The organism is Ruegeria sp. AF3 (assembly GCF_056536285.1).
The window spans coordinates 2,517,501-2,628,107 of record NZ_JBQFJM010000001.1 but is presented as its reverse complement, the minus strand read 5'-3'; the positions used below and the strand labels follow the sequence as shown (position 1 = coordinate 2,628,107).

Annotated in this window: 113 protein-coding genes, 1 tRNA gene and 2 rRNA genes (2 of these 116 running past the window's edge); 48 read left to right on the top strand and 68 right to left on the bottom strand. The window is 59.2% G+C overall.

Features of this window, described 5'->3' with window-relative positions:
* A protein-coding gene (gene rimO, locus ACR3FC_RS13275; protein WP_480475551.1) for a 30S ribosomal protein S12 methylthiotransferase RimO crosses the window boundary here: on the top strand, positions 1–393 show its 3' portion. 996 nt of this gene lie to the left of the window's left edge; 393 of the gene's 1,389 nt are visible here — the last part of the coding sequence; its start codon lies beyond the left edge, outside the window; the stop codon is at positions 391–393.
* Positions 394–531: 138 nt separating this feature from the next.
* Here the strand turns inward: rimO and ACR3FC_RS13270 are convergent, their stop codons facing one another.
* Positions 532–720 (bottom strand): hypothetical protein, encoded by a 189-nt coding sequence (locus ACR3FC_RS13270; RefSeq protein WP_209504738.1) that lies wholly within the window; start codon positions 718–720, stop codon positions 532–534.
* Between the two features lie 226 nt (positions 721–946).
* On the opposite strand from ACR3FC_RS13270, the gene ACR3FC_RS13265 reads away from it, so the two are divergent.
* Positions 947–1,189, top strand: coding sequence for a CDGSH iron-sulfur domain-containing protein (locus ACR3FC_RS13265; RefSeq protein WP_480475549.1), 243 nt, complete (start codon positions 947–949; stop codon positions 1,187–1,189).
* Here ACR3FC_RS13265 and ACR3FC_RS13260 read toward each other — a convergent pair whose 3' ends face one another.
* From ACR3FC_RS13260 to ACR3FC_RS13240, 5 genes are all read right to left on the bottom strand, one after another.
* On the bottom strand, positions 1,190–1,450 hold the full coding sequence (locus ACR3FC_RS13260) for a DUF6455 family protein (RefSeq protein WP_480475547.1): 261 nt from the start codon (positions 1,448–1,450) through the stop codon (positions 1,190–1,192).
* Positions 1,450–1,719 carry a DUF6455 family protein gene (locus tag ACR3FC_RS13255; protein WP_480475545.1) on the bottom strand — a complete coding sequence of 90 codons (270 nt, stop codon included), beginning with the start codon at positions 1,717–1,719 and terminating at the stop codon, positions 1,450–1,452. The genes ACR3FC_RS13260 and ACR3FC_RS13255 overlap by 1 nt, the downstream gene beginning before the upstream one ends.
* 14 nt (positions 1,720–1,733) lie before the next feature.
* Positions 1,734–1,985: a DUF6455 family protein gene (locus tag ACR3FC_RS13250; protein ID WP_480475543.1), complete on the bottom strand. Its 252-nt coding sequence runs from the start codon at positions 1,983–1,985 to the stop codon at positions 1,734–1,736.
* A gap of 68 nt (positions 1,986–2,053) precedes the next feature.
* Complete coding sequence (locus ACR3FC_RS13245) at positions 2,054–2,422, bottom strand: YigZ family protein (protein ID WP_480475541.1); 369 nt, start codon at positions 2,420–2,422, stop codon at positions 2,054–2,056.
* Entirely contained in the window at positions 2,419–3,126 is a 708-nt protein-coding gene (locus ACR3FC_RS13240) for a M48 family metalloprotease (protein ID WP_480475539.1), read from the bottom strand. The genes ACR3FC_RS13245 and ACR3FC_RS13240 overlap by 4 nt, the downstream gene beginning before the upstream one ends.
* A 121-nt stretch (positions 3,127–3,247) precedes the next feature.
* Between ACR3FC_RS13240 and ACR3FC_RS13235 the strand changes: the two genes are divergently transcribed.
* A complete protein-coding gene (locus tag ACR3FC_RS13235) occupies positions 3,248–3,487 on the top strand; it encodes a hypothetical protein (RefSeq protein ID WP_267364243.1) in 240 nt (79 codons plus the stop codon).
* On the opposite strand, the gene ACR3FC_RS13230 is transcribed toward ACR3FC_RS13235, so the two are convergent.
* Entirely contained in the window at positions 3,484–3,759 is a 276-nt protein-coding gene (locus tag ACR3FC_RS13230; protein ID WP_480475537.1) for a DUF167 domain-containing protein, read from the bottom strand. The genes ACR3FC_RS13235 and ACR3FC_RS13230 overlap by 4 nt on opposite strands.
* A gap of 134 nt (positions 3,760–3,893) precedes the next feature.
* On the opposite strand from ACR3FC_RS13230, the gene ACR3FC_RS13225 reads away from it, so the two are divergent.
* The gene (locus ACR3FC_RS13225; RefSeq protein ID WP_480475535.1) at positions 3,894–4,472 is read left to right on the top strand and encodes a nitroreductase family protein; all 579 of its coding nucleotides are present in this window, start codon (positions 3,894–3,896) and stop codon (positions 4,470–4,472) included.
* Complete coding sequence (locus ACR3FC_RS13220; RefSeq protein ID WP_480475533.1) at positions 4,469–5,167, top strand: EI24 domain-containing protein; 699 nt, start codon at positions 4,469–4,471, stop codon at positions 5,165–5,167. The genes ACR3FC_RS13225 and ACR3FC_RS13220 overlap by 4 nt, the downstream gene beginning before the upstream one ends.
* A 6-nt stretch (positions 5,168–5,173) precedes the next feature.
* Here ACR3FC_RS13220 and ACR3FC_RS13215 read toward each other — a convergent pair whose 3' ends face one another.
* Positions 5,174–5,446, bottom strand: a complete 273-nt coding sequence (locus tag ACR3FC_RS13215) for a DUF1467 family protein (protein ID WP_480475531.1) — start codon at positions 5,444–5,446, stop codon at positions 5,174–5,176.
* Between the two features lie 24 nt (positions 5,447–5,470).
* Entirely contained in the window at positions 5,471–5,875 is a 405-nt protein-coding gene (gene mce, locus ACR3FC_RS13210) for a methylmalonyl-CoA epimerase (protein WP_480475529.1), read from the bottom strand.
* Positions 5,876–6,011: 136 nt separating this feature from the next.
* Between mce and ACR3FC_RS13205 the strand changes: the two genes are divergently transcribed.
* The gene (locus tag ACR3FC_RS13205) at positions 6,012–6,731 is read left to right on the top strand and encodes a response regulator (RefSeq protein ID WP_480475527.1); all 720 of its coding nucleotides are present in this window, start codon (positions 6,012–6,014) and stop codon (positions 6,729–6,731) included.
* Positions 6,732–6,911: 180 nt separating this feature from the next.
* Here the strand turns inward: ACR3FC_RS13205 and aspS are convergent, their stop codons facing one another.
* From aspS to ACR3FC_RS13185, 4 genes are all read right to left on the bottom strand, one after another.
* A complete protein-coding gene (gene aspS, locus ACR3FC_RS13200; protein WP_480475525.1) occupies positions 6,912–8,933 on the bottom strand; it encodes an aspartate--tRNA ligase in 2,022 nt (673 codons plus the stop codon).
* Positions 8,934–9,012: 79 nt separating this feature from the next.
* On the bottom strand, positions 9,013–9,375 hold the full coding sequence (locus tag ACR3FC_RS13195; RefSeq protein WP_480475523.1) for a CPBP family intramembrane glutamic endopeptidase: 363 nt from the start codon (positions 9,373–9,375) through the stop codon (positions 9,013–9,015).
* Between the two features lie 154 nt (positions 9,376–9,529).
* Positions 9,530–10,177 carry an aminotransferase class IV family protein gene (locus ACR3FC_RS13190; RefSeq protein WP_480475521.1) on the bottom strand — a complete coding sequence of 216 codons (648 nt, stop codon included), beginning with the start codon at positions 10,175–10,177 and terminating at the stop codon, positions 9,530–9,532.
* Positions 10,132–11,259: an aminodeoxychorismate synthase component I gene (locus tag ACR3FC_RS13185; RefSeq protein WP_480475519.1), complete on the bottom strand. Its 1,128-nt coding sequence runs from the start codon at positions 11,257–11,259 to the stop codon at positions 10,132–10,134. The genes ACR3FC_RS13190 and ACR3FC_RS13185 overlap by 46 nt, the downstream gene beginning before the upstream one ends.
* 178 nt (positions 11,260–11,437) lie before the next feature.
* Here ACR3FC_RS13185 and carB point away from each other — a divergent pair, with 178 nt between their 5' ends.
* On the top strand, positions 11,438–14,791 hold the full coding sequence (gene carB / locus ACR3FC_RS13180) for a carbamoyl-phosphate synthase large subunit (RefSeq protein WP_480475517.1): 3,354 nt from the start codon (positions 11,438–11,440) through the stop codon (positions 14,789–14,791).
* A 65-nt stretch (positions 14,792–14,856) separates the two neighbouring features.
* On the opposite strand, the gene ACR3FC_RS13175 is transcribed toward carB, so the two are convergent.
* Genes ACR3FC_RS13175 through ACR3FC_RS13165 form a run of 3 tightly spaced genes read right to left on the bottom strand, consistent with a single transcriptional unit; the run spans position 14,857 to position 19,417 of the window.
* Complete coding sequence (locus ACR3FC_RS13175) at positions 14,857–17,904, bottom strand: efflux RND transporter permease subunit (protein ID WP_480475515.1); 3,048 nt, start codon at positions 17,902–17,904, stop codon at positions 14,857–14,859.
* Between the two features lie 11 nt (positions 17,905–17,915).
* A complete protein-coding gene (locus tag ACR3FC_RS13170) occupies positions 17,916–18,953 on the bottom strand; it encodes an efflux RND transporter periplasmic adaptor subunit (protein WP_480475513.1) in 1,038 nt (345 codons plus the stop codon).
* Positions 18,950–19,417: a MarR family winged helix-turn-helix transcriptional regulator gene (locus ACR3FC_RS13165; RefSeq protein WP_480475511.1), complete on the bottom strand. Its 468-nt coding sequence runs from the start codon at positions 19,415–19,417 to the stop codon at positions 18,950–18,952. Before ACR3FC_RS13165 ends, ACR3FC_RS13170 begins: the two co-directional genes overlap by 4 nt.
* Positions 19,418–19,578: 161 nt before the next feature.
* Between ACR3FC_RS13165 and ACR3FC_RS13160 the strand changes: the two genes are divergently transcribed.
* Positions 19,579–20,703, top strand: coding sequence for a beta-ketoacyl-ACP synthase III (locus ACR3FC_RS13160; protein ID WP_480475509.1), 1,125 nt, complete (start codon positions 19,579–19,581; stop codon positions 20,701–20,703).
* 26 nt (positions 20,704–20,729) lie between these two features.
* Here ACR3FC_RS13160 and ACR3FC_RS13155 read toward each other — a convergent pair whose 3' ends face one another.
* Complete coding sequence (locus ACR3FC_RS13155) at positions 20,730–22,532, bottom strand: hypothetical protein (protein ID WP_480475507.1); 1,803 nt, start codon at positions 22,530–22,532, stop codon at positions 20,730–20,732.
* Between the two features lie 159 nt (positions 22,533–22,691).
* Positions 22,692–23,153 carry a hypothetical protein gene (locus tag ACR3FC_RS13150; protein WP_480475505.1) on the bottom strand — a complete coding sequence of 154 codons (462 nt, stop codon included), beginning with the start codon at positions 23,151–23,153 and terminating at the stop codon, positions 22,692–22,694.
* Positions 23,154–23,508: 355 nt separating this feature from the next.
* Between ACR3FC_RS13150 and ACR3FC_RS13145 the strand changes: the two genes are divergently transcribed.
* The gene (locus ACR3FC_RS13145; RefSeq protein ID WP_480475503.1) at positions 23,509–24,087 is read left to right on the top strand and encodes a thymidine kinase; all 579 of its coding nucleotides are present in this window, start codon (positions 23,509–23,511) and stop codon (positions 24,085–24,087) included.
* Here the strand turns inward: ACR3FC_RS13145 and ACR3FC_RS13140 are convergent.
* From ACR3FC_RS13140 to ACR3FC_RS13120, 5 genes are all read right to left on the bottom strand, one after another.
* Positions 24,084–25,034 carry a 2-hydroxyacid dehydrogenase gene (locus ACR3FC_RS13140; protein ID WP_480475501.1) on the bottom strand — a complete coding sequence of 317 codons (951 nt, stop codon included), beginning with the start codon at positions 25,032–25,034 and terminating at the stop codon, positions 24,084–24,086. The genes ACR3FC_RS13145 and ACR3FC_RS13140 overlap by 4 nt on opposite strands.
* The gene (locus ACR3FC_RS13135; protein WP_480475499.1) at positions 25,034–25,372 is read right to left on the bottom strand and encodes a tRNA-binding protein; all 339 of its coding nucleotides are present in this window, start codon (positions 25,370–25,372) and stop codon (positions 25,034–25,036) included. Before ACR3FC_RS13135 ends, ACR3FC_RS13140 begins: the two co-directional genes overlap by 1 nt.
* Positions 25,365–26,180 carry a pyrroline-5-carboxylate reductase gene (proC, locus tag ACR3FC_RS13130; protein ID WP_480475497.1) on the bottom strand — a complete coding sequence of 272 codons (816 nt, stop codon included), beginning with the start codon at positions 26,178–26,180 and terminating at the stop codon, positions 25,365–25,367. Before proC ends, ACR3FC_RS13135 begins: the two co-directional genes overlap by 8 nt.
* 39 nt (positions 26,181–26,219) lie before the next feature.
* Positions 26,220–26,720 (bottom strand): type III secretion system chaperone family protein, encoded by a 501-nt coding sequence (locus tag ACR3FC_RS13125; RefSeq protein WP_209598027.1) that lies wholly within the window; start codon positions 26,718–26,720, stop codon positions 26,220–26,222.
* Between the two features lie 321 nt (positions 26,721–27,041).
* A complete protein-coding gene (locus ACR3FC_RS13120; protein ID WP_050604795.1) occupies positions 27,042–27,290 on the bottom strand; it encodes an accessory factor UbiK family protein in 249 nt (82 codons plus the stop codon).
* A gap of 97 nt (positions 27,291–27,387) precedes the next feature.
* Here ACR3FC_RS13120 and lgt point away from each other — a divergent pair, with 97 nt between their 5' ends.
* The 5 genes from lgt (at position 27,388) to ACR3FC_RS13095 (ending at position 31,608) form a co-directional block, all read left to right on the top strand.
* Positions 27,388–28,278: a prolipoprotein diacylglyceryl transferase gene (lgt, locus tag ACR3FC_RS13115; RefSeq protein WP_480475495.1), complete on the top strand. Its 891-nt coding sequence runs from the start codon at positions 27,388–27,390 to the stop codon at positions 28,276–28,278.
* Positions 28,275–29,342 (top strand): class I SAM-dependent methyltransferase, encoded by a 1,068-nt coding sequence (locus tag ACR3FC_RS13110; protein ID WP_480475493.1) that lies wholly within the window; start codon positions 28,275–28,277, stop codon positions 29,340–29,342. The genes lgt and ACR3FC_RS13110 overlap by 4 nt, the downstream gene beginning before the upstream one ends.
* Entirely contained in the window at positions 29,339–30,097 is a 759-nt protein-coding gene (gene pgeF, locus ACR3FC_RS13105; RefSeq protein ID WP_480475491.1) for a peptidoglycan editing factor PgeF, read from the top strand. Before ACR3FC_RS13110 ends, pgeF begins: the two co-directional genes overlap by 4 nt.
* Positions 30,098–30,367: 270 nt before the next feature.
* Entirely contained in the window at positions 30,368–30,496 is a 129-nt protein-coding gene (locus tag ACR3FC_RS13100; protein WP_267362961.1) for a hypothetical protein, read from the top strand.
* A 329-nt stretch (positions 30,497–30,825) separates the two neighbouring features.
* Positions 30,826–31,608 carry a Hint domain-containing protein gene (locus ACR3FC_RS13095; RefSeq protein WP_480475489.1) on the top strand — a complete coding sequence of 261 codons (783 nt, stop codon included), beginning with the start codon at positions 30,826–30,828 and terminating at the stop codon, positions 31,606–31,608.
* 119 nt (positions 31,609–31,727) lie between these two features.
* On the opposite strand, the gene ACR3FC_RS13090 is transcribed toward ACR3FC_RS13095, so the two are convergent.
* Positions 31,728–32,228 (bottom strand): Lrp/AsnC family transcriptional regulator, encoded by a 501-nt coding sequence (locus ACR3FC_RS13090; RefSeq protein ID WP_480475487.1) that lies wholly within the window; start codon positions 32,226–32,228, stop codon positions 31,728–31,730.
* Positions 32,229–32,455: 227 nt separating this feature from the next.
* Here ACR3FC_RS13090 and trxB point away from each other — a divergent pair, with 227 nt between their 5' ends.
* The 4 genes from trxB (at position 32,456) to ACR3FC_RS13070 (ending at position 37,537) form a co-directional block, all read left to right on the top strand.
* Positions 32,456–33,397, top strand: a complete 942-nt coding sequence (trxB, locus tag ACR3FC_RS13085) for a thioredoxin-disulfide reductase (protein ID WP_267362965.1) — start codon at positions 32,456–32,458, stop codon at positions 33,395–33,397.
* 3 nt (positions 33,398–33,400) lie between these two features.
* A complete protein-coding gene (locus tag ACR3FC_RS13080; RefSeq protein ID WP_480475485.1) occupies positions 33,401–33,850 on the top strand; it encodes an RES family NAD+ phosphorylase in 450 nt (149 codons plus the stop codon).
* An 80-nt stretch (positions 33,851–33,930) separates the two neighbouring features.
* Positions 33,931–35,622: an adenylate/guanylate cyclase domain-containing protein gene (locus tag ACR3FC_RS13075; RefSeq protein WP_480475483.1), complete on the top strand. Its 1,692-nt coding sequence runs from the start codon at positions 33,931–33,933 to the stop codon at positions 35,620–35,622.
* 196 nt (positions 35,623–35,818) lie between these two features.
* Positions 35,819–37,537 (top strand): bifunctional sulfate adenylyltransferase/adenylylsulfate kinase, encoded by a 1,719-nt coding sequence (locus tag ACR3FC_RS13070; RefSeq protein ID WP_480475481.1) that lies wholly within the window; start codon positions 35,819–35,821, stop codon positions 37,535–37,537.
* A gap of 101 nt (positions 37,538–37,638) precedes the next feature.
* On the opposite strand, the gene ACR3FC_RS13065 is transcribed toward ACR3FC_RS13070, so the two are convergent.
* The 3 genes from ACR3FC_RS13065 to ACR3FC_RS13055 form a co-directional block, all read right to left on the bottom strand.
* Positions 37,639–38,526, bottom strand: a complete 888-nt coding sequence (locus tag ACR3FC_RS13065; protein WP_480475479.1) for a PhzF family phenazine biosynthesis protein — start codon at positions 38,524–38,526, stop codon at positions 37,639–37,641.
* Between the two features lie 93 nt (positions 38,527–38,619).
* Positions 38,620–38,844, bottom strand: coding sequence for a DUF1150 family protein (locus ACR3FC_RS13060; protein ID WP_480475477.1), 225 nt, complete (start codon positions 38,842–38,844; stop codon positions 38,620–38,622).
* 5 nt (positions 38,845–38,849) lie between these two features.
* Complete coding sequence (locus tag ACR3FC_RS13055) at positions 38,850–39,263, bottom strand: Hsp20 family protein (protein ID WP_058275530.1); 414 nt, start codon at positions 39,261–39,263, stop codon at positions 38,850–38,852.
* Positions 39,264–39,426: 163 nt separating this feature from the next.
* Here ACR3FC_RS13055 and ACR3FC_RS13050 point away from each other — a divergent pair, with 163 nt between their 5' ends.
* The 4 genes from ACR3FC_RS13050 (at position 39,427) to ACR3FC_RS13035 (ending at position 42,035) form a co-directional block, all read left to right on the top strand.
* Positions 39,427–39,651 (top strand): YdcH family protein, encoded by a 225-nt coding sequence (locus tag ACR3FC_RS13050; protein ID WP_209504778.1) that lies wholly within the window; start codon positions 39,427–39,429, stop codon positions 39,649–39,651.
* A gap of 76 nt (positions 39,652–39,727) precedes the next feature.
* Positions 39,728–40,213, top strand: a complete 486-nt coding sequence (gene purE, locus ACR3FC_RS13045) for a 5-(carboxyamino)imidazole ribonucleotide mutase (RefSeq protein ID WP_209504779.1) — start codon at positions 39,728–39,730, stop codon at positions 40,211–40,213.
* Entirely contained in the window at positions 40,210–40,965 is a 756-nt protein-coding gene (locus ACR3FC_RS13040) for an NAD(P)-binding domain-containing protein (protein WP_480475475.1), read from the top strand. The genes purE and ACR3FC_RS13040 overlap by 4 nt, the downstream gene beginning before the upstream one ends.
* Positions 40,966–40,967: 2 nt before the next feature.
* Entirely contained in the window at positions 40,968–42,035 is a 1,068-nt protein-coding gene (locus ACR3FC_RS13035) for a 5-(carboxyamino)imidazole ribonucleotide synthase (protein WP_480475473.1), read from the top strand.
* Positions 42,036–42,100: 65 nt separating this feature from the next.
* On the opposite strand, the gene ACR3FC_RS13030 is transcribed toward ACR3FC_RS13035, so the two are convergent.
* The 6 genes from ACR3FC_RS13030 to ACR3FC_RS13005 form a co-directional block, all read right to left on the bottom strand.
* Positions 42,101–43,252: an alpha-D-ribose 1-methylphosphonate 5-triphosphate diphosphatase gene (locus ACR3FC_RS13030; RefSeq protein WP_480475471.1), complete on the bottom strand. Its 1,152-nt coding sequence runs from the start codon at positions 43,250–43,252 to the stop codon at positions 42,101–42,103.
* Positions 43,249–44,022, bottom strand: coding sequence for an alpha/beta fold hydrolase (locus ACR3FC_RS13025; protein WP_480475469.1), 774 nt, complete (start codon positions 44,020–44,022; stop codon positions 43,249–43,251). The genes ACR3FC_RS13030 and ACR3FC_RS13025 overlap by 4 nt, the downstream gene beginning before the upstream one ends.
* Positions 44,023–44,051: 29 nt before the next feature.
* Positions 44,052–44,903: a DMT family transporter gene (locus ACR3FC_RS13020; RefSeq protein WP_480475467.1), complete on the bottom strand. Its 852-nt coding sequence runs from the start codon at positions 44,901–44,903 to the stop codon at positions 44,052–44,054.
* Between the two features lie 246 nt (positions 44,904–45,149).
* Positions 45,150–46,787, bottom strand: coding sequence for a chaperonin GroEL (gene groL / locus ACR3FC_RS13015; protein WP_480475465.1), 1,638 nt, complete (start codon positions 46,785–46,787; stop codon positions 45,150–45,152).
* A gap of 53 nt (positions 46,788–46,840) precedes the next feature.
* Positions 46,841–47,128: a co-chaperone GroES gene (groES, locus tag ACR3FC_RS13010; RefSeq protein ID WP_209504786.1), complete on the bottom strand. Its 288-nt coding sequence runs from the start codon at positions 47,126–47,128 to the stop codon at positions 46,841–46,843.
* Between the two features lie 152 nt (positions 47,129–47,280).
* Positions 47,281–47,955, bottom strand: coding sequence for a DUF2161 domain-containing phosphodiesterase (locus ACR3FC_RS13005; protein ID WP_480475463.1), 675 nt, complete (start codon positions 47,953–47,955; stop codon positions 47,281–47,283).
* A 110-nt stretch (positions 47,956–48,065) separates the two neighbouring features.
* On the opposite strand from ACR3FC_RS13005, the gene ACR3FC_RS13000 reads away from it, so the two are divergent.
* The 4 genes from ACR3FC_RS13000 to ACR3FC_RS12985 all read left to right on the top strand — a co-directional run bounded on the left by ACR3FC_RS13000 (position 48,066) and on the right by ACR3FC_RS12985 (position 51,687).
* Positions 48,066–49,046 carry a TraB/GumN family protein gene (locus ACR3FC_RS13000; RefSeq protein ID WP_480475461.1) on the top strand — a complete coding sequence of 327 codons (981 nt, stop codon included), beginning with the start codon at positions 48,066–48,068 and terminating at the stop codon, positions 49,044–49,046.
* 110 nt (positions 49,047–49,156) lie between these two features.
* Positions 49,157–50,077, top strand: a complete 921-nt coding sequence (locus tag ACR3FC_RS12995; protein ID WP_480475459.1) for a manganese-dependent inorganic pyrophosphatase — start codon at positions 49,157–49,159, stop codon at positions 50,075–50,077.
* A 189-nt stretch (positions 50,078–50,266) separates the two neighbouring features.
* Complete coding sequence (locus ACR3FC_RS12990) at positions 50,267–51,142, top strand: TIGR01459 family HAD-type hydrolase (protein WP_480475457.1); 876 nt, start codon at positions 50,267–50,269, stop codon at positions 51,140–51,142.
* Between the two features lie 101 nt (positions 51,143–51,243).
* On the top strand, positions 51,244–51,687 hold the full coding sequence (locus tag ACR3FC_RS12985; RefSeq protein ID WP_267362989.1) for a MaoC family dehydratase: 444 nt from the start codon (positions 51,244–51,246) through the stop codon (positions 51,685–51,687).
* A 75-nt stretch (positions 51,688–51,762) separates the two neighbouring features.
* On the opposite strand, the gene ACR3FC_RS12980 is transcribed toward ACR3FC_RS12985, so the two are convergent.
* Together ACR3FC_RS12980 and ACR3FC_RS12975 are read right to left on the bottom strand one after the other, a co-directional pair.
* Complete coding sequence (locus tag ACR3FC_RS12980; protein ID WP_480475455.1) at positions 51,763–52,752, bottom strand: methylenetetrahydrofolate reductase; 990 nt, start codon at positions 52,750–52,752, stop codon at positions 51,763–51,765.
* On the bottom strand, positions 52,749–53,330 hold the full coding sequence (locus ACR3FC_RS12975) for a methylenetetrahydrofolate reductase C-terminal domain-containing protein (protein ID WP_480475453.1): 582 nt from the start codon (positions 53,328–53,330) through the stop codon (positions 52,749–52,751). Before ACR3FC_RS12975 ends, ACR3FC_RS12980 begins: the two co-directional genes overlap by 4 nt.
* Before the next feature lie 261 nt (positions 53,331–53,591).
* Here ACR3FC_RS12975 and ACR3FC_RS12970 point away from each other — a divergent pair, with 261 nt between their 5' ends.
* Genes ACR3FC_RS12970 through ACR3FC_RS12960 form a run of 3 tightly spaced genes read left to right on the top strand, consistent with a single transcriptional unit; the run spans position 53,592 to position 56,028 of the window.
* A complete protein-coding gene (locus ACR3FC_RS12970; RefSeq protein WP_480475451.1) occupies positions 53,592–54,524 on the top strand; it encodes a bifunctional riboflavin kinase/FAD synthetase in 933 nt (310 codons plus the stop codon).
* A complete protein-coding gene (locus ACR3FC_RS12965) occupies positions 54,521–54,994 on the top strand; it encodes a YcgN family cysteine cluster protein (protein ID WP_480475449.1) in 474 nt (157 codons plus the stop codon). The genes ACR3FC_RS12970 and ACR3FC_RS12965 overlap by 4 nt, the downstream gene beginning before the upstream one ends.
* Positions 54,994–56,028, top strand: coding sequence for a threonine aldolase family protein (locus ACR3FC_RS12960; protein ID WP_480475447.1), 1,035 nt, complete (start codon positions 54,994–54,996; stop codon positions 56,026–56,028). The genes ACR3FC_RS12965 and ACR3FC_RS12960 overlap by 1 nt, the downstream gene beginning before the upstream one ends.
* On the opposite strand, the gene ACR3FC_RS12955 is transcribed toward ACR3FC_RS12960, so the two are convergent.
* Together ACR3FC_RS12955 and ACR3FC_RS12950 are read right to left on the bottom strand one after the other, a co-directional pair.
* A complete protein-coding gene (locus ACR3FC_RS12955) occupies positions 56,015–56,830 on the bottom strand; it encodes an alpha/beta fold hydrolase (RefSeq protein ID WP_480475445.1) in 816 nt (271 codons plus the stop codon). The genes ACR3FC_RS12960 and ACR3FC_RS12955 overlap by 14 nt on opposite strands.
* A gap of 14 nt (positions 56,831–56,844) precedes the next feature.
* Complete coding sequence (locus ACR3FC_RS12950) at positions 56,845–57,447, bottom strand: DsbA family protein (protein ID WP_480475443.1); 603 nt, start codon at positions 57,445–57,447, stop codon at positions 56,845–56,847.
* Between the two features lie 107 nt (positions 57,448–57,554).
* On the opposite strand from ACR3FC_RS12950, the gene ACR3FC_RS12945 reads away from it, so the two are divergent.
* Entirely contained in the window at positions 57,555–58,574 is a 1,020-nt protein-coding gene (locus tag ACR3FC_RS12945) for a ribose-phosphate pyrophosphokinase (RefSeq protein WP_480475441.1), read from the top strand.
* 105 nt (positions 58,575–58,679) lie between these two features.
* Complete coding sequence (gene rpiB / locus ACR3FC_RS12940; RefSeq protein ID WP_480476904.1) at positions 58,680–59,129, top strand: ribose 5-phosphate isomerase B; 450 nt, start codon at positions 58,680–58,682, stop codon at positions 59,127–59,129.
* Positions 59,130–59,157: 28 nt separating this feature from the next.
* Here the strand turns inward: rpiB and ACR3FC_RS12935 are convergent, their stop codons facing one another.
* From ACR3FC_RS12935 to ACR3FC_RS12905, 7 genes are all read right to left on the bottom strand, one after another.
* Positions 59,158–59,508, bottom strand: coding sequence for an H-type lectin domain-containing protein (locus ACR3FC_RS12935; RefSeq protein ID WP_480475439.1), 351 nt, complete (start codon positions 59,506–59,508; stop codon positions 59,158–59,160).
* 114 nt (positions 59,509–59,622) lie between these two features.
* Complete coding sequence (locus ACR3FC_RS12930; protein ID WP_209504801.1) at positions 59,623–60,033, bottom strand: F0F1 ATP synthase subunit epsilon; 411 nt, start codon at positions 60,031–60,033, stop codon at positions 59,623–59,625.
* A gap of 12 nt (positions 60,034–60,045) precedes the next feature.
* Entirely contained in the window at positions 60,046–61,470 is a 1,425-nt protein-coding gene (gene atpD / locus ACR3FC_RS12925) for a F0F1 ATP synthase subunit beta (protein ID WP_480475437.1), read from the bottom strand.
* Between the two features lie 20 nt (positions 61,471–61,490).
* A complete protein-coding gene (locus ACR3FC_RS12920) occupies positions 61,491–62,366 on the bottom strand; it encodes a F0F1 ATP synthase subunit gamma (protein WP_480475434.1) in 876 nt (291 codons plus the stop codon).
* A 12-nt stretch (positions 62,367–62,378) separates the two neighbouring features.
* Positions 62,379–63,917 carry a F0F1 ATP synthase subunit alpha gene (gene atpA, locus ACR3FC_RS12915; RefSeq protein ID WP_480475432.1) on the bottom strand — a complete coding sequence of 513 codons (1,539 nt, stop codon included), beginning with the start codon at positions 63,915–63,917 and terminating at the stop codon, positions 62,379–62,381.
* Positions 63,918–64,478 (bottom strand): F0F1 ATP synthase subunit delta, encoded by a 561-nt coding sequence (locus ACR3FC_RS12910; RefSeq protein ID WP_480475430.1) that lies wholly within the window; start codon positions 64,476–64,478, stop codon positions 63,918–63,920.
* A 302-nt stretch (positions 64,479–64,780) separates the two neighbouring features.
* Positions 64,781–65,515 (bottom strand): class I SAM-dependent methyltransferase, encoded by a 735-nt coding sequence (locus tag ACR3FC_RS12905; protein WP_480476902.1) that lies wholly within the window; start codon positions 65,513–65,515, stop codon positions 64,781–64,783.
* A gap of 61 nt (positions 65,516–65,576) precedes the next feature.
* On the opposite strand from ACR3FC_RS12905, the gene gloB reads away from it, so the two are divergent.
* Both gloB and clpA read left to right on the top strand, forming a co-directional pair.
* The gene (gene gloB, locus ACR3FC_RS12900) at positions 65,577–66,344 is read left to right on the top strand and encodes a hydroxyacylglutathione hydrolase (RefSeq protein ID WP_480475428.1); all 768 of its coding nucleotides are present in this window, start codon (positions 65,577–65,579) and stop codon (positions 66,342–66,344) included.
* A gap of 174 nt (positions 66,345–66,518) precedes the next feature.
* On the top strand, positions 66,519–68,843 hold the full coding sequence (gene clpA / locus ACR3FC_RS12895) for an ATP-dependent Clp protease ATP-binding subunit ClpA (protein WP_480475426.1): 2,325 nt from the start codon (positions 66,519–66,521) through the stop codon (positions 68,841–68,843).
* Positions 68,844–69,088: 245 nt separating this feature from the next.
* Here the strand turns inward: clpA and ACR3FC_RS12890 are convergent, their stop codons facing one another.
* The 3 genes from ACR3FC_RS12890 to ACR3FC_RS12880 all read right to left on the bottom strand — a co-directional run bounded on the left by ACR3FC_RS12890 (position 69,089) and on the right by ACR3FC_RS12880 (position 72,613).
* Entirely contained in the window at positions 69,089–70,831 is a 1,743-nt protein-coding gene (locus tag ACR3FC_RS12890) for a peptidoglycan -binding protein (RefSeq protein WP_480475424.1), read from the bottom strand.
* A gap of 3 nt (positions 70,832–70,834) precedes the next feature.
* The gene (locus ACR3FC_RS12885) at positions 70,835–72,013 is read right to left on the bottom strand and encodes a biopolymer transporter ExbB (protein WP_480475422.1); all 1,179 of its coding nucleotides are present in this window, start codon (positions 72,011–72,013) and stop codon (positions 70,835–70,837) included.
* A 69-nt stretch (positions 72,014–72,082) separates the two neighbouring features.
* On the bottom strand, positions 72,083–72,613 hold the full coding sequence (locus ACR3FC_RS12880) for a gamma-glutamylcyclotransferase (RefSeq protein ID WP_267365629.1): 531 nt from the start codon (positions 72,611–72,613) through the stop codon (positions 72,083–72,085).
* 67 nt (positions 72,614–72,680) lie between these two features.
* Here ACR3FC_RS12880 and ACR3FC_RS12875 point away from each other — a divergent pair, with 67 nt between their 5' ends.
* Positions 72,681–73,682: a DUF2125 domain-containing protein gene (locus tag ACR3FC_RS12875; protein ID WP_480475420.1), complete on the top strand. Its 1,002-nt coding sequence runs from the start codon at positions 72,681–72,683 to the stop codon at positions 73,680–73,682.
* Here ACR3FC_RS12875 and ACR3FC_RS12870 read toward each other — a convergent pair.
* From ACR3FC_RS12870 to ACR3FC_RS12855, 4 genes are all read right to left on the bottom strand, one after another.
* Positions 73,679–74,530 (bottom strand): extensin-like domain-containing protein, encoded by an 852-nt coding sequence (locus ACR3FC_RS12870; RefSeq protein WP_480475418.1) that lies wholly within the window; start codon positions 74,528–74,530, stop codon positions 73,679–73,681. The genes ACR3FC_RS12875 and ACR3FC_RS12870 overlap by 4 nt on opposite strands.
* Complete coding sequence (locus tag ACR3FC_RS12865) at positions 74,527–75,447, bottom strand: prephenate/arogenate dehydrogenase family protein (protein ID WP_480475416.1); 921 nt, start codon at positions 75,445–75,447, stop codon at positions 74,527–74,529. The genes ACR3FC_RS12870 and ACR3FC_RS12865 overlap by 4 nt, the downstream gene beginning before the upstream one ends.
* The gene (gene hisC / locus ACR3FC_RS12860) at positions 75,444–76,529 is read right to left on the bottom strand and encodes a histidinol-phosphate transaminase (RefSeq protein ID WP_480475414.1); all 1,086 of its coding nucleotides are present in this window, start codon (positions 76,527–76,529) and stop codon (positions 75,444–75,446) included. The genes ACR3FC_RS12865 and hisC overlap by 4 nt, the downstream gene beginning before the upstream one ends.
* Positions 76,530–76,593: 64 nt before the next feature.
* A complete protein-coding gene (locus tag ACR3FC_RS12855; RefSeq protein ID WP_480475412.1) occupies positions 76,594–78,009 on the bottom strand; it encodes an aminotransferase class V-fold PLP-dependent enzyme in 1,416 nt (471 codons plus the stop codon).
* A gap of 102 nt (positions 78,010–78,111) precedes the next feature.
* On the opposite strand from ACR3FC_RS12855, the gene ACR3FC_RS12850 reads away from it, so the two are divergent.
* On the top strand, positions 78,112–78,573 hold the full coding sequence (locus ACR3FC_RS12850; RefSeq protein ID WP_480475410.1) for an Lrp/AsnC family transcriptional regulator: 462 nt from the start codon (positions 78,112–78,114) through the stop codon (positions 78,571–78,573).
* Here ACR3FC_RS12850 and ACR3FC_RS12845 read toward each other — a convergent pair whose 3' ends face one another.
* Positions 78,574–79,446: a LysR family transcriptional regulator gene (locus tag ACR3FC_RS12845; RefSeq protein WP_480475408.1), complete on the bottom strand. Its 873-nt coding sequence runs from the start codon at positions 79,444–79,446 to the stop codon at positions 78,574–78,576. It lies immediately after the preceding gene.
* A 93-nt stretch (positions 79,447–79,539) separates the two neighbouring features.
* On the opposite strand from ACR3FC_RS12845, the gene ACR3FC_RS12840 reads away from it, so the two are divergent.
* Positions 79,540–79,821 carry a DUF1330 domain-containing protein gene (locus ACR3FC_RS12840; protein WP_480475406.1) on the top strand — a complete coding sequence of 94 codons (282 nt, stop codon included), beginning with the start codon at positions 79,540–79,542 and terminating at the stop codon, positions 79,819–79,821.
* 58 nt (positions 79,822–79,879) lie between these two features.
* Here the strand turns inward: ACR3FC_RS12840 and rpsD are convergent, their stop codons facing one another.
* From rpsD to ACR3FC_RS12825, 3 genes are all read right to left on the bottom strand, one after another.
* Positions 79,880–80,500 carry a 30S ribosomal protein S4 gene (gene rpsD, locus ACR3FC_RS12835; RefSeq protein WP_170374584.1) on the bottom strand — a complete coding sequence of 207 codons (621 nt, stop codon included), beginning with the start codon at positions 80,498–80,500 and terminating at the stop codon, positions 79,880–79,882.
* Between the two features lie 271 nt (positions 80,501–80,771).
* A complete protein-coding gene (locus tag ACR3FC_RS12830; protein WP_480475404.1) occupies positions 80,772–81,215 on the bottom strand; it encodes a hypothetical protein in 444 nt (147 codons plus the stop codon).
* Between the two features lie 325 nt (positions 81,216–81,540).
* A complete protein-coding gene (locus tag ACR3FC_RS12825) occupies positions 81,541–83,823 on the bottom strand; it encodes an adenosylcobalamin-dependent ribonucleoside-diphosphate reductase (protein ID WP_480475402.1) in 2,283 nt (760 codons plus the stop codon).
* A gap of 114 nt (positions 83,824–83,937) precedes the next feature.
* On the opposite strand from ACR3FC_RS12825, the gene ACR3FC_RS12820 reads away from it, so the two are divergent.
* On the top strand, positions 83,938–84,369 hold the full coding sequence (locus ACR3FC_RS12820) for a DUF1489 family protein (protein ID WP_480475400.1): 432 nt from the start codon (positions 83,938–83,940) through the stop codon (positions 84,367–84,369).
* On the opposite strand, the gene hisG is transcribed toward ACR3FC_RS12820, so the two are convergent.
* Genes hisG through hisS form a run of 3 tightly spaced genes read right to left on the bottom strand, consistent with a single transcriptional unit; the run spans position 84,370 to position 87,683 of the window.
* Positions 84,370–85,059 (bottom strand): ATP phosphoribosyltransferase, encoded by a 690-nt coding sequence (gene hisG / locus ACR3FC_RS12815; RefSeq protein WP_480475398.1) that lies wholly within the window; start codon positions 85,057–85,059, stop codon positions 84,370–84,372.
* Entirely contained in the window at positions 85,056–86,144 is a 1,089-nt protein-coding gene (locus ACR3FC_RS12810) for an ATP phosphoribosyltransferase regulatory subunit (protein WP_480475396.1), read from the bottom strand. Before ACR3FC_RS12810 ends, hisG begins: the two co-directional genes overlap by 4 nt.
* 3 nt (positions 86,145–86,147) lie before the next feature.
* Positions 86,148–87,683 carry a histidine--tRNA ligase gene (gene hisS, locus ACR3FC_RS12805; RefSeq protein ID WP_480475394.1) on the bottom strand — a complete coding sequence of 512 codons (1,536 nt, stop codon included), beginning with the start codon at positions 87,681–87,683 and terminating at the stop codon, positions 86,148–86,150.
* 131 nt (positions 87,684–87,814) lie between these two features.
* On the opposite strand from hisS, the gene ACR3FC_RS12800 reads away from it, so the two are divergent.
* Positions 87,815–88,009 (top strand): SlyX family protein, encoded by a 195-nt coding sequence (locus ACR3FC_RS12800; RefSeq protein WP_209598067.1) that lies wholly within the window; start codon positions 87,815–87,817, stop codon positions 88,007–88,009.
* 4 nt (positions 88,010–88,013) lie between these two features.
* Here ACR3FC_RS12800 and ACR3FC_RS12795 read toward each other — a convergent pair whose 3' ends face one another.
* The 3 genes from ACR3FC_RS12795 to dnaE all read right to left on the bottom strand — a co-directional run bounded on the left by ACR3FC_RS12795 (position 88,014) and on the right by dnaE (position 92,201).
* On the bottom strand, positions 88,014–88,385 hold the full coding sequence (locus ACR3FC_RS12795) for a hypothetical protein (RefSeq protein WP_480475392.1): 372 nt from the start codon (positions 88,383–88,385) through the stop codon (positions 88,014–88,016).
* An 11-nt stretch (positions 88,386–88,396) separates the two neighbouring features.
* Entirely contained in the window at positions 88,397–88,615 is a 219-nt protein-coding gene (locus tag ACR3FC_RS12790) for a YMGG-like glycine zipper-containing protein (RefSeq protein WP_480475390.1), read from the bottom strand.
* 85 nt (positions 88,616–88,700) lie between these two features.
* The gene (dnaE, locus tag ACR3FC_RS12785) at positions 88,701–92,201 is read right to left on the bottom strand and encodes a DNA polymerase III subunit alpha (protein ID WP_480475388.1); all 3,501 of its coding nucleotides are present in this window, start codon (positions 92,199–92,201) and stop codon (positions 88,701–88,703) included.
* A 345-nt stretch (positions 92,202–92,546) separates the two neighbouring features.
* Here dnaE and xdhA point away from each other — a divergent pair, with 345 nt between their 5' ends.
* The 7 genes from xdhA to ACR3FC_RS12750 all read left to right on the top strand — a co-directional run bounded on the left by xdhA (position 92,547) and on the right by ACR3FC_RS12750 (position 101,931).
* Positions 92,547–93,908 carry a xanthine dehydrogenase small subunit gene (gene xdhA / locus ACR3FC_RS12780; RefSeq protein ID WP_480475386.1) on the top strand — a complete coding sequence of 454 codons (1,362 nt, stop codon included), beginning with the start codon at positions 92,547–92,549 and terminating at the stop codon, positions 93,906–93,908.
* Complete coding sequence (gene xdhB, locus ACR3FC_RS12775) at positions 93,905–96,307, top strand: xanthine dehydrogenase molybdopterin binding subunit (protein WP_480475384.1); 2,403 nt, start codon at positions 93,905–93,907, stop codon at positions 96,305–96,307. Before xdhA ends, xdhB begins: the two co-directional genes overlap by 4 nt.
* Positions 96,307–97,242, top strand: a complete 936-nt coding sequence (gene xdhC / locus ACR3FC_RS12770) for a xanthine dehydrogenase accessory protein XdhC (protein ID WP_480475382.1) — start codon at positions 96,307–96,309, stop codon at positions 97,240–97,242. Before xdhB ends, xdhC begins: the two co-directional genes overlap by 1 nt.
* Complete coding sequence (locus ACR3FC_RS12765; protein ID WP_480475380.1) at positions 97,239–98,756, top strand: ABC transporter ATP-binding protein; 1,518 nt, start codon at positions 97,239–97,241, stop codon at positions 98,754–98,756. Before xdhC ends, ACR3FC_RS12765 begins: the two co-directional genes overlap by 4 nt.
* A 63-nt stretch (positions 98,757–98,819) precedes the next feature.
* Positions 98,820–99,902, top strand: a complete 1,083-nt coding sequence (locus ACR3FC_RS12760) for an ABC transporter permease (RefSeq protein WP_480475378.1) — start codon at positions 98,820–98,822, stop codon at positions 99,900–99,902.
* A gap of 2 nt (positions 99,903–99,904) precedes the next feature.
* Positions 99,905–100,825, top strand: coding sequence for an ABC transporter permease (locus ACR3FC_RS12755; protein ID WP_209598075.1), 921 nt, complete (start codon positions 99,905–99,907; stop codon positions 100,823–100,825).
* Between the two features lie 32 nt (positions 100,826–100,857).
* On the top strand, positions 100,858–101,931 hold the full coding sequence (locus tag ACR3FC_RS12750; protein ID WP_480475376.1) for a BMP family ABC transporter substrate-binding protein: 1,074 nt from the start codon (positions 100,858–100,860) through the stop codon (positions 101,929–101,931).
* A 119-nt stretch (positions 101,932–102,050) separates the two neighbouring features.
* Here ACR3FC_RS12750 and ACR3FC_RS12745 read toward each other — a convergent pair whose 3' ends face one another.
* Genes ACR3FC_RS12745 through ACR3FC_RS12735 form a run of 3 tightly spaced genes read right to left on the bottom strand, consistent with a single transcriptional unit; the run spans position 102,051 to position 104,109 of the window.
* A complete protein-coding gene (locus ACR3FC_RS12745; protein WP_480475374.1) occupies positions 102,051–102,848 on the bottom strand; it encodes a metal ABC transporter permease in 798 nt (265 codons plus the stop codon).
* Positions 102,848–103,594: a metal ABC transporter ATP-binding protein gene (locus ACR3FC_RS12740; protein ID WP_480475372.1), complete on the bottom strand. Its 747-nt coding sequence runs from the start codon at positions 103,592–103,594 to the stop codon at positions 102,848–102,850. The genes ACR3FC_RS12745 and ACR3FC_RS12740 overlap by 1 nt, the downstream gene beginning before the upstream one ends.
* A 2-nt stretch (positions 103,595–103,596) precedes the next feature.
* Positions 103,597–104,109, bottom strand: a complete 513-nt coding sequence (locus tag ACR3FC_RS12735) for a Fur family transcriptional regulator (RefSeq protein WP_480475370.1) — start codon at positions 104,107–104,109, stop codon at positions 103,597–103,599.
* A 57-nt stretch (positions 104,110–104,166) separates the two neighbouring features.
* Between ACR3FC_RS12735 and ACR3FC_RS12730 the strand changes: the two genes are divergently transcribed.
* The 3 genes from ACR3FC_RS12730 to ACR3FC_RS12720 all read left to right on the top strand — a co-directional run bounded on the left by ACR3FC_RS12730 (position 104,167) and on the right by ACR3FC_RS12720 (position 107,337).
* Positions 104,167–105,138: a zinc ABC transporter substrate-binding protein gene (locus ACR3FC_RS12730; RefSeq protein ID WP_480475368.1), complete on the top strand. Its 972-nt coding sequence runs from the start codon at positions 104,167–104,169 to the stop codon at positions 105,136–105,138.
* 229 nt (positions 105,139–105,367) lie between these two features.
* Positions 105,368–106,693 carry a sensor histidine kinase gene (locus ACR3FC_RS12725; RefSeq protein ID WP_480475366.1) on the top strand — a complete coding sequence of 442 codons (1,326 nt, stop codon included), beginning with the start codon at positions 105,368–105,370 and terminating at the stop codon, positions 106,691–106,693.
* Positions 106,690–107,337 (top strand): response regulator, encoded by a 648-nt coding sequence (locus ACR3FC_RS12720; RefSeq protein ID WP_480475364.1) that lies wholly within the window; start codon positions 106,690–106,692, stop codon positions 107,335–107,337. The genes ACR3FC_RS12725 and ACR3FC_RS12720 overlap by 4 nt, the downstream gene beginning before the upstream one ends.
* Positions 107,338–107,410: 73 nt before the next feature.
* On the opposite strand, the gene ACR3FC_RS12715 is transcribed toward ACR3FC_RS12720, so the two are convergent.
* The 4 genes from ACR3FC_RS12715 to ACR3FC_RS12700 all read right to left on the bottom strand — a co-directional run.
* A complete protein-coding gene (locus ACR3FC_RS12715; protein ID WP_480475362.1) occupies positions 107,411–108,163 on the bottom strand; it encodes a hypothetical protein in 753 nt (250 codons plus the stop codon).
* Positions 108,164–108,566: 403 nt separating this feature from the next.
* Positions 108,567–108,643 (bottom strand) — tRNA-Met (locus tag ACR3FC_RS12710).
* Positions 108,644–108,763: 120 nt separating this feature from the next.
* Positions 108,764–108,878 (bottom strand): 5S ribosomal RNA (gene rrf, locus ACR3FC_RS12705).
* A gap of 182 nt (positions 108,879–109,060) precedes the next feature.
* A 23S ribosomal RNA gene (locus ACR3FC_RS12700) occupies positions 109,061–110,607 on the bottom strand; it runs 1,282 nt beyond the window's last position.

Here is a 110,607-nt window from a genome sequence, read left to right as displayed (position 1 = left end):
GAGGCCGAATTCCAAACCCTGCTGGACTGGATGGACGAGGCGCAACTGGATCGAGTCGGCTGTTTTCAATACGAAAACGTGGACGGTGCGCGCTCAAACGACCTTCCCGATCACGTCCCGGCCGAAGTCAAGCAAGAGCGGTGGGATCGCTTCATGGAAAAGGCTCAGGCCATTTCAGAAGCCAAGTTGCAGGCTAAAGTCGGACAAACGCTTCAAGTAATCGTCGACGAAGTGGATGACGAAGCCGCCACCTGCCGCACCAAATCGGACGCTCCCGAGATCGACGGCAACCTGTTCATTGACGAGGGCTTCGAAGGCTTCAAACCCGGCGATATCGTCACCGTCGAAGTGGACGAGGCGGGGGAATACGATCTGTGGGGGAAACCCGTTTAACGCCAGTAGCCTGCCCCATAGTGTTTTCGGGTCAATAGTTACGAAGTACAGCTCAGGTAGAAAAAAACCGCCATGAATGGCGGCGAAAATTCCTGAAAATGGTGCAGGCGGTCCGTAGTCAAACCGCCTGCGAAAAGCTTACTGAGAAACCGGGTTGCAGACGGTTTGACCTGCTTCGGTTGTTGCCAGTTCATAGCCTGCCGAGCAGCTGGCCGAGCCATACTTGTCATAGTCGGGTTGTACGTAAACAGGGGTCGGTTCTTCCTGCTGCGCACAAGCGGTCAGGACCAGGGCAAATGCGCCAACGGCTGCAAGTTTCAGTTTCATGTCCGTCAATCCTCTATTACTTTTCTGATATTGCCCAGCTTTTCGGGCCGCTTCCAGAGTACGGGCTGAACGGCAATCTGGCAACTAAAACGGTCACTTCCTTGTGAGGAAGAGCGATTCCATGCCAGTTCGAAGCCCAAACGATGATCCTTGCGGCATTACAGCTACCTTTTTGTCTGCATCGTCCTAAACTGTGTGACGTTTCAGCCAAATACGGAGAAGCCACATGTCAGACACACCCGTTATTGCCCAGAAAACCCCTTTTCCAGTCGAAGTTGCCGAAGGAAAAACCTATTTCTGGTGCGCGTGTGGAAAGTCGAACCGGCAACCCTTTTGCGATGGCTCACATAAAGACAGCGGGTTCGAACCGGTGAAATATACGGCCGAGGCCAGCAAAAAGGTCTTTTTTTGCGGGTGCAAACACAGTGCAAACGCGCCGTTGTGCGATGGAACCCATAAAGACCTTTGATCAGCCCTTCAATCTGTTCAGTGTCTCTGAATTTGCACAGAAATCCGGGGCCGTTTCCGCTGGATTCTGCCGCTGAGCCAGCCAGTTGGCGCATTGCGCATCACAGCCCGAGGCGCGACAGCGCGTGACCAGCTCAGCGTATCCTTCGGGCGACAACCGCCCTTCGGCCATGGCTTCGCTCAGTGAAATTCCCATGCTGCGGGAAACAGAGCGCGTCAACCAAAAGTGCTTTTCGACCTCACCCAGAATGTCCCGAGGCATCACGCGTCCTCCGCTTGCAAAGCTTTGATGGCCTTGAATCGACCGCGGTTCGGGCATGTGCACGGGGCATGATCAATCTGTTCGCGCCGTTCCAGCCACTCCGGACAGGTTCTGGCCCAGGTACAGCCGCGACACTGTTGCACGATCTCGGCCCAATCCTCATGTTTCAGGTGACCATCCCGATAGGCTGCGGCCAAGTCGGTTCCTGTGACCTCGCCCATCCGCTGTACCAGACGAAGATGGGCCATGATTTCACCGAGTCGTGGCATGGCGAACCTGACAGTTAAGGCATCAATTTGTGCAGTAACTCCTGGTTACGGCAGTATTCCGGTGTCCGCCCAGCGGTCGCCATTTTGTTGAGCAGATCCTGACAATGATCCGGGTTTGGACAATCGGTACATCGCAGAACTGCCTCGGAAATCTGGTCGAAAGACACCTTGCCACCAATGGCTGCTTCCTCAAGATCGATGTCCAGCATTCTGGCCATGTCGTCCACCAATCCGGCATGAAGCCTCAAGGACTCTCGGGTGGGCATGCTGTATCCTTTCCCTTTCGCGCTTTACGAAATCGTAGCGCATCCGGGGCGTCATACTTTGACACAGGTCAAAATTGGGCGCCGATGTGATCCAGATAGGCCCGGGTTGCATCCTGAACGCGGCGAAAGCGGTCCCCGCCCAGCTTTTTGCCTCCGTACCAGCGGGTGACGATGATCACGTGATTGTCCAGCCCTGCACGCTCGATCATCCGCAGGATTACCATACCGGCCCCGCTTTCCCCATCATCGGCCTTCAGTGCACCGGTCGGCAAAGAGGCGGCCCAGGTGTTATGTGTGGCCTTGGCATAGGATTTATCGGACTTCAGTTGATCCAGAACCGCGTCAACTTCCGCGCGCGACGCCACAGGCGCGCCAGATACCGCATATTTCGACCCGCGATCCGTCAAAATTACGCCAAGGCGCACAAGATCGGTCATTGCGTCAGCCCCAGTTGCGTGGCGGTTTCAAGCACGATGTGCACGCGCTGCGCGTTTGGTGGGTGGGTGCCCAGAAACCTGTCGCCAGGATCCGGAATCCGGTCAAAGAACTTCGCCCCAACCAGCGGGTTGTAGCCCGCATTATGTGTAATGATCGTTCCCATCTGGTCAGCTTCAAGTTCAAAAGCCTTCACATAAGCCTGAACACCAACCTGCGCGCCCACTTTCTGAGCCTCTTCTATGTCGGCGGCGTCACCCCCGCGCAGCTTTTCCGCCTTTCCAAACTCAGTGGCGCTTGCGCTGGCATTTTCGCTTTGCCGTGCGATGTGCCCCAGAACGTGATGGGCCGCCTCATGTCCCATGACAAAAGCCAGTTCGTCTGCGTTTTGCGTAGAACGGATCATCGCAACGGTAAAAATGATGGTAGGTTGCCGCTGGTCGTCCAATGTCTGAAAGGCATTGGCGGATGCGCGCGGATTCAGGTCAACGAGAATCTGGAAATCGCATTTCTGAGGCCTTGGTTGCTTCAAACACTGGCTGCGGGCCTCAGCCACGATGTTCTGGCTGACTTCGCGAAAGGTCTGGGCAACATCCTCAGAACCCGGCCCTTCACCCAGCCAGTCCGCGGCAGGCTGCAAGCGCAATGCACCTTCCGCACAGGCCGCAAGCAGCAGGGGAAGCACCAAAACAAAGCGTCTGCGCATGTTACATCCTTCGGCTCGGTCTGACTGCGATTTCAACATAGTACCTGCCGCTCAGAGTGACCACACAATGCTTTGAAACGAACGTCTTGCATTGCGCGTCGACGGCTTGCACTCTGTCCTTATGTTTTCGATTGAGCATGAATTCGACTCGACGGTCATAACGCTTGTGGACGAAGGTGAAAAACCCTTGCAGGAAGATGTTGTGATCAACAATTTCGCCGAATGCGTCACGCTGGAACAGTTTGATCCGCGAACCGACCAGGTGCAAAAGATCACCTTGTCGCCCGAACAGGTCCGCGATCTGGCCGCAGCGCTGGACCTGCCCGAGGGTGTTTACCAGATCCGTGAAACGGGGCCTTAGGGCACATAGACAAACACCTTGTTGCGCGCGGTTTGCCCCTGCTTGAGTGTCAGTGTCGAAGGGGCAACGCGAAGGCACCTCGCAAGGATCGCCTGAACCGCATGGTTGGCTTTGCCACTGTCAGGCGGAGCCGTGACAAATACCATGATCTGCCCGCCTTCCACGATCACCCGGTCGCGCGCGGCCTTAGGTGTTACTTTCAAGTGAAACACTGCCCCGGCGTGCGCCTGCGCGCTGAGATCCGGCAGATCTCGCAGTTTGGGTTTCGCCATTGTCGCCCCTTCCCTCAATAGTCTTGCATGATGGGCGGTGGGATGAAATTGATCCACGCGATCCGTCGCCGCGCCCTTGAAACCCTCGGCATGCCGACCAAGATACAGAGACGTGATGTAAAGGAAGTTAACATATGTCCATGAAAAACCCCGCTGCTCTGGAGTTTTTGCAGTCGCGCCGGTCCCGACCCGCCAAGACACTGGTGACCCCGGCCCCGACACGGGACGAGTTGCGCCCCTTGCTGATCGCAGCTGCACGCAGCCCCGATCACGGAAAACTGGAACCCTGGCGATTTATCGTTCTGGAACAGGGGGCCATGGCAAGACTGGCAACCCTGACCGAGACCTGCGGGCAAAGGCTGAAGAAAAGCCCGGAAGATATTGCAAAAGCGCGCAGCCAATTCGACATGGGGCATCTGGCCGTAGCCGTAATCGAAGTACAAAAACCGTCTGAGAAAATACCCGCAATCGAACAAACCTATTCTGCGGGCGCGGTCTGTCTGGCCCTGCTGAATGCCGCGCTGGCCGCGGGCTGGGGTGCAAACTGGCTGACAGGTTGGCAAACCCACGACCACGACTTCTGTGTCGACGCCTTTGGCCTTGCCAAGAACGAGCGTGTCGCCGGGCTGATACATATCGCCACCGAAGGAACAGCCCCACCCGAACGCCCGCGGCCCGATGTGGCAGCCATAACGGAATGGATCACAGAATGATCATCCTGAACGCCTTTTTCAGCGCACTAAGCCAGATCGGAGATCCCAAGTTCCGTGCCGTTCTGCTGCGCGGTGTAGGTTTGACCATCCTGTTGCTGGGTCTTGCATGTGCCGGTGCGATCAAGTTGATCAACTGGTTGTCGGGCAGTGAAATCTCGCTGCCATTTGTCGGAGCTGTCCCGTGGCTGAACGACGTTCTGAACTATTCAGGTATCGTTCTCGTCCTGGTCCTGCCTGTTTTCCTGATGGTACCGGTGGCGTCAGCCATCACATCGATCTTTCTGGACGAAGTGGCGCAGGCGGTCGAGGACAAGCATTTTCCAGCCTTGCCACCTGCACGACGCATCCCGGTGTCGGAGGCCCTGATGGACGGCCTCAGCTTTCTTGGCGTGCTGATTGTAGCAAACCTGCTGGCGCTGATCCTCTATGCGATCTTCACCCCGTTTGCGCCCTTCATCTTCTGGGCCATGAACGGGTTCCTGTTGGGGCGGGAATACTTCACGCTGGCCGCCATACGCCGGATCGGGCGGGATGGCGCACGCCAACTGCGGGCCCGACATTCGACCACGATCTGGGTCGCCGGAACCCTGATGGCCATTCCGCTGTCTATACCGCTGTTGAATCTGGTGATCCCGATCCTTGGCGCGGCGACATTCACCCATATTTATCATGCTGTGTCAGGCCAAAAGGTCTGACACAGATTACCGCGGCTCCAGTTGGTTCAACCAGTCGAGGTCCCGCACTGAAATCACACCGGAAATGATGATCCCGGCAATGATAGCCCACAAAACCACAGCAATGGCGGTGGTGATCCACATCTTGGCTTTCAGGTGATGGACTTCCGGCGCACCCGCATGTGTGCCCGGAACGATATCGTTCAGGTCACCCTGAGTTTTGATGCGAATGGGCAGCACCACAAGCAACGTCATGAACCAGATGACGGCGAACAGCACCAATGCAGCAGTAATGGTCACTTCAGGCCCCCCGGGTTTTGCGGATCATACCTGTTCCAGCTCGACAAGGCAGCCGTTGAAGTCCTTGGGATGCAGGAACAACACTGGTTTGCCATGTGCGCCGATCTTGGGCTCACCCGACCCCAAAACACGGGCGCCGGTCGCTTTTAAATGATCACGAGCAGCGATGATGTCTTCGACCTCATAGCATATGTGGTGAATGCCGCCTGCCGGATTCTTTTCCAGAAACCCGTTGATCGGGCTGTCGTCGCCCAGCGGGTACAAAAGTTCGATCTTGGTGTTGGGCAGTTCGATGAACACAACCGTGACGCCATGATCCGGCTCGTCCTGCGGCGCGCCGACCTTGGCACCCAGCGCATTGCGGTACTGCTCGGATGCCGCCTCAAGGTCGGGTACGGCGATGGCAACGTGGTTCAGACGTCCAATCATGTCACACTCCTGATGTCCTGCTTTGCGTGGGTTATGGGGGTTGCTCTGCAAAAGGACAAGTGCGCCAAATCGCGCGTTAACGTCGTGTTAGCCACAAGTTCCTAGCGTGAAGCATCTGCTGGATAGGAGAGCTGCCATGGACGATTCGGGCCTCATTGCCACCACCGCCGCCACGCCCACCGCAACGCGGCCCTTGCTGGGACAGACAATTCTGGTTGTTGAAGACAGCCGATATGCCTGCGACGCGATCCGCCTGATGTGCCTGCACAGCGGCGCACGCATCCGACGCGCTGACTGCCTGAAATCGGCACGGCGACACCTGCAAATCTATCGCCCTTCGGTCATTCTGGTTGATATGGGCCTGCCCGACGGGTCCGGAGCCGACCTGATCGCCGAACTGGCCGAAGCTTCACCACGGATCAGCGTGATCATGGGCCTGTCGGGCGACGACGCCACCGAAGGTCTGGCGCACGCAGCCGGGGCGGACGGATTTCTTTCCAAGCCAATAAAATCATTGTCTTATTTTCAGAAGTCCATTCTGGAGCGCCTGCCCGAGGATCGACGCCCAAGCGGGCTCCACTCGGTTCGAGATGAAGTCATCCGCCCCGACCCGATGGCCTATCAGGACGATATGGCGCATATCGCCGATGTCCTTACCGGGCCCAACGATCATCGCACGTGGGATTACGCTGCCCAGTTCCTGCAAGGGGTCGCACGGGAAGCCGATGACAGGCCCTTGGCAGAAGCCGCCCGAAAGCTGGCGCTGTCACGGGCGAACGGCGCACCGATCACGGCGCAGGCAGCGCAGGTCGCCGGCATGGTGCAGAACCGCCTGGAACAAAGAAAGGCGATTTGACGTGATTGCAGCCTACTTCATCACTGCAACGCTTCTGTGCATCTGGGCCTATCGCCAAACACGGCATGCTGCACGTTCAATTCGTGTCAACCAAGGTGATTTAAACAACCCGTTGGACTGACCCGCGAATACTCGCTGGCATCAAAATGAATCCGCCCGCTAAATGCGGGCGGCTGTTGTTCAGTCTTGCGGAATGAGGCGCAAACCCAGTTCCATCAGTTGATCTGACGTCGGGTCTGACGGCGCATGCATCATCAGATCTTCGGCCCGCTGGTTCATCGGGAACATCATGACCTCGCGGATATTGGCCTCATCCGCCAACAGCATCACGATCCGGTCGATCCCAGCAGCGCAGCCACCGTGCGGCGGCGCACCGTAGTGGAAGGCGTTGAACAGAGCACCAAAGCGGGATTTTACTTCATCCTCGCCATAGCCTGCCAGTTCAAAGGCCTTCAGCATGATTTCCGGCTTGTGGTTCCGGATCGCACCCGACACCAGCTCGTATCCATTGCAAGCTAGGTCATACTGGTACCCGCGCACATCCAGCGGATTGCCCTGTAGCGCTTCCATGCCGCCTTGCGGCATCGAAAACGGGTTGTGCTCAAAGTCGATCGCGCCGGTTTCTTCGTCTTGCTCATAGATCGGGAAATCAACGATCCAGGCAAAGGCAAAGCGGTCTTTCTCGGTCAGGCCAAGCTCGTCGCCGATCACGTCGCGCGCCTTGCCTGCAACCTTTTCAAAGGCTTTCGGCTTGCCGCCCAGGAAAAACGCCGCATCGCCGACACCCAGACCCAGTTGCTGGCGGATTGCCTCGGTGCGCTCGGGGCCGATGTTCTTGGCCAGCGGACCTGCGGCCTCAAAAGTACCAAAGTAAGCATCACGAAGCGCCCCAAACTCGGCTTCTTCGCCAGCCTCCTTATGTTTACGCATACGTTCGAGAACAGCTGGATCAATTTTTAGGCTGTCTATACGCTCTTGTATTTCTTCCGACAGCTTCGCGAAAGCTTCACCCAGAGCCTCTGTTGCACCTTCAGCATGACGATCTGGAAATTTATCCATCAAGGCATCAATTTCTTCCAACCGCTCCAGCATATTGTTGATTTGCTGCGGGTTTGCTCTCTCGCGCCAGAAGATGTAGCCCATCCCCGGCAGACCCTCTTTCTGGGCAAATGCGTTCATGCGGTCACAGAACTTGCGGCTGCCACCGGTTGGCGCGGGGATAGCGCGAATTTCGGTGCCTTCCTGTTCGAGCAGTTTTGCAAAAATCGCGAAGCCAGACCCGCGGAAGTGGTCAGAGACCACTTGCATTTTGATAGGGTTCCGCAGGTCGGGCTTGTCCGTGCCGTACCACAGCGCCGAATCCTTGTAGGAAATCTGGGGCCAGTCCTGATCGACCTTGCGGCCACCGCCGAACTCTTCGAACACGCCGGTCAGAACGGGCTGGATCGTGTCGAACACGTCCTGCTGCTCGACAAAGGACATCTCGAGGTCAAGCTGGTAGAAATCGGTGGGTGAGCGGTCGGCGCGCGGGTCTTCGTCGCGGAAGCAGGGCGCAATCTGGAAATACTTGTCGAAACCCGACACCATAATCAGCTGCTTGAACTGCTGCGGGGCTTGCGGCAACGCGTAGAACTTGCCCGGATGCAGGCGCGACGGCACAAGGAAGTCACGCGCACCTTCGGGTGAGGACGCGGTGATGATCGGCGTCTGGTACTCGCGGAACCCCTGATCCCACATACGCTTGCGCATGGAGGCCACAACGTCCGAGCGCAAGGTCATGTTGCGCTGCATCGCCTCGCGTCGCAGGTCGAGGTAACGATAGCGCAGGCGCGTTTCCTCGGGGTATTCCTGATCGCCGAACACCATCAGCGGCAGTTCCTCCGCAGCCCCCAGAACTTCCAGTTCGCGCACGTAAACCTCGATCTCGCCGGTGGGCAGTTTCGGGTTCACCAGTTCGGCGGCACGCGCCTTGACGGTTCCGTCGATGCGGATGCACCATTCGGAACGCACCTTTTCCAGCGCAGCAAAAGCGGCGCTGTCGCCATCGCACAAAACCTGTGTCACACCAAAATGATCGCGCAGGTCGATGAACAGGACGCCCCCGTGATCTCGGACCCGATGCACCCAACCGGACAGGCGAACGGTTTCACCGACATTGGCGGCGGTCAGTGCGGCGCAGGTGTGGCTGCGATAGGCGTGCATGGATCATATCCCTTCGGGCGCAGAATTCGTCGCGCCGATACACCCTGTCAGGCCCGGAAAGTCAAGGCGGGTCGCCCTGTCAAAACGGCCTTTGCACGTTGCCTGAGTAGAAATAGACACCCAGCCCGACCGCAAAGATGATATTACCCACAATCACGTGCAACAGCACCGCATAGAAGAACGAGCCGCGCTGCCTGTAGGCCCATGTAAACAGCAGCCCGCCCGCAAATGTCATGAGGGCGACAATCCAGCTCCAATGCATCAGATGCGCGAACGAGAAGATGGCAGAATTCAGCACATAAGCCGCGCGCCCCTCTGGCAAGATCGCGTGATAACACTGGAAGTATAGTGGGCGGAACAGCACAACTTCGCGAAGCGACCAGTTGGCCCAATCATAGCGCAGCTCGGCCCATTGAATGCCCGGTGTCCAATGCAGCAGCAATATCCCATCCCGGTCAGGGCAAACAGTGCCGGAAACATCCTGTTCGTAGGAAACAAAACCGCGATGATCAGCGGCGGGACAATATTAAACAGGCCGAACTCAACCCTTAACCGCGGCAATGCAACCGGAGACCCGACCATCGCACCTTCTTTGATCACGTGTATATCAGCTCCACCCGGATCAGCCCGCGCAGTGAATTGCCCATGTAGGCAGTTTGCGCATTTTTCAGGTCGCTCAAGGTCAGCACGGCCTCGGACACCGTTTCTTTATCCAGCAACTCTTCGCGCAATATGCCAGGCAACAGACCGCTGGACAGCGCAGGCGTCAGAATACGGCCATCCCGCTTTTCGACGAAAAGGTTGCTGATGGTGCCCTCACACAGTTCATCAAGCTCATTCAGGAATAACACTTCGTCTATGCCATCCGTCAGCGCGGCGCGGGCATCGTCATATAGGGCGCGGCGGCTTGTCTTGTGACGCAGCCAAAGATCATTGGAAGCCAGCCGCTGATCAGACAGGGCTATGCGCCAGACCGGAGGGTTGCTGGCCAGAACCCCGGTCGTCAATTCGAATGCACCCGATGCATCCAACGTCAAACGACAACGCAAGGGGGTGTCGCCCAACGCGCCATCCAGCGCGGCGGTCGCTGCATCCGGGTTGAAGGGAAGGCCAAAGGCCGTAGCGGTTCGGGCCATGCGCGCAAGGTGACGGTCTTTTCGGACAAAGCCCTGATCTGGCCGAAACGCCAGCGTTTCGATCAGGCGGAAATCAGGCTCAGCTGGCGGGCGAAGCGGGCTTTCCATAGCGCCTCCTCATATTCTGCCGGGGCGGTGCTGTCCCAGACAAGGCCCCCGCCCACGTTCAGGGTGGCCTGATCGCCTTCCAGCATCAGCGTACGAATGGCAACGTTGAACTCGGACCGGCCATCAGGCGCGGCCCAGCCGATGGTGCCACAATAGATGTCGCGCGGCCAGGGTTCCAGCCCGGCCAGAATTTCCATGGCGCGAATTTTGGGCGCGCCCGTGATCGAGCCGCAGGGAAACAACGCCATCAATATATCGCTGAGCCCTGCGCATTTGAGCAACTGGGCACGGACAAGTGAAACCATCTGATGCACGGTCGCATAGGTTTCCACCTTGAACAGTTCAGGTACATGAACGGAACCGGGCAGCGCGACACGGCTGATATCGTTGCGCAGCAGATCGACGATCATCAGGTTTTCCGCCCGGTTCTTTTCGTCCGTGGTCAGAAACGACCGGCGTCGCATATCCTCATCCGGGTCTTCGCTGCGCGGCTGGGTACCCTTCATCGGTCGTGTTTCGATCTTTCCATCCGTGTCCGTGAGGAAGAACAACTCCGGCGAGCGGCTGAGCAAATCGGGTAATCCGACCTGCTGCACCAGCGCGCCATGCCCAACGGGCTGCCCCGCTGCCAGTGTCGCATAAAGGGCTTCACTGCTGCCCGAGACGGTCAGATCAATCGGAAAGGTCAGGTTCGCCTGATAGATATCACCAGCACCGATGGCATCATGCACCACTTGAAAGGCTTCGCCATAGCGAGCCTCGTTCCAGCGCGGCTGAAACACGCGCACCTCGCCCGCAGGCGTCGGTAAAGCAACCCGATCCGGTGCGCCGTAAACCCCAAAGCACAGCAGGGGCAACCGACGCGCATCCGGCAAAAGATCGATCAGCCGGGGTTCAAGCACATATCCCAGTTCATAACTGGCATAGCCAGCCAGCCAGGCCCCGTCCGCGCGCGCCTCATCCAGCGCCGCCAGAGCCTGGGGCACGTCCTCCGCAGTATCTGCGCGGATAATCCGAGACGGGCGCTGAAACCGGGTTCCGCGACCGGCTGGTCCCTGATCAAAACGAATACGCAACTGCATCCTCTTTTGCCGTGAAGGGCGATATAGAGAATACTCTGGCAGGGGAAAGGGGGGAAAGCGGCAATTTCGCTTCTGTTTCCGATACCCCTTGAACCTTTCTGCGTGGTCCCTATAACCCACGACAATTTGGGCGCTTGGGCGGTGCCCGCGACTCGTGCAAAATCGAAGGGGCCAGGCCATGCCGAAGAGAACCGACATCAAGTCGATCATGATCATCGGGGCGGGTCCCATTGTTATCGGTCAGGCTTGCGAGTTCGACTATTCCGGAGCGCAGGCCTGCAAAGCCCTGCGCGAAGAAGGTTACCGGGTTATTCTGGTCAACTCGAACCCGGCGACAATCATGACTGACCCCGGACTTGCCGATGCCACCTATATCGAGCCGATCACGCCCGAGGTCGTCGCCAAGATCATCGAAAAGGAACGCCCTGATGCCCTGCTGCCCACAATGGGCGGGCAAACCGGTCTGAACACCTCGCTCGCGCTGGAAGAGATGGGGGTGTTGGACAAGTTCGGTGTCGAGATGATCGGTGCCAAACGCGACGCCATCGAGATGGCCGAGGACCGCAAATTGTTCCGCGAGGCGATGGATCGGCTGGGGCTGGAAAACCCTAAAGCCACCATCGTGACCGCCCCCAAGAAGGCCGACGGCTCTGCCGATCTGGACGCAGGTGTCCAGATCGCTCTGGACGAGCTGGAGGAAATCGGCCTGCCTGCCATCATCCGCCCGGCCTTTACCTTGGGCGGCACAGGCGGCGGCGTGGCCTATAACCGCGAGGATTATATCCATTTCTGCCGCTCGGGCATGGATGCCTCGCCTGTCAACCAGATCCTCGTCGATGAAAGCCTGCTGGGCTGGAAAGAATACGAGATGGAAGTGGTGCGCGACACCGCCGACAACGCCATTATCGTCTGCTCCATCGAAAACGTCGACCCGATGGGCGTGCACACGGGTGACTCGATTACCGTGGCCCCTGCTCTGACGTTGACCGACAAGGAATACCAGATCATGCGCAACGGCTCGATCGCCGTGCTGCGCGAGATCGGGGTGGAAACCGGTGGCTCGAACGTGCAATGGGCGATCAACCCCGATGATGGCCGCATGGTTGTGATCGAAATGAACCCGCGCGTGTCGCGCTCTTCGGCGCTGGCCTCCAAGGCGACGGGTTTCCCGATTGCCAAGATCGCTGCGAAACTGGCCGTGGGTTACACGCTGGACGAGCTGGACAATGACATCACCAAGGTCACGCCTGCGTCGTTCGAACCTACCATCGACTATGTCGTCACCAAGATCCCGAAATTCGCGTTTGAGAAGTTCCCCGGCTCTGAGCCTTATCTGACCACTGCAATGAAGTCGGTGGGTGAGGCGATGTCCATCGGCCGCACCATCCACGAATCCATGCAAAAGGCGCTGGCCTCGATGGAGTCCGGCCTGACCGGGTTTGATGAGATCGAAATTCCGGGGCTGAGCATCGGCCTGTGGGATGAGGTCGAAAGCAGCGACGACAAGGCACATGTCATCAAAGCGATCAGCAAGCAGACCCCCGACCGCCTGCGCACTATCGCACAAGCCATGCGTCATGGCCTGACCGACGACGAAATCTTCGGCGTTACCAAGTTTGACCCCTGGTTCCTGGCCCGCATCCGCGAGATCACCGAAGCAGAGCGCACCGTGCGCAAGGACGGTTTGCCAGTGACCGAAGAAGGCATCCGAAAGCTCAAGATGCTGGGCTTTACCGATGCGCGTCTGGGCAATCTGTCTGGCCGCAGCGAAGATAACGTACGCCGCGCCCGCCACAATTTGGGCGTTACCGCGGTTTTCAAACGCATCGATACCTGCGCCGCCGAGTTCGAAGCGCAAACGCCCTATATGTACTCGACCTACGAAGCGCCGATGATGGGCGATGTCGAATGCGAGGCACGCCCAAGCGACCGCAAGAAGGTCGTTATTCTTGGTGGTGGTCCGAACCGGATCGGTCAGGGGATCGAGTTCGATTATTGCTGCTGCCACGCCTGCTATGCGCTGACCGAGGCCGGGTACGAGACCATCATGGTCAATTGCAACCCCGAGACGGTTTCGACCGACTATGACACATCGGACCGTCTGTATTTCGAACCGCTGACCTTTGAACACGTCATGGAAATCCTGACGAAGGAACAGGAAAACGGCACGCTGCACGGTGTGATCGTTCAGTTCGGTGGGCAAACTCCGTTGAAGCTGGCCAACGCGCTTGAGGCCGAGGGTATTCCGATTCTGGGTACCACACCGGACGCAATTGACTTGGCCGAAGACCGCGAACGGTTCCAGGCGCTGGTCAATGAACTGGGCCTGAAACAGCCCAGAAACGGCATTGCCTCGACCGACGAAAAGGCGCTGGAGATTGCGGAAGAGATCGGTTTCCCGCTGGTCATTCGCCCCTCTTACGTTCTGGGCGGTCGTGCTATGGAAATCGTGCGCGATATGGATCAGCTGCGACGCTATATCAACGAGGCCGTTGTGGTCTCGGGCGACAGCCCCGTACTGCTGGACAGCTATCTGGCGGGCGCGGTCGAACTGGACGTAGACGCCCTGTGTGACGGCACCGACGTTCACGTCGCGGGCATCATGCAGCATATCGAAGAGGCGGGCGTCCACTCGGGCGATTCCGCCTGTTCGCTGCCGCCCTATTCACTGTCGAAAGAGATCATCGGGCAGATCAAGGATCAGGCGTTCAAGCTGGCCAAGGCACTGAACGTCGTTGGCCTGATGAATGTGCAATTCGCGATCAAAGATGATGAGATCTATCTGATCGAAGTGAACCCGCGCGCGTCGCGCACCGTACCGTTTGTTGCCAAGGCCACCGACAGTGCGATTGCATCGATTGCTGCACGCATCATGGCGGGCGAGAAGCTGGCCAACTTCCCGATGCGCCCTCCCTATCAAGAAGGCAAGGACACCAAGATCGCGGACCAGATGACGCTGGCCGATCCGGACATGCCGTGGTTCTCGGTAAAAGAAGCAGTCATGCCCTTCGCCCGTTTCCCCGGCGTCGACACCATCCTTGGCCCGGAAATGCGCTCGACCGGCGAGGTGATGGGCTGGGACCGTGACTTCCCACGTGCGTTCCTCAAGGCGCAGATGGGCGCGGGCATGGTGTTGCCGTCCTCTGGCCGTGCGTTCATTTCGATCAAGGATGCCGACAAGGGCAAAGCCATGCTGGAAGCGGCGCAAGTTCTGGTTGACCAGGGCTTTACGCTCGTGGCCACGCGCGGCACCCAAAGCTGGCTGGACGAACAGGGTGTTGCCTGTGACGTGGTGAACAAGGTGTACGAAGGCCGCCCGGATGTTGTGGACATGCTGAAAGACGGTCAGGTGCAGCTGGTGATGAACACCACCGAAGGCGCGCAGGCGGTTGAGGACAGCAAGGCCATCCGCTCGATCGCGCTGTATGATAAGATCCCATATTTCACCACCGCAGCAGGTGCCAACGCCGCTGCACTGGCGATCAAGGCGCAGGCTGAAGGCGACGTCGAGGTGAAATCGCTACAGGGGTAAAGACCCCTGACCCAAACGAAAAAGCCCCAGAGGAAACTCTGGGGCTTTTCTTTATTTCCAATGCTTTACGTAGGTATTTCCGTCGTTCTCTTTCGTTCGTCACGGGCGAAGAACAGCAGATAGAACACCGGTGCTGCAACCATTGTCAGCACAGTGGCAAATGCCAGACCGCCCATGATCGTCACTGCCATCGAGACGAAGAACGCATCCGTCAGCAGCGGCGCCATGCCCAGAATGGTCGTGACAGCCGCCAGCATGACGGGCCGCAAACGGGACACGGATGCTTCGATGATTGACTCGCGCAGGGGCTTGCCGGTGGCGCGGACCAGATCGATTTCCTCAACCAGAACAATGCCGTTCTTGATCAGCATACCCGACAGGCTGAGCAGGCCCAGAAGTGCCGTAAAGGTGAAGGGCAGCCCTGTTCCCAGCAGGCCGATCACCACGCCGTTCACGGACATCGGCACCAGCAGCCAGATGATGATCGGCTGGCGGATCGCGTTGAACAACAGGACCGAGATCAACACCATGATCAGCAGGCTCAGCGGCAATTGTCTGCCCAGGCTTGCCTGTGCTTTGCGCGAGTTTTCGAACTCTCCACCCCATTCCATCTTGTAGCCGGGTGGCAGATCGATGGCCTCGATGGCGTCGCGCACTTCGGCGTGGACCTGTGCCGCTGTCAGGTCGGGCGGGATGTCGGCGCCGACGGTGATGGTCAGAACCCGATCACGACGGTGAACCAACGTATTGAGCGATTTGTACTCGAATCCATCCACCATTTGTTCAATTGGAACAAACTTTTCCGACTGGTCCGAGTACACGACCTGATCGACAATCGAGTAATCTCCGTCCGCGGGTCGGCGCAGGATAATCGGGATCAGGCGGTCGCGCTCACGGAACACACCACCCGTGATGCCGTCGGTCGAGAATTGCAGAGTGGCGGCGATATTTTCGCGCGTGACACCTGCTGTCTGCGCCCGTTCTGTTGCATAGATCGGTTGCAGCGCCAGTTCCTGTTCGCGCCAGTCGTGATGAACCAGCAGCGCGTTCGGCGATGCTGCTGCCATGCGCTGCACCGCCTCATCGGCAAACTGGCGCAGCACGACCGGGTCGCTGCCCGAGAAGCGGGCCTGAATCGGATCGCCGCCACCGGGGCCAAAGACCAGGCGCTTAGTGCCGAACTCACCTTCGGGGAACTGGACGGACCCAAACGCCTCAAGATCCGCTTGCAGCGCCGGGATGTCGTCCAGGCTTGCTGTGCGGATGACCATGTGCCCATAGCTGGGGTTCGGCTTTTCGGCTGAATAAGTCAGCATGAAACGAGTAGCCCCCTGGCCGACGAAGGTCGTGACCGAGACGACGTCGTCGCGTGCTGCCAGCCACTCTTCGAACACCGCCATGTCTTCGGCGGTTCGTGCAATCGGTGTGCCCTGCGGCAGTTTGTAGTGCACAAAGAACAAAGGCGTGTTGGAGTTGGGGAAGAACTGCTGTTTCATCAGCCCAAACCCGGCATAACACACCACGGTTACGCCGACGAGACCAGCAACAACCAGCCAGCGGAAGCGCAGCGCAAAGCGCAGGATCGCACCATAGGTGCGGAACAGGAGGCCGCCATAAGCGTCGATCTCGCCTGCTTTGCCCTGTTTGAAGAAGTAATGCCCCAAAAGCGGTGTGACAGTGATCGCCAAAACCCAACTGAGCAACAGTGAAATGCCGATCACGGCGAACAGAGAGAACAGGAATTCTCCGGTTGCGTCAGGGCTGAGGCCAATGCCCGCAAAGGCCATGATGCCAATCACGGTCGCACCCAGCAGCGGGATCTGGGTTTTTGACGCCACATCCTCGGCCGCATCGCGCGAGGACTGGCCGCGCAGCATAGATATCTGCATCCCTTCGGCCACGACGATGGCGTTGTCCACCAGCATCCCCATGGCGATGATCAGGGCACCCAATGAGATTCGTTCCATCTCGATCGAAAAGAGCGACATGAACAGAAGCGTGCCGACCACGGTCAGCAGCAGGGTCGAGCCGACGACAATGGCCGCGCGCCAGCCCATGAAGATGCCCAGCACGGCGACCACGATGGCCACCGACATGGCAAGGTTCACGAGAAAGTCGTTCGAGGCCTGCTCGACCACCACATGTTGCTGATAGATCGGCAGGATTTCGACACCAAAGGGAATGCTTGTGTTCAACTCCGCGAACTTTGCATCAGCGCGTTTGCCAACTTCGACAATGTTTTCCGTGGCCAGACCCGCGATACCCAAGGTGAAGGCCTCGGTCCCGTTGTAGCGGATGATGATGTCGGGGTCGTTCTGACGGGCACGATAGACATCGGACATGTCAAAGAGGTTGATTACCTGCCCCTGCGAACCAACAGACAGGCCCGCAATGGCCGACACGCTGTCCGACCCTTCGGCCGTCAGAATGGTGGTGCGGTCGTTATCAGAGCGTAAGGACCCTGAGGAATTGACCGAATCCGCATTGGCAATCGCCTGGTTGATCGCTTGCAGCGGGACATTCTGGTTCACGGAAATCGCCAGATCGGGTTCGACAAAGATCGCCTCGTCCGGCAGGCCCTGAACCTCGACATCCGCAACCCCGTCCACGGTCAGCAGTTCCCGCCGCAGGAAGGTTGCCAGTTCGTGCTTTTCAGCGTCCGAGAACCCTTGGGCGGTCACCGCATAGAACAGGCCGAACACGTCGCCGAACCCGTCATTCACAAACGGCTGGCCGACGCCCGATGGCAGGCCGCGCGCGGCGTCGCGCACCTTGGCCCTGAGCCGGGTCCAGATGGCAGGCAGTTCTGTGCCGTTATATGTCGACTTGATCTCGACCTCGATCAGGGACCGTCCGGGTTGATTGACCGAGGTGATGACATCCACCTCGCCCATCTGCTGTATAGCGGATTCCAGCGGTTCCGATACTTCCAGCGCCACCTGTTCGGCAGTGGCACCGGGGTATTGCGTGGCGATGACCGCGTTTTTGATTGTAAAGGCCGGGTCTTCCAGACGGCCAAGCGATGTGAACCCCCAGATACCCCCAATGAGGGCAATGAGGATGACCAGCCATGTGTAAAGCGGCCGGTCGATTGAGGCGCGGGCGATATTCATCTGTCAGCCCCTCAGTTCGCGAAACCGGCAAACCGGCGCACCGTCTGACCATCCGTCAGCACAGCGCCCCCGGCCACAACGACCTCATCCCCGTCAGACAGGCCCGTCAGCACCCGGACATCGCCGGTTTGCGTGGGCTCGATGGTCACTGGGACGCGGCGCACGGTGCCCTCATCCGCCCCTACCGGGGAAAACACCACGACGTTCAGCGCGCCGTTTGCGTCAGCGACTACGGCGGTCGCCGGGACGACGATGCCTGTGCGGTTGTCCTGCACCTGAACGTTGACGGTAACGGAAGAACCGGGAAAGATTTGCAGCCCCTTTGGCGGGGTCAGGCCAAACTGGATCCGGAAAGTTTGACCGACGCTGGAGGTTTCCGCGTCGAATTCACGGATTTCCAGCGGGAAGACTTCGTCACTGACCGGGAATTTCGCGGTGATGAAGAAGTCGTCATTCTGGCCAGAGCGTTGAAACAGGATCTCGGGCACATCGACCACGATGCGAAGTTCCGACATGTCGTGAATGCGGACGATGGGGGTGCCCGCCGAGACGGTCGTAAACGCCTCGACCGAGCGGCTGGAGACCAGCGCGTCAAACGGCGCGGTCAGCGTGGCGTGTTCCAGTTCATATTCCGCGTCGCGCAGGGCGATTGCGGCCAGCTGCGCCTCGGTCTCGGCGTCGTCCACGGCCACCTGGCTGGCGGTTGTACCGCGCAGGCGCGACAGGCGGGCGACGGTGCGGTCGGCCTGTTCCTTTTGCAGCCGCGCCCGATCAAGGCGCAGCTCGAACGGTTCCTGATCCAGGCGGGCAATCAGACCATCCTTGGGAATCATGAAGCCTTCGTTGATGGGCATCTCGACAATCTGGCCGGCAACCTGAAAGGCAAGATCAACGGTCTGGCGCGCGGCGACGCGGCCAAAGAACTGCCGCGTGAAACCCGGCGCGGTTTCGCGCACCTGCATGAGTTTCACCGGTTTCGGGGTATCTTGAGCGGCAATCGGGGTTGCCAGAATGGCCAGTGCAAGGCCCAGAGAGGTCAGGAGTTTCATTTCTTCAATCCCTCGGGAATTCCCGTTTTCAATACGTTGTCGCGGATTTTGCGCGCCAGTCGCGCGAATTCGGCAGTTTCTTGTTCGTTTAGGCCCGAGGCCCTGTGAAACAGGTCCCCGGCGGCGGCGACCAGCATGTTGCGGGCCTCTTCGCCCTGCTCTGTCAGCACCAGCAACCAGGCCCGGCGGTCTTCGGGGTCACGCCGCCGTGTCAGGTAGCCCGTTTTTTCAAGGGCATCGGCTGTGGCGGTGATCGTTGACGGGACGCTTAACATATCAGCGGCCAGAACGCCCATGCGCTTGGGCTGATCCAGTTTGATCAGCATGTGGCATTCCGGGTGGCTCAGGTCTGTTTCGATACAGTCGAAGGTCTCTTCCAGTTTCCAGTACAGGGCATAGACGCCCATGATCGCCTGAATCTCGGGGCTGAGGCGGCCCAGTCTGGCGCTGATATCGTCGGGCATTGGGGGGGTCTCCGCGCGGGTTACGGGGCGATATACTTCAATTTCTGAACTATTCAAGATATGAAACTGCGCCCCGGAACGAATTCCCTTAGGTCAACATGTCTTGATCAAATCACGCCATGACTGCATTTTGGGCGAATCCGAAACATTCAGGACCCGCCATGTATACCCCCGCCATTACCGGTACCGGTGTCTTCACGCCGGAAAACGTCATCACCAACGCCGAGCTTGTTGAAGCGTTCAACGCCTATGCAGACAAGCAGAACGCGAAGAATGCTGAGGCCATCGGAGCCGGGCAGATGGAGGCGATGCAGCATTCCTCGGAAGAGTTCATCGTCAAGGCGTCGGGCATTCAGAACCGCTACGTGATGGACAAGGCCGGGGTGCTGAACCCCGACGTGATGCACCCGACGCTGCGCCAACGCAGCGATGACGAGCCCGGGATCATGGCCGAGATGGCAGTGGATGCCTGCAAGAAGGCGCTGGCGCAGGCGGGGCGCACGGCGGCGGATGTCGATCTGGTGATCTGTGCGGCCTCGAACCACGAGCGCGCCTATCCGGCGATTGCAATCGAGATTCAGCAGGAACTGGGTATCGACGGGTTCGGCTTTGACATGAATGTCGCCTGTTCTTCGGCCACGTTCGGCATTCAGGCGGCGGCGGATATGGTGCGGTCCGGTTCGGTGCGCGCGGCGTTGGTGGTGAACCCTGAAATCTGCTCGGGCCATCTGGAATGGCGCGACCGGGATTGTCACTTTATCTTTGGTGATGTGGCAACGGCAACGCTGATCGAGCGGATCGAAGACGCAAAAGGCCCGCATTTCGAAATCCTGTCGACCCGCTGTGCCACCGCCTTTTCCAACAATATCCGCAACAATAACGGTTTCCTGCGCCGGTCGCGCCCCGATGGTGTGATTGACCGCCGCGACATGCAGTTCATGCAGAACGGCCGGAAGGTGTTCAAGGAAGTGTTGCCGATGGTCAGCAAGCATATCAGCGACCATATGGAGGCCGAAGGGGTCAGCAATACCGACCTCAAACGCCTGTGGCTGCATCAGGCCAACAAGACGATGAACGACTTCATCGGCAAGAAGGTTCTGGGCCGCGAACCCGAAGCGGGCGAGCAACCCAATATCCTTCAGGATTATGCGAACACCTCATCCGCAGGGTCGATCATTGCGTTTTCGAAATACTCTGACGATCTGCAAGAGGGCGATCTGGGCCTGATCTGTTCTTTTGGGGCCGGGTATTCGGTTGGATCGGTGATCGTGAAGCGTCACGCCTGATCTGCATTCCGCAAAGCGCTGACGGCCTAGAGATCGGCCGCCAACTGAAAAACCTGGAACGCGGCCCCTTCCCCACGATCAATCCGGCTGAGATAGGCGGGGGTTTCACCTTTTGCCAGTTGGGATTGCAGCCCGCGCCCCTGAGATGCCCAATCCCAGAATTCGGCACGGGGCGCGGCGGTGCACAGCAGCACATAGCTTACACCCAGCGCAGCAAGACGCGGACCGGCCTGGGACGCATCCATACGCAAAACCGCGATCTGCGCCTGAATTCCGGCCCGGTTGCGGTGATAATTCCCAGCCAGAACCGAATGATCAGTATAGCGCAGCACCTCTGCCGCATAATCGAAATCGACCAGAACCATTCCGGCTGGCAGGTCTTGCAGGGCCGCGTAGGCCTCGGGCGCTTTGCAGGGGGCGCCGATGTTTTGCGAATCCTGTGCTACCTCGGCGACGGGTGCCGCAAGGGATGGGCGCGCAAACCGTTCCAGCTGTTTTTCCACGCTGCTACCGATCTTTGGCGAGACGCAGACGATAAAGCCTATCATAGCCAAGCCGGAGAGCGTGCGGCCATGGGTTCTGTAACTGACGTAAAGGGCCCGCAGCACCTGAGCCTGAACAGCCACAAGGGACACGCCCAGAAACGTCATCATCCGGGACTGGTACAGAAACATGGAAAACCCGGTCACAATCAGCGCCAGAAACAGGAGGTAATCCATTTTGTCTTGTGACTGGCGGGCAAAGATCAAGGCCGCCACCGCCGTGATGACAGACATGGCGATCAGGGCCGCAGCCTCGCCCAGATGCCGTTCCAGAACGACGGTGATATTCTGTGCTTCAGCGACCTGGCTGAGCCAGAAGTCGCGCATGTCCTGAGGCAGATCCGCAATCGGGTTTTCAAGGCAGTGGGGTGCAAATGCGTAAGCGCAGCCAAGTGTTACAGCGCCGACCACAAGACACGCGCCGATACGCCCCCAATAGGACCAGCCCGACCCGACCCAGGCTGCTGCACACAGGCACAGGGCCGCGATCCCGGCCGGCAGGGCCACACTGATCGTCAGGGCATCGCAGCTTGGAAACAGAAAGCCCTGACGCCCCGTTGTTGCAACGCTGGCCAGCAACAGGGTCAGCGCCAGCCCGGCTCCAAACACCATGGTGTTGCGGCGGGCGGCTGTGCCGGTCACAATCCAGTCAATCGTAAGGAACACCGCGATAATCGCGACCTGCACGATTGATTCGGTTCCGATGGACACCGAAAGGGCGAGGCAGGCACCCAGCCACCCCGCAGCAGAGGGTTTGGCCTTGCGCAGGACAAAGAACATGAGGGCCGCTGCAAACAGCAGAATCTGAACATTGTGGTGGTCAAACGAGAAATAGTCGAACTTCCGATAATGTTCGAGCGTCAGCACACCGACCACCAGTGCCGAAACTGCGCCATTGCGCCCGCCCAAAGCTCCACCGGTGACAGCAAAGGCCCACAGGGTCAGCCCCGCCAGCAGCACCGGCCAGACAAACGCGGTCACTTGCAAGGCGCTGTCGGGTGGCACGACCATCGCGGACAGCGTGTAGAGCCCGGCAATCGGCGCATCGACAAGCCGGGACCAGTGCATCAGCGTGCCGTCACCCGGCCCCAGCCGATGCTGATAGGCGTCAAACCAGCCCTGCCCCGCCAGCAGGTCCTGCACCATGACCCAGCGCATCGCGTCATCGGGGCCTTCCTGATAAGCACCAAACAGCACCGTGGCCAGAAAAAGCGTATAGACAAACAGGAACGACCGCCAAACCATACGGTCTGCGAGAACGCTGTAATTTCCCTGCATTTTCTGCATGGTTTACTGCCCTTGACGATCTTGCCTGCGCCGCAGCTTATCGGAAAGACGTGACTGAATTGAGGCACAGGGTCCGGTTGGTGATCATTCCACAAAGCGCACGACATCTGCTGCAATCCGGGCAGGCGGAATTTGGCCGGTTACGGACTGCAGTCAAGCCTAGCTGACGCTTTCTTCTTCCAGGTGCAGTTTCATTTCAATCAGGACCTGCTGAAGCAAACTGGTTTCTTTCAGCAGCCTTTTGGCTTCGTTCACCGTGATGATGCCATCTTCGATTGCGGATTGATATTCAGTCATCAGCATTGCAAACCGCTGGCTGAGCGCGATGACATCCGAATTCACCCCGCCTGTGCGAGGATCCTCGGTGTTGCGTTCGCTGTAGGACAAGGTGATGTTTTTCAGATCCGCCAGCGCGGATGTCACATGCGGATAAGTTGCTGCGTTTTCAAGCCGAGCCACCGCATCCACGGGCATGAACCTGTCCGCGTGTTCGGCATTGTCCGAATAATACCGGCCCAGGGTCGCCTTGGATTTTCCGGTGATTTCACAAGCAGCTTCTATTCCGACATCTTTGACCAGCGCTTCTGTGTGTTTCTTCAGATAGGCCCCGATATCTGCCATTGATTTACCTTTATTACCTGCAAACGCCCGCCCGGTGTCCAAACCGGGGAAAGCGTCGGGAAATTTCCCATACCTGAGTCATAATTGAAATGTCATACATTGACTATCCCTCAGATAAGCGGGGGATTTTGTGAGTGAGTGGCGGCAGTTCAAGCCGGTAAAGAGTGATTGCGGGGCGGTATTGTTGGGCCTTGCTTTGTTTTGGCCACATGTTGGCCGACGGCGTCGCTGTTGCAGACGCGGGGGTTCCATCCCCTACGAGCCCAGCTCGGCCTCTGCACACGCAATGGCGACGTCGCTTCTTACATCCCTTTGCTCTCTTGTTCCTTTTGGCCGGGCGTTTTAGACCCACGCCATGGCAAAGCTGTATTTCAACTATTCCACCATGAACGCGGGCAAGTCGACTGTGTTGCTACAGGCGTCGCACAACTATCGCGAGCGCGGGATGCAGACCTATCTGATGACCGCCGCCCTTGACGGGCGGGCGGGTGCGGGGCGGATTGCATCGCGCATCGGCATATCGGAGCAGGCTGACACGTTCACACCCGAAGATGATGTCTTCGCCATGATCCGGTCCCGGCTGGACAAAGGTTCCGTGGCCTGCGTTTTCATTGATGAGGCGCAGTTCCTGTCCGAGGCGCAGGTCTGGCAACTGGCCCGTGCGGTGGACGATCTGGATGTGCCGGTGCTGGCTTATGGGCTGCGGGTGGATTTTCAGGGCAAACTGTTCCCCGGTTCCGCCGCCCTGCTGGCCCTTGCCGACGAAATGCGCGAGGTGCGCACGATCTGTGAATGCGGCCGCAAGGCCACGATGGTGATTCGGCGGGATGAAACCGGCAAGGCCATCACCGAAGGGGCGCAGGTGCAGATTGGCGGGAACGAGACCTATGTCTCGCTCTGCCGTAAACACTGGCGTGAGGCGGTGGGCGACTAGACCGGGTTGGGCAGCGCCCTGCCCGCGACAAAGGCCGCCACGTTATCCAGCGCCATGTGACCCATGCTGCTGCGCACCTCTTCGGTGGCTGTACCCAGATGGGGCAGCAGGGTGACGTTTTCCATATCGCACAGGGATTGCGGCACTTTGGGTTCAAATTCGTAGACGTCCAGCCCCACCCCCGCGATCTGACCGGTTTGCAGCGCCGTGATCAGCGCGGCCTCGTCCACCACCTCGCCACGGGCGATGTTGACCAGAATGGCCGAGGGGTTCATCGCCTCAAGAACCTGCGCATTGATCAGGTGGCGGGTTTCCGCACCACCGGGAACCGCAAGCACAAGAAAATCGATCGAGGCGGTAAGCGTTTCAAGGTCAGGTGTGAATTCCGCCGGGAAATCCAGATCTTTTGCATTGCGGGATTGATAGGCCACCTGCATGGCAAACCCGAAATGACAGCGGCGCGCGATGGCCTGCCCGATGCGGCCCATACCGACGATGCCCACGCGCTTGCCGGTCACGTGATGGCCCAGCATCTGCGTCGGGTGCCAGCCCAGCCACTGACCGGACCGCACCAGCCGCTCACCCTCACCGGCGCGCCGGGCTGTGGTCAGCAGCAGAGTCATGGCGATATCAGCCGTGGCATCGGTGACCGCGCCAGGGGTGTTGGTTACGTCAATCCCGGCCGCACGTGCGGCATCCACGTCGATATGGTTGAAGCCAACACCGAAATTGGCCAGCAGCTTGCAGCGCGGCGGACCGGCTTCTGCAAAAACCTGCGCCGAAAACTGATCACCCAGCGTCGGGACGACCACATCGTAATCGGCCAGAGCGGCCAGCATCTCCTGCCGTGACATGGGCAGGGTGTTTTCCCGGATGGTCACATCGAAATCGGCGCGGGCGCGCGATTCGACTTCCGGTGTCATCGGACGCGTGATCAGCAGTTTCATCAGTGCATCCGCCCGCCTGTAGGAACCTTGCCGTCGGGGCCGATCAAAACGATCTCACCGCTGTCATCGGGAAGACCCAGCACCAGAACCTCGGACATGAACTTGCCGATCTGGCGCGGAGGGAAGTTGACGACAGCCATGACCTGTTTGCCAACCAGAGTGGCCGGATCGTAATGCGCGGTGATCTGGGCCGAGGTCTTGCGCTCGCCTATCTCGTCGCCAAAGTCGATCCACATCTTGATCGCGGGTTTGCGGGCCTCGGGATAGGGCTCGGCGCGGATTACCTCGCCCACGCGAATATCGACCTTGAGAAAGTCGTCGAACGAAATTTCATTCACGCGAGAGCTCCTTGGATCGGTCGGTTGCGGCCTTGACGGCACGGTGCAGCAGGTCGGGAAAGCCGGTTTCCTGATGCATCAGTACCTCGAGCGCGGCCTGTGTGGTACCGTTCGGAGAGGTCACGTTGATGCGCAGCTGCGCGGGGTCTTCGTCGGACGCCATGGCCAGTGCCCCGGCACCGGCCACTGTGGACTTGGCCAGTTTCATCGCAAGCTCGGCAGGCAGGCCGTGCGCCTCGCCCGCTGCGGCCAGGGTTTCGATCAGATGGAACACATAGGCCGGGCCGGACCCGCTGAGCCCGGTGACGGCGTCCATCTGTGCCTCATCCTCCAGGCGAACGGTCTGGCCCACTGCCGCCAGCAGGTTTTCGGCCTGTTCCATATCGGTCTCGGAGGCGTGTGCGTTGCCGATCAGTGCCGTGATGCCCTGACGGATAGCGGCGGGCGTGTTGGGCATGGCGCGAATGATCGGGGTGTCACCGCCCAGAACAGATTCGAAGGTGGCAATCGAGGTGCCAGCCGCAACGGAAATGAACAGGCTGGACCCGCCGCCCAGTGCCTGAAGGGCAGGCAGGGCTTCGCCCATCATCTGCGGTTTGACCGCAACCAGCACCACGGCGGGGGATTCGGGCAAGGGTGCGTTGATATTGACGCCCTGCGCCTTCAGCCAATCTGACGGGTAGGGATCGATGACCCAAACGGAAACTGGCGGAAGGCCGTGTTCCAGCCATCCCGCCAGCATTGCGGACCCCATCTTTCCGCACCCCAGAAGCACAAGCCCCTGTTCGGCCACTCGCGTCATGTCCATTTGCCCCTCCCGCTTTACATATCGGTTCGGGGCAAAGGTTTACGCGCGGCCGTAGGCCTCTGCAATGGCCACTTGCATGGCTTCTTCTGGCCCTCTGTTGCCCCAGGTCACCAATTGGATCGCGGGGTAGTACCGCTCGGCGCTCATGACGGCGGCATTGATCATCGTGTCGATCTGGTCAGCGCTGGCAGTTTGCCCGCCTGCAAGGACCAGACCATAGCGATAGACCATCAGCTTCTGGTTTGCCCAATAGGTAAACGCGCCTGCCCAGCACTGGTCGTTCATCTTGTTGAGCAGCTCATAGAGCTGCATTTCACGCTCGGCCGGTGGTTCCATTTCGAAGCTGCACACCATGCGCAGCGTTTCGTCATAGTTGGACCAGGCCAGTGTGATCGAGTAGGTGCGCCACTGCCCTTCAACGGCCATGGCAATCTGATCGTCCCCAATGCGATCAAAATCCCAGTCGTGATGTTCGGCCAGATGCTCAACAATGTCGATCGGATGAATGTCTTCTTCGAGATACTGCTCGGAAAGGGCCATAATGCCACCTCACTAATCTCTAGCATTTCGGGGCTGGCAGCGCCCCAGCGCTAGTTGCCTGCTCTACAAACCGGGCTTCCCCCATAGGCCTGTACTAAATATGGTGCGATGTGGCGTAAGTTCTGGCAACCCTAATTATTGGGGATAACAGCAATAAGTTGTGGACAGAAGGCAACGGCGATCAAAATATTGGCGCCAGAGTCAGCTTTATCTTGAATAAATTATGCGACGCGTCAGAATACACAGCACCGCACAATCCGGGCTGGATTGCGCGGCGGAATGCTTTGTCCGAAAATTGTGAATAAAGGGAACGCCGGGGCGTTATTTGTCCAGTTTCGCCTCGAGCGCGGCGATGCGGGCTTCGAGTGCCGCATTTTCTTCGCGCGCCTTCTGAGCCATGGCGCGCACGGCGTCGAATTCTTCGCGGGTGACGAAATCGCGGTCGGCCAGCCAGCGGTCGATCATCGACTTCATCGCGTTTTCAGCCTCTTCCCGCGCGCCCTGCGCCACGCCCATGGCGTTGGTCATCAGTTGGGACACGTCATCCAGGATCTTGTTGCGGGTCTGCATATCTGTTCTCCGATCTCGCGGTTTACCTGTATATGGGCAAAGAATGGCGCGGGCTCAAGGTTGACTTGACCTGCAAACCCCGGGCAATGAGACGCACATGCAGGCTGTTCTGAATTTCCCCGATCTGTCGCCCGAACTGTTCTCGATCCCGCTGTTCGGGATGGAGTTCGCGTTAAGGTGGTATGCGCTGGCCTATATCGCGGGCATCCTGATCGCGTGGCGGCTGGCCGTTGTGGCGTTGCGCCGCCCAACGCTCTGGCCTGCGGATGGCCCGCCGATGAAGCCCGAGCAGCTGGAGGATCTGGTCACTTGGATCATTCTGGGCGTGATTCTGGGCGGGCGGCTGGGCTTTGTGCTGTTTTATCAGCCGGCTTATTACCTGTCGCACCCGCTGGAGATCGTGAAGGTCTGGCAAGGCGGCATGGCCTTTCATGGCGGTCTGCTGGGCGTGATCCTTGCGTCGTACCTGTTTGCACGACGGCACCGGATCCCTGCCCTGTCGCTGGGGGATCTGGTCGCCTACACCGTTCCGCCCGGATTGCTGCTGGGGCGGCTGGCCAATTTCGTCAATGCCGAGCTGTGGGGCCGCCCAAGTGAGCTGCCTTGGGCCGTCATTTTTCCCGGATTTGCTGCGCAGGATTGCCCCGGCGTGGTCGCAGGTATGTGCGCCCGGCACCCGTCGCAGCTGTATGAGGCCGCGCTGGAGGGTGTTTTGCTGGGGGCGGTATTGCTGTGGCTGGTCTATCGGCGCGGCGGTTTTCGCACACCGGGCCTTGTCATGGGGACGTTCCTGGCGGGCTACGGCGCGTCGCGCTTTATCGTCGAGTTCTTTCGCCAGCCGGATGCGCAGTTCGTATCGCCCGGCAATCCACTGGGGCTGGCCTGGCATGTGGGCGGGTACGGGCTGACCATGGGGCAGTTCCTGTCGCTGCCGATGATCGCGCTTGGTCTGTGGTTTGCCCTGCGGGCGCGGCGGCGGGCGGCATGAGCCTGACCGATCACCTGATCGCCCGCATCCGGCAGGATGGACCGCTGAGCGTGGCGGATTTTATGGGCGAATGCCTGCTGCATCCGACGCTGGGCTATTACACGACCCGTGATCCGCTGGGAGCAGCGGGGGATTTCACCACAGCACCGGAAATCAGTCAGATGTTCGGGGAGCTGGTCGGGCTGTCTCTGGCGCAAAGCTGGATGGATCAGGGACGGCCTGCACCGTTTACCCTGTGCGAGCTGGGGCCGGGGCGCGGTACATTGATGGCCGATATTCTGCGCGCCACACGGGCTGTACCCGGATTTCACGAGGCAGCGCAGGTTGTACTGGTTGAAGCATCGCCTGTATTGAAACAGGTGCAGGCGGCAACGCTGAAGGATTACGAGGCGGTCTGGATCGACACGATCGCCTACCTGCCCGACCAGCCGCTGTTGCTGGTTGCTAACGAGTTCTTTGATGCCCTGCCCATCCGCCAGTTCCAGCGTGACGGTACGGGTTGGCGCGAGCGTCTGGTGGGCGAACGCGACGGCGCGTTGATGTTCGGGCTCGGTCCGAACGGGCCGCAGGTGGCGTTGAATGACAGGCTGTCGGACACCAAGGACGGTGATCTGGTCGAACTGTGCGCTGCTGCAATTCCCATTCTGACCGTGATCGCGGGGCGGATCGCCAGCCATGGCGGCGCAGCGCTAATTACCGACTATGGTGACTGGCATTCGATGGGCGATACCTTGCAGGCTCTGCAAAACCACGAACATACCGATCCTCTGGCATCGCCCGGTCAGGCCGATTTGACAGCGCATGTGGATTTTGAACCTTTGGCCGTTGCGACCCGCGCCTGTGGTTGCAGGCATACGCGCTTGACACCGCAGGGCGTCTTCCTCGAACGACTGGGGATCACCGCCCGCGCGCAAGCTTTGTCAAAGGCGCTGAGCGGTTCCGAGCTGGATGCGCTGATTGCCGCGCATCGGCGGTTGACGCATCCTGATGAAATGGGAAATCTGTTCAAGGTGATGGGCCTTTTCCCGGCCTATGCAGCCCCACCACCAGGATTGGAACCATGACGCTGGAAATTCTGACCTCGGACCTGCTGTCGCCATTTCGCCATGGGTTCTTTACCCGTCGCGGCGGCGCGTCTTCTGGAATTTTCAGCGGCTTGAATTGTGGTCAGGGGTCCTCGGATCAAACCGAGATTGTCGCGCTGAACCGGCGACGGGTGGCCGACGCGATGGAGGTTGAACCCGAGGCAATGGTCGCGGTGCATCAGGTTCATTCGCCAACGGTTCTGACAGTCAAAGCCCCGGTTGACGGTGAAAAGCCCAAAGCGGATGCCATTGTCACAGCAACACCCGGTCTGGCCCTGACGATCCTGACGGCCGATTGCCAGCCGGTTCTGTTCGCCGATCCCGACGCGCATGTGATCGGTGCCGCCCATGCCGGGTGGCGCGGCGCGCTGGACGGTGTTCTGGAGGCAACGCTGGACGCGATGGAGGCGCTGGGAGCCGACCGCAGCAATATCTGCGCCGTGATCGGACCCAGTATTTCCCAGCGCGCTTACGAGGTGGGGCCAGAGTTTCTGGACGCGTTCCTTGCGGATTCGCCGGACAACAGCCGCTTTTTTGCCAATGGTGAAAGTGACCGCCTGCAATTTGATCTGCCCGCCTTCGGGCTGCACCGGCTGCGGCAGGCGGGAATCGGACAGGCCGAGTGGACCCGGCACTGCACATATTCCGACCCCGACAGGTTCTATTCCTATCGCCGATCAACGCACGCGAACGAGGTCGATTACGGGCGGCTGATCTCCGTCATAAGATTGTGATCTTCGTCCAGATTTAGGTACCCTGCCACTTTTCCGCCACATTTGTTGTGTTGATTGGGCATCAGAATCGTAACGAGTTTTTGCCAGTAATCAGATCGGTATCTGACGTTCGAAAATCGGGCGCTGGCGTGTTGAGTGGGAGGTCCGTCTGACTTCATTTTTCTGTCCGCAAATCATCCCGGATAAGCCTTATCCCTGCCGCAAACCCGCGTCACAAAAGGTTTACAGAGGATGTGGGGAAATACGCCCCGCTCGGAGCAGGACCAAAAAATGAAAACCAAATCACGCTTTCTGAAAGCCATGGTCGAGGCCACTCGGGACCAGAACCTGGAAATGCCGTGGAAGCGGGTAACAAGCAATTCTGTCAGGGTCGCCAGTCGCATCGCGGCACGACGCTGAGACAGAAAAACCCAGAGACCAAGCTGCCGGTCTTATCTGGGTCAACGCGTATCAGGTTTGCTCCGGCCTGATGTATCGCGCGTCACGAACGAGGGGTTCGTGACTTTTACGGAGTTGTGTGTGCGGGCAATTTCGCCCGTGAAGTACGAGTTTGTCTGGGGGGTCAATGTGTTGACCATTGGAAAGCGAGATTTAGTCGCGTTGCGGGACCGTTCCGGTCATCGCCCGGGGGTCACCCATTTGTTTCAAGACAAAGAACCAGTTCGCCGGGCGCGTCTGTACGGGGGTACGCCGCGCCTGACCGAACATTTTGAGGGGACGGAATATTAATGACTATTCCAAATTCACTGGCCCGCGCGGCCAGAAATGCAATCGAAACTTCGGCCATGCTGCGAGAAATACCGCGGCCAGTTTCAAAGCCAAAGGCCCAGCTGCGCCGCTATGAAGTCAGCAGCCTGCTAAAGAATGGAGATGTGGTTCAGACCCGCCATATCGCGCCCGCCTTGCCGATGTTTGAAGACGCGTTTTGTGCCTTCACACGTGGATCTTTGGTGGAAACAGAACATGGACCGATGGCAATCGAGGATTTGATGCCTGGGGATACGGTCCTGACGCAGAATGGCGCATCGGAAACCGTGTTGTGGAAGGGATCTGTCACGTTGATCCCGGGACGCGCGGATTCACGTGGCCGGACGCGACCGCTGACGCGGATCATGGCGGATACGTTCGGGATGCAAAAGCCAATGTCGGGTGTCATTGCCGGCCCGGCGGCGCGAATCGTGGGAACACCTGCGCATTTGCGGCACCTGCATGGGGGACAGCCGATTCTTACACCCGTGTCCGAATTTCAGGACGGGATGGGTGTCATTGAAACAATGCCGCCTACCCCCGTTGAACTGTTTCACATTTGTTTAAAACGCCATTCCGTTATTCGCGTAGATGGATTACAGTTCGAAACATATCATCCAGGTGTGAATGCGGTTCGCATGATCAGCCACTCGCTTCGGTCGATCTATCTGAACCTGTTCGCGCATATCGAGTCGCTGAACGATTTTGGCCCGCTGCTGATGCCGCGCGCCGGAGATGGTGAGATCGATGCGATGACGGCCTGAGCATGATTGTGATTACTGCATTATGGGGGGCATCATGCAGCTGGTAATAAGTTGGGTTCTATCCCTTGCGGTGGCAGCACTGTTGCCACCAATCACCGCGCAACCAAAACGTGTCGGCGTTACGCCATCCGGTTCATACGTTCTTCCAGAACGTCGAACGGTACGCCTGGCTCGTCTTTTGCGCCGCGAATAACGAGCGATGTCTTGACGCTGGCCACGTTTGGCGTGGTCAGCAACTCGCCCGTCAGAAACTGCTGAAAGCTGCTCAGGTCAGGTGCGACGCATTTCAGAATGAAATCCACTTCGCCGTTCAGCATGTGGCATTCGCGGACCAATGGCCAATCGCGGCAGCGGCCTTCGAACGCGCGCAGTTCGACTTCGGCCTGGCTGTCCAGACCTACCATGGCAAATACCTGAACCTCGAACCCCAACTCGCGCGAGTTGACCTCGGCGTGGTAGCCGGTGATGAAGCCGGATTCTTCGAGTGTGCGCACCCGGCGCAGACAGGGCGGGGCCGAGATTCCGACCCGTTTTGCCAGCTCGACATTGGTCATACGACCGTCCGCCTGCAGTTCCGCCAGAATCTTGCGATCAATATCATCCAGCCGAGTCGTGACCATCAAATGCTCCTGATTTTTTCGGTTCTTATATCAGCACCCCACACGCGCGCAATAATGTTTCGCAGATGCGCAATTTTCTTTGTTTCCTTTTCGCCTTCTTCCCGAAAACCCAAGGCACCCCGGCCCGAAGGGGGCTGAACAGTAAGGGGCTTTAAGCCGGGCCAGTCGGTCGCTATATCGGGGCGACGGGCCGCGGGCCCAAATCAGGCAATTCGAGCGGGGGCACCATGGCCGACACAAGACACACCAAGGTTCTGATCATCGGGTCAGGGCCCGCAGGATACACTGCAGGCGTATATGCAAGCCGCGCCATGCTGGAACCCATTCTGGTACAGGGCATCGAACCCGGTGGTCAGCTGACAACGACGACCGAGGTCGAAAACTGGCCCGGCGACACCGAGGTGCAGGGCCCGGACCTGATGGTGCGGATGCAGGACCATGCGAAGGCCATGGGATGTGAGGTGATTGGCGATATCATTAGCGATCTGGACCTCAGCAAGCGCCCCTTCACCGCCAAGGGCGACAGCGGCACCACCTATACCGCTGATGCGGTCATTCTGGCCACAGGCGCGCGTGCAAAATGGCTGGGTCTGCCGTCGGAAGAGAAGTTCAAGGGCTTTGGCGTCTCGGCCTGCGCCACCTGTGACGGGTTCTTCTATCGCGGGCAGGAAATCGTGGTGATCGGTGGCGGTAACACAGCCGTGGAAGAAGCCCTGTTCCTGACCAATTTCGCCAGCAAGGTGACCCTGATCCACCGCCGTGATGAGTTGCGGGCGGAAAAGATCCTTCAGGATCGCCTGTTGAAGAATGAAAAGATCGAACCGCTGTGGTTCCACCAGCTGGAAGAAGTGATCGGCACCGATGCGCCTTTGGGCGTCGAAGGTGTTCGGGTCAAACATGTTAAAACCGGCGAGATCACCGAGATCCCGTGCAAAGGTGTCTTTGTCGCCATCGGCCACGCCCCTGCGAACGAGTTGGTCAAGGACACGCTGGAAACCCATATGGGTGGTTATGTCGTCACCAAACCGGGCAGCACCGAAACCTCGATCCCCGGCGTGTTCGCGGCAGGCGATCTGACCGACCATGTCTATCGTCAGGCGGTAACAAGCGCCGGGATGGGCTGTATGGCGGCACTGGATGCCGAACGGTTCCTGGCCGAACAGGACTGATGCATGCTTGAATTCTCTGGCCCAGTCTGGAGAATTCTGTTTGCGTCGCAGGCAGCGACCCCATTGCTGCCTGCCCGCGCGCCTGAGGGGCGCTTTCATCATTCCGGACAGTTCGCGCTTTATGCCTCGCTCAGCGCCGAGGGCGCTTCGGTCGCCATCCGGCGCTACGTCTCGGGCGACGATCCCGACCGCGTGATACAAAGGTTTCTGGTGGAAAACGCGCGGTTGGTGGACTACCGCGGGCAGACGGCTGTGTCGGTGATCTGGCAGGATAATCGTGCTATGGGGGTCCCTTCGCCGACATGGGCTTTTTCGGATAAAGCGCGGGCACTGGGGGCGGACGGCTTGATCTACAGCTCGCGCTCGCGCCCCGACCTCAGCCATCTGGTGCTGTTTTGTGCGGACAAGATATCAATTCACTCCCAACACCCCGCGACCCACTGGCGGGCTTAGATTTGCACCCGAAGCCTTGACCTGACCGCGAACGTCCTCGCAAAGTCCAACCAAGGCGAACAGCGATACAGGTGGTATTCTTGAAGAGCGCTTTGTGGCGTGGCGGTTGGGCAACCCGGCTTCGGATCGGCAGCGGGTTGGTTCTGTTTGCTTTCGCTTTCTTCCATTTCATCAACATCGGACTGGGCCTGTTTCACACCGATTATCTGCACGGGATGCAGGACGGTCGAACAGCGGTGACGCGGCACAGTTTAATGAGCCTGCTGCTTTATGCGGCGTTGTTCACACATGCCGGTCTGGCCCTGGCTTCGATCGCACAACGCCGGACCCTGCGCATGCCGTTCAGCACGGCGTTGCAGATTGTTCTGGGTCTGCTGATACCTTTGCAGCTGATCTCGCATGTCATTCAGACCCGGGTCGCGCACGAGATCTATGACGTCAATGACGAGATGGGGTATATCATCATCCTGATGTGGCCCAGCACCGTGATATGGATGCAAAGCGCGTTGTTGCTGATCGTCTGGGTGCATGGCTGTATCGGACTGCATATGTGGCTACGGCTGACGAAATGGTGGTCCAGCGCCGTACCCTATCTGATCGGTGTTGCCGTCTTCATCCCCATGTTCGCTTTGGCCGGTCTGCTGACCGAGGGTCGCCGCATTTGGATGGATTTCGCAGATGAGTTTTTGCGGGAACAATATATCGAGCATTACAACTGGCCCTCACCCGAGGCGTTCCAGACCATGTTCACCGTCAAGGACAATGCCCTTCTGGCGTTCTGGCTGGCCTTGGCGGCCACGGGTCTTGTGTATATCGGGCGCAAGCTGTGGCGGCGCAGGCATTCGGTGCGGGTGAGTTACAGCAGCGGGCCCGAGGTAGATGCCGAAAAGGGTATGACCCTGCTTGAGATTTCGCAGGCACATGGTGTGCCCCACGCGGCCTTGTGCGGCGGGAAGGGGCGCTGCACCACGTGCCGCGTCATCGTTGAAGAGGGCGCCAGCGCCCTGCCCCCACCCGGCGATGTCGAGGCCCGCAGTCTGGCCGCTGTTGGCGCCTCGCCACAGACACGGCTGGCCTGCCAAATCCGCCCAACGGAACCGACCACCGTTTTCCGCGTTTTTCAACCGGATGGCGGGCGCATTCGCGGACATGCCAGTCAGGGGCAGGAACGGAAACTGACCGTGCTGTTTCTGGACATGCGCGGATTTACCGCCCGCACGACGGGTCAGCTGCCCTATGACATCGTGTTCCTGCTGAACCGGTTCTTCGACGCCGTCGTGCCTGCCATCACCAAGGACGGCGGTGTCGTGGACAAGTATATGGGCGACGGGTTGCTGGCGGTTTTCGAAAAACCCGATGCAGCCGCATCCGCCCGCGCCGGGTTGAAGGCTGCGATAGATATCAGCCATGCCCTCGACCGGTTCAACGATCAGCTTGAGGCCGAAGGCAGCCCTGGCATTCGGATCGGAATGGGCCTGCACCTTGGGGATCTGGTGCTGGGTGAGATTGGCGCGCAGGGACATGCCGCGAGAACGATCATTGGCGACGCCGTCAATGTGGCCAGCCGACTGGAAAGCGAAACCAAGGCGTTGGGGGTCGAACTGCTGGTCTCGCAAGAAGTATTGAAGGCCGCGGGCATGGACCTGCCGTCGGAGGGTATACGGTTGTTCCAATTGCGCGGCGTTGCCGATCCGATTCCCGCCCTGCCAGTCACCCGTGCGTCCGGGCTTACGCCGCACACGCAAAAACAGGAACAGTCATACTTTGCATGATCGGATTATCTACGCCCCAAGGAACCAGATCGTCATTTTAGTTTCGGAGTTGGAAATTTCTTCCAATCCGCGAGAAATCAGCGCATATCGTCCTTTGTTTCATTGACGCCAGTGGACTTCGCCCAACAGTCGGTGCAAATGCCCCGAAAACGCCCTTGAATCACTGGCAACACAACACTGCGATAAGAGTATTCAGATGACGATGTTAAGCAATCTGGCCCCCATTCCCGAACTTTACGTGTCGTATGACTCGGCCCAGAAACTGAAGGTCGAAGCCGCCGACCTGACCAGTTGGGATCTGAGCCCGCGCCAGATCTGCGATCTGGAGCTGCTGATGAACGGCGGTTTCAACCCGCTCAAAGGTTTCCTGAGCGAGGCCGATTACGACAATGTCGTCGAAAACATGCGTCTGGCTGATGGCACGCTATGGCCGATGCCCATAACGCTGGACGTCAGCGAAGACTTTGCGGACAAGATCGAACTGGGTCAGGATATCGCGCTGCGCGATCAGGAAGGCGTGATTCTGGGCACCATGACGGTCACTGACCGCTGGACACCGAACAAAGCCCGCGAGGCCGAGAAGGTTTTTGGTGCCGATGACGATGCCCACCCGGCTGTGAACTATCTGCACAATGTGGCGGGCAAGGTCTATCTGGGTGGCCCTATTGTTGGCATCCAGCAGCCCGTTCACTATGACTTCCGCGGTCGCCGCGATACACCAAACGAGCTGCGCGCCTATTTCCGCAAACTGGGCTGGCGCCGGATCGTGGCCTTCCAAACCCGCAACCCGCTGCACCGTGCGCATCAGGAGCTGACTTTCCGCGCTGCCAAGGAAGCGCAGGCCAACCTGCTGATCCACCCGGTCGTCGGCATGACCAAGCCCGGCGACGTGGACCACTTTACCCGCGTGCGCTGCTATGAGGCGGTACTGGACAAGTATCCCGCATCCACCACCTCGATGAGCCTGCTGAATCTGGCGATGCGCATGGCAGGCCCGCGCGAGGCGGTCTGGCACGGGTTAATCCGTGCCAACCATGGCTGCACCCATTTCATCGTGGGCCGCGATCACGCGGGCCCGGGCAAGAACTCGGCCGGTGAAGATTTCTATGGCCCCTATGACGCGCAGGATCTGTTCCGCCAGTTCCAGGACGAGATCGGCGTTGAGATGGTCGATTTCAAACACATGGTCTATGTGCAGGAACGCGCGCAATACGAGCCGAATGACGAGATTCTGGATAAGGACAATGTCACGATCCTGAACATCTCGGGCACCGAACTGCGCCGCCGTCTGACCGAGGGCCTGGAAATCCCCGAATGGTTCAGCTTTCCCGAAGTTGTGGCCGAGCTGCGCAAGACCAAGCCGCCACGCAGCCAGCAGGGCTTTACCGTGTTCTTCACCGGCTTCTCGGGCTCGGGCAAATCCACCATCGCCAACGCGCTTATGGTCAAGCTGATGGAGATGGGGGGTCGTCCGGTCACGTTGCTGGATGGCGATATCGTGCGAAAAAACCTGTCATCCGAACTGGGTTTCTCGAAAGAGCATCGCGACCTGAACATCCGCCGGATCGGCTATGTGGCATCCGAGATCACCAAGAACGGTGGCATCGCCATCTGCGCCCCGATCGCACCTTATGCCACCACACGCCGCGCGGTGCGCGAAGAGATCGAGCAGTTCGGTGCCTTCTGCGAAGTGCATGTTGCGACCACCATCGAAGAGTGTGAGCGGCGCGACCGCAAGGGTCTGTATAAGCTGGCCCGCGAGGGCAAGATCAAGGAATTCACCGGCATCTCGGACCCGTATGACGTGCCTCAGAACCCCGAACTGCGTGTCGAGACCGAGAATGTCGAGGTCGACAACTGCGCCCATCAGGTATTGCTGAAGCTGGAAAGCATGGGCCTGATCGCAGCCGGCTGAATCTGATGAATGAAACGAAGCGGCCTCCGGTTTACGGGGGCCGTTTTTGTTTTGACGAGGCTGAAGTGTTTGGGAACGTCGCCGGGTGTGAGCCGGTTCGTCTATTGCGCGGTCTCTGGCAGGTCAACCTGCCCGCGCATCAGGATATGCCCCTGACCGGCAACCCTGATCCCTGTCATCGCGTCGGCGGGTCCAACGCGCGTGACCACGGCCTGACCGGGGCGGCCCATATCGTGACCCTGTTCCGCAACGAAACTGTCTTTGGTCATTAGCCCGTATCTCCACAGATAGGCCGCCATGGCCCCGGTGGCGGACCCGGTAAACGGATCCTCGGGCGGGCTGGGCGGGGCCATAAGCAGGCGCGAGAACGTATCGCCCGCGTCGGTGGCCCCTTGGAGCGTCACGAGGAAAGGCTCGGCCATATCCGAGCCGGAATACCCTGCCGTCGCAGCCACTTTCCGCAGCGCGCCCTCGGACAGGCGGGCCGCGCGCAACGCGTCATGATCGCGCAGAACGGTGATACAGAAGGGCAAGCCGGTTGAAACCATCCGGGGTGGCGAGATGATGGCTTCTTGCGGCAGGCTGATCGCCTTTGCCACCAGATCGGCAGGCACATGCGCACCAAATTGCGGTGCGACCTGCGTCATTTCGATCTGGTCGCCCTGCAATCCGATCGAAACCAGACCCGCGCCGGTTTCCAGCGTCAGATTATCGCCGGAGATCATACCGCGCGACCGCATCGCCGCTACGGTGGCAATCGTCGGGTGCCCGGCAAAGGGAATTTCACGGCTGGCCAGAAAATACCGGACGCGGATGTCGGCCACGTCGGACGGGCCGGTGAATGTGCATTCGACCAGAGAGGTTTCGCGCACATATGCCATGCAGACCTCGGCCGAGAGACCCGCGCCGCCATGGACCACGGCACAACCGTTGCCGCCAAATGCACGATTGGTGAAGGCGTCTACCCAGTCGAATTCAAACCAGCTCATGCAGTCGGCTCCGTTACAGGTTAAAAGCGGCAGTTTCGCCGATGCGCATGTGTTGCGGGCAACGTTTCAGCCCCGCCCGGGCTAAGGGGCCGTTCAGTGAACGGCCACAGGTGACAGGTCGTGCTGACGGGCCAGAACGAAAGCCAGCTTGCGGTCGGCCACAAGCGCCAGTTGCTGCCCATCGGAATCGTGCACGGCATAAAGGTGATCCAGATCACCTGCCTGATCGCGCAGATCACGCGGCAGATCGGCAACGTCGACTGTTTTCACATAGACGATACGATTGCCTTCGGTGTTGATTTCAATCGGTGTATTCATAGCTCTTACCCCTTCCGTATATTGATTGTCTGAACCACGGTTTCCGGCACGGCGCGGGTCAGATCCACATGCAGCAGACCGTTTTCCATAATCGCCTCGCCCACCTCGACCCCGTCGGCCAGCACGAACATGCGCTGAAACTGACGCGCCGCGATGCCACGGTGCAGGAAGATGCGCCCCTCGCTGTCGTCGCGCTGACGGCCCCGGATCACCAGTTGGCGATCCTCGATGGTGATCGACAGATCCTCTTCGGCGAACCCGGCCACGGCAAGGGTGATGCGATAGGAAAAGTCCGAGGTCTGTTCGATATTATAGGGCGGGTATCCTTCATTACCGGCCTTTGCAGACCGTTCCAGAAGGCGTTCCAGCTGCTCGAACCCCAAAAGATGCGGGTATGAGCCAAGAGTAAGTTTCGACACGTATTTTCGTCCTTTATTGTCAAAGCGACGTGGTGCGCGGTCCCGTTCCGGCAACCGCTTGTTACAGAATATGGGAAGAAACCAGGATGTCCACAAGGTCTGGCGCGATAACGTCTGACACACTATCTTGTTGGGCAAGCACCACAACAAGCCCGAGTCGCCAATGAACGCGCCCACCGACCTTTCGATGAAAACCGATGAAGTTCTGCGGGTTGAATTGGAGGTTTTCCGCCGCCAGCACCGCGACCTTGATGAAGCGATCGAGGCGCTGCATGAAAAAGGAACGGCTGATCAGTTGACCCTTCGGCGTCTGAAAAAGGAAAAACTGCGCCTGAAAGACTTCATTCGCCTGATCGAAGACCGCCTGACCCCCGATATCATTGCCTGAACACCCTGTACCGCATTGCCACAAAAGCGGATTTGGCTATAGTGCGCGCTCTTTCTGAGCGCGGGGACGTAAGCGGATGAGCGATGTGACAGTGGGGATCATCATGGGCAGCCAGTCGGACTGGCCCACGATGAAGGAAGCCGCAGATATTCTGGATGAACTGGGCATCGCTTATGAGGCGCGTATCGTTTCGGCCCATCGCACCCCGGACCGGTTGTGGGACTATGGCAAGACCGCCGTGTCGCGCGGGTTGCAGGTGATCATCGCGGGCGCAGGCGGGGCGGCACATCTGCCGGGCATGATGGCCTCGAAAACACGGGTACCGGTGATTGGCGTGCCTGTGCAGACGCGGGCCCTGTCGGGTGTGGATTCGCTGTATTCCATTGTGCAGATGCCCAAGGGATTTCCCGTGGCGACCATGGCAATTGGGTCCGCTGGCGGGGCCAATGCGGGCCTGATGGCGGCGGGCATTCTGGCCTTGCAGGATGAGGCCCTGGCCGCGCGGCTGGATGCCTGGCGCGAGGCCTTGTCAGCCTCGATCCCCGAGGAACCGCAGGGATGAGCAGAATCGGGTTTATCGGCACCGGGCATATCGCCGCGCCGATTGCGCGGCTGATGGCCGCCAAAGGGCATGAGATCAGCGTGACCGAACGCAACGCCGAGGTCTCGGCCGCCCTGAAGGCCGAACTGGGTGTGGCTATCGCGCCGCCGCAGGCGGTGATTGACACCTCGGACATCGTGTTTCTGTGCCTGCGCCCGCATATCGCGGCCGAGGTTCTGACTCCCCTGACCTTTCGCGCCGATCAGCAGGTCGTGTCGGTGATGGCGGCCGTTTCCGCCAAGGATTTGGCCAAGCTTTGCGCACCGGCGTCGGATTTCGTGCAGACCATCCCGCTGGGGTTCTTGCAGTCCGGTGGCTGCCCGATGGCGGCATTTGGAAATGACCGCTTGCTGGCCGAGCTGTTCGAGCCGGAAAACCCCGTGGTCAAGGTTGCGGATGAGGCGGCGCTGAACGCGCATTTTGCAATTTGTGCCATGGTTCCCGGCATTCTGGATTTGATGGCCACCGGGGCCAAATGGCTGGGTGACATGACCGGCGATGCGGACGAGGCCGAGTTCTATGCCACGCAGTTGATGGCTGGTTTTCTCGCCGCGATGGAGAAAGGCACAGCCGGGCGGTTGGCACAGGAGCGCGACGCTTTGGCGACCGAAGGTACTTTGAGCCTGCAGATGACGGGCACCCTGATCGAACAGGGCGCGCATGAGGCGCTGAGAGCGGCGCTTGGCGCAATTGGAATACGTTTGGAGAATTGAAGATGGCGGAGATGCTCGCCCAAGGTGCGGTGATCGGGATTCTGGGTGGCGGCCAGCTGGGCCGGATGTTGTCGGTGGCGGCCTCTCGGCTGGGGTTTGTCAGCCACATCTACGAGCCGGGCGCAAACCCGCCTGCCGGACAGGTTGCGGATCGGGTAACGACAGCGGCCTATGACGATGTCGACGCCTTGACGGCTTTTGCCGATGCGGTGGACGTCATCACCTATGAGTTTGAGAACATCCCGACCGAGGCGCTGGATATTCTGGAAGCCCATCGCCCCATTCGCCCCGGGCGTGAGGCATTGAGGGTCAGTCAGGACCGCCTGACCGAGAAGACGTTCCTGCAGGGGCTTGGCCTGAAAACGGCCCCGTTTGCGGATATCACCAATCTGGATAGCCTGAATGCGGCTATCGAAGTAATCGGCACGCCTGCGATACTGAAGACCCGCCGCTTTGGCTATGACGGCAAAGGGCAGGCCAGATTGCGCAGCCCCGGGGATGCCGAGGCCGCGCTGGCCGACATGGCTGGCGCGCCTGCCGTTTTGGAGGGGTTCGTTGATTTTTCGCACGAAGTTTCGATCATTGCTGCGCGCGGGCTGGACGGTCAGGTGGCCTGTTTCGACCCGGGTGAGAATGTGCACCGGGATGGCATCCTGCACACCACCACCATCCCTGCGCGCCTGTCCCCCGCCCAGCGCACCGATGCCATCCTGCTTGCGGCCAATATTCTGAACGCGTTGGAATATGTCGGTGTCATGGGGGTCGAACTGTTCGTTACACCTGGCGGTCTGATCGTGAACGAGATCGCGCCGCGCGTGCATAACTCGGGCCACTGGACGCAGAATGGCTGCGCCGTAGACCAGTTCGAACAGCACATCCGCGCGGTGGCGGGCTGGCCGTTGGGCGACGGGCAGCGCCACTCGGATGTGGTCATGGAGAACCTGATTGGCGACGATATGGACCGCGTGCCCGAGCTGGCGCGCGAACGGGACGTCGCACTGCATCTTTACGGCAAGGCCGAGATCAAGGCCGGTCGCAAGATGGGACATTTCAACCGGATCAAGCGGTAGAATATCGCGCTACGGCGCGATGCCTTCGGCGAGAGTATTTGGAAAAAGGTGAAGCCGGTCTGGTTTCACCCCACAAAGCGCGACGCGATATCCCCTGACATATAGCTGACGCGCCCGCCCGCCAGTGTCGCGGCGACCCGGTGAGTGGTTGCATTAAGGATTACCAGATCGGCGCGTTTGCCCGCGGCAAGCGTGCCCCGGTCCTGCAAGTCCAGCACCCGCGCGGGGCCGGATGAGATCAGCGCCCAGGCCCCTGCGAAATCCAGCAGCCCGGTTTTGGCCAGCATCAGCGCCGCGCGGCGTGGACTGGGATAATGGTAATCCGAGGCCAGCGCATCACAGAGCCCCATGGCGATCAGCTCTACCGCGCTGGCGTTGCCCTTATGCGAGCCGCCGCGGACCACATTAGGCGAGCCGAGAATGACGTGATCCCCGGCAGCGCGCGCGGCCTCGGCGGCCTCAAGCGTTTCGGGAAACTCGGCAATGCGCACCCCTTGGCCGCGCCACCAAGCGCGCGCCTCGGCAGTTGCGTCATCGTGGCTACCCAGACGCACGCCCATGTCCGCAAGCTCCGAACAGAGCGCTTCAAGCGCCGCCGGAACCTCAGCCTTGTGGGCGTGCATGTCGAGCAGCATCGCAAAATGTGCCTCCGGATTTCGCCCGGCCTTCAAGGCCTGCCCGGTCAGGCGCGGTGGTTTCTTGCCCTGTGCCAAACGATCATGCGGCAGGTGATCATTGAAGACCACGTATGGCACCTGCCAATCGGCGATGCGACGGGCCAGCCCGTCGTAATCCGCGAGCATATTGGTCTCGAACCGCAGTTGCGGGATCAGATCGGTGACCGTGCTGCCCTTGACCGCTGCGATGGCCGCAAACACCTGCGCGGCAAAGTCCGGGCCGCGCACGCCGCCTTCCCAGCTGTAAAACTGCGCCAGCACGGCTGTGGTGATGCCATTGGCGGCCAGTTCGGCCTCGACCGACAGAATGCCCTCATTCATCTGTTTCATCGCGCCGCGACGTGGGGCTATATGGCGTTCGAATCCATCGCCGTGCAAATCGACAATACCTGGCAGAACTAGATAACCGGTCAGGTCAATCCGCCGCCCGGGCGCGTCATTCTGAACCACCCCATCTGCAATGGCGAGGTCTGTGCGTAACAGCCCTTCACCCGGTAGCAGGACCTCTGCTCCGGTCAATGTCAGTTCCAATGCGGTCATTCTGATGGCTCCGCCCCCGGTTCCGAGCAGTTTTGCCCGATACAGATCTCGTCTATTACGTCCATCACACCGTCCAGCCAAGTGATCTGCGGATCAAACCGGCCAAATTCGATAAAGTGCAGGGCCTGCGCCATGACCTGCGGGTTGTTCATCATGAAGGTGTGGGTCACCGGCAAGACAAGATGATCGGCCATGCCTTCGACCTTGGTGGACTCGACCGACACCTTGCCATCGTCAGGGCCGTCGATCAGAGACGAAAACACGAGGTTCAATGACTGGTCACCTGCGATGACACCCAGTTCGAAATCCACGGGCGGCAGGCGGCTGGGAATACCATCCGGGCCCGTACCCAGTTGAAGACCGGCCGGACCGTTTAGGTATCCGAACACCTCCCACGCGCTGAGTTCATCGACCAGTTGGCTACCCTGATTGGGCGGCCCCAGCATGACGACACGGACCATGTTTTCAGGGCTGTGGTCCTGCAACCAATACCGCAACAGGATGCCGCCCATCGAATGTGCGACAACATTGACGGTATCAGTACCGCAGGCTGCAAACGCTTGCGGGATGGTTTGTTCGGCCAGTTCGGGGATACCGATTTCGGTCGATGGGTAACCCGGGCGCACCACGGAATAGCCATTCGCTTTGAACAGTTGCTCCATCACGCTAAACGACGCCTCGGTCCGGGCAAGACCGTGCAGCAGAACAACGCATTTCGCGTTGGCCACGGCCGGAATAAGACAAAGAAGCAGAGCGATCAGAATTCTCATACCCGCCAGATAAAGCCTGTGCGCCTGCGTTAAAAGCCCTTCCCGCGTTGACGTCGCAGGACAGCCAGCGCGATACCGCCCAAAACCAGCGCCGCACCAACAAGCAGCCGCACACCCGCGCTTTCCCCCAACAGCACCACGCCGCCCACAATCGCGATCACCGGCACGCTGAGCTGAACGACTGCCGCCGTCGAAGGTGCCAGCCGGGGCAGGACGCGATACCACAAGGCGTATCCCAGACCAGATGTTACGCCACCCGAAAGGGCCGCGAGGAGATAGCCCATTCCGGTCATGTGCCACTCTGCCCCTGTGGCCATCAGGGCCAGCGCGGTCACCGGCAGCGCGACGATGAAATTCGCTGCCGTGCCCTGCAATGCGTCAGGCTCGGACCGTCCGGCCAGTGAATAGGCCGCCCAGCCGATCCCGGCGGCAATCATCAAAACGGTTCCGGTTGGATCGACCTGCACTGTTCCTGTGGGCCACAGGACACAGGCCAGACCACCCAGTGCAATCGCTGCCCCGGCCAGTTGCCGCCGGGTAGGTTTGGTCCCGGTAAGGGCGTTGGCGGCGAACATGGTGATCTGCACAACGGCAAAAAGGATAAGCGCGCCCAGCCCCGCATCCAACGTCAGATAGGCAATGGAAAACCCGATCATATACAGGGAAAGCGACCCGGCCCCGATGAACCGCCTGCAGGTGCGCAGCGGCAAATGTCCTCTGCGCAGCACAACCAGTGCGGCCAGAACCAGCGCCCCCGCCAGAACCCGGATAATGGCAAACCCCGCGGGATCACTGGATCCGCTGTCGATAGCCAGCCGGTTCAGAATGGAGTTCGCCGCAAAGGCGCACATGGTCAGGGCGGTCAGAAGGAACAGTCGCATTTCAACCACATACCGACTTGGCGGCGCGTTGGACACTCACAATTCGGGCACACGCGGAGCTGCCTTCATCTTTTCCAAAATACTCCCGCCAGAGGCGTGGCCGCATTGCGGCTATCAGGAACGAAACGGGGCCGCCAAAAGGCGACCCCGTCCGTTAGCACTTTGGCTTCCCCTCTCGACAGCTTGACCTTGCAGCCAAACGCCTGTCAGGGCTCGTCAGAATTCGCCGAGGCGAATTCGACGTGCTTACATCATGCCGCCCATGCCGCCCATGTCGGGCATGCCGCCAGCAGGTGCATCTTTTTGCGGTTTGTCTGCAACCATCGCTTCGGTGGTGACCAGCAGGCCGGCAACAGATGCCGCGTCTTCCAGAGCGGTACGAACAACTTTGGCCGGGTCGATCACGCCGAACGAGAACATGTCGCCATATTCTTCGGTTTGAGCGTTGAAACCAAAGGCCGGATCCGAAGACTCGCGCACTTTGCCTGCAACAACCGCGCCGTCAACGCCTGCGTTTTCGGCGATCTGGCGCAGCGGCGCTTCGATGGCCTTGCGCACGATGTTGATGCCTGCGTCCTGATCAGCGTTCGCGCCTTTCAGCGATTCCAGTGCTTTACCGGCCTGAACCAGAGCAACACCACCGCCTACAACGACGCCTTCCTGAACGGCTGCGCGTGTTGCGTTCAGAGCATCGTCCACACGGTCCTTACGCTCTTTCACTTCAACTTCGGTCATGCCGCCGACGCGGATAACGGCAACACCGCCTGCCAGTTTGGCAACGCGTTCCTGCAGCTTCTCACGGTCGTAATCCGACGAGGTTTCTTCGATCTGGGTGCGGATCTGGGCAACACGTGCTTCGATCTCGGCTTTCTCGCCAGCACCGTCGACGATGGTGGTTTCGTCTTTGCTGATCTCGATCTTCTTGGCGGTGCCCAGCATGTCCATGGTGACATTCTCAAGCTTCATGCCCAGATCTTCGCTGATCACCTGACCACCGGTCAGGATTGCGATGTCCTGCAGCATGGCTTTGCGGCGATCGCCGAAGCCCGGTGCCTTGACAGCAGCAATTTTCAGGCCGCCGCGCAGTTTGTTGACAACCAGAGTTGCCAGCGCTTCGCCTTCAACGTCTTCTGCAATGATCAGCAGCGGCTTTTGCGACTGGATCACCTGCTCGAGCAGCGGAACCATCGGCTGCAGCGAGGACAGTTTCTTTTCGTGCAGCAGGATCAGGCAGTCGTCAAGCTCGGCCACCATCTTGTCTGCGTTGGTGACGAAGTAAGGCGACAGGTAGCCACGATCGAACTGCATCCCTTCGACAACATCGGTCTCGGTTTCCAGACCTTTGTTTTCTTCGACGGTGATGACGCCTTCGTTGCCGACCTTCTGCATCGCGTCTGCGATCTGCTGGCCAATTTCAGCTTCGCCGTTGGCCGAGATGGTGCCAACCTGAGCAACTTCTGCCGAGTCTTTGACTTCACGCGAAGCAGCACGGATGCCTTCGACAACTTTGGCTGTTGCCAGGTCGATACCGCGCTTCAGGTCCATCGGGTTCAGGCCCGCTGCAACCTGCTTCAGGCCTTCTTTTACGATGGCCTGCGCCAGAACGGTCGCGGTGGTGGTGCCGTCACCGGCTTCGTCATTGGTGCGGCTGGCGACTTCTTTCACCATCTGCGCGCCCATGTTTTCGAACTTGTCTTCCAGTTCGATTTCCTTGGCAACCGAAACACCGTCTTTGGTGATGCGCGGTGCGCCGAAGGATTTGTCCAGTACCACGTTGCGGCCTTTGGGGCCCAGGGTCACTTTGACAGCATCAGCCAGGATGTTCACACCCCGGAGCATCTTGTTGCGGGCATCGGTGTCGAACTTGACGTCCTTTGCAGCCATGTCGTTTCTCCTTGAGAAAATGTGTTGAGTGGAAGATCAGAGAAAGCGCGGGCTTACTCGATGATCCCCATGATGTCGCTTTCTTTCATCATCAGCAGCTCTTCGCCGTCGACCTGAACCTCGGTGCCCGACCATTTGCCGAACAGGATCTTGTCGCCAGCCTTGACCGCCATTGCGATCAGCTCGCCGCTGTCCTTGCGCGCGCCTTCGCCGGTTGCGACGACTTGGCCTTCGCTGGGCTTTTCTTTTGCGCTGTCAGGAATGATCAGTCCGCCTGCGGTTTTTTCATCGCTTTCGGTACGGCGAACCAGCACACGGTCATGAAGCGGTTTCAATGCCATCTTTGCAGCTCCTTGGGCTCAAAGTTTTGTTTATCCTCCCCTCGCCTTTCGACGAGGCGTTAGCACTCGGTGTGTATGAGTGATAACGACGCATAGCTAGGGAGTCTAAAACGCCGAGTCAACAAGGTGTTTGGGATTTTTTTAACAACGCCTCAGTCAGCCTGTTCCCAGCTGTACGCCCAGTGTTTCAAGCCGTCTGTTCCCTCAGAGGTAAGAGCGTAGACACCTTTTTCAACCTTCTCGAACCACCCATAGTGATTTTCCCGCATCAACCGGGTGGCGACCGGAACACCCACAGATCTGGCAACCTCGGCCCCTTTGGCTGGGCCGTGTTCGGCCAGAAAGGCGGCGCATTTCAACGCATCCTGACGGTAGGCCGTCACGATCCCATGGCGTGTCGCGCCCCCGGAATTGGGGTCGCCCTCCAGCCGATCGAATTCGCGCAGCAGCCGCGCTGCCCTGGCCTTGTCCTTGCGCGGCGCATAGGGGCCCGGATCGCATTGCACCTCGACCGTGCCGTCGGCACGTACGGTGATCAGACCCAGACCAAGCCTGCGGCACAGCGCCAGATTGTCCCTGAGCGCCCGCCGGGCCGTGCGCCCGGTGGGTTTGCTGACCCCGATATAGACCTGATCCGTGAGTTTCAGGCGGGTAATCGCCTGATGGAACAGGGACAGCGTGAACCTGAGCTTGAGTTCGACAATCACAGGCGGCTCGTCTTCGCGCATGGCGACGATATCGGCTGCGCCCACTTCTCCTTTGACGGTGTATCCCTGACGCTCCAAAAGCGCCTTGATCGGGGGATAGAGGTCCTGCTCGCGGTTCATGGGGCCTATGCTACGCAGATTGTTGAGGAATACCAGACGGGTTGCTTGAACATGGGCCGCAGGCATGGCTATGTCTGGGACACCTTGATGACACAACACCGGATGGGTTCATGCGCCTGCTGACGTTTCTCGCTTTTCTACTGGCCCCGATCACGGCTGCGGCTGCGTGCGATGGGCAGGACCTGCGCCCACTGCTGTCAGATGACGCGCGGGCCGAGTTGCAACGCGCCGTGGCGGACATCCCCTTTCCGGAAGGCAACCACTGGATTGCGCGCAAGGATGACACGGTTCTGCACATCATTGGCACCCTGCACACGTATGACGAACGTATGGAAAAGGTGGTTGAGCGCCTGTCTCCGGACCTGAGCCAGGCTGACGCGTTCTATTTCGAAGTCACCCAGACAGACATGGATGCTTTCGAAAAGAATCTGGCCAATAATCTCAGCGCCGTAATGATCACTTCCGGGCCGACCCTGATCGACCTGATGGGAGATGAAGACTGGGCCGCATTCTCGACCGCGTTGAACCAGCGCGGCATTCCCGGCTGGATGGCGGCCAAAATGCGACCGTGGTTCTTGAGCATGATGCTGAGCATCCCGCCCTGCATGATGGAAGATCCGAACGGGACCTACGGCATGGACGCCCGCCTGAACGATCTGGCCGCAGAAAACGGCATTCCGCAACACTCGCTGGAACGTATCGACGACCTGATCGCCATGTTCGACAGCCACCCTCTGGAACAGCAGGTCGAGTCGCTGGTGCGGCTGTCCGGGGCGATGATGGGAAGCAACGATCAACTGGCCACCATGGCCAATGGATATCTGGAAGAAAAGCACGCCGAGATCATACAACTCGCCCGCCTGCAGGGGTTCAAAGAATCCGGGCTGAGCCGGGACGTCTTCGATGAGGAATGGAACGGGTTCGAGCAGCAGATGCTTGTCCAACGGAATGCTCTGTGGATGGAGCATATTCTGGCCATCACGGATCAGACGGCGGTGATCGCAGTCGGCGCAGGTCATCTGAGTGATGACCACGGTTTGCTGAACCAGCTGGAGCAGGCCGGATACACGCTGACACGCGCCGCTTTCTAAGCTGGTTCAGCGGTTTTCAGACCAAGCGTCGCAGACGGGCTGCTGTGGCGTGACAAGGACGTTTGTCCGCCCTATAAGGCGCGCAAATTTCCATTCCGCAGGACGCTGACATGACAACGCTCGTATTTGGTCACAAATCCCCCGACACCGATTCCACAGGCTCGCCGATCCTGTGGTCGTGGTACCTCAACGAAATCAAAGGTGTGCAGGCCGAGCCCGTGCTGTTGGGCGAGCCCAACACCGAAGCGGCGTTCATGCTGGACAACTGGGATCTGCCCAAACCACGCATCCTGGACGATCTGGCAGCGGACACTCCGGTGGTTATCGTCGACACCAACAACCCTGCCGAACTGCCCGCCAACGTCAATGACGCTGACATCCGCGCCATTATCGACCACCACAAGCTGGTCGGTGGTCTGGAAACCAAAGGCCCGATCGACATCACCGTGCGCCCGCTGGCCTGCACGGCCACCATCATGGTTGACCTGATGGGCGACGATGCAGCCAAGATGCCCGACGCCATCAAGGGCGCGGCACTGACCTGCATCCTTTCGGACACGCTGGAATTCCGCTCGCCCACCACCACGCCCCATGACCGCGAGGTCGCAGAGCGGCTGGCAGCCGAGTTGGAGCTGGATATCTCGGCTTACGCGGCAGATATGTTTGCGGCGAAATCGGATGTCTCGTCCTTCTCGGATGCCGAACTGATCCGCATGGACAGCAAGGAATACGAAGTCGATGGCACCAAATTCCGCGTCTCGGTTCTGGAAACCACTGCGCCGGGTGTCATTCTGGACCGCAAGGCAAGCCTGGCGGGTTCGATGGTGGATGTCGCCAAAGAAGACGGTGTCGATCAGGTGCTGCTGTTCGTCGTCGATATCCTGAACGAGGAAGCCACCCTGCTGGTGCCCAATGATCTGGTCAAAACCGTTGCCGAGAAAAGCTTTGGTGCATCCGTCGATGGCGACGCCGTGGTTCTGCCGGGCATCATGAGCCGTAAAAAGCAGATCATTCCGAACCTGAAGGTCTGAAAAAACACTGGGTCCGTCATTCTGAATAAAACGGGCCTCGCATTATTGGTCTTCAGTCTGCGCCTTCGGCATTGCGCTTAAACAGACCTTTACCCAACCGACGAAATACAGGGCGGCCACCGATCGATTGGTGGCCAATCCCTTGCCAATAGGTCATAAGGCTCGTGCAGTTTCAGCTTGAGGCCACATATGACCCAGATCGTTCACGCGCTGTCCGAAATCTCTACCCGCTACAAAGCGTTGTTTGTCGATCTGTGGGGGTGCGTTCACAACGGGATCACGGCCTATCCCGAAGCTGTCGCAGCCCTTCAAGCCTATCGCGCGGACGGGGGGCTTGTTGTGCTGGTCACGAACTCGCCCAAACCCCGTGCGGGTGTGGCCGAGCAACTGGTGCAGTTCAATGTTCCCGCAGATGCCTATGACACCATTGCCACCAGCGGCGATTCCGCACGGTCGGCGATGTTCCGTGGTGCTGTCGGGCACAAGGTTTACTTCATGGGGGAATGGCAGCGCGATGCGGGCTTTTTCGAGCCCCTGAAACTGCTGCACCACCCGATCCATATTGAACGTGTCCCGCTGAGAGAGGCCGAAGGGATCGTCTGCTGTGGTCCCTTTGATCCGATGGCCGACCCGGACGTGAACCGCCCCGATTTCCTCTATGCCAAACAGATGGGCATGAAGCTGCTGTGCGCAAACCCCGACATTGTTGTCGATCGCGGCGAGGTGCGCGAATGGTGTGCAGGCGCTTTGGCAAAGCTCTATACCGAGATGGGCGGCGAGAGCCTGTATTTCGGCAAGCCGCACCCACCGATCTACGATCTGGCGCGCCGCAGGTTGCAGGAACTGGGCCATGATATCCCGGACAGCGACATTCTGGTGATCGGCGACGGCCCCCATACGGACATTCTGGGGGGCATGGGTGAAGGCATTGATTCCCTGTTCATTTCGGGCGGGCTGGCGGCTGCTGAGACAAAAACGTCGCACCATCCGGATCACGAATCCCTAACGGCTTATATCGAAAGGGAAAAGATCAACCCGACCTACACAATCGGGCGATTGAGATAGCAAGAAAAGACTTGATTTTCTGCAGTTGCGAAGTAATAAAGTTGCCAACCTAGGCCGGATAGTGGTTTTTTCTTTCTCGGTCGATTTCGAGTGAGGGCAACATGTTGGACAATCTTCCACGCGGAACGATCTGTATCGAAGACATCGAAATGGGCATGTCCCGCCACCTGCGCAAAGTGGTGACGGACGAAGATATCGAGATGTTTGCGCAGATCTCGACAGACCGGAATCCGGTGCATCTGGATGATGATTATGCCCGCGATACAATCTTCGAAGGGCGCATCGCGCACGGGATGCTGACAGCTGGGCTGATTTCGGCCGTGATTGGCGAACAACTGCCGGGCCATGGCACGGTCTATATGGGGCAGTCACTGAAGTTCCTGGCCCCCGTGCGCCCCGGTGACATGGTTTACGCCGAGGTCAAAGTTATCGACATCGACTTTTCCAAGCGTCGCGTCAAACTGGATTGCCATTGCTCGGTCGAGGGCAAGAAGGTTCTGATCGGTGAAGCCATGGTACTGGCCCCGTCGCGCAAGTTCGACTGATCGGCGAACACTTCCATGCAAAAGGCGCCCGACCGGCGCCTTTTTTGTTTGGACGCTGTTTTTTGCCTGTGCCTTTCAGGACGGTCGGGCGCGTTTTCGCCCTTTCAACGCACCGGATTCCAGAATGATCTCTGACACCACGTGTTCGCGCCTGTAGGCCATCACATGAACGCCGGACACCCCCGCGATATCGCGGATCTGCTGGATCAGTTCGATACAGATCTTCTTGCCCTCGTCAGCTGGCTTTTCGGCTTTCTCCATCCGCTCGATGACCTGATCGGGGATGTGAATGCCGGGAACATTGCTGCGCATCCAGCGTGCCGCACGCGCTGACGCGATGGGGCCGACGCCCGCGATGATGAACACTTTCTTGTCCAGCCCCGCATCCCTCACCCGCGCCATGAATTTCTCGAACAGCGGAATGTCGTAGATGTAATTGGTCTGAATATACTCGGCCCCGGCCTCAACCTTCTTTGCCAGACGGTCAGGTCGCCAGTCATAAGGCGGGATACAGGGGTTTTCGGCAGCACCAAGGAACAGTTGCGGCGGGCGCGTGATCTTACGACCAGAAAGGAACATTCCCTGATCGCGCATCGTGCGGATCGTCCGCAACAGGGTCAGGGAATCGAAATCGAAAACCGGTTTTGCCCCCGGCTGATCCCCGACGCCGACGCCGTCGCCGGTCAGGCACAGCACGTTACTGACGCCCAACGCCGCAGCCCCCAGAACATCTCCCTGAATGGCAATCCGGTTCCGGTCGCGGCAGGAAATCTGATAGACCGGAGAATAACCCGCGCGCGTCAGCAAGGCACAAATCCCAATCGAGGACATGTGACAGTTCGCGCCCGAAGCATCGGTTGCATTGATCGCGTCAGCCACTTCACCAAGCGGTTGGGCCGCCTGAAAAACATCCTCGGGGTCGGCACTGTCGGGTGGGTTCAATTCGGCGGTGACTGCGAAACGGCCTGAACGGAGTACCTTTTCCAACCGGCTGTGCGACACATATCCTTGGGGAACCGGAACATAGCCAATCGGCTCCACCTCGTTGCGATGGGTATCACTCATTTCTTCAGTTCCCGGTTTATCGCGTTGGGTGGTTCGGCGGCCAGTGGTGCCGCAGAAGGTTCATTCTCGCGCGCTTCGGGGAATGCCTCGGCCAGCGCCAATCGGGCAGCATCCCGGGTCTCGCGCTCGTGCGCTGCAATCTCGCGGCTGACCCGCAACCAGGATGACGAGCCTTTCAACGTGTGCTCCACCGGTGGCAGAACTTCTTTTATCTTGTCGGCTCCGTCCCGCATGCGGCTGGCTCCGTTCCAGGCCAGGGCCCAGACGCACTTCATATCCGGCTTTACCTCGCAGAACTCGCCGGGACGTACGCCGCCACAGGGGCCATTACGCAATTGCTTTGGGCAGTTCATCGGGCAGGACATTCCGGTGGATGACAACACGCATTGCCCGCACATCTTGCAATCAAACAACAGGGTTTTGACGCCCTTCTCGACCAGTGCGATGGGGCGTTCGACGCGGTTATATCCGATCTTTGCAAATATCGGGTCCATCGCGACCATGCCGCGTTCGACACATTTATAGATCCACTCGAAAGTGCGGGCATGACGAATCGCGAACAGTCGCATTCGGTACATGGGTCTGCCTCCTGTGCTGGGTTCGTTCGAACCTGGCCGGGCTTTGATCCGGTGCGCCTTAATCCAGGGGACCGGATTTTCAGTCTAAACCCAGAGTTTTTTTTGAATCAAGCGGTTGGAGGCGCCTGGCCTGATATACTTGGATTGGCCATGTGCATTTTCCCGGCCAAGCGAAATGTTCAAGGCTCATTCGCAGGATCGCATTCTTGGAATTCAAACTGCCGCTTGAACAAATTGACTCGCGCCGCTACGCAATCGTCTATGCACATCATCCGGGATATCCAGTTCGTCCAGCCAGAAGATCGCGGCGCCAGCGTGGCAATCGGGAATTTCGACGGCGTTCATTTGGGGCACCAGTCGGTCATCGAACTGGCCCGTAATGCTGCGCCAGACGCGCCGCTGGGTGTGTTGACCTTCGAACCGCATCCGCGGGAGTATTTTGCGCCGGACACGCCTCCGTTCCGCCTGATGCGGGGCAATGCGCGGGCGCACCGGCTGGAAAAGCTGGGCGTAGAGAAGCTGTATGAATTGCCGTTCAACGCCGCGCTGGCAGGGCTATCGCCGGAAGAGTTTGCACGCAACGTGATCTGCGACGGGCTGGGCCTGTCGCATGTCGTGGTGGGGGCCGATTTCTGCTTTGGCAAGGGCCGCAGCGGCACGGCGCAGGATCTGGTGCGGTTCGGGCGGGACATGGGGTTCGGCGTGACGATTGCGCCTTTGATGGAACGGTCGGAAAACGTTGTGTCCTCAACCGCCATTCGCACCGCGCTGAGCGACGGCCGACCACGGGACGCAGCCGCGATGCTGGGACACTGGCACCGGATCGAAGGCGAAGTGATCGGGGGCGAGCAGCGCGGGCGTGAGCTGGGCTTTCCCACCGCGAATATGTCCATCGAAGGGCTGCACCCGCCAAAGTTCGGGGTCTACGCCGTACTAGTGGATGTGTTGGATGGGCCGCACAAGGGCAGCTATCACGGTGCGGCCTCGATCGGGGTGCGTCCGATGTTTAACGGCCAGGTGCCCAATATCGAAACCTTCCTGTTCGACTTTTCGGGCGATCTGTACGGGGCGACGCTGTCGGTGGGTCTGATCGACTTTCTGCGCCCCGAGATGACATTTGACGGGCTGGAGAGTCTGATCACGCAGATGGATGCCGACTGCAAACAGGCCCGCGGTATATTGACCACCCTATGAGTGTTGATCCGATTGAACGCACAGACCTGCCTGCCCGGTTTTGGGAGCGCAAACCCCTGCGCCAAATGAACCAGCGCGAGTGGGAGGCGTTGTGTGATGGCTGCGGCAAATGCTGCCTGAACAAGCTGGAAGATGAAGACACGGGCGAGGTTGCCCTGACCTGCGTCGCCTGCCGCTTGCTGGATGATGAAAGCTGCCGCTGCGTACAATATGACATCCGGCATCAATTCGTGCCCGAATGCATCGTCATGACCCCCGACAATATCGACGAACATGCCTATTGGTTGCCACAAACCTGCGCGTATCGGTTGCTGTGGGAAGGCAAACCGCTTTACGACTGGCACCCGTTGATATCTGGTACAGCGGACAGTGTGCATGCCGCCGGGATCTCGGTTCAGGGGCGCACAGTGTCCGAGTTTGAGACACCCATGGAAGAGTGGGAAGATTACATAATCGAGGAGCCAAGCTGATGCATTTCGCGTCTGACAATTCCGGGCCGGTTCATCCGCAGGTCATGGCCAGGCTGGCCGAGGTCAATCAGGGCTATCAGATGGCCTATGGTGCGGATACGCTGATGAACGAGGTGCGCGACCGTATCCGCAGCATCTTCGAGGCTCCGGGTGCTGCGGTCTATCTGGTGGCGACCGGGACAGCGGCGAATTCGCTGGCCCTTGCAACATTGTCAAAGCCTTGGGAAACGGTTTTCTGTTCCCCAGTCGCGCATATCCACGAGGACGAATGCAACGCACCGGAATTTTACAGCGGCGCCAAGCTGACCCTGGTTCCGGGCGGAGACAAGATGACCCCTGAGGCGCTGCGCGGGTCAATTCTGGGCGAAGAAACACGCGGTGTGCATGGGCCGCAGCGCGGACCCGTGTCGATCACACAAGTGACCGAGCGCGGATCGGTCTATTCGCTGGCAGAGTTGCAGGCCCTGTGCGAGGTCGCCAAGACGTACGGCCTGCCCGTGCATCTGGACGGCGCGCGCTTTACCAACGCGTTGGTTGCGCTGAACTGTTCCCCTGCGGATATGACATGGAAAGCAGGTGTAGATGCTGTCAGTTTTGGTGGCACCAAGAACGGTCTCATGGGTGTCGAGGCGGTTGTGTTCTTTGATGAAAGCAAAGCCTGGGAGTTTGAGCTGCGGCGCAAGCGCGGGGCGCATCTGTTTTCCAAACACCGCTATCTGTCCGCTCAGATGGCGGCCTATCTGGAAGACCACCTGTGGCTGAAGATGGCGCGTCAGGCCAATGACAACTGCGCCCGCTTGGCCGAGGGGTTGCGCGCCAAGGGGGCCGCATTTCTGCACGAACCGCAGGCCAATATGATCTTTGCCTCATTCCCACGCGCGAAGCACAAGCAACTGCACAAGGCAGGCGCGGTTTATCACCTTTGGGGGGCAGAGCTGGAAGGCGAGGATAACAACGAAAACCTCGCGTGCAGGCTGGTTTGCGACTGGTCCATAGGAGCGGCGGAGATCGATCAGTTTCTCAATCTGCTTTGACGCCTAACGGAGCGTTGGCCTGCCAGAACGCCCGCAACAAAGCGCCGGTTTCATCAGGATGTGAAATCGGCAGCATGTGCCCTGCGCCGTTGATGCGTTCATGGCGCGCATCAGGCAGGCGCCGTTGCAGCCCTGCGCAAATCGCGTGGATCACTGGCGGCGTCTCTGACCCGCTCAGCAACAGGATCGGCATCGATGCGCGCCGGAGCCGATCCGGGTCAAGCAACCCTGCCTGATCGTCATAGAGCACAGGGTGCACAGCCGGAACCGCATCGATTCCACGCACCATATTTGCCCGCGTGCGCTCGGGCAAATCAGGCCATTTGGGGCTGATCTTCGTGCTCCACGCCCTGTTGAACAGGCGCGCGGCCAATACCTTGTCACCAGACGCGAAGGCCGCACTGACTGGCTCGGAGTCCCGTTCGTGCTGTTCGAACAACAGCGGCGCATCCTGTTTCGCAACTGCAAAGAACACGGGTTCGATCAGGATCAGGCTGCGCACGCGCTCGGGATGTTCAATCGCCAACCTGAGTGCGATCATCGCCCCAAAGGAATGCCCGATCACATCCATGGGTTTCGTCAATTCAGCCAAGGCCGGTCTTGTCACTGCGTCAAAGAAATCAACCTGCCCGTCCCAATCCGGGCTGCGCCCATGCGACAGCATATCCGGAGCAACAAATGTCGCACAACCATTCAGCGAACTGGCCAAACCTGACCAAGCACCGGAATGCGCAATCGTGCAATGGAGGGCGAGCAGTTTCCGCTCCCCCTCACCCAAGTGCCTGACGAAAACGGATTGCATCGTGGCCCTGACCGTCACCCGTTCATCTTGGCCAGATGCCGGTCCAGATCGTCCAACCTGTCCTGACCCCAGAACCGCTGGTCGTCGGGCGTGATGTAGAACGGTGCGCCGAAGACACCCCGATCCACGGCTTCCTCGAGGTTGGCGGCATAGGTTTCTGCCCCCACCAGCAAGCCGCTGTCTGCCAGACCGGGATCAAACCCGGCTTGCGTCAGACATTCGCGGATTACATCGTCCTGTGCGATATCCTTTTCCTCGGCCCAGCAGGCGCGAAGGAAGCTATGACACAGCTTACCCACATCGCCCGAGCCGTCCTTGATCGCGGCAATAACCGCATAAGATGACGGGGCCATGTTGGTCGGCCAGTGCGCGGGTTTCAGATTGAACTCCATCCCCAGATTCTTCGATTGGCGCAGCAGCTCCTGTGCGCGGTACTCCATACGAGAGATATGCCGGTCTTTCGGAGGGGTCCCCCCGGTGCGCGCGAACAGGGCGATAATGTCCAGCGGCTTATAGTTGATCGTCGCGCCGTGTTTCGCCGCGATTTCTTCCAACCGCATCCCTGCCAGATAGGAATAGGGCGAGAGTGTCGCAAAAAAGTAGTCAATCTGGGTCATGTGCACTTTCTCCGCTGCGTTACCTTTGCGGGACGGTAAGGCCATGCTAAGCGGTGTCAACATCACGATTCTGTCACATTGCCATTGCTGCCCGGGGACCTCAGCCGATGCCGACACTTCACGAACCCAAGCTTATCGCTGGGAACGCCAACCTTCCGCTTGCCCAAGCCATCGCACGCCGCATGAGCCTGTACCGAGGCGTTGATCAGGGTCTGGTCGATGCGCGTGTCGAACGGTTCAACGACGGTGAGATTTTCGTGGAAGTGTTCGAAAATGTGCGCGGCGAGGATATGTTCATTATCCAACCGACCTCGAACCCGGCCAATGACAACCTGATGGAACTGCTGATCATCGCCGATGCGCTGCGCCGGTCGTCCGCGCAGCGGATCACCGCCGTGATCCCGTATTTCGGGTACGCCCGTCAGGACCGTCGCACCAAGGCCCGCACGCCCATCAGCGCCAAGCTGGTGGCCAACATGCTGACAGGGGCCGGGATCGAACGGATCCTGACCATGGACTTGCATGCGGCCCAGATTCAGGGCTTTTTCGATATGCCCGTGGACAACCTTTATGCCTCGCCCATCTTTGCGCTGGATGTGAGGCATCAGTTCAAGGGAAATCTGGATGAAATCATGGTCGTTTCACCTGACGTGGGCGGCGTGGCCCGCGCGCGTGAACTGGCCAAGCGGATCAACGCCCCTTTGTCGATCGTGGACAAGCGCCGCGAGAAAGCGGGCGAAGTGGCCGAGATGACCGTGATCGGGGATGTGAAGGACAAGATCTGTCTGATCGTCGACGACATGTGCGACACCGCCGGAACGCTGTGCAAGGCAGCGCAGGTGCTGCTGGATAACGGTGCGAAAGAGGTTCATTCCTACATCACGCATGGCGTCATGAGCGGCCCTGCGGTGGAACGGGTGACAAATTCGGTGATGAAGTCGCTGGTGCTGACCGACACGATCCAGCCAACCAAAGAGATTTTGGGCGCCAAGAACATCCGCATTGTTCCGACCGCGCCTATCTTTACGCAGGCGATCCTGAACATCTGGAACGGAACCAGCGTGTCATCCCTGTTCGAAGACAAGACGCTGACGCCGATCTACGAATCCATGTACCAGATGGATTGAGTTTGGACGGGTCGACAGAATGTGTCGTCCCTTTCTTTTTGAACCACCGGTTGCGCACAAGTCTGCCTCATGCGCGCGATCAGCGACACAAGCGGACCGATCTCCATGACTGGCAACAAACGCATTGTTCTTTCCAGCGACCACGCGGCTATCGAGCTGCGTCAGGCCGTGGCCAACCACATCGCGCAGCAAGGCTGGGACGTGGTCGATATCGGCCCGACGACCCATGAAAGCACCCATTACCCCAAACACGGCAAGGCCGCGGCACTGGCCGTAGCCTCGGGTGATTGCGGATTGGGGATTATCCTCTGCGGCACGGGTCAGGGCATCATGATGGCCGCAAACAAGGTGCCCGGCATTCGCTGCGGCGTCTGTTCGGACGCGTTTTCCGCCCGGATGATCCGCCAGCATAACAATGCCAATATGCTGTCGATTGGCGCGCGTGTTGTCGGCGAAGGACAGGCGCTGGATATTGTGGATGCGTTTCTGGGTGCCGAATTTGAAGGCGGCCGCCACGCCACACGGGTCGACATGATCGAAGCGCAGGACGACTGAGGCCTGCGCCTGTCCTGCAAGCCCAGGATCAGGAAATGTCCCAGTCGTCCGGGTGCGCCACCTCTCCAAACGCGGTCCAGCTGATCCGGATGCGGGCAATCCGCGTGTCGGACCAAGTCCGAAACACCGCTTCAAACCCTTCTGTGGTGACATTTTCTGCCTGAACCTCGGCGCGCAGGGCTGATGATGTGTCGACATCCCAAAGGGAAATCCCGATATGAACAATGGGCGGGCTAAGAAACGTGTCCTTGAATTGGATGGGTTTCCGACGTTCGCGGGGGCCTTCGCCAGTCCACATGTCCCCGCCTTCGGCAAATTCCGAAAACAGAACACTTTCACCTTGATCGATGCCAATGGGATGGGTCAGAAATTTTTTCATGTATTCATCATTATACTTGAATTTCCGCAACTTATCCCTGCTTTTTGGCAAAAGCACGACAAAAAAACGGCCCCGCAATCGCGAGGCCGTTCCAATTTTTCACTGTTAAGCCAATTACAGGCTCATATGCGTCCCAAGGGCTTCCATGTCGGCCAGCAGCTTGGCGGCTTCGTCGACGATCGACATATCGTCGCCGCCCTTTGCCGCTTCGTGCGAGGCGCGTGCCTCGGCAATCAGCTCGTCCATATGCGAACGGGTGATTTCCGAAACCGGAACCGCCTTTTCGGCCAGAACCGACAGGCTGTCGCCGTTGATCTGGGCAAACCCGCCGGTGACCAGGTATTCGCTGGACCCTTCGGGTGCCTCAACCTTCAGCAGACCGGGGCGCAGCGTTGTGATGGTGGGGGCGTGATCGGGCATCGCCGTCATGTCCCCGTCTGCGCCGGGAATCTGGACCGCGGTGACCTCGAGCGAAGCTAAGCTCCGCTCGGGGCTGACGAGGTCGAAATGCATCGTGTTTGCCATCAGGGATACTCCTTAGGCGGCTGCTGCTGCCATTTTTTCGGCTTTGGCGATCACTTCGTCGATGCCGCCAACCATCAGGAAGGCTGCTTCGGGCAGGTGATCGTATTCGCCAGCCACAACGGCCTTGAACGACGAGATGGTGACATCCAGAGGAACCTGAACCCCCGGCGAGCCGGTGAAGACCTCGGCCACGTCGAACGGCTGTGACAGGAAGCGTTCGATCTTACGGGCACGGGCCACGGTCAGCTTGTCCTCTTCCGACAGTTCGTCCATGCCGAGGATGGCGATGATGTCCTGCAGCGACTTGTAGCGCTGGAGGATCTGCTGAACGTCGGTCGCAACCTTGTAGTGCTCTTCCCCGACGATGGCCGGGTCGAGCAGGCGCGAGGTCGAGTCGAGCGGGTCAACCGCAGGGTAGATACCCTTTTCCGAGATCGCACGGTTGAGAACGGTGGTCGCGTCGAGGTGCGCAAACGAAGTTGCCGGCGCGGGGTCGGTCAAGTCGTCCGCAGGCACGTAGATCGCCTGCACCGAAGTGATCGATCCGGCCTTTGTCGAGGTGATGCGTTCCTGCAGGGCACCCATGTCAGTGGCCAGTGTCGGCTGGTAGCCCACAGCGGACGGGATACGACCCAGCAGAGCCGACACTTCGGAACCCGCCTGCGTGAAGCGGAAGATGTTGTCGACGAAGAACAGAACGTCGGTACCAGACTGGTCGCGGAACTGCTCGGCCAGGGTCAGACCGGTCAGAGCAACACGCGCACGCGCACCCGGAGGCTCGTTCATCTGACCGTAAACCAGGGCCACCTGGCTTTCCGACAGGTTGTCCGGCTTGATCACGTTCGATTCGATCATCTCGTGGTACAGGTCGTTGCCTTCACGGGTCCGTTCACCAACACCCGCAAACACCGAGAAGCCCGAGTGCACTTTTGCGATGTTGTTGATCAGTTCCATGATCAGAACAGTTTTACCAACGCCGGCGCCGCCAAACAGGCCAATCTTACCGCCTTTGGCGTAAGGGGCCAGCAGGTCAACCACCTTGATGCCGGTGACCAGAACTTCCGACTCGGTCGACTGTTCGGCAAAGGTCGGTGCGGGCTGGTGGATAGCGCGAACTTCGGTCGCCTCTACCGGACCTTTTTCGTCGATCGGCTCGCCGACGACGTTCAGGATGCGGCCCAGGGTGGCATTGCCAACCGGAACCGAGATCGGTGAACCGGTGTCCGTGACCACTTCGCCACGGACCAGACCTTCGGTCGCGTCCATCGCGATGGTACGGACTGTGTTTTCACCCAGGTGCTGAGCAACTTCCAACACCAGGCGCTTGCCATTGTTGGTGGTTTCCAGCGCGTTCAGAATTTCAGGCAGCTGATCTTCGAAGTGCACGTCGACGACGGCCCCGATGATCTGTGTGACTTTGCCTTTTGCATTCGCCATGTTTCGTCTCCGGTTTGTCTCTACAGCGCCTCGGCGCCGGAAATAATTTCAATCAGCTCGTTGGTGATCACGGCCTGACGCGAGCGGTTGAACTGGATCGTCAGCTTGTCGATCATCTCACCCGCGTTGCGCGTCGCGTTGTCCATTGCGGACATCCGCGCGCCCTGTTCAGACGCTCCGTTTTCGAGCAGAGCCGAGAAGATCGCGGTCGCAACCCCCTTGGGCAGCAAGTCGGCCAGAATGGCCTCTTCGCTGGGCTCGTAGTCGAAGATGGCACCGCTGTCGTCACCTTCCGATTCCTCGAACGAGGCGGGGATGACCTGCTGTGCCGTCGGGATCTGGGTCACAACGTTGACGAACTTCGAATAGAAGATCATGGCAACGTCGAACTCGCCCCCGTCGAAGCGGGACAGGATGTCCTTTGCGATGTCCTGCGCGTTGGAATAACCCAGACGCTTGACCTCGCTCAGGTCCACATGCCCAACGAACAGATCGCCAAAATCACGCTTGAGCGCGTCACGGCCTTTCTTGCCGACGGTCAGGATCTTGACCGTCTTGCCCTTGCCGCGCAGCTCTTCCGCCTTCTGGCGGGCCAGCTTGGCGATGTTCGAGTTGAAGCCGCCACACAGGCCGCGTTCAGCTGTCAGCACAACCAGCAGATGGACATCATCACTGCCCGTACCACGGAGCAGCTTGGGGGCGCTGTCGCTGCCCCCAACCGACGCCGCCAGCCCCGCCATCACGGCATTGAACCGCTCGGCATAAGGGCGCGAGGCTTCGGCAGATTCCTGGGCGCGGCGCAGTTTTGCGGCCGCGACCATCTGCATGGCCTTGGTGATCTTGCGGGTCGATTTGACCGACTCGATCCTGTTTTTAAGGTCCTTCAGACTAGGCATCGGAACCTCCTATCAAGCGAAGGTCGCGGCGTATTCGTCGATCGCTGCTTTGAGTTTGTCGGACGCTTCACCTTTGATCTTTGGATCTTCGTCGGTGATCCACTTCAGCAGGTCAGCGTGCTTGCCGCGCAGATGCGCCAGCAGACCGGCCTCGTAGCGGCCAACGTCAGATACATCGATCTTGTCGAGATAGCCGTTGGTGCCAGCGAAGATGACGCAGACGATTTCCGCGTTGGTCAGCGGCGAGTACTGCGGCTGCTTCATCAGCTCGGTCAGGCGCGCACCACGGTTCAGAAGCTGCTGGGTTGCGGCGTCGAGGTCGGAACCAAACTGCGCAAAGGCCGCCATTTCGCGATACTGAGCCAGTTCCAGCTTGACCGGACCGGCAACCGATTTCATCGCGTCGGTCTGAGCCGACGAGCCCACACGCGAAACCGACAGACCGGTGTTCACAGCAGGACGGATGCCCTGATAGAACAGTTCGGTTTCCAGGAAGATCTGACCGTCGGTGATCGAGATCACGTTGGTCGGAATAAAGGCCGAAACGTCACCACCCTGTGTCTCGATAACCGGCAGAGCCGTCAGCGAACCAGCACCGAAGTCTTCGTTCAGCTTTGCCGAACGTTCCAGCAGGCGGGAGTGGAGGTAGAAAACGTCACCCGGATAGGCTTCGCGGCCCGGCGGGCGACGCAGCAACAGCGACATCTGACGATAGGACACGGCCTGTTTCGACAGGTCATCATAGATGATCAGCGCGTGACGGCCATTGTCACGGAAATATTCTGCCATCGCGGTTGCGGCATAGGGTGCCAGGAACTGCATCGGTGCCGGGTCGGACGCGGTTGCGGCGACAACGATCGAATATTCAATCGCACCGGATTCTTCCAGTTTCTTCACCAGCTGGGCAACGGTCGAACGCTTCTGACCGATCGCAACGTAAACGCAGTACAGTTTCTTCGACTCGTCGTCGCCCGCTGCTTCGTTATAGACTTTCTGGTTCAGGATGGTGTCCAGAGCCACGGCGGTTTTACCGGTCTGGCGGTCACCAATGATCAGCTCGCGCTGGCCACGGCCAATCGGGATCATCGCGTCAACCGATTTCAGGCCGGTTGCCATCGGTTCGTGCACCGATTTACGCGGAATGATACCGGGTGCTTTGACGTCTGCAACGCCGCGCTTGGTGGCATTGATCGGACCTTTGCCGTCCAGCGGGTTGCCCAGACCGTCAACAACACGGCCCAGCAGCTCGTCACCGATTGGAACGTCCACGATCGAGTTGGTGCGCTTGACGGTGTCACCTTCTTTGATGTCACGGTCAGAACCGAAGATAACGACACCGACGTTGTCGCTTTCCAAGTTCAGCGCCATCCCCATGATGCCGCCGGGGAATTCGACCATCTCACCGGCTTGAACGTTGTCCAGGCCATATACACGGGCAATCCCGTCACCGACGCTCAACACGCGACCGATCTCGGCCACTTCGGCTTCCTGACCAAAATTCTTGATCTGGTCCTTCAGGATTGCAGAAATCTCTGCAGCTTGGATTCCCATTTATCCGACCTCTTTCATTGCATTCTGTAGGGAGTTCAGCTTCGAACGGATCGAACTGTCGATCATTTTCGAGCCCACTTTGACGACAAGACCGCCGATGAGGCTTTCATCAACGGTCGCATTGATAGTTACGGTCTTGCCCACACGCTCGGACAGCGTCTTGGACAGTTTTTCCAGTTGTGTCTTGGTCAGCGCCTTGGCCGAGGCGACATCGGCGGTCACTTCGCCACGCTCGTCTGCCAGCATATCACGCAGCACCTGCACCAGTTGCGGCACAACAAACAGGCGGCGTTTCTGCGCCATCAGAGCCAGCGTGTTGCGCAGGATGGCGTTCAGCCCCATCTTGTCAGCAACAGCGGCAATTGCTCCTTCTTGCTCGGCGCGTGAAACCAGCGGCGATGCGATCAGGTCACGCAGATCGGCACTGTCGCCCAGTGCTGCTGCCAGATCATTGATGCCGGATTCCAGACCCGCAAGGTCATTATTCTCTTTTGCGATCTCGAAGATCGCGGTGGCATAGCGCTCGGCGATGCCTGTGGAAATCGAAGCTGGTTCGGACACGTCCACCCTTCCGATATTTGAGGCCCCGATTTTGGGTAGCGGCCGCTACCTTGGGGCGTGAGGAAACCCCGGCCAGACGGTCGGGGATCAAAATCACCGGGGATGTAGCAGAGGTGAACCAACCAAGCAATACGCTATAGCGGTAACAGATTTATCCACAAAATGTTAATTTACATACACTTACATCAAGTGCGACCGTTTGGACCGGTTGCGGCAGTTGAAAAATGTTACGAATATGCAGGTTTTTGCGATTCCTGTGACTTTTTTCTCGCGAATTTGTCACTTTGGGATGCACGCGGTTGTCATGCAGGCTTTAGAAGACCGTCCAGCGCCTTGATCGGCTTCCTGATGGCATCTTTGGTGACATTACCCCGAGGCGGGTGAATGTTCTTTGTGACCTCGACCATCAACACCCCGCCCGCCATGACAGTTGGAATGCGCTGTCCGGTTTTTTCGATCAGACTGCCCGATTTCAACCAGAACCGCCGGAAGGATGGCGGCATGTAAAGAGCCGAGCAATGCGCCTCGGGCAGGAAGTAATGTGATCTGAGCTGATTTTCCAGCTGAGTGGCGGAATAGGGACGACCAAAGCCAAATGGCGTTTTGTCCGTACGTGACCACAGACCCGCCCGGTTCGGAACAACGAACACGGCCCTGCCACCGGGGCCCAGAACGCGCCAGCATTCCTCCAGCAGCTGGTTTGGCCGCTCGGACGTTTCCAGCCCGTGCATCACCACCAGCTTGTCCACGTGACCGGTTTCAATGGGCCACCGGGTTTCTTCTGTCAGCACCGAGACATTGGGCATCCCCGCAGGCCAGGGCATCACGCCCTGCGGGCCGGGCATCAGCCCGATGACCCGGCGCGCATCGGCCAGATAAGGGCGCAACAGCGGCACGGCAAAGCCAAAACCGGCAACTGTCTGACCTTTGGCTTCGGGCCAGAGCTCGGTCAGCCGCCCGCGAATAGCCGCCTGTGCCGCGCGCCCAAGGGTGCTGCGGTAGTAGAAGTTCCTCAGATCCTGCACATCAAGATGCATTGCGGACATCCGGTCAATCGGCTTAGCTGGGCGCAGTCTAGCAATGAAAGGGCAAAAGGCCATGCCTCTTGAAATCGTTACAATCCCGTGCCTCAGCGACAATTACGCCTTTCTGGCCCATGACAGCGGCAATGGCCAGACTGCGCTGATCGATGCCCCAGAAGCCACGCCGATTCTTGCGGCGCTGGAAGATCGGGGATGGGCGTTGTCACATGTGCTGCTGACCCATCATCACTGGGATCACGTTGAAGGGCTAGCCGAAATTCTGGCCAAACACCCTGCAAAGGTCATCGGTGCGGCCGCCGACGCGCACCGCCTGCCCCCGCTGGACCAGCAGGTTGCCGAAGGCGACAGCTTTGAGGTCGGTGGCGAACCAGTCGAGGTGATGGACGTTTCGGGGCACACGGTTGGTCATATCGCGTTTTATCTTCCGCAAAGCGCGGTCGTCTTTACCGCTGACAGCCTGATGGCCCTCGGATGTGGACGTCTGTTCGAAGGCAGCCCGGCGCAGATGTGGGCGTCGCTGAGCAAGCTGGCCGCTTTGCCGGACGACACTCTGGTCTGTTCGGGGCATGAATATACACAATCCAACGCAAAATTCGCCATTACCGTCGATCCCGAGAACGCTGCGTTGAAACAGCGAATTGCCGATATCGACCGCGCCCGCGCCGCTGGCGAAGCCACTGTTCCGTCGATTTTGGCGCTTGAAAAAGCCACCAACCCGTTCCTGAGGGCCACTGATCCGGCGATTCAGGCCCATCTTGGTATGGCAAACGCCGATCCTGCGGCGGTTTTCGCCGAAATCCGGGGTAGAAAAGACAGGTTCTGATGCTTATTTGCCCCTCTTCACGGCCACGGTCACAACAAATGTGACTGTCAAGTGAAAGAAAACCCTTGAAGCCGGGCCACGATCAACCAAACTCTAATAGTATGAGGACATGGTTGGGATGGGGTTCCGGCCGAAAGCCCGCCCCCTTCTGACCCAAGACAGAGGAGCACCCGCGTGCCTTCATTCTCGAGCACACTGGAACAAGCCATCCACGCGGCCCTTGCGGCTGCGAATGAACGGCGACACGAATTTGCAACGCTGGAGCATTTGCTGCTGGCGCTTCTGGAAGAACCCGATGCGGTGCGCGTCATGAAAGCGTGCAGCGTCGATCTGGACGAGTTGCGCAGCACTCTGGTTGAGTTCATAGACGAAGATCTTTCAAATCTGGTCACGGATATCGACGGGTCCGAAGCCGTACCGACGGCAGCGTTCCAGCGCGTCATTCAGCGCGCCGCAATCCATGTGCAAAGCTCGGGCAGGACCGAAGTGACCGGTGCCAATGTACTGGTCGCCATATTTGCCGAGCGCGAAAGCAATGCCGCCTATTTCCTTCAGGAACAGGACATGACCCGGTACGACGCGGTCAATTTCATCGCCCATGGCGTGGCCAAAGACCCCGCTTATGGTGAAAGCCGGTCGGTGTCCGGTGCGGATCAGGTTGAAGAAGAAGCTCAGACAGGATCCGGCGACACGGAACAAAAAGAAAGTGCGCTTGGGAAATACTGCATTGACCTGAACGCGAAATCGCGCGCGGGTGATGTCGATCCGCTGATCGGGCGCGCGGATGAGGTGGAACGCTGTATCCAGGTGCTGTGCCGCCGCCGCAAGAACAACCCGCTGCTGGTGGGCGATCCGGGCGTAGGCAAAACCGCCATTGCCGAAGGTCTGGCGCACAAGATCGTCGCCGGAGAAGCCCCAGATGTCTTGGCACACACTACCATCTATTCGCTGGATATGGGCGCACTGCTGGCTGGGACCCGTTATCGCGGCGATTTCGAAGAGCGCCTGAAGGCGGTTGTAACCGAGCTGGAAGAGCACCCCGACGCGGTGCTGTTCATCGACGAAATCCATACCGTGATCGGTGCCGGTGCAACCTCGGGCGGGGCGATGGATGCCTCGAACCTGCTGAAGCCTGCGTTGCAGGGCGGCAAGCTGCGCACCATGGGCTCGACCACCTACAAAGAGTTCCGACAGCATTTTGAAAAGGACCGCGCTCTGTCGCGCCGGTTCCAGAAGATCGATGTGAACGAACCTTCGGTTGAAGACAGCGTCAAGATCCTGCGCGGTCTGAAACCCTATTTCGAGAAACATCACGACATCAAATACACCGCTGATGCGATCAGAACCGCAGTCGAGCTGTCGGCACGTTACATCAACGACCGCAAGCTGCCCGACAAGGCCATCGACGTGATTGACGAAGCTGGCGCGGCGCAGCATCTGGTGGCGGAAAGCAAACGGCGCAAGACCATCGGCGTCAAAGAGATTGAGGCCGTGGTTGCCAAGATCGCCCGCATCCCACCCAAGAACGTCACCAAGGACGATGCCGAGGTTCTGAAAGACCTCGAAGCCTCGCTGAAACGGGTGGTGTTTGGGCAGAATCTGGCGATCGAGGCACTGGCCAGCGCGATCAAACTGGCGCGCGCCGGCCTGCGGGAGCCTGAAAAGCCCATCGGCAACTATCTGTTTGCCGGTCCGACCGGTGTGGGCAAGACCGAGGTGGCGAAACAGCTGGCGGATACGCTGGGCGTTGAACTGCTGCGTTTCGACATGTCGGAATATATGGAGAAACACGCGGTCAGCCGTCTGATCGGCGCACCTCCTGGCTATGTCGGGTTCGATCAGGGGGGTCTGCTGACCGACGGTGTCGACCAGCATCCGCATTGTGTGTTGCTGCTGGACGAGATTGAAAAGGCGCACCCGGACGTGTTCAACATCCTGTTGCAGGTGATGGACCATGGCGAGCTGACTGACCATAACGGTCGTACAGTGAACTTCCGCAACGTGGTGCTGATCATGACCTCGAACGCGGGGGCGCAAGAGCAGGCCAAGGCCGCGATCGGGTTCGGTCGTGACCGTCGAGAGGGCGAAGACACTGCCGCAATTGAACGCATGTTCACGCCGGAATTCCGCAACCGTCTGGATGCCGTGATCTCGTTCGCGCCGCTGCCGAAAGAGGTCATTTTGCAGGTGGTCGAGAAATTCGTCCTGCAACTGGAAGCCCAACTGCTGGATCGTGGTGTGACCATTGATCTGACACCCAAAGCCGCCGAATGGCTGGCGGACAAAGGGTATGACGACAAGATGGGTGCGCGCCCGTTGGGCCGTGTCATTCAGGAATACATCAAGAAACCGCTGGCCGAAGAGTTGCTGTTTGGCAAGCTGGCAAAAGGCGGTGTGGTCCGTGTCTCGGTCAAGAAGGGTGATCTGGATCTTGAGATCCTTGGCCCGGATCAACCGCGCATTTCGGGTGACAAGCCTCCGCTTCTGACGGCAGACTGATCGCCCACCGCATCAAACAGAAAACCCGCCTACCAAGGCGGGTTTTTTTTCGTTTCGCCCAACACAGACAAGGACTCATCCACTCGACCGGGGTCGCGTTAGCGTCTCGGTTATACTGCGTGTGAAACGCCTGTCTGACATGCGCCGCCTTGATTCTCCAACGGCTCTGGTCACTGTGGCCGGTATCGCCAATAACCGGTTGCGGGGCGGCGGCTTGTTTTCGTGGCTGCTGAGGGCCAGAGGCTTTACCTTTCGGTCAGCTTCAACTCGATCCGGCGGTTTTGCGCGTGTGCCTCCGGCGTATCAGCGGGGTTGACGGGCTGGAATTCGCCAAACCCGTTGGCTGCAAGGCGGTTGGGCGGAATGCCCAGCGCGTCAACCATATAGCGCACAACCGACAGCGCGCGACCCTGGCTGAGCTCCCAGTTGTCGCGATACCGGCCCGACCCCGCCAGAGGAACGTTGTCGGTGTGGCCGTCGACCCGGATCACCCAGTTCAGACCGGGCGGGATTTCAGCAGCGACACTGCGCAGGATGCTGGCCACCTTGGCGACCTCCTGCTGCCCTTCTTCGGACAGCACGGCGGACCCGGTCGGGAACAGAACCTCGGACGAGAACACGAACCGGTCGCCTTCGATGCGCACCCCTTCCTGACCGCCAAGGACATCCCGCAAACGACCAAAAAATTCCGAGCGATAGCGTTGCAGATCCTCGGCCTGTGCCGCCAATTCCTGGTTCTGCCCGGCCAGTGCCTCGGCCTCAGCCTCAAGACGCAGGCGTTCCGCTTCTTCCAGTAGACGTCGCCTGCGTTCTTCGGATGCGGCACGGGCCAGCGCTGCGTTCAGGTCCTGCCCTAATGTCTGAATCTGCACCTCGGCGGCGGCGTTGCGTTCTTCGAAATCGTCTAGCAGCGCCTGCAAGGAGCCCAATTGCCCGCGCAGGGCGGCGATCTGCTGGTTCAGCAGTGCGGCTTCTCGCTGCGCTTCGACAGAGATTTCTTTTTCTTCCGAAAGCGTCGCATTGGCGAGGTCCAACAAGGCCTGCCGCTGCTCGGCCAGAGAGCGTTGCGCATCAGCATCCGCCTGCGCTTGCGTCTGCGCCTGCAAAGCGGCTTCAAGCTGGGCCCGCAGTTCATCCGGGTTCACGTCGCCAAACTGACGCTCCAACGCGGCACGCGCCGCCTGTGCTGCGGCCAGCAGGGTGAGTGTGTCTTCGGCCTCTTTGCGTTGCGCTTCCAGAGCAAGTGTCATGGCCGTCAGCTCGGCATCGGCATCCAGAAGGCGGTTACGCAACGCCTCGGCGGCAGCGGCTTCGGCCAGACGGGCGGCTTCTTCATCGCTGAGCTGCTGTTCAAGGGTGGTGATCTGGGCGTCCCGGTCGGCGCTGCCTTGCTCCAGATCCGCCACCAGCGCTTCCAGTGCTTCACGACGGGCAGCGGCCAAACGGGCGGCTTCGGTCTGTGCGTCGATTTCCTCGCGGCTTTGGGCAAGGGCCAGGTTCAACGCCTCTTGCTCGGTCAGCAGTTTCGCGCGCTGCGATTCAAGCACTGCAATATCACCCAGTGCCCGTTCCTGTTCGGCCAGCAGGGCTGCTACCTGCGCTTCAAAATTGGTGATCCGGGTCTGCGCCTGATCCAGAGCGGCAGCCTGGCGGTCGCGCTCGGTGGTCAGTGACGCGATCAGTGACTGGGCTTGCGCCAGATCGTCTTCAGCCTGAGACAGGGTGGTATTCAACGCCCCAAGGCGCGCCTGCAACCGGCTGTTTTCGCGTTCTTCCAGCCCCAGCGCACCCGCCAGCGCCGCGATTTCGTCAGCCAATGTGGTCAGTTCGTCTTCCTGACCCGAGATGGTTTCGCGCAGCACAAACTGGATCACCATGAAGATGGTCAGCACAAAGGTCAGCACCATCAACAGCCCCGTCATCGCGTCGACGAAACCGGGCCAGACCGAGCCCTGGAACCGTTGACCGGTGCGGCGGGACAGCGCCATGGACTATTCTCCTTCCGGCGTGGTGCGTACCGCACCGCGCGGCAGGGTCAGCGCCTTGACCAGCAGTTCAATATCCTTGCGGAACTCATTCATGCTTTCCTGCCGGCCCGCCGAAATCTCTTCGAGGATACGCAGCAGTTGCACATCCATCGAGCGCAGGCGCATCCGGCTTTCGGCGTCGATACCTTCACCCGCACCGTGATCGCGCATGTGATCCAGCAGGGCTTCCTGACCCAGCGCCACGCGTTCCAGCGCCGCCGTAACACTTTCGGTATTGGCCTGACGGTTGTTCATCTCACCGATCACATCGACCAGCAAACCCAGCTTGGCGGAAACCTCGGCCCGGTCGCTTTCCTGCGCAGAGAACAGATCCTGCAAGGCATCCATCTGTTCGGACATGGCGTCCAGCACCGGCGTGAGCACGGCAATTTCGGCACCGCCTTCTTCTCCACATGCGAAACCTAAGCGGGTGATCGAAGACAGCCATTCTTCAAGCTCGCGATAGAAGCGGTTCTGCCCGTGCCCTGCAAAAACTTCGAGCAAGCCGACGATCAGCGACCCGGCCAGACCCAACAGAGACGATCCGAACGCAACACCCATCCCCTGCAATTGCGCCTCGAGCCCGGTCATCAGGCGGTTGAAAACGGCCAGCCCTTCCTCGCCCTCCTGCGGGTTTAGGCTGCGGATGGTATCGACAATGGCCGGTACGGTTGTCGCCAGTCCAAAGAACGTACCCAAAAGACCCAGATAGATCAGCACGTTGGTGATATAGCGGGTGATTTCACGCTCTTCCTCGACCCGTTCGGCCACGGAATCCAGAATGGAGCGGGTCGAGGTCGAACTGATCTGCGACCGCGCACCCCGTTCGCGCAGCAATGAGGCCAGAGGTGCCAACAATTGCGGTGTGCGGGCGTCTTCACGAACAACACCGCCGACGAATGCCTCGATCCAGCGCACGGACCCGATCAGTTGTGTCACCTGATAGAAACAGGCAAACACGCCGATCAGGAACACCATCAGGATGAAGCCGTTCAGGTACGGGTTGGCGAAGAACACCGGCAACACATAGGGCAGCGCCAGAAACACACCCAGCCCGGACAGGCCGATCGCCATCAACATCAACAGAATCTGTCGCGTTGGATGCGAGAAATGGGGTCTCGCGCCCTGATGTGCCTGCGCCATGCGCGTGGTTCCCGGTATTTGCCTGCTCTGCGTCGAAACTAGCGAAATTCCACTGGTGACGCCAAGAGTTTATGCGGTAATACTGCGCACCCGTTGCGCCAACCACTCAAGATCGGGGTCGCGCAGGCCGATCTCGGCCAGATGTTCGGCAGTGTTGTAGAGGTATTCATCATTCGGGCCGCGTCCGCCAACCGCGTGGGCGATGATCCGGGCCTGATCCTCCAAAGGCATGCCGCCGCAGTATTGCACATGGTCGGCATCGATCACATAGGTCACGGCGTTGACGATGTCGCCATTTTCCAGATGCACATCCAGCATACGTTCGACATAGGCCGACGAGATCAGCTCGCGCTCGCGCAGTTCGTGCAGGGTGCGGTCTTCGTGACCGGTTTCAACCGCAAGGGCCAGACCGGTGCAGATCGCGTTTGCCTGTTCGTCCAGCGCCAGCACCAGACCCGGTTCTTCTTCGGTTCCCCGGTGGTGGATCGAGCTCATGCAGAAGGACCGGGCATAGCCATGCAGTGTCGCGCGTTCGCTGCGTGCGACCGGAAAGCCCGGATTCCACAGCAGCGATCCATAACCGAAAACCCACATCGTCATTGCACTGGTCCTTGCCCGTTTGGGCCTATAAACATCAATTCCGAGGCAGGAAAAAGGGCCAAAGCTCATGCGCCGTGTCATACGAGTAGTCATTTTTATCGGCATCCTGTGGAGCGCCTATTGGTTTGTCGCCGGATATGGCCTGCGCGCGGCAATCACTGGCTGGTTTGATCAACAACAGGCCCGTGGCTGGCTGGCTGATTTCTCGGACGTCACAACGGCAGGGTATCCGACCCACCACTTGACCCGCCTGAACAATCCCGTCCTTGCAGACCCGGTGAATGGCACAGCCTGGAGCGCGGACTGGATCGAATTCGAAAGCCCAGCGATCTGGCCCGGCCGGCAGGTGCTGCGGTTTGCCGAGACGCCCCAACGTCTGTCCTACTACGATCAGACGTCAACGATTGTCGCAGATGATTTGATTGCGGAACTACAGTTGCAACCCGGCGTTTCGCTTGTGCTTGAGAAACTGGCGCTGACGGCAGGGGCTTGGTCGGTGACCGAAAACTCCACAGCACTGGCCGCTGGGGACACCCTAAGCCTGATCATGGCGCAAACATCCCAACCCGAAGCCTATGCCATTACCGCCCGCGCGGATGGGTTCACACCCGGTGATCGGTTGCGGGCCCTTATGAATTCGGCCGCGTCGCTGCCGCAGTCCTTCGAAACGCTGGAACTGGACATGGTCACCACGTTCAGCAAAGTCTGGGACAGGTCGGCGCTGGAACACAGCAGACCGCAGCCCGTGGCCATCGACCTGCGACTGGCCGAGATCAAATGGGGTGGGTTACGCCTGTTTGCGGCTGGTAAGCTGGATGTTGACTCACAGGGTGTTCCGAGCGGTGAGATCGCCGTCAAGGCCGAGAACTGGCGCGATATGATCGACATGGCTAACGCGGCAGGCGCCCTGCCCGATCAGGCGGTTGATCCTGTCACCCGTGCACTGAATTTTCTGGCAGGGCTGGGCGGCAACCCCAACGCGCTGGACCTTCAGCTGAACTTCCGGGATGGTTTTGTAGCCCTGGGGCCGGTGCCGCTGGGCCCTGCCCCGCGGCTGATCCTGCGTTAACGGCAATACGCTCCGCTGCGGTAGCGTGCCGTATCCAGATGGAAATGATCGCGATGGTAGCCGTCCGAGTTCGGCCCCAATACCGTACCGAACGGGCCACACGCACCGCGCCAGATCTTCTGCAATTGCTTCTGTGACGGGTTCTTGCGCCATCCTTCCAGGACGGTCACGACTTCACCATCGGCCAACTTGAAGGCCGAAATATCGATGGCGCGTCCTTTGCCGTGCTCGGAAATCCGCGCGCCCTTGCGGTTGTTGCGAGTTCGGCATGCATAATGGGCTGCCACCTGCAATTCGACCACCGGGCCGCGGCGTTTGAAGGTGGGTTTGACCGTTTTGTCGACCCATTTGTTCAGCGCAACTGCGGTGCCGCAATCCATCGTCGCCGGGCGGCTGAGTGCCACACCGGAAACAGAGGTGATCTGCACCGCATCTTTTACGCCACAGGCCGAGTTGTGGCTGCCGACCCTGCCGACGGGCTTGCCCTGAATGGCGATATCTCCGCAAACTGACCCTTTACGTAGCTTGCGCTTCTTGAAAAGCACCTGCTGTTCAAGCGATTCAGGTCTCAAGTAAGGCATCAGCGACGTGTCGGGCCCCAGCAGTGGCAATTCCGATGGTCGCGCCAAGGCGGCAGTGACCTGCGGTGAAACCGGGCGTGAGATAGGGCGCAGATCAGTTATAGCCGCCACTGAAACCGGGGCAATGGCAGACACAACCTGAACGTTGTGCTGATCCAGAATCGGACGTGCGGGAGGAACCAGAGATCGTTCCAGAGGTGTTGCCTGTGTGGCCACTGCGCACAACGCCATGATCCCGATCAGAAATTGCCCCCGGTATAACCTCATGAACCTGCCTTTCCCCGCCCGAAATCCGGTGCGTCGGTGTCCTGCCCCGCATCGATGATGCCGCGACGAATAGCACGGGTATGGGTGAAGTAGTCAAACAAATGTTCCCCGTCCCCGGTCCGGATGGCACGTTGCAGCGCAAACAGCTCTTCCGTGAACCGGCCCAGGATTTCCAGCGTCGCGTCTTTGTTGGACAGGAACACATCGCGCCACATGGTCGGGTCGGATGCGGCGATGCGAGTGAAGTCCCGGAAACCCGCGGCCGAGTATTTGATCACTTCGCTATCGGTCACCCGGCGCAGATCGTCGGCCACACCAACCATCGTGTAGGCGATCAGGTGCGGCGCATGGGACGTGACGGCCAGCACCAGATCGTGATGATCGGCGTCCATCTCATCGACATGGGACCCCATACCTTCCCACAACGCCCGAAGGCGGGCGATTGCATCCGGGTCGGTCCCTTCGACGGGCACCAGCAGGCACCAGCGATTGTCGAACAATTTGGCAAATCCCGATTCCGGACCGGAATGTTCCGTCCCTGCCAAAGGATGCGCGGGAATGAAATGCACACCTTCGGGGATATGCGGCTGAACTGCGTGAATGACATGCCGCTTGACTGACCCCACATCCGACAGGGTCGCGCCGGGCTTGAGCACGGGTGCGATGTCTTCTGCGACGGCCCCCATTGCCCCCACAGGCACGCAAAGAACGACAAGATCAGCACCTTCGACCGCTTCGCGCGCCGTGTCACAGACGCGGTCGCACAGCCCGATTCTGCGCGCGGTGTCACGTGTCGCCTCGGACCGGGCATAGCCGGTCACTTCCCCGGCCAAGCCCCCACGCTTGATCGCCCAGAACATGGAGGAGGCAATCAGGCCCAGCCCGATCAGCGCAACCCGGTCGTAAATCTGGCTCATGCTGCGCCCTCTTTGAATGCTGTAATCACCGCAACGACGCGGTGGCAGGCTTCCTCATCGCCCACGGTGATCCGCAGGGCATTCGGCAGGTTGTAGCCTGCAACCCGGCGGACAATCAAACCCTGCGTTTTCAGATAGTCATCACAGGCCTCGGCCTCGGCCCTGTCGGCAAAACGCGCGAGGATGAAATTGGTACAGGACGGGTCCGAGGGTACGCCAATCTTGTCCAGCTCCTCGGCCAGCCACACCCGAAGGCGCGCATTTTCAGATTGGCAGAACGTCAGGAATTCGACGTCGCTGATCGCTGCTTCGGCTGCGGCCAGGGCTGTCAAAGACAGGTTGAAGGGCTGACGCACCCGGTTCAGAACATCGATAATCGATTGGTGCGCATACCCCCAGCCGACCCGCATCCCGCCCAGCCCGTACACTTTCGAGAATGTGCGGGTCATGATCACGTTTTCATACGCATCCACCAAAGACGCGCCGCCATCGAAACCGTCGACGAATTCGGCATAGGCACCGTCCAGAACCATCAGGCAGGTATCAGGCAGACCCTGCGCCAGATGGTCCAGCTCGTCGTTCGAGATCATGGTCGAGGTCGGGTTACCGGGGTTGGTCACAAACACGATCCGCGTCTGGCTGGTTACGGCGGCCAGAATGGCATCCACATCGACTTTGCGGTCGCGCTCGGCCACCATGACCGGTGCGGCACCTGCCATGCGGGCGATGATCGGGTACATGGAGAACCCGTGTTCGGTATAGATCACCTGATCCCCCGGCCCTGCATAGGCCTGAGCGATGAATTGCAGCACCTCGTCGCTGCCGACACCGCAGATGATCTGCGCAGGGTCCAGTCCGTGACGCGCGCCGATGGCCGCGCGCAAACTGGCGTGGTCGGTGTTGGGGTACCGATGCAAAGTGGCCGCGCTATCGCGCACCGCCTCAATCGCCTTGGGGCTGGGGCCGAACGGGTTCTCGTTCGAGCTCAGCTTGATCACATGCTCAACACCCGCCACATGCGACTGGCCGCCCTGATAAAGCGCGATGTCCATAATGCCGGGTTGCGGGGTGATCTTGGTCATGAGAGGCTCCGTTGATTGGGCCCCTCATACCTGTCTCAACGGATTGAGAAAAGCGGCAATTCCATTATGCGGCCTTGAAGCGCGCAGTCGCCGGGTCGGCGTTGTAATACGGTACGAATTCCTCGGTACGGCGCGACAGGTCATTGACACTGTCGATGATGAATTGAACCGTTTCCTCGCTCATCAGGTACGAGAAATTCAGGCGTACCCAGCCGGGTTTCTTCATCTCTTCGCCCGCAGACAAGGCCGCGTGCAGCGCCTCGGACGCGGCGCGGTCAATCCCCAGCAGGCGGTGGGCATAAGGCCCTGCGCAGGCACAGCCGCCGCGTGCCTGTATGCCGTAGACGTCGCTGAGCATCCGGGTAAACAGCTGCTGATGCACAGGCTGCCCCGCATTGTCGCGCACGAGGAAAGAGAAGATCGGCAGGCGATGCGGGTTATTGACCCCAAGCAATGTCAGGTTCGGATTATCCTTCCACCCGTCCAGCGCCATCTGGTTGTACTGCGCCTCGCGCCTTGCGATTTCTTCTGTGCCGACGACATCCTTGACGATAAAGGCCAGCGCCGCGCGGATGTCGCCGATCACGTTGGGCGTTCCCGCCTCTTCCCGCGCAGACAGGTCCGCGCTGTAGTCTTGCCGCCACGGTGACACGAAACTTACGGTGCCACCACCCGGCCAGCTGGGGCAGTTCCGTTTGGCTGCAGCCCGGTTTACGATCAGAACACCCGAGGCCCCCGGACCGCCCGGAAACTTGTGCGGGGAAACGACGATCGCATCCTTGCGCGCGTCCGCCGGCCCCATATCCATCGGCAGGTAAGGCCCGCCTCCGGCGTAATCCCAAATCGCCACGGCACCATGCGCCTTGAGCAACCGCGTCACCGGATCAGGGTCAGTGACAATTCCGGTTACATTGGACGCCACCGAAAAGGAACCGATCAGAAGATCTGCGCCTGCATGGGTCAACAGCGCGGTTTCCAGCGCCCCCAGGTCAACACCGCCACCTTCGGCTTCGGGGATTTCAACCACAAGTGCCTTGCTTTCCCGCCACGGCAGGATGTTCGAGTGATGCTCGTAAGGACCAATCAAGACAACCGGTTGGTCGGCCTCTGCCACCCCGAGCAGGCTGACCAACCGGTTGAGCCCCGCAGTGGCACCAGACCCGGTGAAGATCACCGCATCCTCTTCCTGGGCACCAACAATGCGGGCTATTTCCGCCCGCGCCTCGCGGCGCAGATGTGTCATGTAAGATCCGCAGTAAGAGGCCTCGGTGTGGCTGTTTGCGTAAAACGGCAACACATGTTGCGCCACAAAGTCTTCGACCTGCCGCAAGGCGCGACCCGAAGCGACGTAATCCGCATAGACAAGCGGCACGTCCCCATGCAGACCCGGGATCAGAACATTCTCTCCGATCAGCCCATCGCGCAGGTTTGAATTGTGAGCGGTGGAACAGAGTTCCGCACGAAACTTGGACAGGGACATTGCATTGGCTCCTAACTGTCCGAGTAATGTGATTTATTATTCGCGCGAAAACTTCACCTTTCTTTGCGTGTATTTTTAATTTATTGTGTCATATGATCAAACATGGCACAAAAATTAGATCAAATTGACACACGACTTCTGAAAGAGCTGCAAAAGGACGCCACTCTGTCGCAACGGGAATTGGCGGATCGTGTAGGGCTTTCCCAGAACGCCTGCTGGCGACGTCTGAAGGCTTTGAACGAAGATGGTGTCCTGATCGGTTCAACCGCCCGCATCGCACGCGAGAAATTGGGGCTGAGCCTTGTGGTCTTTGTTATGCTGCGCACGCGGCATCATTCGACCGAGTGGCTACAGGCCTTTCGCAGCCACGTTCTGACGATCCCCGAGGTCGTGGATTTTCATCGTATCGGCGGTGATTATGATTATCAGCTGAAAGTCGTCACACAGGATATGGCATCTTACGACAAGGTGTATCAACGGCTGATCGAAAAGGTCGAGCTGGACAGTGTCACGTCGTATTTCGCGATGGAAGCAATCGCCGAAGGACGACCATTGCCGATATGATCACGCCGTAAACAACGGGCGTTTTTGCTTGAAAAAGGGCAACGCGATGTCGCGGAATGCGACCAGTTTTGCCGAAGGCCAAACATCCGGATGCGCCACGATCCAGATATCTGCGTATGGTTGCGGTGAAAGGACCGGAACCTGCACCAAGCCCCGGAGTGAGCGGCCCAGAAACACCGGCATACGCACAACGCCCAACCCTGATTGTGCGGCACCCGCCATCGCGACCATGTCATCAAAGCGCATATGTATGCGCGAGTTTGGATAGATTTTGTCGACGCCGTCCGGCAGGTTCGGTTGCTTTTCGTAAAGCAACCAATCCACGGGCGCGTTCGGATCTTGCTGCATTCGCGCGGCCCATTCCGACGTGGCAAAACAAGCGCTGTGCTGTTGCGTCAGGCGCAGACCTTTCAACGTATCGCCGGGGTTGCGGCTGATCCGGATCGCAATGTCGGCTTCGCGTCGATTAAGGTCCAGAATCTCGTTTGCCGCGCGCACCTGCAAAGACACAGCAGGGTGCCTTTGAGCAAACTCGCCCAGCGCCGGGGCCAGCACATGGGCAATTAACAGTTGCGGCGCGGTTAAGGTCAGCTGCCCTTCCAACCGGGCATCCCGCCCTGACAAACCGCGCAGCATCGCATGTTCTGCGCTTTCCATCCGGGCAGCATATGCAGCGACAAGATGCGCTGCTTCTGTCGGCCGATACCCGTCGGTTAGCCTTTCGAACAGCACTTCGCCTGTCGCCGCTTCGGCGCGCACTATACGGCGGGCAACAGTTGTGTAGTTGACGCCAAGCTCTTGTGCCGCGGCGGACAGGGTGCGCCTGCGGACCACGGCGAGTACGGCCCGGTAATCATCCCAATGAATATCCATACATGCAAATTCGCACATCATTGATGCAAATACACGCGTTTTCGCAAAGCAGATCACACCCTAGCTTTTGCCCACACATCAAGGAGCAAAGCCATGATCTATGCCTACGCAAAACTTACCGTAAAGAATCCCGACGCGCTGGCCGCTTATCGCGAACAGGCCGGGCCTGCACTGGCCCGCCATGGCGGAAAGGTCGAACACGCCACCGCAGAAACAACCGCGCTGGACGGCGCGCCGGACTTGCCTGACGTTGCAGCTCTGCTTTCCTTTCCCAACCGGGACGCGGCGCTGGGATGGATCAACGACCCGGAACTAAAAGACATCCACGAGCTGCGTCGCAGCGCAGGCGCGTCGGATATCGTTCTGCTGGGCTGAAAATGAAAAGAGCCGCACCCAAAGGTGCGGCTCTGAATTCTAGGTCGAAATGCGAAGATCAGTTCTTCGCGTAGAATTCGACGACCAGGTTCGGTTCCATCATGACCGGGTACGGCACATCGCTCAGGCCCGGTGCGCGAACGAACGTTGCAGTCATTTTCGAGTGGTCGGCATCGATGTAGTCAGGAACATCACGCTCGGCCAGGGCAACAGCTTCCAGAACAACAGCCAGTTGCTTGGACTTGTCACGCACTTCGATGACGTCGCCTTCTTTGACGCGGTAGCTGGGGATGTTCACCCGCTTGCCGTTCACTTTGACGTGGCCGTGGTTCACGAACTGACGCGCAGCGAAGACGGTCGGTACGAACTTGGCGCGATAGACGACGGCGTCCAGACGGCGCTCCAGCAGGCCGATCAGGTTTTCACCGGTGTCGCCTTTTACACGCTCGGCTTCGGCATAGATGCGGCGGAACTGCTTTTCGGTCAGGTCGCCGTAGTAGCCTTTCAGCTTCTGCTTGGCACGCAGCTGCAGACCGAAGTCCGACAGTTTGCCCTTGCGGCGCTGACCGTGCTGGCCGGGGCCGTATTCACGACGGTTGACCGGGGATTTCGGACGACCCCAGATGTTTTCGCCCATCCGGCGGTCGATTTTGTACTTGGCAGACGTGCGTTTGGTCACGGCTGATCTCCTTCTTTAGGTCGATGCCCAAACGGGCAACTATGAAGGGCGTTGTCCTCTTGAGGTTTCCCTCATGACAGGCTTCCCCTTGCGGGGGCCACCAACACCAATGAAGCCGCGCTTATATCCGCAAAGCCGGCAGAGTCAACACGGCATTCAACGCAGTTTCGAATATCTGCAAAGATATGTTCGCCGCAGGCAGCACAGGCCCCTGCGCGCATAGCGACGGTTGCCGTCACACCGCTTTCAGCAAGAAAAATACAGGTGGCGTTCAGGCCGGAAATGCAACGACATTCCCGCCGCCTTCAACACCCGCCTTGTGCACCATCACAACCTCGGTCACGTCGACGATCCAGAATTCTTCATCCCGTGGTGGGCAAGCGCCATCGAAAACGATGGTCGGCGCTGCATCATTGGTGTCGGCAACAAGGTTGGCTGAAAACCGCTGCGACCCATTGGTAAGTGTCAAAGCGCCGGTCACATTGCCGGAAACTTCCCGGACAATCGGAAAGCGGTTCTGCAAACGGGTTGCAGCGCCCCGCGCATATCCTATCTGTTCTATGCTGTTTTCGGCCTCAGCGCTCAGCACTATCGCCTGTCCGCGCCATGACCAAGCCGCGCCGACGGCCAGACAAGCCAGAGGCGCGTCCTCGAGTCCGTCAATTTCAGTTTGATCCCATGAAATGGCTACCTGACCGTTAACTCCGGCTCTCATCTGCCCACTCGCACTATTTAACATCCCGATATTCAATCATTGCTTATCAGCACAAAATCCGGCGGAAAAGAGACGGGAATGCAGCATTCACAAGAATGTTGCAGAAGTGAATCAAAAATATGTGTTCGACCTGAAATCAATACGCGCCTGCGAACAATCCCGTGTCTTGTTCGTTGCCGGCCGTCCGAACATCAACTGGCTGCGACTGATCAGGGTTCGAAATAGAAACCACCGCCCAGAAAAGCGATGGCCACGCTTGCGTGGCCAGACACTCAGTCTTTCGGGTCAAATTGATGAGCGCTGACTTTCGCGCAGCGCCTCATACCTACCCGCATTTGGAATGACCGCAGCTGCGGCAGGTCATGCAGCCTTCGATCATGACCATGTCATACTGACCGCAGGACGGACAGGCTTTGCCGCGTGGCGCGTCCAGGTTCACCACCTGCGCCTGAGGGTCGGATTTCAGCCCCATCCCCTCGCCTTCCAGAAAGCCGATGGCAACCATGTGCTGTTCGATCACGCCCCCGATCGCGGCCAGGATCGATGGGATATACTTGCCTTTGACCCATGCCCCGCCGCGCGGGTCGAAAACGGCTTTCAGCTCCTCGACCACAAAGGACACGTCCCCACCCCGGCGGAACACGGCCGAGATCATCCGCGTCAGCGCCAGTGTCCATGCGTAATGTTCCATGTTCTTGGAGTTGATGAACACCTCGAACGGGCGGCGGCGGCCCGAGATGATGATGTCGTTGATGGTCAGATAAATCGCGTGCTCGCTATCGGGCCATTTCAGCTTGTAGGTCGAGCCCTCCAGCGATTGCGGGCGATCCAGCGGTTCGGACATGTAGATGACGTCGCCGCCTTCAATTTCATGTGGCGCATTCGCGCTTTCCCCCGGCACCTTGTCATCGCTTTCCGAAACAGTCAGAACCGAGCCAGTCACATCGTTGGGGCGATAGGTCGTGCACCCTTTGCAGCCCTGATCCCAAGCCTGCATGTAGACGTCCTTGAAGGCGTCAAAGCTGATATCTTCCGGGCAGTTGATGGTCTTGGAGATCGAGCTGTCGATCCATTTCTGCGCCGCCGCCTGCATCTTGACATGATCCAACGGCGTCAGGGTCTGGGCATTGACGAAATAGTCGGGCAGCGCTGCGTCGCCGAACTTGTCGCGCCACATCTGAACGGCGTAATCCACAACCTCTTCCTCGGTGCGCGAGCCGTCTTTTTGCAGAACCTTGCGGGTGTAGGCATAGGCAAAGACCGGTTCAATCCCCGACGACACATTCCCGGCATAAAGCGAAATCGTGCCCGTGGGCGCAATCGAGGTCAGCAGAGCGTTGCGGATACCATGTTCGCGGATCGCATCGCGGACGTCGTCATCCATTTGTTGCATCGTGCCGCTGGCCAAATATTTCTCAGCGTCGAACAGGGGGAACGCGCCTTTCTCCTTAGCCAGGTCGACCGAGGCCAGGTATGCGGCGCGGGCGATTGCGTGCAACCAGCGTTCCGTCTGGCGCGCCGCCTCGTCGGACCCATAGCGCAGGCCCAGCATCAGCAACGCATCCGCAAGACCCGTCACGCCCAGCCCGATGCGGCGCTTGTCCTGCGCTTCCGCCTCTTGCTCGGCCAGCGGGAATTTCGAGGCGTCCACGACGTTATCCATCATGCGCACGGCTGTCGCGACCAGTTCCTGCAACGCCGGTTCATCCAGATGCGCGGCATCCCCGAACGGTTCGGCAACCAGCCGCGCCAGATTGATCGAGCCCAGCAGGCAAGCCCCGTAAGGCGGCAGAGGCTGCTCGCCACAGGGGTTCGTCGCGGCGATGGTTTCAACATAGCTCAGGTTGTTGGCCTGATTGATGCGGTCGATGAAGATCACGCCCGGTTCGGCATAATCATACGTGGCCTGCATGATCTTGTTCCACAAATCACGCGCCTGAACGGTGTGATAGATCTTGCCGTCGAACTGCAACTCCCACGGGCCGTCGTCCTTGACCGCCTCCATGAAGGGATCGGTCACCAGCACCGACATATTGAACATGCGTAGGCGGGCCGGGTCAGATTTGGCGGTGATGAACTGTTCGATATCGGGATGGTCACAGCGCATGGTGGCCATCATCGCCCCCCGGCGCGAGCCCGCGGACATGATCGTCCGGCACATTGCGTCCCACACATCCATAAAGCTGAGCGGGCCCGAGGCATCTGCCGCCACGCCCTTCACATCCGCGCCGCGCGGGCGGATGGTCGAGAAATCATAGCCGATCCCGCCCCCCTGCTGCATGGTCAGCGCGGCCTCTTTCAGCATGTCAAAGATACCACCCATGCTGTCGGGGATGGTGCCCATGACGAAACAGTTGAACAGCGTCACCTGCCGCGCGGTGCCTGCGCCAGCGGTGATGCGCCCGGCGGGCAGATACTTGAAATCTTCCAGTGCCTCGTAAAACCTGTCTTCCCAATGATCCGGATCGTCCTCGACCCGCGCGAGGTCACGGGCGATGCGTCGCCAGCTGTCTTCAACCGTCTGATCGATGGGCGTGCCATCCGCCTGTTTGAAGCGGTATTTCATATCCCAGATCTGCTCGGCGATGGGGGCGGCAAAGCGGCTCATTGGTGATTCCCTGTGCTGAAAGAGGTATCCAGACTAACACCCACTACACCTTGATGAAAGCCAATCCTGAGCTACAATGGATAGATAGCCAATGGACGACTCTGTGGGAAAGCTGTGGATAAGTACGTGAACCTCATCAAACTTTCGGTTGGTTCGGAAAGCGTGGACTCTCTGATCGCGTGGCAGGACAGCCGAATGCCGCTTTATGAGGACGGATATCCGCGCCACGTAACCCGCATGTGGCCCAAACGTGATGCCGAGATTCTGAATGGCGGATCAATCTATTGGGTGATCAAGGGTGTCGTACAGTGCCGTCAGCGCATTCTGCGCCTGGATGAAGTGATTGGTGAAGACGGTATCCGCCGCTGCGCCATCGTACTTGACCCAATAGTTCATCGGACACAGAACGCCTTGAAGCGCCCGTTTCAGGGCTGGCGATACCTGAAACCGGAAGATACACCATCTGACCTGCCGAAAGGGCGCGCGCAGGACGACGCCCTGCCCGATGATCTCAACCGCGCCCTTGCGGATATCGGTGTGCTGTAATTACCGCAGCCGATCCAGCAATTCCGTCAGAACCGCCTTGTCCGCCGCGTCGACCTTTGCAACCCGGCTGCGCCACAATGTGGCCTGCGATTGCAGGATCAGACCGTCCGACAGGATCTTGAGGTGGTTCGCCCGCAGGGTTTCACCGGACGAAGTGATATCGGCAATTGCCTCGGCTGTTTCGTTCATGACCGTACCTTCGGTCGCCCCCTGGCTGTCGACCAGAGTATAATCGGCCACGCCCGCGTCTGTCAGGAACTCACGCACCAGTCGGTGATATTTGGTGGCAATCCGCAGCCGGTGGCCGTGGGTGTTGCGAAATGCTGCTGCTGCCGCATCGAGATCGTCCAGCGTGTCCACATCGACCCAGCAGGCGGGTGTGGCTATGATCAGATCGGCCTTGCCAAAGCCCAGCTGTGCAATCTCTTCGACCTGCTGTTCCCAGCGCGGCAGTTTCTCATGCACCAGATCGATCCCGGTGACGCCCAGATGAATACGGCCCGACGCAAGTTCGCGCGGAATTTCACCCGCCGACAAAAGGATCAGTGAGACGCCTTCGATCCCGTCGACCCGACCCGCATATTCCCGGTCCGAGCCGTTGCGGGACAGCACGATGCCATGTTTTTCGAACCATGAGACGGTCTTTTCCATCAACCGGCCCTTCGAGGGCACGCCCAGCTTCACACTCATTGCGCGGCCTCCTCGATTTCAAGCATCAGGTCCGGGCGGATCACGCCGCCGATCGCGGGGATTTCGGCCCCATCGCCCAAGCGGCGCGTCAGCGCATCATAGCGCCCGCCCGTGGCGACGGGCGGCAGGTCGGGGCGGCCTTCGGCGTAGAACCCAAAGACAAACCCGTCGTAATATTCCATCGATGTCCGGCCATATGACGCTTCGAAATCCAGCCGTGCAACATCGACACCACGCGCCTGCAGGGCTGCGATCCGCGCCTCCAACCGGTCCAGCGCCGGGGTGATCTGCGGCAGATCCACTGCCACATCCCTCAGCTGTTCCAACGCGAAGGGCATGGTTTCACGCACATTCAGAAGCGTTTCCAACCCGGCCAGTTCATTGTCGGAGATCGGCGGCGCAGCGCGATCTTCGCGCAGGGCTTTGATCCGGTCGGCTATCTCGGGCGCGCGACGCTTGCCGATCATCGGAACATCAACCGCCATCGGGTCGGCCGCGTCCAAAAGCGCGTCACGGCCTTCGGGCCCCGGTTTACGCCCTGCAAAACGGTCCAGCAGCGCACGGAACCGGCGCGGCCGCCACAGGTGCCGCATCAGCGCGGCCTTGCGGCGGTCTGTGGTCCGAAGCCCTTCGACAGCCGCCGTCAGGATACCGATATCCCCGGTGGCTGCGCGCAGGGGCAGCCCGCGCAGTTGCAGCGCCATCAGCGAAAACACTTCGGCATCGGCACCAGCGGGATCTTCGCGGTCAAACACTTCGTACCCCACCTGAATATACTCGTTCGACCGGTCCGGGTCGTGTTCCTGACGGCGGAACACCTCACCTGAATAGGTATAGCGCGCAGGCTCGGCCCCATCCCGCATGTGCATCTGAACAACGGGCAGGGTGAAGTCCGGGCGCAGCATCTGCTCGCCCCGCAGCGCGTCCGAGGTGACGTAGGCGCGGGCGCGGATATCCTCGCCATAAAGGTCCAGCAACATTTCAGCGGGTTGCAACAGGGGCGTATCCACCACCTGCGCGCCCGCAGCCTCGAACCGGACACGCATCATCGCGGCGCGGGCCTGTATCTGGGAACGGTTGGGCATGGGTCAGTCCTGACTGTCCAGAATTTCACGCACTTTCGCGACCAGATCAGAGCGCGATACTTCGAACTGACTGGGGCGTTCCTTCCATTCCTCCAGCGTGGCGCTTTCAGCGATCTTTGCCCCAAGGATCAGGTCCTTGACCTGCACGATGCCTTTTGCCTTTTCGTCCCCGCCTTCGATCACCGCAACCGGAGAGTTGCGCTTGTCCGCGTATTTCAACTGGTTGCCAAAGTTCTTGGGATTGCCCAGATACACCTCGGCCCGGATGCCCGCATTGCGCAGCTCGGCCACCATCGCCTGATAATCAGCCATCCGGTCGCGGTCCATCACGGTGACGACGACGGGGCCTTTGGCCTGGGCGCTGATCCGGCCCTTTTCGCGCAGCGCGGCCAGCAACCGATCCACGCCGATAGACACGCCGGTCGCGGGCACTTCCTGCCCGGTAAACCGCTTGACCAGATCGTCATAGCGCCCGCCACCCGCAACCGAGCCGAACTGCCGCTTGCGACCTTTCTCGTCGAAGATTTCGAAGGTCAGCTCGGCCTCGTAGACCGGTCCAGTGTAGTAACCGAGTCCACGCACGACGGAGGGGTCAATGACAATGCGGTCTGGACCGTAGCCTTGAGCAGAAAGAAGATTTGTAATCTCCATAAGCTCGTTAACACCCTGCATTCCTTCTGACGAGTCTCGGACGATCCCGATAATCTCGTTTAGAACAAATGTGTTGTAGTTAGATTCATCACCGTTTTTGCTGTCATCTGGGCCTAAAGCATCTAATTGGGCACGAGCTGTAAGAAAACGCACGACACGTTCTATTTGCTCCGAAGTTAAGCCGACACCATCGATATAAGCACCCGATGCATCCAACCGCCCATTACCGAGCAATTCGCGCACACCAGCCTCGCCCACCTTGTCGAACTTGTCGATGGTGCGCAGGACGTTGTCGCGAGCGGCGGCGTCCCCACCCAGCCCCATCACCTCAAGCACGCCATTCATGATCTTGCGATTATTCACCCGCACCAGATAATCGCCGCGCGGAATTCCGACCTCTTCCAGCGTGTCGGCCAGCATTGCACAGATCTCGGCGTCAGCAGCCATCGAGGCGGTTCCGACCGTATCCGCATCGCACTGATAGAACTGCCGAAAGCGCCCCGGCCCCGGCTTTTCGTTGCGCCAGACCGGACCCATTGCATAACGGCGATAAGGCGTCGGCAGGTCGTTGCGGTGCTGGGCATAGACACGGGCCAGTGGCGCGGTCAGGTCATAGCGCAGGGCCATCCAGTCGCCATTTCCGCCCTCGTCAAACTCCTGCCATGCAAAGACGCCCTCGTTCGGGCGGTCCACGTCGGGCAGGAACTTGCCCAGCGCCTCGACGGTTTCGACCGCACTGCTTTCCAGCGCGTCAAACCCGTACCGATGATAGACACCCGCAATCGTCCGCAGCATCTCGGTGCGCTGCGTGACTTCCTCGCCGAAATAGTCACGGAACCCTTTCGGCGTTTCGGCCTTGGGGCGGGGCTGTTTCTTGGGCTTGGCCATGTGGGGCGTCCTTGGGAGTGTACCTGTTCCGCGCGCGGTCTATCCCATGGCCCGCATCTGGGCAAGGCGCGCTTTCTCTGGCCAAGGCGTCACAGGGTCGCTATGTGCAGCCTGAAAGACAGGAGCATCCCATGCAGCATCTGGAAGAACAGATTGCCCATCTGACCCGCACGGTTGACGATCTGAACGCGGTTGTCACCAGGCAACAGGCCGAGATTGACAGGCTGACCCGCCGTGTCGAGATGCTGCTGCACCGCGAGGCCGAACGCGCACAGGAAGGGTCAGGCGGCGTTGTCCTTGGTGACGAACGCCCGCCACATTACTGAAGGCTTACAGCCCCAGCGTTGATTTCACCGCGTTGTCGACGACGCCACCCAGCAGGGCGTTTTCATCCCCGGCGCAACCCTCTTTCAGAGCCGCCACAAATGTTTCGCGCAGCGCGGCCTTTTCCTCGTCCGAACTGGCATGAGCTTCGAGGTCGACCTGACGGTTATAAAGTGACAACGCCGTCATCTTGCCGACCACGTCCACAATGTATTCTTCATTCCCGTCAGCCTCTTCGATGACCGACGCGCAGGTGTGGTACATAAGCGGCAGCGCCGCTTGTACCATCTGTTCGGCTTCCTCGTCCGCAAGGGCAAAACCGGGCCCTGTAAGCAGCGCTGTGGTGGTGATCACTTTCATCGCGTTCAAACGCATCATCCCGCCCCCGCTTATTTCGAGTTCGCGCCGATCAGCGCACCAACAATTGCCCCTGCGGCGGCGCCTTTGCCGTCGCCGATCAAGGCCCCAACCCCGGCCCCAATCACAGCACCTTTGATCGTGTTCTCTTTCTTTTTGTCGTCCGCAAGCGTGGCTGTCGCCGAAACCAAAGCCAGCGATGCCGCCGCCCCCAATACAATCGTTCTGAGATTGAGACCTGCAATCGTCATATCAACGCCCTCCCGTGGCATGAGTAGAAGACATATTTGCAAGGTCAGCCTAGCGATGCGCTAACTGTCTGGCAACAAAGCGGTGTCAGATCTCTTCGACGGTCATAACACCTTCCAGCGATTTGATCGCGCCCTTGATCTGCGGGTTGATCGGAAACACACGCCCAAGGTCGATTTCGACGTCGCCGGGCAGGCCGGGGTCCAGCAACAGCAGCTGGATCGGGCCGCGGGCCGCACCCTTGGCAGCGGTTGCGGCTTCTTCAAGAACCGTTGCAATCGTCGACACTGCCCGCGCTTCGTCGACAAAGATGCGCAGGCCCGTCGCCCCGGCTTCGGCCACCACAGAATCCGCTGGTCCAACCGAACGCCCCAGCAGCTTGAGCTGATCGGACTCCATCGTCGCCTCAACGGTCAGAACCACCTGAGCGCCGGTTTCCAGAAACTCGCGGCATTTCTCCAGCGTGTCGGAAAACAGCGTGACCTCATAAGCGCCGGTCGGGTCCGAAAGCTGGGCAAAGGCGAACCGGTTGCCCTTGGCCGATTTCCGTTCCTGCCGCCCGGCAACCACTCCGGCCATCTTGGCGATCAACGGGCCAGAGCGGGCTTTCTCTGTCACCTCGTCCAGCGTCAAAACCTGTTTACGCTTCAAGGCCGGCATATAGTCGTCCAGCGGATGACCAGAGAGGTAGAATCCGATGGCCTTGAACTCTTCGCTCAGACGTTCAGCCGGCAACCAGTCGGGGGTCGGCGCCAGGCGCGGTTCGGGCAGGTCATCTCCGGCCTCGCCAAACAGTGACACCTGGTTCGAATTCTTCTGTTCATGGATCGCGGCCGAATACTGCACCAGCGCATCTAGGCTTTCAAACACACGGCGGCGGTTCCGGTCCAGCTCATCAAAGGCCCCGGCGCGGGCCAGCATCTCAAGCGGGCGTTTGCCCACTTTCTTCAGATCAACGCGGCGGGCGAAATCGAACAGGTTAACAAACGGCTTGTCCGCGCGAGCCGCAACGATCAGGTTCATCGCCTCGACACCCACATTCTTGAGCGCGCCCAGCGCATAGACCAGATGTCCGTTATCAACATCGAACGTGGCCTGAGATCGGTTCACACAAGGTGGGACATACGGCAGTTCCAGCCCTTTTCGGACCTCTTCGAAATAGATCGCCAGCTTGTCGGTCAGATGGATATCGCAATTCATGACGCCCGCCATGAATTCAACCGGATGGTTCGCCTTCAACCAGCCGGTTTGATAGCTGACCACCGCATAGGCGGCGGCGTGGGATTTGTTGAAGCCGTAATTGGCGAATTTCTCGAGAAGGTCGAAGACTTCGCTGGCTTTCTTGGCATCCACCCCGTTTTCTGCCGCGCCTTTTTCGAACTTGGGGCGTTCGGCATCCATCGCCTCTTTGATCTTCTTACCCATCGCGCGGCGCAGCAGGTCTGCACCGCCCAGGCTGTACCCCGCCATGACTTGCGCGATCTGCATCACCTGTTCCTGATAGACGATAATACCTTGAGTTTCCTCAAGAATGTGGTCGATCAGCGGGTGAACGGATGTGATTTCGCGCAGCCCGTTCTTGACCTCGCAATAGGTCGGGATGTTCTCCATCGGGCCGGGACGATAGAGCGCGACGAGGGCCACGATATCCTCGATACAGGTGGGTTTCATGCGCTTGAGCGCGTCCATCATGCCCGAAGATTCAACCTGGAACACCGCGACCGTCTTGGCCGCTGAATAGAGCTTATACGTCGCCTCGTCATCCAGTGGGATGGCGTTGATCTGGTTCTCGGCCCCCTCGGCAGGTTCATAAAGCTCGGTGCCATCGGCGGCGATGTGCAACTTCCGCCCGGACTTGAAGATCAAGTCCATCGCGTTCTGGATCACGGTCAGGGTTTTCAGACCCAGAAAGTCGAACTTTACCAGCCCGGCCTGTTCCACCCATTTCATGTTGAACTGGGTTGCAGGCATGTCGGATCGCGGGTCCTGATAGATCGGCACCAGCGCGTCCAGTGGCCGGTCACCAATCACAACCCCAGCCGCGTGGGTCGAGGCGTTGCGCAGCAGCCCTTCGACCTGCTGGCCATACGTCAGCAAACGATCCACCACCTCTTCGTTACGAGCTTCCTCCCGCAGGCGCGGCTCGTCCTTCAGGGCTTTTTCGATGGAAACCGGTTTTACCCCTTCAACCGGGATCATCTTGGACAGACGGTCCACCTGCCCGTAAGGCATTTGCAGCACCCGCCCGATATCGCGTACGGCAGCCTTGGACAGCAAAGCACCAAATGTGATGATCTGCCCCACCTTGTCGCGCCCGTATTTCTGCTGCACGTAGCGGATCACCTCTTCGCGGCGATCCATACAGAAGTCGATATCGAAGTCGGGCATCGAAACCCGTTCGGGATTCAGGAACCGTTCAAACAGCAGGCTGTAACGCAGCGGATCGAGGTCGGTAATTGTCAGCGCATAAGCCACCAGCGAGCCCGCACCCGATCCCCGCCCCGGCCCAACCGGAATATCGTGATCCTTGGCCCATTGGATAAAGTCGGCAACGATCAGGAAGTAGCCGGGGAAACCCATTCCTTCGATGATGCCAAGCTCAAAATCCAACCGCTCCTGATATTCCTCGGGCGTCACCGCATGGGGGATTACCGCCAAACGTTTCTGCAAGCCTTCATTGGCGATGCGGCGTAGTTCAGCGACCTCGTCATCGGCGAATTTCGGCAGGATGGGATCGCGGCGATAAGCCATGAAAGCGCAGCGTTTGGCAATCTCGACAGTGTTCTCGATGGCCTCGGGCAGATCGGCAAACAGCGTCACCATTTCCTGCTGCGACTTGAAATAATGCTGCGCGGTCAGGCGGCGGCGACCTTCCTGCTGGTCGACATAGGCCCCTTCGGCGATACAGATCAGCGCATCATGGGCCTCGTACATATCCGAGGTCGGGAAATAGACGTCATTGGTGGCAACCAGCGGCAGGTTCTTGGCATAGGCCATCTCGATATGGCCGCGCTCGGTCTGGCGTTCGGCCTCTGGTTGGCCGTCCTCGCCCGGATGACGCTGAAGTTCGATATACAGACGATCCGGAAAGATCGCGGCCAGCCGATCCACCAGCGCCTCGGCCGCCGGGCGTTGCCCCTGCTGCAACAGGCGGCCCACCGGCCCATCGGGCCCTCCGGACAGGCAGATCAGTCCGTCGGCGCGGTCCGCAAGCTCGTCCAGCGTGACCTGCGGCAACTGCCCGCCCTTGTCCACGTAAAGGCACGTGCTCAGCTTCATCAGGTTCTCGTACCCCGCCTCGGACTGTGCCAGCAGAACAAGCGGCGCGGGCGTTTTTGGCTTTTCCCCCGGTTGCGATTGCACATAAGTCAGATCAACCTGACATCCCATGATCGGCTGGACACCGGCCTGGCTGGCTGTCACCGAAAATTCCAGCGCCGAAAACATGGAATTCGTGTCCGTCACTGCGACGGCAGGCATCCCCATCTTCTCGCACAGGGCGGGCAGTTTTTTCAGCCGCACAGCGCCTTCCAGAAGGGAGTATTCGGTGTGAACACGTAGGTGAATGAATCGGGGGTTACTGCTCATGAACGGCAGGCTACCCTAGCCGCGAGGCATGCAAAAGCCGGAACCTGCGCCGTTGTTTGGCAAAATAATCGTTTTCGATTATTCGGATTTTCCAGAAGGTGCTTCGGAAAGCGACATCTTCACTGACAAAAAAACGCTTTAGTTTCAAGCAACTGATATTTACACAGGGTGCGCAAATCCACGCCACTTGGCTGTAATGATGCATCATACAGGCAGTTTTTCTTGCCAGATCACGCATGCTGTTTCTAACATCCATTTGCAAGCTATCCGCCCGCCACTCTTTCTACGTCGCATCGAAGGAGGGCACCACCAGGGCGCAACCGGGTAAGGCGACGGGTTTCTCGAATGGACATCACGTTTCTTCTGAATGGAGAGACAGTGGAGCTGACGGATATCAATCCGACAGCCACTCTGCTGGATTGGCTGCGTGAAGATCGTGGCCTGACCGGCACCAAAGAAGGCTGCAACGAAGGCGATTGCGGTGCCTGCACTGTCATGGTGACGGATGCGGGTGGCGCAAAGGCCCTGAACTCGTGCATCCTTTTCTTGCCGCAGCTGCATGGCAAGGCGGTTCGAACCGTCGAAGGCGCCAGCGGCCCCGATGGCGAGGTCCATCCGGTTCAGCAGGCCATGGTTGACTTACACGGGTCGCAATGCGGCTTTTGCACACCCGGTTTTGTCATGTCTATGGTGGCCGGTCACACCAATGGCGCGACGGATCACGACACACAGCTTGCCGGTAATCTGTGCCGTTGCACAGGTTATGCACCCATTATTCGCGCAGCCGAAGCGGCCGAGAAGCATCCCGTGCCTATCTGGGTCAAAGACAAGCCTGTCGCAACGCCTGCCGCCTCACCCATGCTGCCGGGCTCGTCCGACGCGCTGGCTGCTGTGTATGCCGAGAACCCAAATGCCACTTTGGTCGCGGGCGCAACTGATGTTGGGCTTTGGGTGACCAAGCAACTGCGCGATCTTGATCCGGTGATCTTCCTGAACCGCTGTGACGATCTGAAAGAGATCACGATCACCGACGAAGATATTCGGTTCGGTGCCATGGTCGATATGAACCGCATGGGCGAAGCCTTGGCGGACATTCACCCATCGTATGCTGAAATGATCCGGCGCTATGCCAGTGTTCAGGTCCGTCACGCGGCCACTGTGGGTGGCAACATCGCCAATGGCTCACCAATCGGAGACAACCCGCCCGCGCTGATCGCATTGGGTGCGACGCTGCACCTGCGCAAAGGTGATGAACGCCGGTCAGTCCTGCTGGAAGACTTCTTCATCGATTACGGGAAACAGGACCGCGCGCCGGGTGAGTTTGTCGAAGCCGTCAGCTTCCCGCGTCAGGCGGACCGGCTGAAATGCTACAAGCTGAGCAAACGGTTCGATCAGGATATCTCGGCTGTGTGCGGATGTTTCAACATTACCATTTCGGACGGACGTGTGGCGGCTGCGCGCATCGCGTTTGGCGGTATGGCTGGCATTCCGAAACGGGCAACCCATGTCGAGGCCGCGTTGATCGGCAAGCCATGGACGCGCGAGACGATTGACGCCGCTCTGCCCGCTTTTGCCGACGATTATTCACCGCTTACCGATATGCGCGCCTCGGCCACGTACAGGCTTGAGACCGCCAAAGCGATGCTGGAACGGTACTTCCTTGAGGATCAGGGCCAAGTGACCAACGTGCTGGAGGTATCGGCATGAGCGTAACCAAACCCCTTCCCCACGACGCGGCACCGCTGCACGTATCCGGTTCCGCCCGATATGTGGACGACATCCCGACGCCAAAGGGCACATTGCATCTGGCCTTTGGCCTGAGCCCGATCGCCAAGGGCACGATTACCGCGATGGACCTGTCTGCCGTGAAAGCAGCAGCCGGGGTCGTCAAGGTCATGACGGCACAGGACCTGCCCTTTGCCAACGATGTTTCGCCCTCGATCCACGATGAACCGTTGCTGTCCGACGGGACGGTTCACTATATCGGCCAGCCTGTTTTCCTTGTGGTTGCCACCAGCCATCTGGCCGCCCGCAAGGCGGTTCGGTTGGGCAAGATCGACTATGCCGAGGAAACACCGATCCTGACGGTGGAAGAAGCTCTGGCAGCAGACAGCCGATTTGAAGACGGGCCCCGTATCTATGCCAAGGGCGACGCGGACGCCGCGATTGAAAGCGCAGCCCACGTCATCGACGGAACATTCGAGATCGGCGGTCAGGAGCATTTCTATCTGGAAGGTCAGGCAGCCCTTGCCGTGCCGAATGAAGGCGGCGACATGCTGGTCCACAGCTCGACCCAGCACCCGACCGAGATACAGCACAAGGTGGCGGACGCTCTGGGCCTGCCCATGCATGCGATCCGCGTCGAAACCCGGCGCATGGGTGGCGGATTCGGTGGCAAGGAAAGCCAGGGGAATGCGCTGGCCGTCGCCTGCGCAGTGGCGGCGCGGGCAACCGGCAAAGCCTGCAAGATGCGCTATGACCGCGATGATGACATGATCATCACCGGCAAACGCCACGCCTTCCGGATTTCCTATCGCGCGGGATTTGACGAACAGGGTCACATTCAGGGCGTGTCCTTTCTGCAATACGCGATCTGCGGCTGGGCACAGGACCTGTCCCTGCCCGTCGCCGACCGTGCGATGCTGCATTCGGACAATGCCTACCTGCTGCCCAATGCCCGGATTGAAAGCCATCGGTTGAAGACCAACACGCAGTCAGCCACCGCCTATCGTGGGTTTGGTGGCCCGCAGGGGATGGTTGCCATCGAACGTGTGATGGACCACGCCGCGCATGAACTTGGGTTGGACCCGGTGGAATTGCGCCGCCGCAACTATTACGAGCCCGCGCATAAGGTTGCCGAAGTCCAACCCCACGAGAAACCGCTGGGTCATCCCGACCCGCACGAAGACCTGACCAGCCGTGGCGCGGTGGAAACAGGGACGGCCCCGGTCCGCCCCCTGCCCGCTGGCGGCAACACGACGCCCTACGGAATGGAGGTCAGCGATTTCGAACTGCATGGCATGACCGAAGCGCTGATGAAGTCCAGCAACTATGCCGCGCGCAAAGCGGCCATCGAGAAATGGAACGCCGAAAACAGCGTGATCAAGAAGGGCATCGCCTTTTCTCCGGTCAAGTTCGGAATTTCCTTCACGCTGACCCATCTGAACCAAGCCGGTGCGCTGGTGCATGTGTATCAGGATGGTTCGGTCCACCTGAATCATGGCGGCACCGAGATGGGTCAGGGCCTGTTCCAGAAGGTCGCGCAAGTGGCCGCGTCACGTTTCGGCATCCCGCTTGAGATGGTCAAGATCACCGCCACCGATACGGCCAAAGTGCCGAATACGTCAGCCACGGCGGCGTCTTCGGGCAGCGATCTGAACGGCATGGCGGTGAAAGCGGCTTGCGATACGATCCGCGACCGGATGGCCGATTATCTGGCTGAACGGCATCAGGCCGACCCCTCCGCGGTCACTTTCACAGATGGCCACGTTTCGGTTGGTGAAGAACGGTACACGTTCGCCGAAGCTGCCGCACTGGCCTATCAGGGTCGCATAAGCCTGTCGGCCACCGGCTTTTATAAAACGCCCAAGATCGAATGGGACCGGATCGTGGGGCGCGGTCGCCCGTTTTACTACTTCGCCTATGGCGCTTCGGTCACCGAGGTCGCTGTGGACACGTTGACGGGCGAGAACCGCATTCTGCGCACAGATATCCTGCATGACGCGGGCGCTTCGCTGAACCCGGCGCTGGATGTCGGACAGGTCGAAGGCGGTTACGTGCAGGGCGCGGGCTGGCTGACGACCGAGGAACTGGTCTGGGACGGCAAGGGCAACCTGCGCACACATGCGCCCTCGACCTACAAGATCCCGGCCTGTTCCGACCGGCCCGACATTTTCAACGTCGCACTTTGGGATGGCGAGAACCGAGAGGACACCATCTATCGCTCGAAAGCCGTGGGGGAACCCCCGTTCATGCTGGGAATATCGGCCTGGCTGGCGCTTTCGAATGCGGTGGCAGCCTGCGGGGACACCTATCCGGCACTCAACGCGCCCGCCACCGCCGAAGAGGTCTGGCGCGGCGTCCAGAGGATGAAGGGAGATATCTGATGGGATTTGACCTAGAGGCTTTGAGGGAGGCGGTCAAAACCCACGGCAAAGTGGTTCGGGTGGTCATCGCCGGGATCAAAGGGTCGTCTCCACGCGAAGTTGGTGCCGCCATGCTGGTCTGGGACGGCGGGCAAAGCGGCACAATTGGTGGCGGAACACTGGAATACCAGGCGGCAAATGCCGCACGGTTGCAAACCACGCCAACCCGCCTGACGCATCATGCACTTGGACCCGAGTTGGGGCAATGCTGTGGCGGTGCCGTGTCGTTGCTGAGCGAGGTCTACGACGCAAACACTGTCAATGATCTGGACGATACGGTCATCGCGCGCCCGGCCACGGGTGACGAGATGCCCCTGTCGGTCAAGCGAATGCTGGCGACGGCGCGCGGACAGGGGATTGCGCCAGAACCGCAGCTGATCGATGGCTGGATGGTTGAACCTGTTCACAAGCCGACACGCAATCTGTGGATCTGGGGCGCGGGCCATGTCGGCCGTGCGCTAGTGGATGTGCTGTCCCCGCTTCCCGATCTTGCGATCACCTGGGTGGACACCAGCCGTCAGCGCTTTCCGGCCACTGTGCCAGCGGGCGTGACAATTGTTCCGGCCATAAAACCGGCCGAGCTGATCCGCCATGCCCCATCCGACGCCGAACATCTTGTGCTGACATACTCGCATAGCCTTGACTTTGAACTGTGCAACAGACTGCTTTTGCACGATTTTGGCTTTGCGGGGCTGATCGGCTCGGCTACGAAATGGGCGCGATTCCGGTCGCGGTTGGCCGCTCTTGGGCATCCGCCTGAACGGATAAGCCGGATCACCTGCCCGATCGGTGACCCGTCGATGGGGAAGCATCCACATATGATCGCCGTGGGCGTCGCTGCACAATTGCTGCGCCCGGCCCTGCAAAACGAGTTGAAGAAGGACCTGAGCGCGTGACCATTCCACTTTTGAGCTTGCAAGGGCTGACCAAAGCCTACCCCGGTGTTGTGGCCAATGATCAGGTGTCCTTTGACATCGGTGAAGGCGAAGTGCACGCGCTGCTGGGTGAAAACGGCGCGGGGAAATCCACGCTGGTGAAAATGATCTATGGGCTTGTGAAGCCGGACAGCGGCACCATGAAGCTGCGCGGCAATCCGTTTGCGCCGCCCGAACCGCGCGCGGCCCGTGCCGATGGGATCGCGATGGTGTTCCAGCATTTTTCGCTGTTTGACGCGCTGAACGTGGCCGAGAATATCGCGCTGGGGATGGAGAATCCGCCCCCGATGGGGGATCTGGCATCGCGCATTCGCGAAGTCTCGGAAACCTATGGTCTGCCGCTGGACCCGTTCCGCACGGTTGGCGATCTGTCCGCAGGCGAACGCCAGCGGGTCGAGATCATTCGCTGCCTGCTGCAGGACCCCAAACTGCTGATCATGGACGAACCGACCTCGGTTCTGACCCCGCAAGAGGTCAATATCCTGTTTGAGACGCTGAACAAGCTACGCTCCGAGGGAACCTCGATCCTTTATATCTCGCATAAACTGGAGGAGATCCGAACGCTGTGCGACCATGCCACGATCCTGCGTCTGGGCAAGAACGTGGGCGAATGTGTTCCCGCTGAAACCTCGGCGCGCGACATGGCCGAGATGATGGTCGGGTCGACGTTGCAGACGCCTGAACGCTCGGGCCGGGAACTGGGCGAGGTCGCGCTGGATGTCAGCGGGCTGTCAGTCCCCTCGCCTTCGGAATTCGGCACCGCATTGCGCAATGTGCACATGACGGTCCGCAAGGGCGAGGTTCTGGGCGTCGGCGGTGTTGCCGGAAACGGGCAGGATGAATTGCTGGGCGTGCTGTCCGGGGAAATCCTGACATCGGCGGATGCGATCAAGTTCAACGGTCAGGCAATCGGCAAGCTCGGCCCGACAGCGCGCCGCAAGCTGGGCGTTCTGACCGCGCCCGAGGAACGGCTCGGCCACGCGGCGGCACCCGACATGAGCCTGACCGAAAACGCTTTGCTGACCGGATCGGTGCGGGAAGGGCTTGAGAAAAACGGCTTCTTGAAATGGACCGAAACCCGGAGTTTTGCCGAAAAGATCATCGAAGCCTTCGACGTTCGTACGCCCGGGCCCGAAAACGCAGCGCGGTCCTTGTCCGGCGGCAATCTGCAGAAATTCGTGATTGGACGCGAAGTGCTGCAAAACCCTGATGTGTTGGTGGTAAACCAGCCAACCTGGGGGGTGGATGCCGCGGCGGCCGCGTCGATCCGGCAAGCCATACTTGATCTTGCGGCGAAAGGCACGGCGGTGGTCTGCATCTCGCAGGATCTGGATGAGCTGATGGAAATCTCGGACAGTTTTGCGGCCTTGAACGAAGGTCGACTGAGCGCGCCGCGCCCAACCACCGGCCTGACGGTGGATGAGATTGGCCTGATGATGGGCGGTGCCCATGGCATGGAGGTGGCACATGTGTGATCTGTCGGGCCGCCTTCGGCGAGAGTATTTGCGAAAAGGTGAAACATCTGGGGGGATGAGCAGATGATAGTGTTGGAGAAACGGCCACAGCCGTCCAGGGCCTGGTCTTACGCGACCCCCCTTGTGGCGGTGCTGGCGACAATGGTGTTTGGCGGGTTGCTGTTTGCCATCTTGGGGAAAAACCCGGTCCAAGCCATCGGCACCATCTTCTGGGAGCCGTTGTTTGGCGAGTTCGCGTTTTATTACCGCCCTCAATTGCTGGTCAAAGGCGCGCCCCTTGTGTTGATCGCAATCGGATTGTCGCTGGGTTTTCGGGCCGGTATCTGGAATATCGGGGCCGAAGGGCAATACATCATGGGCGCTATTTTTGGCGCGGGCGCAGGTCTGGCCTTCTATCCGCTTGACGCCTGGTACATCTTCCCGATCATGGTGGTTGCAGGCGCATTTGGCGGGTGGCTGTGGGCAACGATCCCGGCTTTGCTGAAGGTGCGTTTCGGCACCAACGAAATCCTTGTGTCGCTGATGCTGGTCTACGTGGCCGAGCAGATGCTGGCCTCGGTCTCGCTGGGTCTTCTCAAGAACCCCGAAGGGTTCGGCTTTCCCGGATCGCGCAACCTGCAATCCTATGAAAGCGCGCATAATGCCGAGCTGATTGCCGGTTCCGGGATGCATTGGGGTGTTGTCGCGGCCTTCATCGCGGTGATCTTTGCCTATGTATTGCTGAACCGTCACATGCTGGGCTTCCATATCCGTCTGACGGGTGAGGCCCCCCGCGCCGCGAAGTTTGCGGGTGTGAACCCGGCGCGCCTGATCCTGTTCTGCCTTGGAATTTCGGGCGCTTTGGCCGGGCTGGCCGGGATGTTCGAGGTGTCCGGCCCGTCCGGTCAGATCAGCATCGATTTCAATGTGGGCTATGGCTTTACCGCGATCATCGTCGCCTTTCTGGGCCGCCTGCATCCGGTGGGTATCCTGTTGGCCGGGGGCCTGATGGCGCTGACCTATATTGGCGGCGAAATCGCACAATCGCAGCTGGGCCTGCCATCCGCAGCCATTCAGGTGTTTCAGGGAATGCTGCTGTTTTTCCTGCTGGCCTTCGATCTTCTGACAAACTTCCGCATCCGTGCGGCGCGTAGCGAGGTGGCGTGATCATGGACCTTGGTCAAATCAATCCCGTTCTTCTGGTTGCCTCGCTTATGGTGGCGGCAACCCCCCTTCTGCTGGCCGCGATTGGAGAGCTTGTCGTGGAAAAGGCAGGCGTTCTGAACCTTGGTGTCGAGGGCATGATGATCGTTGGCGCGATCAGCGGTTTTGCGATCTCGGTCGAAACCGGCTCGCCTTGGCTGGGCTTTGTTGCTGCCGCCATTGGCGGGGCCGTGCTGTCGCTGCTGTTCGTCTTGCTGACACAGTTTGCGTTGGCCAACCAGGTTGCCAGCGGCCTTGCGCTGACCCTGTTTGGCCTGGGGTTCAGCGCCCTGATGGGGCAAAGCTATGTGGGCGTCAAACCACCCAGCATGGGCGATATCCACATCCCCTTGATCAGCGATATTCCGGTCATCGGCCCGATCCTGTTTCGGCACGATCCCATCCTGTATCTGGGCATTGCGCTGACCGCTGTGGTCTGGGCCGTCCTGAAGTACACCCGCGTCGGGTTGATCCTGCGGGCGGTTGGTGAAAACCACGATGCCGCCCATGCGCTTGGCTACAAGGTCATCAAAATCCGTATCATGGCGATCCTGTTTGGCGGGGCCTGCGCGGGTCTGGGTGGAGCTTACATCAGTCTGATACGTGTGCCGCAATGGACCGAGGGCATGACCGCAGGTGTCGGCTGGATCGCACTGGCGCTGGTGGTGTTTGCCAGCTGGAAACCGTGGCGGGTCCTGCTGGGTGCATATTTGTTCGGCGGCATCACCGTCTTGCAGCTTAATTTGCAGGCAGCGGGCGTTGCCATTCCCGTCGAGTATCTGGCAATGTCACCCTATCTTATCACGATCCTTGTGCTTGTGATCCTTTCGGCCGACAAGAGCAGCGCACCTGCCTCACTGGGCCGGACCTTCCATGCCTCACACTAGGGGCCAACTGAACCAACTTGGGGAGTAACTACATGAAATTAAAATCGCTTCTGACAACTGCCGCGATAGCGCTTGGTCTTGCGACCGGTGCAGTGGCACAAGACAAAACCAAGGTCGGTTTTGTTTATGTCGGCCCTGTCGGCGACGGCGGCTGGACCTATGAACACAACAAAGGCCGTTTGGCGATCGAAGAAGAGTTCGGCGACAAGGTCGAGACTGTATTCGTTGAATCAGTACCCGAAGGCCCCGACGCCGAGCGCGTGATGACCCAGATGGCGCTGGAAGGCGCGGATCTGATCTTTACCACCTCGTTCGGCTATATGGATCCAACCATCAATGTGGCCAAGAAATTCCCGAACGTGAAGTTCGAGCACGCGACCGGCTACAAGACCGCCGACAACGTCTCGGTCTATTCAGCGCGTTTCTACGAAGGCCGCGCGGTTCAGGGGCATATCGCGGGTAGAATGACCGAATCGAACATCATCGGCTATATCGGGTCCTACCCGATCCCCGAGGTGATCCGCGGTATCAACTCGGCCTATATCCACGCCAAGAAAGCGAACCCGGATGTACAGTTCAAGATCGTCTGGGCCTATACATGGTTCGACCCGGCGAAAGAGGCTGACGCTGCATCGGTTCTGATCGAACAGGGCGCCGACGTGATCCTGCAGCACACTGACTCGACCGCACCGCAGGCCGCCGCACAAGAGGCGGGCAACGTGATCACCTTCGGTCAGGCTTCGGATATGAGCGAATACGCCCCCAAACCGCGTGTTTCCTCGATCATCGACAACTGGGGACCCTACTACATCGCGCGCACAAAGGCCGTGATGGACGGCACCTGGACCTCGTCCAACACCTGGGACGGTATCGGGCCGGGCATGGTAGAAATCGGTGAGATTTCGGATGCAGTTCCCGCGGACATCAAGGAAGAGGCACTGGCCCTGAAAGCCGCGCTGGCCGATGGCAGCTATCATGCCTTTACCGGACCGCTGAAAAAGCAGGACGGCAGCGACTGGCTGGCCGAGGGCGAAGTGGCCGACGACGGTACTCTGGCCGGTATGAACTTCTATGTCGAAGGGCTGGAAGGCGATATCCCGCAATAAACGGCGCGGATAGAAATGCATAAAGGCCCGCAGGATTGCGGGCCTTTTTTTTGGCGTTTTCGTTTCGGTCACATTACCGGATGCCCGGGATTCTACGGCCGCAAAGACCTACGGAACCTTTAGGCCATGTCCTGCGTTCGCCACCCGATCAGGCTGAGACACGCAAAAACGATCGCGGCAACGCAGACAATCGAGGGCCCTGCCGGAGTGTCGAATACATACGCAGCCCTTAGCCCTGTGATGGCCGAAAGCGCACCTATTCCCGCAGCAATCAGGGCCATGGATTCTGGTGACCGTGCCAGGTTTCGCGCAGCAGCCGCCGGAATGATCAGCATTGCGGCGATCAGCAACACGCCCACAACCTTGATCGCCACCGCTACGGTCACAGCAAGTGACAGGGTCAGGATCAGTTGTTCTCGCCTTGGATCGAAGCCGCTGGCATAGGCCAGTTCTTCGTTCAGTGTCGCGGTCAGAAGTTGCGACCAACGCCAGACAATCAGAGCCACGACAAGCGCCGCACCGCCCCAGATCACGACCAGATCCGAACGGGAGACCGCCAGAATATCCCCAAACAGATATGCCATCAGGTCAATCCGGACACCGGACAGGAATGAAACTGCTACCAGCCCGAAGGCCAGCGCAGAATGCGCCAGAACCCCCAGCAGCGTGTCCATCGCATAACCGCGACCCGCCAAAAGCGAAACGGTCAGCGCCATGACCAAAGCGACGGCCAGCGCACCCGTGAAGATCGACATCTGAAACGTCAGGGACAGGGCCACGCCCAGAATTGCGGCATGCGCGGTCGCGTCGCCGAAATACGCCATGCGACGCCACACGACAAAACATCCAAGGGGGGCCGCCGCAAACGCCACGCCAATACCGGCGAGCATTGCCCGCATCATGAAATCATCCAGCATTATTCCGCCGCTTCCTGTGGGTTCGCATCATGATCATGATCATGATGGTGATCATGTTCATGACGATAAAGGGCAAGCGCACCGCCTGTTCCGGTTCCGAACAAGGCCCGATACTCGGGTGCCGAGGCGACCACGGCCGGCGATCCTTCGCAACAGACATGCCCATTGAGGCATATCACCCGGTCCGACGCGCTCATGACCACATGCAGTTCGTGGCTGATCATCAAAATGGCGCATCCGGACTCGCGTCGGACTGCCTCGATCTGCTGGTAAAAGCTGGCCGATCCCCGTTGGTCCAACCCCTGTGTCGCTTCGTCCAGCAACAAGATGTCCGGGTGGTTGATCAAAGCTCTGGCCAGAAGTACCCGCTGGAACTGTCCGCCGGACAACTGTGACATCTGGCGTTTCAACAGATCCGGCACACCCGCCGATTCAAGCGCCTCGACACATTGCCTGCGCGACACAGGTTCGGTCAGACGCATGAACCGCTCGACGGAAATTGGCAAAGTCGGATCGACATGCAGCTTCTGCGGCACATAGCCGATTTTCAAACCGGGTTTCAGTGACACGTGACCGGCGGAAGGCCGTGTCGCACCGATAATGGCCCGCAGCAGGCTGGTCTTGCCTGATCCGTTCGGGCCAACGATGGTCACGATTTCACCCGGTTCAACGACCATATCCACATGATGCAGCACGGTATGCGCGCCATAGCGGACGCTGAGTTTCTCGACAGTGATCAGGGCCATCTTTATGCCTTTTCGGTGCAGTCAGGGCAGAGACCTTCAGCCTCTACAACCGTTCGCTCGATCTCGAAACCTGCCGCGCGCGCGGCAGCGCCAAGAACACCTTTGGAGGGGGCGGACTGCGCCTCGGCTACGGCATCACATTTTCGGCAAATCATGAAAGCAGGTGAATGCGCCGCGCCGGGATGAGAGCAGGCGACAAACGCGTTCAGCCGCTCGATCTTGTGGACAAAGCCGTTCTGTACAAGAAACTCCAACGCCCGATAAGCGACCGGAGGCTGGGACCCGAATCCTTCGTCGCGCAACCGATCAAGGATTGCGTAGGCGCCAAGGGCGCGATGTTCCTGCAACAACATCTCAAGAACCTTGCGGCGAACCGGCGTCAGACGCAGCCCTTCCTCTTTGCACCGGGCTTCGGCAGATGCCAGGGCCGTTGCGACACAGCTCTGGTGGTCATGTTCCTGAAACCCGACCGGGGCGGTGTCTTTGCCAGGTACCGGGTGCACATCACTTGTCATGTTATTTCATATCATGTATTGCCACTTGAAATGTTATAAAATCACACAGAGAGCTCTATGTCCAGAACGCTTCTTCTTCCATTGTCGATCACAGTTGCATTGCTGGGTGGACCGGCCCGCGCAGATGCGCCAAACGTTGCCGCGGACATTGCCCCGGTTCATTCGCTGGTGGCCCGTGTAATGGAGGGTGTGGGAACACCTGCCCTGATCGTCGCACCGGGTGCCTCGCCGCATGAATACAATCTGCGCCCGTCCGAGGCAGCCGCGTTGCAAAACGCCGATCTGGTGTTCTGGGTAGGAGAAGACCTGACGCCATGGTTGGAAAGCGCGATAGAAACCCTTGCCCAAGGCGCGACTGCCACTGCCCTATTGGACGCAAAGGGCACGGAGCTTCTTGAGTTCCGGGAAGACACATTGTTTGAGGCGCATGATCACGCGGACGATGCGGGTCACGAAGACCATGACGACCATGACGATCACGAAGGCCATGATGATCATAACGATCATGATTCTCATGACCCACATGCCTGGCTGTCGCCAACGAATGCCAAAGCCTGGCTGAACCTGATCGCAGATCAATTGTCGTCAGCGGATCCCGACAATGCCGCTGCGTATTTGGCAAACGCCGAAGCGGCGCGCGAAGAAATGACCGCGCTTTCCGCAGAAGTGGCAGGGTTGCTTGAGCCGGTTCGCGGCGGCAGCTTCATCGTGTTTCATGATGCTTATCAGTATTTCGAGGTCGCGTTTGGTTTCCCGGCATCAGGCGCGATTTCCCTGAGCGATGCGTCCGACCCAAGCCCCGCGCGTATTGCCGCCATTCAAGGTCGCATTCGCGCTGAAGGCATCAACTGCGTATTATCTGAACCACAGTTCAATCCGGGCATCGTCGAGACCGTGTTGGATGGAACATCGGCGCAATCCGGTGTGATCGATCCACTGGGCTCGGCACTGGAACCGGGGCCGTCTCTGTACCCGCAAGTCATTCGTAACATGGCGCAAACCCTGTCGGAGTGTTTGAAAACCCGTTGAACCGGGACTGGGATCGGGACGCGGGAACCTGCCGGGGTGCACCCAAAAAGGCCAAGTCCCGGCCCGCGCATCAGGTTTCGAACATTGGAGAAGCGCATCAGACCATGGTCTGTAGCGCGTCAAGCAATTGTCGTTCATAGTCGATTGCGAAATGAGACCCAAAATTTCTGACCTGACAATTGGCAACTGGTCTTTGTCGCGCGTTTTTCTCGCGGCCAGCATAGTCGTAATGGGGACTGCTACGGTGTTTGTTGGTCACTGGGTGTCGAACCGGATCGAAAACGCGGTTGTACAGAACTCCGCCAACTCGGCCGCACTGTACATGGAAAGCATTCTGTCTCCTCTCAGCCAGGAGCTGGCGCATGGAGATCGACTGTCCGAACAGGCCAGCCGGGCGCTGGACGAGATTTTCATGACCCAGCCGATGCGCGAACGCATTGCCTCGTACAAGTTCTGGAAACAGGATGGCGAGATTGCATACGCATCGGATTCCGCCATCATCGGTCGTCGGTTCGAGCCGACAGATGACCTGAAACGCGCATGGGCTGGAGAAATCTCGGGCTCATTTGAAGAGCTGGACGACGAAGAAAGCGCGGCAGAGGCTGCGCTGGGCATTCCATTGCTGGAAGTCTACAGCCCCATTCGCGAAATCTGGTCGGGGAAAATCATCGCGGTCGCCGAGTTCTATGAAAAGGCCGATCAGCTGGAACTGGACATGGCCAGAGCCAGAAGAACAAGCTGGTTGATCGTTGGCTCGGCCTTTGCGGCAAGCACGGTTGTTCTGTTTTCCATTGTCGCAATCGGCGACAACACCATTCGACGGCAGGGGCGCCTTCTGAACGACCGCCTTGCCGAAAGTGAAAAGATGGCCGCGCAGAATGCCATGCTGCGGTCGCGCGTCATTGATGCATCAGAAAGATATGCTGCGCAAACGGACAGGTTCCTTAGGAAACTCGGCGCGGAACTGCATGACGGTCCTGCCCAATACCTATCGCTCGCAGCCCTTCGATTGGAGGCCGCATTCGGCGACAGGCCGGAGATGCCCACCGAGGCCGAAGAAATTCAGCAATCTTTGCAGAAGTCTTTGGCAGAAATTCGCGCCCTGTCACGGGGATTGTTCGCGCCAGACATCGAAAACCTAGCGCTCGTTGATGTGGTAAAAAGAGCTGTCGAGGACCACGCGGAACACAGCCCTTTTCGCCCCGGTATTTCCTTTCAGGGCAATCCGTCGCCCGACTTGTCGATCTCGGGCAAGTTGTGCGTTTTCCGGTTCCTGCAGGAAACGATTTCCAATGCCGCAAGATATGCACCCACGTCCCGATGCATTGTCACCTGCGACGTACATGATGATCGCATCACCGTTCAGGTCAGCGACGACGGCCCCGGGTTCGATCCGTCAGGCGAGACTGTGCTGCGAGACGACGGGGGCCAGGGCCTTGTCGGTTTGCGTGACAGGGTCGAAAGCATCGGTGGCCGGTTCGTGGTGACGTCAACCCCGGGCAAGGGCACCACCGTTGCTATGACATTGTTTCCCAGAAAAATGAGTGCATCATGACAACATCCGTCGTTATCGCAGATGATCACCCGATTTTCCGGGACGGTTTGCACCGGACATTAGAAGAGGCTGACGGTTTCAAGGTTCTCGCCGCCGGATCAAATGCGGATGAGGCCGTTTCCCTTGTCCGAACCCATCAACCAGACATCGCCATCCTCGACCTGTCGATGCCCGGTGGCGGCATTAGCGCGACCCGCCGAATTGCTGAAATGGCGAACCCGCCTTTCATCGCGATATTGACGGTCTCTGAAAACAGCAGTGACGTCGCAGACGCTTTGGAGGCGGGTGCCATTGGCTATATCGTCAAGGGCGTGACAGCGCGCGAATTGACAGATTCGCTGCGCAGTATCGCCTCGGGCGAAGGATTCGTCTCGCCGGGTCTGGCTTCGCGCATGCTACTTCAGATCAATCGCGGAAGTGGGTCGCAGAAAGAAACTGACGCCATCGATGATCTTACCCATCGCGAGGAGGAGATTCTTCGGCGCGTCGCCAAAGGGCTGAGCAATCGGGAAATAGCCGATGAGTTGGGGATTCAGGAGAAAACCGTCAAGCATTACATGACGGCGATCCTGTCCAAGCTCCATGCGCGGAACCGGGTGGAGGCCGCTCTCATCGCGCATGAGGCCTGGAACAAGAAAGACTAGGGTCAGGCGCTCAAAGACCGGGGCGGTCTCTCAAGAAAAGAAACCGCCCCGCACATTCGTCAAAGTTCGTTGTTCAGTTGGCAATCGCCTGAAGTCTGCTGCGATCCGCCGCGGTTGCGGTTCTTTCAACAACGGTTCGGTTGAACGGGTCTTTCAGTTCGTAACGTCCGCCCTCGATCTCTTCTTTCCAGCCGTTTGCGTAACTAACTTCGATATTGTGGCCCTGAATTTCGATTTTTGCCGGGTTACTTCCAGCACCGCCGCTCTGCCCTGGCGAGCGCACACTATCGATTGAGATACCGTTTGCCAGTGACCGAAGGCGCGAAACGTCGGCACCTGTGGCCGGTCGTTCCTCGATGGTTCGGTTCTGCGCGTTTTTTCTTTCGTACCGACCGTTTTCGATCTCTTCTTTGGTGCCGTCAGCATAGCGTACTTCGATGCCGCTCGCGCTTGTCTCGACCTTTGTTATTCCAGCCGATCCCGATGACTGCCCCCCAGACTGAGACCGGTCCTTCTTATCCCCTCCCCGGCCCGAGCGTGACGAGCCATCGTCATCGTCATCATCGTCATCATCGTCGTCGTGACCACCTTTACCCGATCCGGAATTGTCGTCGCTATCTCCGCCGCTGCCCGACCCGGAATTGCTGTCATGATCATCATCCCCGCCGTTGCCGTCACTCCCCTTCCCGCTTTTTGCAAACGCGTAAGCAGGTTCCAACCGCAGATGACCGTCTGCGTCAAAGGTCGGCACATAGGGTGTCATCACAATCAGCGACGCCAGCGCTGCCGAGCTCAGAAGCTGACCAGTTCTTTTCCGGGTATTCATTATCGTCTCCAATCCTGTTCGAGGCGTTTTCCTGCATTGGAGGCAGGATATCCCAGTCCCGGCTTCGCTACATCGGGCTTAGGTCTGATGATTTTCCGGCCGAATGTCCGGACCGGAGAAGCTAAGAATTACAATTCCCGAAACTCAACCTGATCCAACACTCCTATTATGGCTTTGAGCAACGAGGGACCGCATGTCGGTGCCGACAGCACTGACGGTGGAGGCGTGTTGGTTTTCATGTTGGGGTAAGAGTCGGCTTCAGGGAGCGTCAGAATGGGTGCGCTTTGATAGCTGATCTTTGCTCTCTGGCGTAGCACCGTTGTAGCACCGGGTAAGGATGTCCTAAACGCGGAAAGCCCTGCGTTATGCAAGGCTAAGTGTTTGATATCTGACTAGGAAGTATTGGTTGCGGGAGTAGGATTTGAACCTACGACCTTCAGGTTATGAGCCTGACGAGCTACCGGGCTGCTCCATCCCGCGACACTTTTGATGACCTACCGCTTACGCTACTTGAGGTCTTTTTTGGTCTACCGCCTATTCGGCTGCTTGAGACCGGGTAGTGTTCTTATCATCGTGTTGAGAGATTGGGGATTTTACTAGGTTTGGCGGTGACCTACTCTCCCGGGGCTTAAGCCCAAGTACCATTGGCGCGGCAGTGCTTAACTTCCGGGTTCGGGATGGGACCGGGTGTTTCACTTGCGCTATGACCACCAAACCGAGGAAAATCCCCGTCGCTCTTTTTGCTTTGCAAAAAGGCGACGCGCAGGAGGCAGCGTATTCGCGAAGCGGATGCGCGTTCCTGCACGGTTGTTATGTCAATCAACAGTGTCGCTTGGCGCGACACAGCTATCCAACTCAAGGTGTGTATGTCTTTGATTTGTCTTTCCATTACTGGATCAAATCAAGCCTATCGGGCGATTAGTACCGGTCAACTGAACGCATTACTGCGCTTACATCTCCGGCCTATTGACGTGGTGGTCTTCCACGGCCCTCAGGGAGACCTTGTTTTGAGGGGGGCTTCCCGCTTAGATGCCTTCAGCGGTTATCCTGTCCGATCATAGCTACCCAGCACTGCCGTTGGCACGACAACTGGTCCACCAGTGGATCGTTCACCCCGGTCCTCTCGTACTAGGGGCAACTCCTCTCAAGTCTCCTACACCCACGGCAGATAGGGACCGAACTGTCTCACGACGTTCTAAACCCAGCTCACGTACCTCTTTAAACGGCGAACAGCCGTACCCTTGGGACCTGCTCCAGCCCCAGGATGAGATGAGCCGACATCGAGGTGCCAAACACTGCCGTCGATATGGACTCTTGGGCAGTATCAGCCTGTTATCCCCGGCGTACCTTTTATCCGTTGAGCGATGGCCCTTCCACTCGGGACCACCGGATCACTATGGCCGTCTTTCGACTCTGCTCGACTTGTCAGTCTTGCAGTCAGGCTGGCTTCTGCCATTGCACTCAACGAGCGATTTCCGACCGCTCTGAGCCAACCTTCGCGCGCCTCCGTTACGCTTTAGGAGGCGACCGCCCCAGTCAAACTACCCGCCACGCAGGGTCCCGGATCCGGATAACGGACCGCGGTTAGACATCAAGAGTGCGAAGGGTGGTATCTCAAGGGAGGCTCCACAGGGACTTGCGTTCCTGCTTCAAAGCCTACCACCTATCCTGCACATCACAATCCTGATGCCAGTGCGAAGCTGTAGTAAAGGTGCACGGGGTCTTTCCGTCTAACCGCGGGAAGCCTGCATCTTGACAGGCAATTCAATTTCGCTGAGTCGATGTTGGAGACAGCGGGGAAGTCGTTACGCCATTCGTGCAGGTCGGAACTTACCCGACAAGGAATTTCGCTACCTTAGGACCGTTATAGTTACGGCCGCCGTTTACCTGGGCTTCAATTCAAGGCTCTCACCTCTCCTTTTAACCTTCAGGCACCGGGCAGGCGTCAGACCCTATACGTCGTCTTGCGACTTCGCAGAGCCCTGTGTTTTTAATAAACAGTCGCCACCCCCTGGTTTGTGCCCCCAGCCCCTAGTTGCCTAGGAACCGGGCCTCCTTCTCGCGAACTTACGGAGGTATTTTGCCGAGTTCCTTCAACATCGTTCTCTCAAGCGCCTTGGTATGCTCTACCAGTCCACCTGTGTCGGTTTAGGGTACGGTCTGATGGAGGGCTATTTCCAGGAACCACTCAGCAGCCCAATCAATCCGATAAGATTGAACTACACCTGTGATCCGTCACATCCTCCTGGCCTAGGAATATTAACCTAGTTCCCATCGCCTACGCCTTTCGGCCTCGGCTTAGGGGCCGGCTTACCCTGCTCAGATTAGCTTTAAGCAGGAACCCTTGGACTTTCGGCGAGAGTGTCTCTCACACTCTTTGTCGCTACTCATGTCATCATTCTCACTAGTGATCTCTCCACCGGATCCCTCACAGGCCGGCTTCA

Bases quoted from the DNA above. Each gene is read 5' to 3' on its own strand.
- ACR3FC_RS13100 (WP_267362961.1), top strand. From the start codon at position 30,368: ATGAAAACCAAATCACGCTTTCTGAAAGCCATGGTCGAGGCCACTCGG.
- gloB (WP_480475428.1), top strand. From the start codon at position 65,577: ATGCCTCTTGAAATCGTTACAATCCCGTGCCTCAGCGACAATTACGCC.
- ACR3FC_RS12825 (WP_480475402.1), bottom strand. From the start codon at position 83,823: ATGAGCCGCTTTGCCGCCCCCATCGCCGAGCAGATCTGGGATATGAAA.
- ACR3FC_RS13000 (WP_480475461.1), top strand. From the start codon at position 48,066: ATGCGCCTGCTGACGTTTCTCGCTTTTCTACTGGCCCCGATCACGGCT.
- ACR3FC_RS12800 (WP_209598067.1), top strand. From the start codon at position 87,815: ATGCAGCATCTGGAAGAACAGATTGCCCATCTGACCCGCACGGTTGAC.
- ACR3FC_RS12980 (WP_480475455.1), bottom strand. From the start codon at position 52,752: ATGAGTGATACCCATCGCAACGAGGTGGAGCCGATTGGCTATGTTCCG.
- ACR3FC_RS12975 (WP_480475453.1), bottom strand. From the start codon at position 53,330: ATGTACCGAATGCGACTGTTCGCGATTCGTCATGCCCGCACTTTCGAG.
- ACR3FC_RS12960 (WP_480475447.1), top strand. From the start codon at position 54,994: ATGCATTTCGCGTCTGACAATTCCGGGCCGGTTCATCCGCAGGTCATG.
- ACR3FC_RS12740 (WP_480475372.1), bottom strand. From the start codon at position 103,594: ATGGCCCTGATCACTGTCGAGAAACTCAGCGTCCGCTATGGCGCGCAT.
- ACR3FC_RS12720 (WP_480475364.1), top strand. From the start codon at position 106,690: ATGACAACATCCGTCGTTATCGCAGATGATCACCCGATTTTCCGGGAC.
- ACR3FC_RS12830 (WP_480475404.1), bottom strand. From the start codon at position 81,215: ATGAGAGCCGGAGTTAACGGTCAGGTAGCCATTTCATGGGATCAAACT.
- ACR3FC_RS12750 (WP_480475376.1), top strand. From the start codon at position 100,858: ATGAAATTAAAATCGCTTCTGACAACTGCCGCGATAGCGCTTGGTCTT.
- ACR3FC_RS12795 (WP_480475392.1), bottom strand. From the start codon at position 88,385: ATGATGCGTTTGAACGCGATGAAAGTGATCACCACCACAGCGCTGCTT.
- ACR3FC_RS12790 (WP_480475390.1), bottom strand. From the start codon at position 88,615: ATGACGATTGCAGGTCTCAATCTCAGAACGATTGTATTGGGGGCGGCG.
- ACR3FC_RS13185 (WP_480475519.1), bottom strand. From the start codon at position 11,259: ATGCAGTTGCGTATTCGTTTTGATCAGGGACCAGCCGGTCGCGGAACC.
- ACR3FC_RS12850 (WP_480475410.1), top strand. From the start codon at position 78,112: ATGGCACAAAAATTAGATCAAATTGACACACGACTTCTGAAAGAGCTG.
- ACR3FC_RS12970 (WP_480475451.1), top strand. From the start codon at position 53,592: ATGCACATCATCCGGGATATCCAGTTCGTCCAGCCAGAAGATCGCGGC.
- ACR3FC_RS12920 (WP_480475434.1), bottom strand. From the start codon at position 62,366: ATGCCTAGTCTGAAGGACCTTAAAAACAGGATCGAGTCGGTCAAATCG.
- groL (WP_480475465.1), bottom strand. From the start codon at position 46,787: ATGGCTGCAAAGGACGTCAAGTTCGACACCGATGCCCGCAACAAGATG.
- hisG (WP_480475398.1), bottom strand. From the start codon at position 85,059: ATGAGTGTGAAGCTGGGCGTGCCCTCGAAGGGCCGGTTGATGGAAAAG.
- proC (WP_480475497.1), bottom strand. From the start codon at position 26,180: ATGGACATGACGCGAGTGGCCGAACAGGGGCTTGTGCTTCTGGGGTGC.
- ACR3FC_RS12950 (WP_480475443.1), bottom strand. From the start codon at position 57,447: ATGACCCAGATTGACTACTTTTTTGCGACACTCTCGCCCTATTCCTAT.
- ACR3FC_RS13065 (WP_480475479.1), bottom strand. From the start codon at position 38,526: ATGAGCTGGTTTGAATTCGACTGGGTAGACGCCTTCACCAATCGTGCA.
- ACR3FC_RS13020 (WP_480475467.1), bottom strand. From the start codon at position 44,903: ATGCGACTGTTCCTTCTGACCGCCCTGACCATGTGCGCCTTTGCGGCG.
- ACR3FC_RS13170 (WP_480475513.1), bottom strand. From the start codon at position 18,953: ATGAAACTCCTGACCTCTCTGGGCCTTGCACTGGCCATTCTGGCAACC.
- ACR3FC_RS13125 (WP_209598027.1), bottom strand. From the start codon at position 26,720: ATGGCCCTTTCCGAGCAGTATCTCGAAGAAGACATTCATCCGATCGAC.
- ACR3FC_RS13260 (WP_480475547.1), bottom strand. From the start codon at position 1,450: ATGCCTCGGGACATTCTGGGTGAGGTCGAAAAGCACTTTTGGTTGACG.
- ACR3FC_RS13090 (WP_480475487.1), bottom strand. From the start codon at position 32,228: ATGGTCACGACTCGGCTGGATGATATTGATCGCAAGATTCTGGCGGAA.
- ACR3FC_RS12930 (WP_209504801.1), bottom strand. From the start codon at position 60,033: ATGGCAAACACGATGCATTTCGACCTCGTCAGCCCCGAGCGGAGCTTA.
- ACR3FC_RS12990 (WP_480475457.1), top strand. From the start codon at position 50,267: ATGACCCAGATCGTTCACGCGCTGTCCGAAATCTCTACCCGCTACAAA.
- purE (WP_209504779.1), top strand. From the start codon at position 39,728: ATGAGCGATGTGACAGTGGGGATCATCATGGGCAGCCAGTCGGACTGG.
- ACR3FC_RS12845 (WP_480475408.1), bottom strand. From the start codon at position 79,446: ATGGATATTCATTGGGATGATTACCGGGCCGTACTCGCCGTGGTCCGC.
- xdhB (WP_480475384.1), top strand. From the start codon at position 93,905: ATGAGCGTAACCAAACCCCTTCCCCACGACGCGGCACCGCTGCACGTA.
- ACR3FC_RS13095 (WP_480475489.1), top strand. From the start codon at position 30,826: ATGACTATTCCAAATTCACTGGCCCGCGCGGCCAGAAATGCAATCGAA.
- ACR3FC_RS12760 (WP_480475378.1), top strand. From the start codon at position 98,820: ATGATAGTGTTGGAGAAACGGCCACAGCCGTCCAGGGCCTGGTCTTAC.
- ACR3FC_RS12735 (WP_480475370.1), bottom strand. From the start codon at position 104,109: ATGACAAGTGATGTGCACCCGGTACCTGGCAAAGACACCGCCCCGGTC.
- ACR3FC_RS12995 (WP_480475459.1), top strand. From the start codon at position 49,157: ATGACAACGCTCGTATTTGGTCACAAATCCCCCGACACCGATTCCACA.
- atpA (WP_480475432.1), bottom strand. From the start codon at position 63,917: ATGGGAATCCAAGCTGCAGAGATTTCTGCAATCCTGAAGGACCAGATC.
- ACR3FC_RS13220 (WP_480475533.1), top strand. From the start codon at position 4,469: ATGATCATCCTGAACGCCTTTTTCAGCGCACTAAGCCAGATCGGAGAT.
- ACR3FC_RS13230 (WP_480475537.1), bottom strand. From the start codon at position 3,759: ATGGCGAAACCCAAACTGCGAGATCTGCCGGATCTCAGCGCGCAGGCG.
- ACR3FC_RS12935 (WP_480475439.1), bottom strand. From the start codon at position 59,508: ATGAAAAAATTTCTGACCCATCCCATTGGCATCGATCAAGGTGAAAGT.
- ACR3FC_RS12885 (WP_480475422.1), bottom strand. From the start codon at position 72,013: ATGGCGCAGGCACATCAGGGCGCGAGACCCCATTTCTCGCATCCAACG.
- ACR3FC_RS12745 (WP_480475374.1), bottom strand. From the start codon at position 102,848: ATGCTGGATGATTTCATGATGCGGGCAATGCTCGCCGGTATTGGCGTG.
- ACR3FC_RS13120 (WP_050604795.1), bottom strand. From the start codon at position 27,290: ATGCAGACCCGCAACAAGATCCTGGATGACGTGTCCCAACTGATGACC.
- dnaE (WP_480475388.1), bottom strand. From the start codon at position 92,201: ATGAGCAGTAACCCCCGATTCATTCACCTACGTGTTCACACCGAATAC.
- ACR3FC_RS13240 (WP_480475539.1), bottom strand. From the start codon at position 3,126: ATGCGCAGACGCTTTGTTTTGGTGCTTCCCCTGCTGCTTGCGGCCTGT.
- ACR3FC_RS12905 (WP_480476902.1), bottom strand. From the start codon at position 65,515: ATGCATCTTGATGTGCAGGATCTGAGGAACTTCTACTACCGCAGCACC.
- ACR3FC_RS12865 (WP_480475416.1), bottom strand. From the start codon at position 75,447: ATGAGCCAGATTTACGACCGGGTTGCGCTGATCGGGCTGGGCCTGATT.
- ACR3FC_RS13235 (WP_267364243.1), top strand. From the start codon at position 3,248: ATGTTTTCGATTGAGCATGAATTCGACTCGACGGTCATAACGCTTGTG.
- hisS (WP_480475394.1), bottom strand. From the start codon at position 87,683: ATGGCCAAGCCCAAGAAACAGCCCCGCCCCAAGGCCGAAACGCCGAAA.
- ACR3FC_RS12855 (WP_480475412.1), bottom strand. From the start codon at position 78,009: ATGTCCCTGTCCAAGTTTCGTGCGGAACTCTGTTCCACCGCTCACAAT.
- ACR3FC_RS12810 (WP_480475396.1), bottom strand. From the start codon at position 86,144: ATGCCCAACCGTTCCCAGATACAGGCCCGCGCCGCGATGATGCGTGTC.
- ACR3FC_RS13110 (WP_480475493.1), top strand. From the start codon at position 28,275: ATGAGCCTGACCGATCACCTGATCGCCCGCATCCGGCAGGATGGACCG.
- lgt (WP_480475495.1), top strand. From the start codon at position 27,388: ATGCAGGCTGTTCTGAATTTCCCCGATCTGTCGCCCGAACTGTTCTCG.
- xdhC (WP_480475382.1), top strand. From the start codon at position 96,307: ATGGGATTTGACCTAGAGGCTTTGAGGGAGGCGGTCAAAACCCACGGC.
- atpD (WP_480475437.1), bottom strand. From the start codon at position 61,470: ATGGCGAATGCAAAAGGCAAAGTCACACAGATCATCGGGGCCGTCGTC.
- ACR3FC_RS12890 (WP_480475424.1), bottom strand. From the start codon at position 70,831: ATGGCGCTGTCCCGCCGCACCGGTCAACGGTTCCAGGGCTCGGTCTGG.
- ACR3FC_RS13050 (WP_209504778.1), top strand. From the start codon at position 39,427: ATGAACGCGCCCACCGACCTTTCGATGAAAACCGATGAAGTTCTGCGG.
- aspS (WP_480475525.1), bottom strand. From the start codon at position 8,933: ATGCACGCCTATCGCAGCCACACCTGCGCCGCACTGACCGCCGCCAAT.
- ACR3FC_RS12875 (WP_480475420.1), top strand. From the start codon at position 72,681: ATGCGCCGTGTCATACGAGTAGTCATTTTTATCGGCATCCTGTGGAGC.
- ACR3FC_RS13140 (WP_480475501.1), bottom strand. From the start codon at position 25,034: ATGAAACTGCTGATCACGCGTCCGATGACACCGGAAGTCGAATCGCGC.
- ACR3FC_RS13265 (WP_480475549.1), top strand. From the start codon at position 947: ATGTCAGACACACCCGTTATTGCCCAGAAAACCCCTTTTCCAGTCGAA.
- ACR3FC_RS13150 (WP_480475505.1), bottom strand. From the start codon at position 23,153: ATGGCAGATATCGGGGCCTATCTGAAGAAACACACAGAAGCGCTGGTC.
- ACR3FC_RS13160 (WP_480475509.1), top strand. From the start codon at position 19,579: ATGTATACCCCCGCCATTACCGGTACCGGTGTCTTCACGCCGGAAAAC.
- ACR3FC_RS13250 (WP_480475543.1), bottom strand. From the start codon at position 1,985: ATGCCCACCCGAGAGTCCTTGAGGCTTCATGCCGGATTGGTGGACGAC.
- ACR3FC_RS12965 (WP_480475449.1), top strand. From the start codon at position 54,521: ATGAGTGTTGATCCGATTGAACGCACAGACCTGCCTGCCCGGTTTTGG.
- rpiB (WP_480476904.1), top strand. From the start codon at position 58,680: ATGACTGGCAACAAACGCATTGTTCTTTCCAGCGACCACGCGGCTATC.
- mce (WP_480475529.1), bottom strand. From the start codon at position 5,875: ATGATTGGACGTCTGAACCACGTTGCCATCGCCGTACCCGACCTTGAG.
- ACR3FC_RS13035 (WP_480475473.1), top strand. From the start codon at position 40,968: ATGGCGGAGATGCTCGCCCAAGGTGCGGTGATCGGGATTCTGGGTGGC.
- ACR3FC_RS13205 (WP_480475527.1), top strand. From the start codon at position 6,012: ATGGACGATTCGGGCCTCATTGCCACCACCGCCGCCACGCCCACCGCA.
- ACR3FC_RS13030 (WP_480475471.1), bottom strand. From the start codon at position 43,252: ATGACCGCATTGGAACTGACATTGACCGGAGCAGAGGTCCTGCTACCG.
- ACR3FC_RS13270 (WP_209504738.1), bottom strand. From the start codon at position 720: ATGAAACTGAAACTTGCAGCCGTTGGCGCATTTGCCCTGGTCCTGACC.
- ACR3FC_RS13255 (WP_480475545.1), bottom strand. From the start codon at position 1,719: ATGCCACGACTCGGTGAAATCATGGCCCATCTTCGTCTGGTACAGCGG.
- ACR3FC_RS13060 (WP_480475477.1), bottom strand. From the start codon at position 38,844: ATGAATACACCGATTGAAATCAACACCGAAGGCAATCGTATCGTCTAT.
- ACR3FC_RS12880 (WP_267365629.1), bottom strand. From the start codon at position 72,613: ATGACGATGTGGGTTTTCGGTTATGGATCGCTGCTGTGGAATCCGGGC.
- ACR3FC_RS12945 (WP_480475441.1), top strand. From the start codon at position 57,555: ATGCCGACACTTCACGAACCCAAGCTTATCGCTGGGAACGCCAACCTT.
- hisC (WP_480475414.1), bottom strand. From the start codon at position 76,529: ATGACCAAGATCACCCCGCAACCCGGCATTATGGACATCGCGCTTTAT.
- ACR3FC_RS13225 (WP_480475535.1), top strand. From the start codon at position 3,894: ATGTCCATGAAAAACCCCGCTGCTCTGGAGTTTTTGCAGTCGCGCCGG.
- ACR3FC_RS12955 (WP_480475445.1), bottom strand. From the start codon at position 56,830: ATGCAATCCGTTTTCGTCAGGCACTTGGGTGAGGGGGAGCGGAAACTG.
- ACR3FC_RS13070 (WP_480475481.1), top strand. From the start codon at position 35,819: ATGACGATGTTAAGCAATCTGGCCCCCATTCCCGAACTTTACGTGTCG.
- ACR3FC_RS12725 (WP_480475366.1), top strand. From the start codon at position 105,368: ATGGGGACTGCTACGGTGTTTGTTGGTCACTGGGTGTCGAACCGGATC.
- ACR3FC_RS13145 (WP_480475503.1), top strand. From the start codon at position 23,509: ATGGCAAAGCTGTATTTCAACTATTCCACCATGAACGCGGGCAAGTCG.
- ACR3FC_RS13025 (WP_480475469.1), bottom strand. From the start codon at position 44,022: ATGAGAATTCTGATCGCTCTGCTTCTTTGTCTTATTCCGGCCGTGGCC.
- ACR3FC_RS12840 (WP_480475406.1), top strand. From the start codon at position 79,540: ATGATCTATGCCTACGCAAAACTTACCGTAAAGAATCCCGACGCGCTG.
- trxB (WP_267362965.1), top strand. From the start codon at position 32,456: ATGGCCGACACAAGACACACCAAGGTTCTGATCATCGGGTCAGGGCCC.
- ACR3FC_RS12715 (WP_480475362.1), bottom strand. From the start codon at position 108,163: ATGAATACCCGGAAAAGAACTGGTCAGCTTCTGAGCTCGGCAGCGCTG.
- ACR3FC_RS13165 (WP_480475511.1), bottom strand. From the start codon at position 19,417: ATGCCCGACGATATCAGCGCCAGACTGGGCCGCCTCAGCCCCGAGATT.
- ACR3FC_RS13245 (WP_480475541.1), bottom strand. From the start codon at position 2,422: ATGACCGATCTTGTGCGCCTTGGCGTAATTTTGACGGATCGCGGGTCG.
- ACR3FC_RS13040 (WP_480475475.1), top strand. From the start codon at position 40,210: ATGAGCAGAATCGGGTTTATCGGCACCGGGCATATCGCCGCGCCGATT.
- ACR3FC_RS12985 (WP_267362989.1), top strand. From the start codon at position 51,244: ATGTTGGACAATCTTCCACGCGGAACGATCTGTATCGAAGACATCGAA.
- ACR3FC_RS13175 (WP_480475515.1), bottom strand. From the start codon at position 17,904: ATGAATATCGCCCGCGCCTCAATCGACCGGCCGCTTTACACATGGCTG.
- pgeF (WP_480475491.1), top strand. From the start codon at position 29,339: ATGACGCTGGAAATTCTGACCTCGGACCTGCTGTCGCCATTTCGCCAT.
- carB (WP_480475517.1), top strand. From the start codon at position 11,438: ATGCCGAAGAGAACCGACATCAAGTCGATCATGATCATCGGGGCGGGT.
- ACR3FC_RS13155 (WP_480475507.1), bottom strand. From the start codon at position 22,532: ATGCAGAAAATGCAGGGAAATTACAGCGTTCTCGCAGACCGTATGGTT.
- ACR3FC_RS12755 (WP_209598075.1), top strand. From the start codon at position 99,905: ATGGACCTTGGTCAAATCAATCCCGTTCTTCTGGTTGCCTCGCTTATG.
- ACR3FC_RS13080 (WP_480475485.1), top strand. From the start codon at position 33,401: ATGCTTGAATTCTCTGGCCCAGTCTGGAGAATTCTGTTTGCGTCGCAG.
- ACR3FC_RS13190 (WP_480475521.1), bottom strand. From the start codon at position 10,177: ATGGAAAGCCCGCTTCGCCCGCCAGCTGAGCCTGATTTCCGCCTGATC.
- ACR3FC_RS12870 (WP_480475418.1), bottom strand. From the start codon at position 74,530: ATGAGGTTATACCGGGGGCAATTTCTGATCGGGATCATGGCGTTGTGC.
- ACR3FC_RS12730 (WP_480475368.1), top strand. From the start codon at position 104,167: ATGTCCAGAACGCTTCTTCTTCCATTGTCGATCACAGTTGCATTGCTG.
- xdhA (WP_480475386.1), top strand. From the start codon at position 92,547: ATGGACATCACGTTTCTTCTGAATGGAGAGACAGTGGAGCTGACGGAT.
- groES (WP_209504786.1), bottom strand. From the start codon at position 47,128: ATGGCATTGAAACCGCTTCATGACCGTGTGCTGGTTCGCCGTACCGAA.
- ACR3FC_RS13005 (WP_480475463.1), bottom strand. From the start codon at position 47,955: ATGAACCGCGAGCAGGACCTCTATCCCCCGATCAAGGCGCTTTTGGAG.